General features: G+C 60.9%; 92 protein-coding genes, 2 tRNA genes and 2 pseudogenes (1 of these 96 running past the window's edge). 39 read left to right on the top strand and 57 right to left on the bottom strand.

Annotated features, from left to right (window positions below):
• Window positions 1-234 precede the first annotated feature (234 nt).
• On the bottom strand, window positions 235-1,368 hold the full coding sequence (locus ACW73L_RS18050) for a sensor histidine kinase (protein WP_498923973.1): 1,134 nt from the start codon (window positions 1,366-1,368) through the stop codon (window positions 235-237).
• Window positions 1,369-2,577: 1,209 nt separating this feature from the next.
• Here ACW73L_RS18050 and ACW73L_RS18055 point away from each other — a divergent pair.
• A complete protein-coding gene (locus ACW73L_RS18055; RefSeq protein ID WP_498923974.1) occupies window positions 2,578-3,249 on the top strand; it encodes a response regulator transcription factor in 672 nt (223 codons plus the stop codon).
• Between the two features lie 162 nt (window positions 3,250-3,411).
• Here the strand turns inward: ACW73L_RS18055 and ACW73L_RS18060 are convergent, their stop codons facing one another.
• The 3 genes from ACW73L_RS18060 to ACW73L_RS18070 form a co-directional block, all read right to left on the bottom strand.
• Entirely contained in the window at window positions 3,412-4,104 is a 693-nt protein-coding gene (locus ACW73L_RS18060; RefSeq protein WP_498923975.1) for an iron-containing redox enzyme family protein, read from the bottom strand.
• Between the two features lie 92 nt (window positions 4,105-4,196).
• Entirely contained in the window at window positions 4,197-4,847 is a 651-nt protein-coding gene (locus ACW73L_RS18065; protein ID WP_498923976.1) for a transposase, read from the bottom strand.
• 382 nt (window positions 4,848-5,229) lie between these two features.
• Window positions 5,230-8,433: a PAS domain S-box protein gene (locus ACW73L_RS18070; protein WP_498923977.1), complete on the bottom strand. Its 3,204-nt coding sequence runs from the start codon at window positions 8,431-8,433 to the stop codon at window positions 5,230-5,232.
• A 905-nt stretch (window positions 8,434-9,338) separates the two neighbouring features.
• Here ACW73L_RS18070 and ACW73L_RS18075 point away from each other — a divergent pair.
• From ACW73L_RS18075 to ACW73L_RS18085, 3 genes and pseudogenes are all read left to right on the top strand, one after another.
• On the top strand, window positions 9,339-9,626 hold the full coding sequence (locus ACW73L_RS18075; RefSeq protein WP_498923978.1) for a sll1863 family stress response protein: 288 nt from the start codon (window positions 9,339-9,341) through the stop codon (window positions 9,624-9,626).
• Window positions 9,627-9,868: 242 nt separating this feature from the next.
• Window positions 9,869-9,997, top strand: a complete 129-nt coding sequence (locus tag ACW73L_RS18080) for a hypothetical protein (RefSeq protein ID WP_498923979.1) — start codon at window positions 9,869-9,871, stop codon at window positions 9,995-9,997.
• Between the two features lie 24 nt (window positions 9,998-10,021).
• Window positions 10,022-10,126: pseudogene (locus tag ACW73L_RS18085) on the top strand (hypothetical protein); the annotation flags it as partial.
• 976 nt (window positions 10,127-11,102) lie between these two features.
• On the opposite strand, the gene glgX reads toward ACW73L_RS18085, so the two are convergent.
• Window positions 11,103-13,163: a glycogen debranching protein GlgX gene (glgX, locus tag ACW73L_RS18090; RefSeq protein WP_498923980.1), complete on the bottom strand. Its 2,061-nt coding sequence runs from the start codon at window positions 13,161-13,163 to the stop codon at window positions 11,103-11,105.
• Window positions 13,164-13,773: 610 nt separating this feature from the next.
• Between glgX and ACW73L_RS18095 the strand changes: the two genes are divergently transcribed.
• The 6 genes from ACW73L_RS18095 (at window position 13,774) to ACW73L_RS18120 (ending at window position 24,264) form a co-directional block, all read left to right on the top strand.
• Window positions 13,774-14,208 carry a carboxypeptidase regulatory-like domain-containing protein gene (locus ACW73L_RS18095; protein WP_498923981.1) on the top strand — a complete coding sequence of 145 codons (435 nt, stop codon included), beginning with the start codon at window positions 13,774-13,776 and terminating at the stop codon, window positions 14,206-14,208.
• A gap of 310 nt (window positions 14,209-14,518) precedes the next feature.
• The gene (locus tag ACW73L_RS18100; RefSeq protein WP_498923982.1) at window positions 14,519-15,199 is read left to right on the top strand and encodes a DUF5752 family protein; all 681 of its coding nucleotides are present in this window, start codon (window positions 14,519-14,521) and stop codon (window positions 15,197-15,199) included.
• Window positions 15,192-16,433, top strand: a complete 1,242-nt coding sequence (locus tag ACW73L_RS18105) for a glycosyltransferase (RefSeq protein ID WP_498923983.1) — start codon at window positions 15,192-15,194, stop codon at window positions 16,431-16,433. Before ACW73L_RS18100 ends, ACW73L_RS18105 begins: the two co-directional genes overlap by 8 nt.
• Before the next feature lie 48 nt (window positions 16,434-16,481).
• The gene (gene treZ / locus ACW73L_RS18110) at window positions 16,482-18,332 is read left to right on the top strand and encodes a malto-oligosyltrehalose trehalohydrolase (protein ID WP_498923984.1); all 1,851 of its coding nucleotides are present in this window, start codon (window positions 16,482-16,484) and stop codon (window positions 18,330-18,332) included.
• A complete protein-coding gene (treY, locus tag ACW73L_RS18115) occupies window positions 18,329-23,473 on the top strand; it encodes a malto-oligosyltrehalose synthase (protein ID WP_498923985.1) in 5,145 nt (1,714 codons plus the stop codon). Before treZ ends, treY begins: the two co-directional genes overlap by 4 nt.
• An 8-nt stretch (window positions 23,474-23,481) precedes the next feature.
• Window positions 23,482-24,264, top strand: a complete 783-nt coding sequence (locus tag ACW73L_RS18120) for a type 1 glutamine amidotransferase (protein ID WP_498924064.1) — start codon at window positions 23,482-23,484, stop codon at window positions 24,262-24,264.
• Here ACW73L_RS18120 and ACW73L_RS18125 read toward each other — a convergent pair.
• From ACW73L_RS18125 to ACW73L_RS18160, 8 genes are all read right to left on the bottom strand, one after another.
• Entirely contained in the window at window positions 24,223-24,585 is a 363-nt protein-coding gene (locus ACW73L_RS18125) for a HEPN domain-containing protein (protein ID WP_498923986.1), read from the bottom strand. The two genes, ACW73L_RS18120 and ACW73L_RS18125, sit on opposite strands and share 42 nt — an antisense overlap.
• Window positions 24,569-24,853 (bottom strand): nucleotidyltransferase domain-containing protein, encoded by a 285-nt coding sequence (locus ACW73L_RS18130; protein ID WP_498924065.1) that lies wholly within the window; start codon window positions 24,851-24,853, stop codon window positions 24,569-24,571. The genes ACW73L_RS18125 and ACW73L_RS18130 overlap by 17 nt, the downstream gene beginning before the upstream one ends.
• Before the next feature lie 157 nt (window positions 24,854-25,010).
• Window positions 25,011-25,631 carry a DUF4276 family protein gene (locus ACW73L_RS18135; RefSeq protein WP_498923987.1) on the bottom strand — a complete coding sequence of 207 codons (621 nt, stop codon included), beginning with the start codon at window positions 25,629-25,631 and terminating at the stop codon, window positions 25,011-25,013.
• Window positions 25,631-26,869, bottom strand: coding sequence for an AAA family ATPase (locus ACW73L_RS18140; RefSeq protein WP_498923988.1), 1,239 nt, complete (start codon window positions 26,867-26,869; stop codon window positions 25,631-25,633). Before ACW73L_RS18140 ends, ACW73L_RS18135 begins: the two co-directional genes overlap by 1 nt.
• 25 nt (window positions 26,870-26,894) lie before the next feature.
• Window positions 26,895-27,515: a hypothetical protein gene (locus ACW73L_RS18145; RefSeq protein WP_498923989.1), complete on the bottom strand. Its 621-nt coding sequence runs from the start codon at window positions 27,513-27,515 to the stop codon at window positions 26,895-26,897.
• Between the two features lie 391 nt (window positions 27,516-27,906).
• Window positions 27,907-28,296, bottom strand: a complete 390-nt coding sequence (locus ACW73L_RS18150) for a type II toxin-antitoxin system VapC family toxin (protein ID WP_498923990.1) — start codon at window positions 28,294-28,296, stop codon at window positions 27,907-27,909.
• On the bottom strand, window positions 28,293-28,517 hold the full coding sequence (locus tag ACW73L_RS18155; RefSeq protein ID WP_129883975.1) for a hypothetical protein: 225 nt from the start codon (window positions 28,515-28,517) through the stop codon (window positions 28,293-28,295). The genes ACW73L_RS18150 and ACW73L_RS18155 overlap by 4 nt, the downstream gene beginning before the upstream one ends.
• A gap of 212 nt (window positions 28,518-28,729) precedes the next feature.
• Window positions 28,730-28,981 (bottom strand): hypothetical protein, encoded by a 252-nt coding sequence (locus tag ACW73L_RS18160; RefSeq protein ID WP_498923991.1) that lies wholly within the window; start codon window positions 28,979-28,981, stop codon window positions 28,730-28,732.
• 31 nt (window positions 28,982-29,012) lie between these two features.
• On the opposite strand from ACW73L_RS18160, the gene ACW73L_RS18165 reads away from it, so the two are divergent.
• Window positions 29,013-29,537 carry a tyrosine-type recombinase/integrase gene (locus tag ACW73L_RS18165; RefSeq protein ID WP_498923992.1) on the top strand — a complete coding sequence of 175 codons (525 nt, stop codon included), beginning with the start codon at window positions 29,013-29,015 and terminating at the stop codon, window positions 29,535-29,537.
• A 481-nt stretch (window positions 29,538-30,018) separates the two neighbouring features.
• Here ACW73L_RS18165 and ACW73L_RS18170 read toward each other — a convergent pair whose 3' ends face one another.
• From ACW73L_RS18170 to ACW73L_RS18200, 7 genes are all read right to left on the bottom strand, one after another.
• Window positions 30,019-30,657: a hypothetical protein gene (locus ACW73L_RS18170; RefSeq protein ID WP_498924067.1), complete on the bottom strand. Its 639-nt coding sequence runs from the start codon at window positions 30,655-30,657 to the stop codon at window positions 30,019-30,021.
• Window positions 30,602-31,750, bottom strand: coding sequence for an XRE family transcriptional regulator (locus ACW73L_RS18175; RefSeq protein WP_498923993.1), 1,149 nt, complete (start codon window positions 31,748-31,750; stop codon window positions 30,602-30,604). Before ACW73L_RS18175 ends, ACW73L_RS18170 begins: the two co-directional genes overlap by 56 nt.
• An 82-nt stretch (window positions 31,751-31,832) precedes the next feature.
• On the bottom strand, window positions 31,833-35,612 hold the full coding sequence (locus tag ACW73L_RS18180; protein WP_498923994.1) for an Eco57I restriction-modification methylase domain-containing protein: 3,780 nt from the start codon (window positions 35,610-35,612) through the stop codon (window positions 31,833-31,835).
• The gene (locus tag ACW73L_RS18185; protein WP_498923995.1) at window positions 35,609-36,085 is read right to left on the bottom strand and encodes a PIN domain-containing protein; all 477 of its coding nucleotides are present in this window, start codon (window positions 36,083-36,085) and stop codon (window positions 35,609-35,611) included. Before ACW73L_RS18185 ends, ACW73L_RS18180 begins: the two co-directional genes overlap by 4 nt.
• Window positions 36,082-36,336, bottom strand: coding sequence for a UPF0175 family protein (locus ACW73L_RS18190; RefSeq protein ID WP_498923996.1), 255 nt, complete (start codon window positions 36,334-36,336; stop codon window positions 36,082-36,084). Before ACW73L_RS18190 ends, ACW73L_RS18185 begins: the two co-directional genes overlap by 4 nt.
• A 178-nt stretch (window positions 36,337-36,514) precedes the next feature.
• Window positions 36,515-39,388, bottom strand: a complete 2,874-nt coding sequence (locus ACW73L_RS18195; RefSeq protein WP_498923997.1) for a DUF8741 domain-containing protein — start codon at window positions 39,386-39,388, stop codon at window positions 36,515-36,517.
• Window positions 39,385-44,502, bottom strand: a complete 5,118-nt coding sequence (locus ACW73L_RS18200; protein WP_498923998.1) for a DEAD/DEAH box helicase — start codon at window positions 44,500-44,502, stop codon at window positions 39,385-39,387. Before ACW73L_RS18200 ends, ACW73L_RS18195 begins: the two co-directional genes overlap by 4 nt.
• Before the next feature lie 635 nt (window positions 44,503-45,137).
• Here ACW73L_RS18200 and ACW73L_RS18205 point away from each other — a divergent pair.
• Window positions 45,138-46,082 (top strand): ArdC family protein, encoded by a 945-nt coding sequence (locus ACW73L_RS18205; RefSeq protein WP_498923999.1) that lies wholly within the window; start codon window positions 45,138-45,140, stop codon window positions 46,080-46,082.
• Window positions 46,083-46,268: 186 nt separating this feature from the next.
• Here ACW73L_RS18205 and traM read toward each other — a convergent pair whose 3' ends face one another.
• From traM to trbB, 18 genes are all read right to left on the bottom strand, one after another.
• The gene (traM, locus tag ACW73L_RS18210) at window positions 46,269-46,691 is read right to left on the bottom strand and encodes a conjugal transfer transcriptional regulator TraM (protein WP_498924000.1); all 423 of its coding nucleotides are present in this window, start codon (window positions 46,689-46,691) and stop codon (window positions 46,269-46,271) included.
• Entirely contained in the window at window positions 46,691-47,416 is a 726-nt protein-coding gene (locus ACW73L_RS18215) for a nucleotide-binding protein (RefSeq protein WP_498924001.1), read from the bottom strand. Before ACW73L_RS18215 ends, traM begins: the two co-directional genes overlap by 1 nt.
• Complete coding sequence (locus ACW73L_RS18220) at window positions 47,416-47,751, bottom strand: TraK family protein (RefSeq protein ID WP_498924002.1); 336 nt, start codon at window positions 47,749-47,751, stop codon at window positions 47,416-47,418. Before ACW73L_RS18220 ends, ACW73L_RS18215 begins: the two co-directional genes overlap by 1 nt.
• Window positions 47,752-48,009: 258 nt before the next feature.
• Window positions 48,010-48,537 carry a conjugative transfer signal peptidase TraF gene (traF, locus tag ACW73L_RS18225; protein ID WP_498924003.1) on the bottom strand — a complete coding sequence of 176 codons (528 nt, stop codon included), beginning with the start codon at window positions 48,535-48,537 and terminating at the stop codon, window positions 48,010-48,012.
• The gene (locus ACW73L_RS18230) at window positions 48,534-50,432 is read right to left on the bottom strand and encodes a type IV secretory system conjugative DNA transfer family protein (protein WP_498924004.1); all 1,899 of its coding nucleotides are present in this window, start codon (window positions 50,430-50,432) and stop codon (window positions 48,534-48,536) included. Before ACW73L_RS18230 ends, traF begins: the two co-directional genes overlap by 4 nt.
• Window positions 50,429-51,775 carry a TraI/MobA(P) family conjugative relaxase gene (gene traI, locus ACW73L_RS18235; protein WP_498924005.1) on the bottom strand — a complete coding sequence of 449 codons (1,347 nt, stop codon included), beginning with the start codon at window positions 51,773-51,775 and terminating at the stop codon, window positions 50,429-50,431. The genes ACW73L_RS18230 and traI overlap by 4 nt, the downstream gene beginning before the upstream one ends.
• Window positions 51,776-51,809: 34 nt before the next feature.
• Complete coding sequence (locus ACW73L_RS18240; protein ID WP_498924006.1) at window positions 51,810-52,160, bottom strand: plasmid mobilization protein; 351 nt, start codon at window positions 52,158-52,160, stop codon at window positions 51,810-51,812.
• Window positions 52,150-52,638, bottom strand: a complete 489-nt coding sequence (locus ACW73L_RS18245) for a lysozyme family protein (RefSeq protein ID WP_498924007.1) — start codon at window positions 52,636-52,638, stop codon at window positions 52,150-52,152. Before ACW73L_RS18245 ends, ACW73L_RS18240 begins: the two co-directional genes overlap by 11 nt.
• Window positions 52,635-53,825 (bottom strand): P-type conjugative transfer protein TrbL, encoded by a 1,191-nt coding sequence (gene trbL, locus ACW73L_RS18250; protein ID WP_498924008.1) that lies wholly within the window; start codon window positions 53,823-53,825, stop codon window positions 52,635-52,637. Before trbL ends, ACW73L_RS18245 begins: the two co-directional genes overlap by 4 nt.
• The gene (trbJ, locus tag ACW73L_RS18255) at window positions 53,812-54,567 is read right to left on the bottom strand and encodes a P-type conjugative transfer protein TrbJ (RefSeq protein ID WP_498924009.1); all 756 of its coding nucleotides are present in this window, start codon (window positions 54,565-54,567) and stop codon (window positions 53,812-53,814) included. The genes trbL and trbJ overlap by 14 nt, the downstream gene beginning before the upstream one ends.
• The gene (locus ACW73L_RS18260) at window positions 54,519-55,781 is read right to left on the bottom strand and encodes a TrbI/VirB10 family protein (protein ID WP_498924010.1); all 1,263 of its coding nucleotides are present in this window, start codon (window positions 55,779-55,781) and stop codon (window positions 54,519-54,521) included. Before ACW73L_RS18260 ends, trbJ begins: the two co-directional genes overlap by 49 nt.
• Before the next feature lie 16 nt (window positions 55,782-55,797).
• Complete coding sequence (locus ACW73L_RS18265) at window positions 55,798-56,208, bottom strand: conjugal transfer lipoprotein TrbH (RefSeq protein WP_498924011.1); 411 nt, start codon at window positions 56,206-56,208, stop codon at window positions 55,798-55,800.
• Window positions 56,205-57,155 carry a P-type conjugative transfer protein TrbG gene (trbG, locus tag ACW73L_RS18270; protein WP_498924012.1) on the bottom strand — a complete coding sequence of 317 codons (951 nt, stop codon included), beginning with the start codon at window positions 57,153-57,155 and terminating at the stop codon, window positions 56,205-56,207. Before trbG ends, ACW73L_RS18265 begins: the two co-directional genes overlap by 4 nt.
• The gene (locus ACW73L_RS18275; protein ID WP_498924013.1) at window positions 57,152-57,829 is read right to left on the bottom strand and encodes a VirB8/TrbF family protein; all 678 of its coding nucleotides are present in this window, start codon (window positions 57,827-57,829) and stop codon (window positions 57,152-57,154) included. Before ACW73L_RS18275 ends, trbG begins: the two co-directional genes overlap by 4 nt.
• Complete coding sequence (locus ACW73L_RS18280; protein WP_498924014.1) at window positions 57,826-60,279, bottom strand: VirB4 family type IV secretion/conjugal transfer ATPase; 2,454 nt, start codon at window positions 60,277-60,279, stop codon at window positions 57,826-57,828. Before ACW73L_RS18280 ends, ACW73L_RS18275 begins: the two co-directional genes overlap by 4 nt.
• Complete coding sequence (locus ACW73L_RS18285) at window positions 60,279-60,578, bottom strand: conjugal transfer protein TrbD (RefSeq protein ID WP_498924015.1); 300 nt, start codon at window positions 60,576-60,578, stop codon at window positions 60,279-60,281. Before ACW73L_RS18285 ends, ACW73L_RS18280 begins: the two co-directional genes overlap by 1 nt.
• Window positions 60,575-60,928, bottom strand: coding sequence for a TrbC/VirB2 family protein (locus ACW73L_RS18290; RefSeq protein ID WP_498924016.1), 354 nt, complete (start codon window positions 60,926-60,928; stop codon window positions 60,575-60,577). The genes ACW73L_RS18285 and ACW73L_RS18290 overlap by 4 nt, the downstream gene beginning before the upstream one ends.
• A gap of 15 nt (window positions 60,929-60,943) precedes the next feature.
• Window positions 60,944-61,906: a P-type conjugative transfer ATPase TrbB gene (gene trbB, locus ACW73L_RS18295; RefSeq protein ID WP_498924017.1), complete on the bottom strand. Its 963-nt coding sequence runs from the start codon at window positions 61,904-61,906 to the stop codon at window positions 60,944-60,946.
• 551 nt (window positions 61,907-62,457) lie between these two features.
• Between trbB and trfA the strand changes: the two genes are divergently transcribed.
• From trfA to ACW73L_RS18310, 3 genes are all read left to right on the top strand, one after another.
• The gene (gene trfA / locus ACW73L_RS18300; protein ID WP_498924066.1) at window positions 62,458-63,252 is read left to right on the top strand and encodes a plasmid replication initiator TrfA; all 795 of its coding nucleotides are present in this window, start codon (window positions 62,458-62,460) and stop codon (window positions 63,250-63,252) included.
• Between the two features lie 712 nt (window positions 63,253-63,964).
• The gene (locus ACW73L_RS18305; protein WP_498924018.1) at window positions 63,965-64,186 is read left to right on the top strand and encodes a hypothetical protein; all 222 of its coding nucleotides are present in this window, start codon (window positions 63,965-63,967) and stop codon (window positions 64,184-64,186) included.
• Window positions 64,183-66,501, top strand: a complete 2,319-nt coding sequence (locus tag ACW73L_RS18310) for an AAA family ATPase (RefSeq protein WP_498924019.1) — start codon at window positions 64,183-64,185, stop codon at window positions 66,499-66,501. The genes ACW73L_RS18305 and ACW73L_RS18310 overlap by 4 nt, the downstream gene beginning before the upstream one ends.
• A 544-nt stretch (window positions 66,502-67,045) precedes the next feature.
• On the opposite strand, the gene ACW73L_RS18315 is transcribed toward ACW73L_RS18310, so the two are convergent.
• Both ACW73L_RS18315 and ACW73L_RS18320 read right to left on the bottom strand, forming a co-directional pair.
• Window positions 67,046-67,423, bottom strand: coding sequence for a DUF4345 domain-containing protein (locus tag ACW73L_RS18315; RefSeq protein WP_498924020.1), 378 nt, complete (start codon window positions 67,421-67,423; stop codon window positions 67,046-67,048).
• A 36-nt stretch (window positions 67,424-67,459) separates the two neighbouring features.
• The gene (locus ACW73L_RS18320) at window positions 67,460-68,098 is read right to left on the bottom strand and encodes an NAD(P)H-binding protein (RefSeq protein WP_498924021.1); all 639 of its coding nucleotides are present in this window, start codon (window positions 68,096-68,098) and stop codon (window positions 67,460-67,462) included.
• 1,288 nt (window positions 68,099-69,386) lie between these two features.
• On the opposite strand from ACW73L_RS18320, the gene ACW73L_RS18325 reads away from it, so the two are divergent.
• The 4 genes from ACW73L_RS18325 to ACW73L_RS18340 all read left to right on the top strand — a co-directional run bounded on the left by ACW73L_RS18325 (window position 69,387) and on the right by ACW73L_RS18340 (window position 71,572).
• Window positions 69,387-70,091, top strand: coding sequence for an iron-containing redox enzyme family protein (locus tag ACW73L_RS18325; protein ID WP_498924022.1), 705 nt, complete (start codon window positions 69,387-69,389; stop codon window positions 70,089-70,091).
• A 33-nt stretch (window positions 70,092-70,124) separates the two neighbouring features.
• Window positions 70,125-70,574 (top strand): cupin domain-containing protein, encoded by a 450-nt coding sequence (locus ACW73L_RS18330; protein WP_498924023.1) that lies wholly within the window; start codon window positions 70,125-70,127, stop codon window positions 70,572-70,574.
• A gap of 253 nt (window positions 70,575-70,827) precedes the next feature.
• On the top strand, window positions 70,828-71,283 hold the full coding sequence (locus ACW73L_RS18335) for a hypothetical protein (RefSeq protein ID WP_498924024.1): 456 nt from the start codon (window positions 70,828-70,830) through the stop codon (window positions 71,281-71,283).
• 133 nt (window positions 71,284-71,416) lie between these two features.
• Complete coding sequence (locus ACW73L_RS18340) at window positions 71,417-71,572, top strand: hypothetical protein (protein ID WP_498924025.1); 156 nt, start codon at window positions 71,417-71,419, stop codon at window positions 71,570-71,572.
• Between the two features lie 170 nt (window positions 71,573-71,742).
• On the opposite strand, the gene ACW73L_RS18345 is transcribed toward ACW73L_RS18340, so the two are convergent.
• The 5 genes from ACW73L_RS18345 to ACW73L_RS18365 all read right to left on the bottom strand — a co-directional run bounded on the left by ACW73L_RS18345 (window position 71,743) and on the right by ACW73L_RS18365 (window position 78,145).
• Window positions 71,743-72,831, bottom strand: a complete 1,089-nt coding sequence (locus ACW73L_RS18345; protein ID WP_498924026.1) for a GlxA family transcriptional regulator — start codon at window positions 72,829-72,831, stop codon at window positions 71,743-71,745.
• Between the two features lie 640 nt (window positions 72,832-73,471).
• Window positions 73,472-75,286 carry a hydrogenase maturation protein gene (locus ACW73L_RS18350; RefSeq protein ID WP_498924027.1) on the bottom strand — a complete coding sequence of 605 codons (1,815 nt, stop codon included), beginning with the start codon at window positions 75,284-75,286 and terminating at the stop codon, window positions 73,472-73,474.
• A 53-nt stretch (window positions 75,287-75,339) separates the two neighbouring features.
• Entirely contained in the window at window positions 75,340-76,302 is a 963-nt protein-coding gene (locus ACW73L_RS18355) for a bifunctional 5,10-methylenetetrahydrofolate dehydrogenase/5,10-methenyltetrahydrofolate cyclohydrolase (RefSeq protein ID WP_498924028.1), read from the bottom strand.
• Window positions 76,303-76,332: 30 nt separating this feature from the next.
• Entirely contained in the window at window positions 76,333-76,875 is a 543-nt protein-coding gene (locus ACW73L_RS18360; RefSeq protein ID WP_498924029.1) for an SRPBCC family protein, read from the bottom strand.
• 181 nt (window positions 76,876-77,056) lie between these two features.
• The gene (locus ACW73L_RS18365; RefSeq protein WP_498924030.1) at window positions 77,057-78,145 is read right to left on the bottom strand and encodes a GlxA family transcriptional regulator; all 1,089 of its coding nucleotides are present in this window, start codon (window positions 78,143-78,145) and stop codon (window positions 77,057-77,059) included.
• 806 nt (window positions 78,146-78,951) lie between these two features.
• On the opposite strand from ACW73L_RS18365, the gene ACW73L_RS18370 reads away from it, so the two are divergent.
• The gene (locus ACW73L_RS18370) at window positions 78,952-79,221 is read left to right on the top strand and encodes a hypothetical protein (RefSeq protein WP_498924031.1); all 270 of its coding nucleotides are present in this window, start codon (window positions 78,952-78,954) and stop codon (window positions 79,219-79,221) included.
• Window positions 79,222-79,454: 233 nt separating this feature from the next.
• Here the strand turns inward: ACW73L_RS18370 and ACW73L_RS18375 are convergent, their stop codons facing one another.
• Window positions 79,455-79,949, bottom strand: a complete 495-nt coding sequence (locus tag ACW73L_RS18375) for a polyhydroxyalkanoate granule-associated phasin (RefSeq protein WP_498924032.1) — start codon at window positions 79,947-79,949, stop codon at window positions 79,455-79,457.
• 217 nt (window positions 79,950-80,166) lie between these two features.
• On the opposite strand from ACW73L_RS18375, the gene ACW73L_RS18380 reads away from it, so the two are divergent.
• The 5 genes from ACW73L_RS18380 (at window position 80,167) to ACW73L_RS18400 (ending at window position 84,133) form a co-directional block, all read left to right on the top strand.
• Window positions 80,167-80,349, top strand: a complete 183-nt coding sequence (locus ACW73L_RS18380) for a hypothetical protein (protein ID WP_498924033.1) — start codon at window positions 80,167-80,169, stop codon at window positions 80,347-80,349.
• 1,250 nt (window positions 80,350-81,599) lie between these two features.
• The gene (locus ACW73L_RS18385) at window positions 81,600-81,959 is read left to right on the top strand and encodes a hypothetical protein (protein WP_498924034.1); all 360 of its coding nucleotides are present in this window, start codon (window positions 81,600-81,602) and stop codon (window positions 81,957-81,959) included.
• A gap of 70 nt (window positions 81,960-82,029) precedes the next feature.
• Complete coding sequence (locus tag ACW73L_RS18390; RefSeq protein ID WP_498924035.1) at window positions 82,030-82,281, top strand: hypothetical protein; 252 nt, start codon at window positions 82,030-82,032, stop codon at window positions 82,279-82,281.
• Between the two features lie 10 nt (window positions 82,282-82,291).
• On the top strand, window positions 82,292-82,708 hold the full coding sequence (locus ACW73L_RS18395) for a hypothetical protein (RefSeq protein WP_498924036.1): 417 nt from the start codon (window positions 82,292-82,294) through the stop codon (window positions 82,706-82,708).
• Window positions 82,709-83,515: 807 nt separating this feature from the next.
• Entirely contained in the window at window positions 83,516-84,133 is a 618-nt protein-coding gene (locus ACW73L_RS18400) for a GIY-YIG nuclease family protein (RefSeq protein ID WP_498924037.1), read from the top strand.
• Between the two features lie 56 nt (window positions 84,134-84,189).
• Here ACW73L_RS18400 and ACW73L_RS18405 read toward each other — a convergent pair whose 3' ends face one another.
• Both ACW73L_RS18405 and ACW73L_RS18410 read right to left on the bottom strand, forming a co-directional pair.
• Window positions 84,190-84,486 (bottom strand): transposase, encoded by a 297-nt coding sequence (locus ACW73L_RS18405; RefSeq protein ID WP_498924038.1) that lies wholly within the window; start codon window positions 84,484-84,486, stop codon window positions 84,190-84,192.
• A gap of 250 nt (window positions 84,487-84,736) precedes the next feature.
• The gene (locus tag ACW73L_RS18410; RefSeq protein WP_498924039.1) at window positions 84,737-86,329 is read right to left on the bottom strand and encodes an RDD family protein; all 1,593 of its coding nucleotides are present in this window, start codon (window positions 86,327-86,329) and stop codon (window positions 84,737-84,739) included.
• A 484-nt stretch (window positions 86,330-86,813) separates the two neighbouring features.
• Here ACW73L_RS18410 and ACW73L_RS18415 point away from each other — a divergent pair, with 484 nt between their 5' ends.
• The 3 genes from ACW73L_RS18415 (at window position 86,814) to ACW73L_RS18425 (ending at window position 88,690) form a co-directional block, all read left to right on the top strand.
• A complete protein-coding gene (locus ACW73L_RS18415; RefSeq protein ID WP_498924040.1) occupies window positions 86,814-87,218 on the top strand; it encodes a hypothetical protein in 405 nt (134 codons plus the stop codon).
• A gap of 299 nt (window positions 87,219-87,517) precedes the next feature.
• Window positions 87,518-88,249, top strand: coding sequence for a hypothetical protein (locus ACW73L_RS18420; protein WP_498924041.1), 732 nt, complete (start codon window positions 87,518-87,520; stop codon window positions 88,247-88,249).
• A gap of 129 nt (window positions 88,250-88,378) precedes the next feature.
• Complete coding sequence (locus tag ACW73L_RS18425) at window positions 88,379-88,690, top strand: hypothetical protein (protein WP_498924042.1); 312 nt, start codon at window positions 88,379-88,381, stop codon at window positions 88,688-88,690.
• A 55-nt stretch (window positions 88,691-88,745) separates the two neighbouring features.
• Here the strand turns inward: ACW73L_RS18425 and ACW73L_RS18430 are convergent, their stop codons facing one another.
• The 3 genes and pseudogenes from ACW73L_RS18430 to ACW73L_RS18440 all read right to left on the bottom strand — a co-directional run bounded on the left by ACW73L_RS18430 (window position 88,746) and on the right by ACW73L_RS18440 (window position 95,696).
• The gene (locus tag ACW73L_RS18430; RefSeq protein WP_498924043.1) at window positions 88,746-93,743 is read right to left on the bottom strand and encodes an ATP-binding protein; all 4,998 of its coding nucleotides are present in this window, start codon (window positions 93,741-93,743) and stop codon (window positions 88,746-88,748) included.
• A 181-nt stretch (window positions 93,744-93,924) separates the two neighbouring features.
• The gene (locus tag ACW73L_RS18435) at window positions 93,925-94,872 is read right to left on the bottom strand and encodes a helix-turn-helix transcriptional regulator (RefSeq protein ID WP_498924044.1); all 948 of its coding nucleotides are present in this window, start codon (window positions 94,870-94,872) and stop codon (window positions 93,925-93,927) included.
• Window positions 94,872-95,696: pseudogene (locus ACW73L_RS18440) on the bottom strand (DUF2779 domain-containing protein). The gene ACW73L_RS18435 and the pseudogene ACW73L_RS18440 overlap by 1 nt, the downstream one beginning before the upstream one ends.
• Before the next feature lie 1,083 nt (window positions 95,697-96,779).
• Here ACW73L_RS18440 and dinB point away from each other — a divergent pair.
• The 7 genes from dinB to ACW73L_RS18475 all read left to right on the top strand — a co-directional run bounded on the left by dinB (window position 96,780) and on the right by ACW73L_RS18475 (window position 103,994).
• Window positions 96,780-97,931 (top strand): DNA polymerase IV, encoded by a 1,152-nt coding sequence (gene dinB / locus ACW73L_RS18445; RefSeq protein WP_498924045.1) that lies wholly within the window; start codon window positions 96,780-96,782, stop codon window positions 97,929-97,931.
• Between the two features lie 557 nt (window positions 97,932-98,488).
• Complete coding sequence (gene creB, locus ACW73L_RS18450) at window positions 98,489-99,190, top strand: two-component system response regulator CreB (RefSeq protein ID WP_498924046.1); 702 nt, start codon at window positions 98,489-98,491, stop codon at window positions 99,188-99,190.
• Complete coding sequence (creC, locus tag ACW73L_RS18455) at window positions 99,175-100,602, top strand: two-component system sensor histidine kinase CreC (protein WP_498924047.1); 1,428 nt, start codon at window positions 99,175-99,177, stop codon at window positions 100,600-100,602. Before creB ends, creC begins: the two co-directional genes overlap by 16 nt.
• Before the next feature lie 339 nt (window positions 100,603-100,941).
• Window positions 100,942-101,256, top strand: coding sequence for a flagellar transcriptional regulator FlhD (locus ACW73L_RS18460; protein WP_498924048.1), 315 nt, complete (start codon window positions 100,942-100,944; stop codon window positions 101,254-101,256).
• A complete protein-coding gene (locus tag ACW73L_RS18465) occupies window positions 101,237-101,809 on the top strand; it encodes a FlhC family transcriptional regulator (RefSeq protein ID WP_498924049.1) in 573 nt (190 codons plus the stop codon). Before ACW73L_RS18460 ends, ACW73L_RS18465 begins: the two co-directional genes overlap by 20 nt.
• Before the next feature lie 148 nt (window positions 101,810-101,957).
• Window positions 101,958-102,695 (top strand): phage antirepressor KilAC domain-containing protein, encoded by a 738-nt coding sequence (locus ACW73L_RS18470; protein WP_498924050.1) that lies wholly within the window; start codon window positions 101,958-101,960, stop codon window positions 102,693-102,695.
• Between the two features lie 225 nt (window positions 102,696-102,920).
• Complete coding sequence (locus ACW73L_RS18475) at window positions 102,921-103,994, top strand: tyrosine-type recombinase/integrase (RefSeq protein WP_498924051.1); 1,074 nt, start codon at window positions 102,921-102,923, stop codon at window positions 103,992-103,994.
• A 32-nt stretch (window positions 103,995-104,026) separates the two neighbouring features.
• Here the strand turns inward: ACW73L_RS18475 and ACW73L_RS18480 are convergent.
• Window positions 104,027-104,101, bottom strand: a tRNA-Val gene (locus tag ACW73L_RS18480).
• A 202-nt stretch (window positions 104,102-104,303) separates the two neighbouring features.
• On the bottom strand, window positions 104,304-104,549 hold the full coding sequence (locus ACW73L_RS18485; RefSeq protein ID WP_498924052.1) for a hypothetical protein: 246 nt from the start codon (window positions 104,547-104,549) through the stop codon (window positions 104,304-104,306).
• A 264-nt stretch (window positions 104,550-104,813) separates the two neighbouring features.
• On the opposite strand from ACW73L_RS18485, the gene ACW73L_RS18490 reads away from it, so the two are divergent.
• The 4 genes from ACW73L_RS18490 (at window position 104,814) to ACW73L_RS18505 (ending at window position 108,184) form a co-directional block, all read left to right on the top strand.
• Window positions 104,814-105,080: an OadG family protein gene (locus tag ACW73L_RS18490; protein ID WP_498924053.1), complete on the top strand. Its 267-nt coding sequence runs from the start codon at window positions 104,814-104,816 to the stop codon at window positions 105,078-105,080.
• A gap of 5 nt (window positions 105,081-105,085) precedes the next feature.
• Window positions 105,086-106,867, top strand: coding sequence for a sodium-extruding oxaloacetate decarboxylase subunit alpha (gene oadA, locus ACW73L_RS18495; protein ID WP_498924054.1), 1,782 nt, complete (start codon window positions 105,086-105,088; stop codon window positions 106,865-106,867).
• Between the two features lie 16 nt (window positions 106,868-106,883).
• The gene (locus tag ACW73L_RS18500) at window positions 106,884-108,011 is read left to right on the top strand and encodes a sodium ion-translocating decarboxylase subunit beta (RefSeq protein ID WP_129883956.1); all 1,128 of its coding nucleotides are present in this window, start codon (window positions 106,884-106,886) and stop codon (window positions 108,009-108,011) included.
• Window positions 108,012-108,093: 82 nt separating this feature from the next.
• Window positions 108,094-108,184 (top strand) — tRNA-Ser (locus ACW73L_RS18505).
• A gap of 161 nt (window positions 108,185-108,345) precedes the next feature.
• Here the strand turns inward: ACW73L_RS18505 and ACW73L_RS18510 are convergent.
• The 4 genes from ACW73L_RS18510 to ACW73L_RS18525 form a co-directional block, all read right to left on the bottom strand.
• Window positions 108,346-109,560 (bottom strand): cation:proton antiporter, encoded by a 1,215-nt coding sequence (locus tag ACW73L_RS18510; RefSeq protein WP_498924055.1) that lies wholly within the window; start codon window positions 109,558-109,560, stop codon window positions 108,346-108,348.
• Between the two features lie 141 nt (window positions 109,561-109,701).
• On the bottom strand, window positions 109,702-112,845 hold the full coding sequence (locus ACW73L_RS18515) for a cation-transporting P-type ATPase (RefSeq protein ID WP_498924056.1): 3,144 nt from the start codon (window positions 112,843-112,845) through the stop codon (window positions 109,702-109,704).
• A 154-nt stretch (window positions 112,846-112,999) separates the two neighbouring features.
• The gene (locus ACW73L_RS18520) at window positions 113,000-113,920 is read right to left on the bottom strand and encodes a universal stress protein (RefSeq protein WP_498924057.1); all 921 of its coding nucleotides are present in this window, start codon (window positions 113,918-113,920) and stop codon (window positions 113,000-113,002) included.
• Window positions 113,921-114,072: 152 nt separating this feature from the next.
• Window positions 114,073-115,343 carry the 3' portion of a monovalent cation:proton antiporter family protein gene (locus ACW73L_RS18525; RefSeq protein ID WP_498924058.1) on the bottom strand. It continues 712 nt past the right edge of the window, so only the last 1,271 of its 1,983 coding nucleotides appear in the window; its start codon lies beyond the right edge, outside the window; the stop codon is at window positions 114,073-114,075.

Raw genomic sequence — 115,343 nt, forward strand, 5'->3', positions numbered from 1 at the left:
CGACCCCGCACCCAGCCGATTTGGTTCGGCGGGAAAGGTAAGGGGAATTTCAGAGCGGTTTTTCACCATCCTGCTAGAACGGACGTACCCAGTTACGCAGTGAGCGTGGAGCGGAAAAACAGCCCTTATGGAAAGTAGAAGCGCGGGGACGCGAGAGGCGAGAAGCCGGAAAGGCGTTTGATCGCACGTCGGAGCCAGCTACAGCGACTTCCTATCCGCCGCGAACACGATGGACTAAGAGACATCGCGCCCCTGTCCTTCAACGCGATCAGCGCTCCGAATCAAACTCGGAATCCGCACCACGACCGCAATACCTCGATCGTGGCCGAGGTTGACTTTACTCACACTGCCGCCGTGTTGCCGGATCACCTGGTTGGCGAACGCGAACCCCGGCCCTAGTCCGCCAGGGCCCGCAAAGATCAGGGGCTGCATGTCAAAAGCGGAGTTTAATGACCATTCCGGTGTTCGCTCAAGAGCACCGGAATGGCCCTCACCGATGCGTATCAACACGTAGTCCCCTTCCCGTTTGACGGACGACTCAACGACTGCGGCGGGCGGAGCAGACTCGATGACCTGTCGGTAAAGCCGTCCGAGCGCGTGCTCAAGCCGGCCGGGATCACCGAATACCATCGATGACTGGAGGTCCAGATCGATGTTCAAGCGCTTGTCAAGCTTGTAAGCCATTCCGACCGCAATGTCACCCACGCGATGGAGTATCGGATTCAAGTCCATATCGTGCATGTGCCATTCGACCTTCCCCATAATCAACTGTGCTAGGTCGATGAGGCCATTCAGGTCGTCAGTCATTTGTCGTACCTGGTGTTCGATACTCTTTCCAGCCCAGAGGAGAACCTCGGGTTTGTCCGCCCCGTACTTTCGAATCATCTGTGCCGCACTGAGGATCGGTGCGAGTCGATTCCGATAATCGTGGCTCAGCATTTCCAGTGCTGCGAAAAGATGCGCTTCCGAGTCGGTGACGACGCCAGGGAAATGCAAGCACCCTGCACGTTCGAGGGATTCAACTGACAGCATCACGGCCGAAACGCGACCCGTCGAACCCCGTAGCGCGCCAAGCCGGCCTCGCCACACCGGCTCGACCGGATCGGCCATGGCGTTCGCGGCGCCGAGGACAAAATCCGGAACGGATTCGCCCGTTTCGAGAGCGGCTCGGCACAAAGGCTCCAGGATTCTCGCCCACCCCGCCTGGATTTCCCTAATGGAGCGGCCGACAAGGACTTCGATCGGGGAACCACTGATGGCCGAGAGTGCCGAATCGGCAAACAAATATCGCAAGTCTGTGTCCAGCACGCCGAACCCGCAGGTTCCCGACTGTTGATCCCGACCCAGGTCGTTGCGGTACTCATGCATAGAAGGGAAAAACGTAGTGTTGGTGGCACACCCGATGCTGCATGCGTCGTAAAGAGACTGAGTGGGACCGCCGATCACGCCCGTGCAGGGTAGGCAAGGTTCGGATGATGAGATCGAACACCCCCGATACTACGCATACTCGAATCGCAGCCGGGGCTCGCGATCGATACGCTAGCGATGCGCCGGGCTTCACGATCTTCAACTCCCATGAAGCGCTGGGGCGCAAGAGCCTGTATCGCGAAGTCCCATGCTCCGCCATGCCGCCAGGCGTGCCGTAAATGCTCGGCGTTGAGCACATACTCGGCGCGCCACTGATGGCTCCCCACTTGCCGCCCATTTGTGACCGAGGCTAGCATCGCTACAGGAGCTGAGAGTGGTGTACTCAGCCGGACGAAAAGCAAACGCATGTCCATGTCGATCAGCCTGACTGCGCCAAAAGGCCCCGTGCGGGCACGGGCGACGGCAATGCGCTGAATCGGGGGGGCACAAGCACCAAGTCCAGATATTGGATCTGAACACGTTCCCAGCACCCTGGGGATGAAGGGAGCCTGAATGCTCCGGCGACCAAGGGCAGTGAAGCCAAACGGAACTCGATCGCTGCGCGACCACCTCGTTTCGGTTCGACGAACCCCAATCGACAACTGCTGGACGTCGTTGGGCTTAACGGAGATCCATGACAGCGCTCACGCCTTACTTAACCATACCGGGCAGCACTTCTCTATCCGCACGATTACCGAGTTCCCCCAAAAGAATTTCCAGATGCAGTTCTGCCGGCTGTCCGAATGCCGGGAATGAAGGGCTATGGGCGCTGCCGATCGATCCGGCCACAACGCGAGTTCACTACGCTTCCGGCCATCGGGGTCAGGAGTCCTGCCGTACTGGAGGCGCGAACTTGAGGCATCCGGGCGGGCGCCGACGAGCTCATCACCAAGGCATTGATCAAAAGGAGAACCACTGGCCCGCCTTGAGCCCCGTCTTCGTCTGGCTCAGCCTTCGCTTCCCGGTGCCGTGATAGACTGCCGGCATGCATGCCCGACATGGCTGCGATGTGCGAATGCGTCCGGGCCCCCTTGTCGCACGGGTCGTCAACAGGCGACTCCTGATCGACAGTGAGCCCTCCAGCAGCAGCCTTGCGTCTTCGTCACTTTCGACAGCGAACTCCGGGCCCGACTTCCGAGTTCAGCGACCCGACGTTTGTTTTTCCGCTTTATGCCGATATCCAGTAGTAGCGAGCCGGTTTCCCCGCACGAACGCTCCGATTCCACAGTTTTCGTGGTGGACGACGAGCCAGCTCTGTTGGATGCAGTGCGGATGATTCTCGAGACCGAGGGTTACAAGGTCCGTTGTTTTCGGAGCGGGCGGGAATTCCTCGATGCGCTGGACCCAAGCGCGCACGGTTGCGTAATCCTCGACTTGTGCTTACCCGATTGTTCTGGCTTGGACATTCAGGACAAGCTGGTCGAGCGCGGCATCGATTTCCCGCACATTTTCCTGACGGGTTATGGGAGCGTTTCCACGACCTCGAAGGCGTTCCGCACCGGCGCTCTCGATTTTCTGGAGAAGCCCTTCGATAGCGAGGTGCTGCTGGAGCGCGTCGCCGAAGCACTTGCACGCGCAGAAGATCAGCGAACCGGCCGATCGACGGTCCACCCGATATCAGAACGGTACAAGCGTTTGAGTAGCCGGGAAAAGCAGGTGCTGGCGTACATTGTGGATGGCGATTCCTCGAAGCAGATGGCCAAGAAGATGGGCATCAGTCACCGCACGGTCGAGGTCTACCGAGGTCAGATCATGCGGAAGATCGGTGTCGAGACTCTGGTACAACTGATGCTGGCCGTTGCACCTTTATTCGAGCAGGACGAAAGCTCTCGCGATACTTGAAAATCCGCATCGCCGTTTCGCCACCGTTCCCGAGACCCGAACCTGCCGGGGCAGATCGAATGGGACTGCCCCTGGCGTGATGAGCGAGCGCCGCTACGGCAACAGTCCCCCGCATCCATTTTTCCGTGCTGGCCGCGGGTCATCGCAGTCGTTCAGCGATGCCTACAGGCGATGGGGAACATGTGGCGGGCCCGCGGAATCCCAGTCTGCCCAGGAATCAAAGGCGTCGCGAAAGAGGCGTGCGACCTCCCAGGCAATCCAGCCATAGGCGATCCCGCCTGGGCTCTCCCTACTACAGGCCGGAATGAGATCAAGACCCAGCAGTTCGTGTTTCAGATCCGCCTTGGCATGCGCAGCCCAGTAGCCCTCCGGCGTCAACCCGAGCTCAGCCAGCTTTGGATTAGCAGTCGCGAACAAATCACAGGCAATGCCCTCGGACACCAGGTTCAGCGTGATCACTTGATGCGGGAGGCGCTCACGAATTGCCGATCGTACCAGGTAAGAACCGATTGCCCGTGTGTGCAAGGTGGGCATCACCGATTTCGGATCTTCATCCCGACCGATAAACCCGAACTTTCGCATCCATGCTGCGAGCTCCGCAGGATGTGTCACTTCCTCGGCAGCATGTTCACCAAATTGGTCCCTGAAGGCGTCCTCACGGCAGCTGCCGTAGCGGAGCGCTACGGCTCCGGTGAAGTCCTCGGAAAGGAAGTAGATCTGTCTTATCCACTGAAAGTGTGCCGGAGTCGATGCTGCGCGCAGCATCGCAAAAAATCGGCCCTGGCGAATCTGGTCCCGGTAGCTCCGTTGAAGAGCGAGAAGCCAGCTGAGCGGGTGACGACCGTTTGCGTCCATGTTTCCCTCACGCGCAAGCGCGCATCAACACAACCATCGGAAGGCTCCCGACTGGCGAACCAGGCATTGACACGAAACACCGCTAACTTCAGTCACACGACGCCAAAAATCCGGGGTATGTACCCGGGATCCGCAACGCTCCCGATAAGGCGTTCCACATAGCGCTCAGCGACCCGACGTTCGGCTGGGTTCAACGCATAAAAAACATGGCGATAGATACGATTGAACTCCAGTATGGGTTCCAACTCATAAGGGCGCGCCATGCGCATGAAATGCTCGGCCAGAGGAGCAAGCGTTGCGGTGTGTTCCTCGTCAGCGATCAGCAGCGGATCGCGATGAGAACCCGCCTCCAGAATGTATCCGTTCGCGGAAAGGTAGCTGTCGACCATCGCCCTCACTTTCTGAGTGATGCCGTTCACCTCCAGGCGTTGGCGGAAGTCAGTCAGCTCCGATGGAATGAGGGAGGCAAGCTCGCGCCTCGTGAAGCCCGCAAACGCTTGAATCGACCGACTATCCTGGAGCGCAGCCAGGGCGGCCTCATCGCAGAACCCGAACCAGCACTGCACCAGGTACAAGCGCAATAAACGCTCCAGCGGCGCAGCGGGAATCTCGCCCGTCTCGCTCAGGATAAGTTCCCGCAAGCGGGCCCACGGCAGAATCGAATCCATGATCGACAGAAAGCTGCCGTGGGTATCTATCGCCGGATTAGCCAACTGCGCGGTCGAAAGCGGGCGCGGATTCATCGGATCACCCCCCAACGCTGAGATCAGACGGAGATTTTGCATGCACGAACGAGAGACGCTTCAGATCGCCATATCCCCAGATGCTGATTTCACACGGGAATGCGTCTGGCGGGACATCCGGACGGGCACGTAGATTGGGCACGGCCCTCCGTGCGCACACGGAGGGCCGGCAGCGACTCCGCTAGACGACCTTCCGCTTTGTGTGGGCAACACGCCGCTGAGCGTGAGCGGAGCTTATCGGACCACCAGCGGTTCCGACTGATTGTTGCAGCGGCAGCCAACGCGATCTTCACCCGCGGCAGTTGGCTTTCCCACAAAGCTCCGGTATCGGGTCCAGTGCGGCACGGTCCATCACGTCACGGCCCACACCCCATGGGACCTGCTATTTCGTCTCGGCGGTTCGGACCTCAGGTACCACCAAAATGGTCTCCAACAGATCAAGATCCACTGGCTTGATCAGATGGTGATCAAATCCCGCCTCCCGACTGCGACGCTGGTCCTGCTCCTGGCCCCACCCGGTCAGGGCGATCAAACGGAACGAGGAGCCATCGGCACGCTGGCGAATGCATCGGGCTACCGAACACCCATCCATACCGGGCATACCGAGATCCAGGAGGATGACCTCGGGTTGGAAGGCGTCGAGTGCATTCAAGGCGGCCAGACCCCCGTATTCCACACGGACATCGATGTCCAGAAACCTCAACGAAAGTGCCAGGCTGTCCGCGACGTCCCGGTTGTCATCGACGATCATGACACGACGCGGGAAACTCCGTGCAGGCAGCAAGTTGGCCGGTGATAACGGTTCGGATGGAGCCGGTGCCAACGGCAACCGGATCGAAAACTCGCTGCCCTGCCCAAGGCCGTCACTGATCGCCGCGACCTGTCCGCCATGCATTTCGACTAGACGCCGTACGAGGGAGAGTCCGAGACCGAGGCCGCCCTGAACCTTCGCGGAACCCTGATGGAACTGCGTAAACGGTTCGAAGACATGGGGCAGCGCGTCGGCAGGTATCCCGACGCCGCTGTCATGGACCGTTATCAGGGCTTCGTGATCCTGCCGCTCCAGTGTCATGCGGATAGAGCCCCCAGGATCCATGTACTTGATGGCGTTGCTGAGCAGGTTGTCCAGTACCTGAGCAATGCGAACCCGATCCGCATCGACCCAGGCAGGTTCCGTGGGGAGTGACACATTCAACGAATGATGGTCGGCGGCAATCGACGATCGAAAGGCTGCGGCGACCTCCTCCACGACTCCGACCAAATCGGTCCGCTCCTTCCTCAATTCGATTTTGCCAAGCGTAATACGCGACACATCCATCAGATCATCCACCAGCCGTACCACGTGGATCATCTGCCGCTCCATCATTTCCAGTAGAGCCTCGGTTGTCTCCGACCAGGCGTGGGTCTTCCGCAACGCCGATACGCCGCTACGGATGGGTGCCAACGGATTGCGGAGTTCGTGGGCCAGCGTCGCAAGAAACTCGTCTTTTCGCCGATCGGCGTCGCGCAGCGTTTCCTCCAACTGTCGACGCGCGGTGATATCGGTAACCAGTATCACGAGATGGATGGGCCTTTCGGCCGAGTCGCGCAGCAGCGACACGAACTTGTGGACCCAAACCACACGGCCATCCTTTCGAATGTATCGGCTTTCAGTTTCGAACGATGGCAACGGCTGCGCACGCAGAGAACGAATCTGGAAGCGATCCGTCGCTCGGTCATCGGGGTGGACCAGATCGGAAGACGTCTGTTGGCGAAGCTCCTCCGGAGCGTAACCGAGCAGCGTTTGGAAAGCCGGATTGCACTCCAGCAAGTGTCCCTCCGGATCGCCGATAGCAATGCCGATCGCGGCGTGTTCGTATACTGCCCGAAAACGTTGCTCACTGGCGCGCAATGCATTCTCGCCCTGTCTCCGCTCGGTCATGTCACGCGTCACGGTCGCGAAATACAGGGGCTTCCTGGTCTGCGGGTCATCAATACGAAAGACTTCATAAAGGACAGGGATCGGCGCGTCGGTCAGCCAGTGGCGGAAGGTAAGGTCACCACACCAACGCCCCTCGCTCAAGACAGCGGGCAGCACCACGCGATCGACGAAGTTCCGTTCCTCGCGCACGAAATACTCACGAATTTCCGTGAGGCTCACGTCGAAATTACCATCGAGCCCCACCATGCGGCGCCCTCCTTGATTGAGAAACGAGGGTCGGCCCATCAAGTCGGAAATACCGATGAAATCGGGTGATCTTTCGACGATCGACGCCAAGCGAAGGCGCTCGAGTTCGGCGAGCTTCCGTTCGGTGATGTCCTGGGTAATTCCGAACCCACTCGACAGCGTGTCGTTCTGGTCGAACTCGAGAAAGGCCTTCTCCCTCACCCATTTCACCTGTCCCTCGACCAGAATACGGTGTTCGATGTCATAAGACCCGCCATCCCGCGCGGCACGCCATCGGGCATCCACGTATTCGCGGTCTTCCGGGTGCACAATCTCCAGAAAACTGTCATAGCTCATCGCTGTGCCGACCGGCACGCCGAAGATCCGATAGTTCTCGTCGGACCAGGTCAGGATGTTCTTGCCCAAATCCAATCGCCAACTGCCGATCTGGCCCACCAACTGAGCGCGACTCAGGTCATCCTTGCTCTGCCGCAACACTTCTTCGGCATGCGCCCGTTCGATGATGTCCGCCGCCTGGCGGGCCAGAAAATCCAATAGCTGCAATTCGCGTGGGTCGAATGATCGGCGGGTTCGGTAGTGCGTAGAGAACATGCCGAGCGGCTTCCCCTCGCGGCTGAACAGCGGCGTCGACTGGACCGCACGCACGCCGGCCTGCAATTGCACATCCAGAGCCGGCGTACCCTGGAAGATCGCGCTTTGCTCGACGTCCTCGACGATGACGCGTTCCCCGCGTTCCAGTGCCGTGCCGCAAACGCTCTGGCCACGTGAGACGGTATCCCAGAACTCGACCCACCAGTTAGGGAACCCGATCTGACAAGCGATCCTGAGATCTTTGGACTCCGGCTGCAGCAACTGTATGTTCCCGAAATCCGCACCGGTGATCGCTACCGCCGTCTCGACAACCTGAGTGAAAAAAGACTCAAGATGCCCCGGCCAGATTGGCATTTGTCCCAGGCGATGGAGCCGTGTCATGGCTTCGAGGCTATGCGTCAACTGCGATTCCTTTTCGCTAAGCCTCGCGTAGCTCTGACGGATCCGCGCAGCCTGGTCACGGATCACCGCGATACCCAGGCCGATCAGAGCCATGTTGAAGTAAAAGAAACCCAGCGAAAGGTAACTGGCAGGGCTGTTGCTGAATCCCATGATGGGAGGTCTGAAGAGATATTCACCGGCAACGCCCGAAAGAGACATCGCCACAAGCGCTGGGCCCGTCCCGCAGAGATAGAAAGCGATCAGGGCAGCGGGATAAAGGGTAATGAAGGCGAGGTTCCCGGTCGTGGCGTCGATCAGCGGGTTCATCAGGAACCGAGCACCGAGTGCGACGAGCACCAACACCAACGCAAGCGCATACCGGGCATAGGGGCGCCAACGAAAATGCCACTCCCCTATCGGTATGGCTAACAGGTGAACCTCGCGCATGGGGTGTCAGTATCTCGCGATTGCTCGGCGGAATGCAGTTAGGCCTGTCACTGTAGCTCGACGCTGTGGCGGAAGCGAGCGCCGTCGCGCGATTATTTGCGGAATTCGGGCGGCACCGATCCGGTACTGGTTCTGCGACATGCAGGCCGACGGTTGAAGCCAAAACGACAAACGCCGGCCCTTGCCACTCGAACACAAGCTTGAGCTCGCGCCGGACCATATCCTGAAACAGTCCAACAGCGACCTGTCGGAGGTGCTAGCGCGTTGGACGCTGCGTGATGCGAGCGAATGGCACCGAGCACAAACCAAGCAGGACTCTTGCGTACCCAAGGCCGTCATCTTTGCGGGTGGCTACGACCTGTCGATCAACCGCTACAACGAAGTGTTCCACAAAGTGGTGCCAACCCAATGTTGCACCCCGAGATGCTTAGGGCACGTGGCGACCATTCCACACAGGCAGGGCGCAACCGCCGATTTAAGTCCTGAGAGCCTTTGTCGACACAGCCTGTGGTTCGGGAGCGCTACCATTTCACGCCCGACTGCCTCATGGGCGCTACGAGCAGCCATCACGACCCGCAAATGAGCACCCTCTTGGAAAGGTACTGTTTGGATTAGGCATCGTACCGTAGTGACACGATGCGCTTTCTTCCGAAACTTCGATCCAACTAATGCCGGCTTTGCTTCAGTTTCGGGAGCACCGCCCCCGGCGGAATCCAATAATGGATCGGAGAATTCCTCGCCTTATTGAACGGAATCCGCCGCCTCCGTAGTCGCACGGATTGCGGCATCGAGTTCTCCGGCGTTACCCTCGCTCCGTAGCCAAAGGAGAGGCCAAGCAGTCTGATCACCGTACCTCAAGCCAATGGTTATGAAAATCCCGAAGCAATCGATCTTGGAGGCAAATAATGGATTCTAAACAGGCTTATCAGGAAAAGATGGACGCTCAATTGCGGGAATGGGAAGCGAAAGTTGAAGAGTTGAGAGCTAAAATGGATCAGGCGAAGGCTGAGTTGAAAATAGAGTACAGGGAACAGATTGACGCATTGCGTGGTAAGGTGGACTCCGCACAAGGAAAGTTAGAGGAGTTGCGTCATTCCGGCGAAGAAGCGTGGGCAGAGCTCAAACCAGGCTTGGAGCGTGCTTGGGATGACATTAAAACTTCTGTCGAGAACGCCGTGGCCAAGTTTTCCTAGCTAGAGACTGGACAGCGGCATTCTAGTATTTATCAGACCCATTGCGATTAAATTCGGTTTCGCCTTACCTGAAAAAAGAGTCTTCTTTAACATGTGATCAGCACGTTTTCTCCCTGCCATGAGCCAGGTCATTTAAGACATAGTGATTCCCTGGAAATCTCGGGCTCTACTATGCGCTGATCGCGATGTCATGTGCGTCATAAAAGAAAGATGTACAGCCGATTTTCTGGAGAGTATTAGTCATGTCTACGGCCGTTTATGAACGTCGCATGCTGTTGCGCGGGTTTCTGGCTGCCGGATGCGCCTTTTTATTACAAAGCAAAAATCGTGCAGAGGCAGCAAGGTTAAGCAAGGAAGAAGCGCAATACTAAGACAAACCCAAGGGCGAACAGCACTGCGACAACTGTATGCACTTTATCGGCCCCAACGCCTGCGCCGTGGTGGAAGGCAGCATCAGTCCCAGTGGCTGGTGCAGGCTATGGGTCAGAACATCGGGTTGATTGCACAAGGGTCCGCCGTGAGTCCCGGAATCGCATGACGGCAGATGGACTATGTCAAAAAGGCGACTCCGGCGCCGAGAGTCTGCCAAAACGCAACCAGCATGGGCGAGCCCGCGGTCAAGTGGGACTGCCACCGGGCAGGGGTGATGCGCCGCACTGTGCTCGGCATAAGGGTAGGACGTAGCACGCCGCGTAACGAAGCCGGTCAATGCCGATGTGCCTTGCTCGTGGTGCAGCCATCAGATAAATCGAACTTTACGGCACACACACACCAGGGCTGAAGTGGACCTTGCGGTGGGTGGAATGCAGTTGGCTATCGACGGCGCCCTATTTCCTCATGGCCGCTAGGCTGCTCCCGCGGCACGGCGAGACGCCGGCGGCGACCGCAACGGAGTTCGAGCTCTAATGGCCTCACACGGCCGGCATTTGCCGGGCCTTAACGACAGCTTGCGACAGGATTCCAATGACCAGAAAGGCAAGCCCCGCCGCTGAGTGCTGATCGAGCGGAAAACCTAACCGTTCGATACGCAGGGCGACGCCGTTCAGGGAGGACAGCTCGATCAGAAGCCCTCTCAAAGTTGATACTGATAATGATGGCCCCTAGCAGCCCGCCAACGACGAACCCGGACCAATACCCTAGGGGCTCAGCAAGGCGATGAGCTTGATCAAAACTGACGCCAATGAATTCCCCGGGCAGAGAATCCGGCTCAGATCAAGATCCTTTGTTGGAAGGCCGGGTCGATCAGCGCGCGGAAAAGCTCGCAAGCCACCGCGATGATAAATATCACCAACTCAAGCTCGGTTCCGAGAAGCCGCCTGGCGTTTGAAAAACCGAGCGTGAAGCCGCCAGCCGGGACGAACTGTCAGAAGAGCTCACGCCGCAGACCCAGTAGAAGACTTGCCATCACGATTTGAGACCAGACGATAGCCTGTTCCCCAGGAAAGTCAGGGGATTGTGGCGTGAACTTGGATCTTGTCACGGAAGGTGCATCTGTACCAATAAGGCCAATGAGCGCGACTCCAATGGGAAAGCTGCGCCGGGCAGGTATTCCGGCTCGGGTGACTCTCGGCTCAGCCGCGCCGTGTCGCACACGAGCGCCCAGCGCGCATCCGGCTCATAGGCTGGGAGAACGAACGAAATTGCACGATCGTCCGCATTGAGCATCAGCATATAATTCTGATCAGTAATCGGCTGATTGCGCGGGTCACGCTCATCGAGCACCTCGCCAAACAGGTAGACGCCCAAGCAGCGGGCGAATGACTGATTCCATTCGGCGTCACTCATCTCTTCGCCGAGAGGGTTGAGCCAGATGATGTCCTTGATGCCGACACCGCGGATTGGACGCCCGTGAAAGTAGTGTTGGCGCCGGAACACGGGATGCTGTTTGCGGAAGTGGATGAGGCGCTGGACGAACTCGAGGAGCGCTTGATTGTCGGCGCTGAGTTCCCAATCGACCCAACTGATTTCGTTGGCCTGACAGTACGCATTGTTGTTGCCCTGTTGGGTTCGCCCCAATTCATCTCCGGCGAGCAACATGGGCACACCCTGGGACAACAGCAAGGTCGCGATAAAGTTGCGCTTCTGGCGGGCCCGCAAGCGGTTGATCTCGGCGTCATCGGTCGGCCCTTCGGCACCGCAGTTCCAGCTGCAGTTGTTGTCGTTGCCGTCGCGATTGTCCTCGAGATTGGCTTCGTTGTGCTTTTGGTTGTAGCTGACCAGGTCATGCAGCGTAAATCCGTCGTGCGCCGTGACGAAATTGATGCTGGAGTACGGTTTACGACCATTGTGTCCATATAGGTCGCTTGAACCGGTCAGACGGAAAGCCAGATCGTCGATGAGGCCGCCTTCGCCTTTCCAGTAAGCGCGTACCACATCACGGAAGCGATCGTTCCATTCAGCCCAACCGACCGGGAAATTGCCCACCTGATAGCCGCCTTCGCCGAGGTCCCAGGGCTCGGCGATCAGCTTGACCTGTGACAACACCGGATCCTGGTGGATTATGTCGAAGAAGGCGCCGAGACGATCCACCTCGTGCAACTCGCGCGCGAGCGCCGAGGCGAGGTCAAAGCGAAAGCCGTCGACGTGCATCTCCAGTACCCAATATCGCAAACTGTCCATGATCAGCTGCAGTACACAGGGCTGCGTCATGTTCAGCGTGTTTCCACAGCCTGTATAGTCCGTGTAGTAGCGAGGATTCTCGGATGCCAGGCGGTAGTACGCCTTGTTGTCGATGCCGCGGAAGGAAAGTGTCGGGCCCAGGTGGCTGCCTTCGGCAGTGTGGTTGTAGACGACATCCAGGATGATTTCGATGCCGGCCGAGTGCAGAGTCTTGACCAATGTCTTGAACTCGCGCACCGGGTCGCCCGCCGCATAGCGCGAATCAGGTGCCAGGAAACCGATGGAGTTGTAACCCCAAAAGTTGCGCAGACCTTTTTCGACCAGATGGCGATCGTCAACGAAGGTATGCACTGGCATCAGTTCAACCGTGGTGACGCCCAACTTCTTCAGATGCGCCATCACCGGTGCTGTCGCCAGGCCTGCGTAGGTCCCCCTGAGTGCCGGCGGCACGTCGGGGTGCCGGGCGGTGAATCCGCCCACGTGCAACTCGTAGATGATGGTTTCGTGCCACGGAATGCGCGGCGGCCGGTCGTCACCCCAGCTGAATGCGGGGTCTATGACCTGGCACTTCGGCATTCTCGACGCGCTGTCCCGACGATCGAAGGCGAGGTCTTCGCTTTTATGGCCCACCCTGTAACCGAACTGGACATCGCTCCACCGCAAGCTCCCGACGATCGCCTTCGCATAGGGGTCGATCAACAGCTTATGGGGGTTGAAGCGGTGCCCCTGAAGCGGCTGGTAGGGACCGGTAACGCGGTAGCCGTAGAGCGTTCCGGGACGCGCCTCGGGCAAATAGCAGTGCCACACATAACCGGTTTGCGCCTGCAGTGGAATCCGCTGGAGTTCACGTCGGCCTTTGCCGTCGAACAGACACAGCTCCACTTTTTCAGCGTTTTCGGTGAAAAGCGCGAAGTTCACGCCTTCCCCATCCCAGGTGGCGCCGAGAGGGTATGGGCGACCTTGCCAGACGGTGGGCGCAGTCTCGGTCATAGGCCTGGGGAGCGCGTTGGATTGCCGGAGAGCCAAAGCAGGGATGCACAGCCGGTCTCATGACTTCGACGAGCACCCCAGGCCCCATAGACTAATCGCGCCGTCACCCCGCGTATACCCCCTCCCGGAGGCAGACAGCAGCAACTCCGTTGACCTTTGTTCCGCTGTGCGTTTCGCGGCCGAATGCAGCACTCCGGGGGTTGACCGGTTTGTTGGGGGCCGCTTGGTGTGGGTCCGGAATCGGAAGCTGGAAATCCACGCTACGGCTCGGTAAGCGTACGGATGTGCCGAATATCCACCGTTTGCTACGCTGCCTACAACCCTTCGCAAGATCGGCGAGGCGTTCCGGCTCCAGGTATTGGCTGCCGATCAGCCATCGAGCCTGTTGACGGGGCATTTCAGCATTGATTGCCGAGGTCAAAGGCGATTCGCGCTGGCCATCGGGCCCGCAGTGGCAGAGCAGCCCCCCTATTCCCGCTCCGCTGCTGGCGGCAACAGAGCAGCGATGCCGAGACCGTAGGCCTACCGGAGCAAAGGCATGAAATCGCTATTGTCGTCGATCATGTGGTTCCTACTGTGTCTGAGCGGTGTCGCAGTGGCGGGGCATGCCGTCCTCAAGGAACAGACGCAGGGGGCCGTGACCTTCATCACCGGGGGTGTCGGCAAGGAAGAGCAAAGCTATCTTCGGGGCGTCCGGAACGAATACAACCTGCATTTGCTATTCGCCATGCGGGGGTCCGGCGCCTACGTGGCGAATGTGCAAGTCCGTATCGACGATGCGGCGGGCACGACCGTTCTGGATGCGGGAACCGAGGGGCCGCACATGTTCCTGCGACTGAAGCCGGGCAGCTACGTCATTGCGGCCGAACGGGGAGGACACCAGATCACTCACAAGGTCAAGGTCGCGCTGGGTTCCGGACGCGGTAGAGCAGACCTGGTCTTTGCATTTCCCGGCGAAACGACTGACCGCTGATTGAGCGCTCTGCAGGAAAGCCGGAGTGCAGAGTCCGGACGCACCGAGGGCTGTTCTTCCATGGCTCGTGCGCATCGCAAAGACCAGGACGGTCACGCGCAAAGGGCGGGACCTTCTCCGGTACGTCCTGAAGTTCTGGAGGACGCTGAGAGAGCGACTCGGGGCTCTACCCGAAGCAAGCGGCTAAAAACGACCCCGAAGCTCGAAGCCTCCCCCGAGGAGAGGCGACTAAAGCTGTCAGGCCGAGTGCCCGGCGCGCTGTGCGATCTCGGGCGGTCATCTTCGTCGTCCGGATATCAGGAGCGCTTGGATGGTGATGGAACAACTCGGACCGGTCCCATTCGTCGTCAAGGACTGCGCTTTGCTGACGATTGCGACCGGCACGCGGGCACAGAATCTCAAGGAGCTGCGCGAGCAGCTGCTCAGCGTCCACCTGGGATGCGTCTATTACCACTTCTGGGGCGGCTTGCTGCATCCACGCTTCGAAGCGCGCGAGTACAACAACGACTTCGCCACCTGGGCGAACCGCTCCATTCATGACAAGACGCTCGCGGAGCGCCTGAGCGTCGTCGATCCCACCGCATTCGGAAGCCTGGGTGATCTGCGGCAGGAACTGATCGAGGTCATCGAGGAACGAATCGATGAGCGGGAAGTACTGGCCTGGGCGCAGCCGGATCAGCAATTCGAGTTCATTCGGTCGCAGATCGTCGTGTTTCAAACGGGCCAGCAACTGGTCTTGCCCGAGGATCTGGCAAGCCGGATGAGTCAGCTCTCCCTGGGCAGTTTGTTCTACCACTTCATCGATGCCCGCGGGCGTAACGACAGTCGCAAGGACGATTTCAGCAGTTGGCTGGCGTCCTTCGGCGAGGCGTACGCGGTGATGACAGAGCTTTTGGGATCCGTCGAGCCCTATTTCACGTCGCTTTCGGAACTCCGCAACGAACTCGCCGAGCGCTTCCGCGAGTGCCTCTGCGAGGTGACCTGTGAGTAGTCTTCTGGATACGTATGCGGAGGTAGTTGGACGCGATGTGATCGAACAGCTTTATCAGGTGGCTGATTCGCTGAGTGGGCTCAAGGTCGTGCATGTGAATTCGACGCGTGTCGGCGGAGGCGTCGCCGAGATCCTCGAGAAACTGGTTCCGTTGACACGGGAGCTGGGCATCGACACACGCTGGGAAGTCATCTCCGGCACTCCGGAGTTCTATCGCTGTACCAAGAGTTTCCACGACGCCCTGCAAGGGGTCGCGGTATCCGTGGACCCCGGCCTCTTGCGCATTTTCGAGGATACCAATGCCGCCAATGCCGACCAGCTCGGCCCCATTCTTCGGGATGCCGACGTCGTCTTCATCCATGATCCGCAGCCGGCGCCTCTGCTCAAGCTGTTCCCGGAGCGGAAGGGCCGTTGGATCTGGCGCTGTCATATCGACATCCATCGTCCGTATCGCCCGATATGGCGCTATCTGCGGAACTTCATAAGCCTCTACGACGCCAGCATCTTCTCGCTGCCCTCGTTTGCCCAGCCATTGCCGCACCTCCAATACATCATCCCGCCGAGCATTGACCCGCTGGCGGAGAAAAATGTGGACCTCCCCGATCACGAGATCGTCGCCGCGCTGGAGCGCTTCGCGATCGACCGGGATCGCCCGATCGTACTGCAGGTCTCCCGCTTCGATCGCTTCAAGGACCCCGTCGGCGTGATCCGGGGCTACCGCCTCGCAAAGACGTTCGTTCCCGCGCTGCAACTCGTTCTCGCCGGCGGCAGCGCCACCGATGATCCCGACGGCGAAGTGGTGCTCGCCGAGGTACGGCAGCTGGCCCAAGGTGATCCGGACCTGCATGTCCTGCATCTGCCCCCCGACGCCCATCGAACGATCAACGCTTTGCAGCGGGCCGCTGATATCGTCGTGCAGAAATCGTTGCGTGAGGGGTTCGGCCTTACCGTCACCGAGGCGATGTGGAAGGGGAAGCCGGTCATCGGTGGTGATACCGGGGGTATCCGGCTGCAAGTGGTCGACTACCACACCGGATTTCTGGTCAGTACGCCGGAGGGGGCGGCGCTGCGTATGCGCTATCTGTTGCGCGATCGGGCCAAACGTTCGGAGATGGGTCAGAAGGCACGCGATTTCGTCCGCGACAATTTCCTGATCACCCGCCATTTGCGCGACTACCTGACGCTGATCCTGGGCTTGACCCATGGCGCAGAAGATCGGATCGAGCTCTCCTGACGTGACCACGGGCGTGGCTTACGCACCGGACGTTGCGGAGGGGCGGCCATGATGCGGAGCCATGCCATGCCGTTCGGCGCGGAGGTGATGGCGACCGGGGTGCGTTTCCGGCTTTGGGCGCCGAACGCGCGGCGCGTCGAACTGTGTATCGAGGATCGGCCCGACGCCGCAGAACGCATGCAGGCGTTATGCGACGGCTGGTTCGAGCTCGTCAGCCGGAACGCTCGCGCGGGGAGTCGCTATCGGTTCCGTCTGGAGAACGGGCTGGAGGTGCCGGATCCGGCCAGCCGTTACAACCCCGATGACGTCCACGGCCCTAGTCTGGTGGTCGATCCGCGCAGCTTCCGTTGGGAAGACGATCAGTGGTCCGGACGACCTTGGGAAGAAGCGGTCATCTACGAGTTGCATGTTGGCGCGTTCACGCCTGAGGGCACCTTGGGCGCTGCGATGCTGAAGCTCGACCACTTGGCCATGCTGGGCGTCTCGGCGATCAGTCTGATGCCGGTGGCCGATTTTCCGGGCCGGGCGAACTGGGGCTACGACGGCGTGCTGCCATTTGCGCCCGACAGCCGCTACGGGTCGCCCGACGATTTGAAGCGATTCGTCCAGGCAGCTCACAGCAAAGGTCTCAGCGTATTCCTGGACGTTGTCTACAACCATTTCGGACCGGAAGGAAACTACCTGTACGTCTATGCCAAGCCGTTCTTCGACGCGACGCGCGCGACACCGTGGGGGAGTGCGATCAATTTCGATGGTGCGGCGAGCCGCCCGGTTCGTGAGTTCTTTATCCACAACGCCCTGTTTTGGCTGGAGGAGTATCACTTCGACGGTCTGCGCCTCGATGCCGTACACACCATCGCCGATAGGTCCGTACCCGATATCCTGGTGGAATTGGCGGAACGCGTCCGAGATGGGCCGGGACGTACCCGCCCAATCCATCTGATCCTCGAAAACGATGACAATGCTGCGCGCTATCTGGAGCGCGGGGCGAACGGTTCGCCGCGCTGGTACACGGCCCAGTGGAACGATGACATCCATCATGCACTGCACTGCCTGTTGACAGGCGAGACCGAGGGCTACTACGAAGACTACGCGGAGGCGCCCGCCCGCTATCTGGGGCGAGCCCTGACCGAGGGCTTCTGCTATCAGGGCGAGGCATCCGCTTATCGTGGCGGTCGCAAACGGGGTGAACCGAGCGGGCATTTGCCGCTCACGACCTTTGTCGGCTTCCTGCAGAATCATGACCAGATCGGCAACCGGGCGTTTGGGGAACGGCTGAGCGCACTCATCGACCCGCGATCCCTGCGCGCGGCCCTGACCATTTTGTTGCTGGCGCCGTCGCCGCCGCTGCTGTTCATGGGCGAAGAGTTCGCCTGTACCCAGCCGTTTCTCTTTTTTTGCGATTTCGCGCCAGAGCTGGCCGCGGCGGTGACGGAGGGGCGGCGGAGCGAATTCCGTTCTGTCCCGCGCTTTTCCGACCCGGCTGCCCGTCGCCTGATTCCCGATCCCTGCGATCCCGCCACCTTTGCTGCGTCAAAGCTGGATTGGACTGCGCTGTGCCAGCCCGAACCGGCGGCATGGCTGACGTTCTACCGCCGAACGCTGGAACTCCGCCGGACCATCATCATTCCCCGTTTGAGTGGGCTTGTTGCGGGACAAGCCCATTACCAGGCGTTCGGCGAGGAGGGGCTGACGGTCGCCTGGAGGATTGGCGATCGCGAGTGTCTGACCCTTTGCAGTCATCTCGGGGCGAAAGACTTGACCGGCGTTCGCCCTCCCCCAGGCAAGCTCATTGCCGCCAGCGACGATGACGTCGCCGGAGCAATGGACCGGGGTATCGTCCCGGCGTGGTCCACCGCTTGGTTCCTGTCAGACGGCGGGCGTGGGAGCGGACTATGAGCCGCGATCTGGACCGGCTGTGCGCCCTAGCCGGCGTCGCGACGGAGGTTGCCGGTTTCCGGGGTGAAGCGGTCCCGGTCGCGGACGAGATCAAGCGATCGGTACTCGCGGCAATGGGATTTTCCGCCGAGAGCGATGCCGAGCTGCGGGAGGCGTGCGAAGCCTGGGAGAATCGGTCATGGCTGCGGCTCGTAGATGTCGTTCACGTGCACCCTGTTGGCGACCCGGTCTGCACGATTCCGATCAGTCTCCCGGCTAGCCTGCAATGCACAGGGCTGGACTGGACCCTCGAACTGGAGTCCGGGGAACGCTTCAGCGGCCACTGCATTGCCGCCGACTTGCCACGGCTGGCCCAACGTTCGATCGAGGGTGTGGACTATCTCCGGATCGGGCTGCGCCTGCCGCACCTGCCGCCATGCGGCTACCATCGCGTCGGCATTGCTCTGCCGGATGGCGAGCCGAGAGCCGTGCAGTCCCTGATCGTCGCACCCGAGAAGGCGTACCGGCCGGAAGCGCTACAGGACGCCCGGCGGATCTGGGGCGTGAGCGTACCCCTGTATGGCGTGAGATCCAGTAGAAACTGGGGTGTAGGGGATTTCACCGATCTGTCGAGTCTGATTGACTTCGCCGCTGAAAAGGGCGCCGACCTGGTTTCCGTTACGCCCTTGCATGCACTTTGGCCGGGCGACCCCGAGCGCTGCGACCCGTTCCAACCGTCCAGTCGCCTGTTGACGAGCATCCTCTACGTGGACGTCGAGGCTGTGCCCGAATTCGCCGACTGCGAGGCCGCGCGCATGGCGGTCTTCGCTCCGGAGTTTCAGGCGCGGCTCCGCGCGTTGCGCGGCTCGGATCTGGTCGATTACCGCAGCGTCATCAGAGCGAAGCTTGAGGTGCTGGAGGCCTTGTTCGCTCATTTTCGGGAAAACCTTGACCGGCACGCAACGGACCGTTCGGAAGCGTTTCGTGCATTTCAGGAAAATGCAGGTGTGGAACTCGAGCGACAGTGCGTATTCGACGCCTTGATCGAGCACTGCAGCGGGGACGGCGAAGCAGGCCGGACACCGGCTGTTTGGCCCGAGGGGTATCGCCGGGCCGATTCGCCGGAAGTGAAGGCCTATGCCGAAGCCAACCGGGAGCGGGTGGAGTTTTTCGCCTACCTGTACTGGCAAGCCGACCTGCAACTCGAAGCGGTGGGTCGCCGCTGTCTGCAGCAGGGATTGGGCGTCGGCTTGGCACAAGGCTTCTCGCTCCGTCCCGCCGCATACGGGGCCGAGGCCTGGGCCTCACCGTCCTTGTACGCGGTCCAGCTGCGTTTGGGTCTCCCGGCCGATGCGACGGGTGTGGATGAAGCCGCTGAGGAATCCGCCCCAGTTCACCCTGAGGTTCTTCGGGAGCAGGCCTACGTTCCGTTGATCGCGGCGGTACGGAACGGCATGCGGCACTGCGGGGCCCTGTTGCTCCATCCGGGCGAGGACTTGTTTCAGCAGTATTGCATACCGATCGCTTCCGACCTTCCCGGCGGCACGTATGTGATTCAACCCTCGCGCGAACTGCTCGGCATCATCGCTCTCGAAAGCCACCGCAACCAGTGCCTCGTCTGCGTCGGCGGCAGCCTCCAGTGCTCGGCGGCCGTTGCCGAATTGCAGGACTGCGGATACCTGACCGTCGGATCGCTGCTCGGTGAGTTGCGGCGAGGTAAACCGGAAGTCCAGCGCGATCACCCGACTGACCAGATGATCGCCACTGCGCTGCTGGGCGAGCCACCGCTGTGCGGATTCTGGCTCGGGATCGATCTGGATGAGCTTGGATCGCTCGGGCTTTTTCACGACGATGCCGCCCGCGTACAAGAGATCAGCGCACGCGCGCTGCAGCGGGCCCGGCTGCTGGCCCGCCTCGACGAAAGACGGCTGCTGCCACCGGAGATCACCCTCGACCCGATCTCGGCACCGGATATGACGCCCGCCCTGGTGCGCGCCGTCTACAGGCTGTTGGCGGAATTCCCCGCCGCCGCGCTCCTCGTCAATCCCGAAGACCTGTTCAGTCAACGCGAGCGGGCATTTCTGCCTGGGGCCCCACCCGATTACCCCAACTGGCGACGCAAGTTGCGCCTGGATCTGGACGACTGGCGGAAGGAGGCCCAGTTCGACGCCCTGGCGACGGTGTTCAGCGAGCTGGACAGATCGGCCCGCGTATCCCGCCAGCCGCAGGCGTCCGCGTCGCCGCGAGTCCGGTACAGTATTCCCGAGGCTACCTATCGCCTCCAATTCAATCGTGACTTCACGTTTCGGCAGGCGGCCGAACTGTTGCCCTATCTCAGTGAGATCGGCATCAGCCATTGTTATGCCTCGCCCTATCTGAAAGCCCGTCCCGGGAGTCGCCACGGCTACGACATCGTGGATCATGGCGCCGTCAATCCGGAGATCGGGAGTCCCGAGGAATTCGAACATTTTCTTTCCGAACTCGATCGTTTCGGTATGGGGCAGATCATCGATCTGGTGCCGAACCACATGGGGGTCATGGGGAGTGACAACCGGTGGTGGATGGATGTGCTGGAGAACGGGCCGGCATCCGATTTCGCCGATTTTTTCGACATCGAATGGTCGCCGATCAGCGAGAATCTTCGGGATAAGGTTCTGTTGCCGGCCCTGGGCTCACCCTACGGCATCGCCCTGGAAGCCGGTGAGATTCAGTTGGCCTTCGATGGCGAAACGGGGCGCTTCGACTTCCTGTATGGCGAGCATCGCTTTCCGGTCGATCCCCGCGAATATCCGGTGATTCTAGGTTACCGCCTGGACCAACTGGAAGCTGCGGTCGGTGCGGATCACCACCCGCTGATCGAATTTCAAAGCCTGATCACCGCGTTCGGGCATTTGCCACCACGTTCGGAGCTGTCGCCGGGAGCCCACGAAGAGCGGCATCGCGATAAGGAAGTGCACAAGGGCCATCTGGCCGCATTATGTCGGGCCAGCTCGGACATAGCCCAGTTCATTGGCCGCAACCTCGAGCTTTTCAACGGTATCCCGGGCGTTCCCGCCAGTTTCGAATTGATGCACGAGCTGTTGGAAAGGCAGGCCTACCGACTCGCCTACTGGCGTGTCGCGGCCGACGACATCAACTACCGGCGTTTTTTCGACATCAATGATCTCGCGGGTCTGTGCATGGAACACGCGGCAGTCTTCGACGCGACCCATGCTTTCGTCCTGAACCTGATCGCCGGTGGCAAGGTTTCCGGGCTGCGCATCGATCACCCCGACGGTCTTTACGATCCGCTGGGCTATCTTGAGAATCTGCAACACCGGATCGCGGAGCTGGCGGGTGCGCCCGAGGCCGCGGCGCGAGGAGCTGAAGGTGCCGCGGCCGCTGTCCCAAGGTTCTTCGTGGTCGCCGAGAAGATACTGGCGTGCGACGAGGCACTGCCGGCGACGTGGCCAGTGCATGGCACGACGGGCTACGATTTCCTGCGTCAGCTCAACGAACTGTGCATCTGCCCATATGGGGAATCGGCGTTCTCCGATCTGTGGGCGGAGTTCGCAGACGGCGAGACCGACTTCGACCGATTGGTCTATCAATCCAAGCGCATGATCCTTCGGGTTGCGCTATCCAGCGAGTTGACGGTTTTGGCCAACCAACTGCGCCGCATCGCGGAGGCCGACCGCACGACGCGTGACTTCACGCTGAACAGCTTGCGGGATGCCCTACGGGAGATCATCAGCTGCTATCCGGTGTACCGCAGCTATGTCAGGAATCGGGATATTGCCGCACCTGACATCGCGGCCATCGAGCGTGCCGTCGCCGGAGCGAAGCGATGCAGTCGCGCCGACGACATCTCCGTGTTCAATTTCATCGGGGACGTTCTGCTGACGCGGCAAGCCGAGGGAAAGCCCGAGACCTATCAGAGAGCCACCGTTGCGTTTACGATGAGCTTCCAGCAACTGACCGGCCCGGTGATGGCCAAGGGCGTCGAAGACACCGCGTTCTACCGATACCATAGGCTTGTCTCACTGAACGAGGTGGGCAGTGATCCCCGGCGCTTCGGGTGCAGTGTCGCGGACTTCCATCGCGCCAACCAGTCGCGAGCGGAACATTGGCCCCACAGCCTGCTGGCGACCTCGACTCACGACACCAAGCGCTCCGAGGACGTCCGTGCACGGCTGAATGTGCTGTCGGAGCTTGGTGATGAATGGCGGGATCGGGTTACCGGCTGGCGCGAATTGAACCGGCCGCTGCATCGTCTCATCGCGCAGGATCCCGCACCGCATCCCAGCGACGAGTATCTAATCTACCAGACCCTGGTCGGTACCTGGCCATTCGGGGGTGTGCAGGGCGATAAGCTCCAGGACTATCGGGGCCGCGTCGAAGCATATCTCCTGAAGGCCATGCGGGAGGCCAAGCGTTTTACCAGCTGGTTGAACCCGAATGACGATTATGAGGAGGCGACCCTGGCTTTTCTCGGGTCACTGCTGTGCGGTGCGGAATCCGGCGCTTTCCGCCGGGATTTCCAGTCGTTCGTGGCCAGCCTTGTCCGTCACGGGCTGTTCAATAGTCTGAGCCAGTTACTGCTGAAGCTCACCGTACCGGGCGTGCCCGATATCTATCAGGGGCAGGAGCTGTGGGACTTCAGCCTGGTCGATCCGGACAATCGTCGCGGCGTGGATTACGCGCTGCGACAGCAACTGCTCGACGAGCAGCGGTCCTGGGATACCCTTTCACCGGATGCTCTCGGCCCTCGACTGACGCAGATGCAGGACTCAATGGAAGACGGGCGCATCAAACTGTACGTTACGCGCCGCGCGCTTCGACTCCGTCTGAGCTACCCGGAGCTATTCAAGCACGCCGACTATCAGCCAGTATTCGTGGAAGGCCAGCGGAGTCACCACGTGTGCGCCTTCAGCCGCACGTACCAGCAGCGGATGATCTGGGTTGCGGTACCGCGCTGGACCCGCAGCCTGCTCGGGCGCGGCGGCACCTTGAACGATCCGGAGATCTGGTCGGATACCTTCATTCCCTGGCCGCGGTCCGCGCTCGGCGTCTTCCGGGACGTATTCACGGGCCGGCGCTTCGGCATTCGGATAGCCGGGCGCGTTCCGGCGGCGAAAATTTTCGCGGCATTTCCGGTGGCGCTTTGGATTCAGGAGGGCTGACGTTGCCGATGCGGTATGCACGCCGGCTTCCGTTGCCGCGTGTTGGCCTGCGGTGCAGCACTCGCGCCGACCTGCGTGTCCTGTTGCTGCAGATTCGCGATGACCCCCGGGTACGCGCGGAGGAGTACGCGAGCTTCTGTGACTACAGCGGCCTCGAAGCCAGCCAGATCGACGTGCTGAACGCGTTCGACCAGCCCGACTTCCCACCCGACGTGGCAGACGGCTACGACGCGCTGTTCGTTGGCGGTGCCAGCGAGGCCAGCGTGCTCGAGCCGGAACGCTACCCGTTCATCAGGTCCTGCATCGAACTGACGCGCCGCTGGGCCATGGGCGGATTTCCAGTGTTTGCCTCCTGCTTCGGGTTCCAACTCGCCGTGCTGGCGCTGGGCGGGCGCATCATTCGCGACGACCGAGACTTCGAGATGGGCACGATCCCGATCCGTCTTACCAAGCACGCGGGTGGCGACCCCCTGTTTTGCGATGTGCCGGACGGTTTTCTGGCGGTATCGGTGCACCGCGAGCGCGCGACTCGCGTCCCGGCGGGCTGTCTGCCACTGGCCTACTCCGACCGATGCCTTCATGCGTTTCGCGTTGGGGAAGGGCCGTTCTGGGCGTTCCAGTTCCACCCGGAGGTCAGTCGCGCCCGCCTGGTGGAACGCCTGACGATCTACAAGGCGCAATACACCCAGGACGATGCCCACCTGGAGCGTGTTCTGAACGCGGCTGCAGAGACGCCGGAGTCGAACGGGCTAGTCCACAGGTTCGTCGAACGCGTGTTGCTCGGCCACTGAAATGCGCCCTATGCCCACTCCGTGCAGCGCACACAAAGGCCCATTGGCATGGTCCGACACAGGACGCCCATGGCTACAGATCTTGTCACACCAACCTAAACACATCGCCCTTGGTCTCAAGGCACTTTCGCAATGCGTACGACGATAGACCAATCCGTGAGCGGCAAAGACGGCCTCGATGAATTTCTCGACCGCCTGCTGGGCATGGGATAGAACGATCTCGGGCGGAGCTGCGGCGTTCGCGGCGAGGATCTGGAACGCGACGACATCACGTTCAGCCGCACCGAGCAATTGCCCGGCCTCATCAAGCTGCGGCGTCATACAACACTCGTCCTTCCCGAACGGCCCCGAAGACCGGCGTGCTGCACCAGTCATAGCGCCGCTCGAACTCTTCCCGGGGGTAGATCAGCAGATCCACTCCGACGCGCATGGGTCCCAGCGCCTCCCGCAACCGAAGGTACTCGCCCGTCGGATCAGGAACCTCCTTCTCAACGAGCAAAAGGTCGAGATCGGAATCCTCGCGGGCGTCACCGCGCGCATAGGACCCGAACAGAATCACCTTTATCGGCTCGTGCGCTGCTGCAACCAGACGCTCGGCAGCACTTTGGAGGCAAGCTCGGTCAACATCTTGCGACGTACTCCCTTAAACATTCACTGCTCCGAGATGCTGACGGAGCGCGGCGGGACCGGGGAGACGAGACCATTTTCGGGGACTTGTCGCAAACATTGTTCGATAACCTCATTACTCAGCTCCAGGCCATCGCCGCTGACACGGCCTGGCAGAACATATGGAAGCTGTGCGACGCATTCCGCGCGGGTTCCATATGTGGCGCGATCGAACGCGCTAACTCCAACTTTCTGATCCCGGTCCTGTAATAACCTGCCCGCTGGAGTACGCGTTCCATGGCCTCCCAGGTACCCCCCGCGATTGCATCCGGATCGCGATAAGCGGCTTTCTGGGGAGTGGTCGCAGCCACCCGAGGATAGGCATTTCGCACCGCCTGCCAATCGCCGAAGAACCATGATTCAAGTTCCTCGATAGCGATACGATTCGCCACCTGGAAGCGATTGCCATCGCCTGCAGCGGTTTTGGTGAGCAAACCGGACACTTTCGCGATGTGCTCCAACTGCGTTTTCAATTGCTCACAGTGGTCATCGTCGCGGTCCACAAGGACCAGTATCGCCCAATCAGCTGGGAGCCAGGCGCTATAGGCCTTCAACCGGGCCGGCAACTGCTTCAGCAGATCATCCTTGCAGCGAAAGCGATGAATCTCGAATGCCGTGTCCCCCAAAAGCTTGGGGAGAATCAGTTCGAGCGTGGCTTCCATAGAATACTCTTCGACCAGGACAATCAGCTTCCCCAACATCAAGCCCCGCCCCTCTTCTGAGACCGCGGACCACCCTGATTGACGAGCGGATCGCCAATGCCAAAATGGCCTTCCATCCAGAGGTGACCGAGCGATGCTCCCGCCTGAATGAATTCCGGGATGCCGCGGATATCGACGGCGCGCACGGCCTTCGTGAATCCCAAGTCATCGCGATAGAGAACTCTCACTTCGTCCGCGCGCATCGCATCGAGCAGAAACGGGGAGTGTGTAGTGACCAGTAACTGTGACCGCTCTGAGGCAGCCCGGCATTCCTCCGCCAACTCGGGTAGCAGACGTGGATGCAGGAAATTTTCGGGTTCCTCGATGCCGATGAAGCGCGGTGGCTCCGGGTCGTACAGAACGGTCAGGTAGGCCAGCATTTTCATCGTACCGTCGGAGACGAACTTGGACATCACCGGCTGCTCAAAGGGCGCATCCTTGATTTGCAGCAATAGCCGGCCATCCGGCATAGGCTCGGCATCGACTCGCTCCAGACGGGGAATACGTTGCCTCAGAACCGAGAAAATATGCTCCAAACGTTCGGGGTGCTGCTCTTTAAGGTATTGGATGACATTCGGAAGGTTCTCTCCCCCTTTGCTCAAGCGTTCCTGGGGACCGGCTTCGGGCTGGCTCCGCGTCTGGTCTATCGCCAGATAAGACACATACCAATCGGTTATAAACTCCCGTAGCGCGCCAACCCTGGGATGGTCAGCAAACTGTCCCAAGGTGCTTACGGCAATCAGATCGGGAGACCGGAGCTTCTGCGGCACGCGCCGGTCATCCTCATCCGGCATTTCGCCACTGACGGCGGCCCCTTCGCCACGGGCAAACTCGAGAAACCGAAACGGCCGACCATGGCTCGAACGTTTCCATTGCAAAAATTCCTCGACGACTTCCGGCCCCTTGCCGCCCTCGTCGATCGCCAGGTGGTAAGTGATGACAGGTGTCCCGGGCCTTTCGCGGTATTTCAGGTCGAACTTGATCGGACCGTCGCAGCCACGGGTTTTTAACTCCTTGCCGCGTCCACGTCTGTCCCATGCGTGACGGAGGCCGAACTGAAAACATTCCGACAGAAAGTTGAACACATCGAACACCGTCGACTTGCCACTGCCGTTCGGGCCCAACAGGACCGTCACCGGGGTCAGCCTTCCGAGCTCGACACTGCGCAAGGCCCGGTAGTTTTCAACCTTGAGCGATTCGATTCGGGGGATGCCCAATCCGGAGTGGTGCGTTCCCATATGCTGGTGTCCTCTGCCGCCCCTTTTAGAGCCGATATTCTTCAAGCGGATCGGGAGCCGTGCATTCCCCACAGAATGGCGCGCCGGGCGCCATATCGCTCAGAACCCAGGCGATCACCTCCAACGGGTCGTCCCCCGCCGCCAATTTTCGGTCTTCTTCGTGGATCAAACCGAATATGCCGTCGAGCGCCTCTCCAGCCTTCAGGCGGCGCGCGGTGGTGACGATCGACTGGACGCGGCCAAGCCGTTGTTGGAGGGCGACCATCCGCTGTTGCTGTGTCCGCAAGGTCTCAACCAAAAACGCTTGTAGGCGCGCCGAATCGCTCCAGCGTTCCCGCAGCTCGCGCAGGACGGTCTCGATGGCTTCCGCCGCCAGTTCGCCTTCATTGACCAAGTAGTCGACAAAGACGCCCTGGGTCAGGACGATGAACACCGTCATCTGGCGCGCACACTCGGCATCGGCGCCGTAAACGCGTTGGCCCGCTGTATCCAGCCGGAGCAGATCGAAATAGACGCGAACGCCCGGCAAACTGCCGGCGATCCAGTCGCCCAGCCGGTAATCGCCCAAAGAGCACTCGAAGCGTTTCGTCTGAATCTCCAGATCACGGCCATCCAGCTCGATGTGCAATGAGTCAAACATTCCCATGGCTGAGGCCCTCCATCAGCACGCCTGCCGCCGTCCAAGCGCACAGTTTGGCAAGGCCGTTGGTGCGACCGTCATCGTTCACAGCCCGTCTGTTGCCTGTTCGGCTGGGAAGTCGACACGCGCCCTGAATACCTCCCGGTAGGCTCGGCTGCGGGGTGCTGCCCGCAGACGGTCTGGCCGCCTCAGTCACGCTCCGGCGGCCAATCGGGTGGGGGAGTGAATGGTTACTCCGCGACTCGTAGATCATGAATTCACGACAAGCAGTTTTGTGGCGCATGAAACGGCGCTTCGTGATCGACAACCCGCAATCGGCGATTGGGTTCCACGTCCTCCAGATCCCTGACTCTCATTACCAGACGAATTAGGTTGGTAACGGCGCTAGATCGCCTCATCAGAGCAAGCGACCTTGCAGCTCATTGTAAAGCGGGAATTTCTCGTCAGCCGAGATCAGCATGGCATCGTGAGCCAAGGCTATAGCGATGATGAGAGGATCCTGCGGGTCGCGATGATGTTCAGGCAACTGCACCGCGATATGCGCAATCTGCGGGGTTAGGGCGATGAGGTCGATAGAAGATCCAGCAAGTGCCTTTTCAAACCAACTATCCAGGGGCTCAGGTAACTGAATGCGCGCATGCTGCGCCAGCCAAGCCACCTCGAAACAGGAGATTGCAGACACGCCCACCCGTTCGGAGTCAGCAATTTGCTCAACCCAGTGCGACTTGAGCAGGGTGTGATCCTTCTGAATCCACCTGAGCCAGACGTGGGTATCCAGTACGATCACCGCGGCAAATCCCACGCTTCTTCGGGAACGGAAGAGACGATATCACCGATGATCTGCACGCGACCCGCAATGTCCGGGTGGGGTTCGCGTCGTGTCGGCGTCGGTTCGCCATCGTCCAGTTCCAAAACGATAACCTCAACGCGTTGATGATTGAAGCTTTCCGGAAGCTGGAGGGACAGGTTGCAGTCGACGATACGCGTAACGAATCTTTGTGCTTGCATCGCATTACCTCCAGTCAGTCGTGTGACGTGCCCGTCAGAGCTCATTCTCTGGGCACCGTCACAGTGTAACCGTTCAGCTCCCCCCTGCATTCCAGAGCTAGCCATCACGCGAAACAAAGTACAAGGCTCGGCTGCGGGATCCCTCCCGCAGACGGTCTCGCCGCCCCAGTCCCGCTCCGCCTGCCGATCGGCTGGGGGAGTGAGTGGATACATTACAGCGGCCTGCGTCCCCGCGCTTTCTTCGGCGCGGAGGCCGGCTCGACGTACAAGGCTTCCAGACCGTGAGCGATGGCCAGCGACTTGTCGTGCCTGGACTTCTCGCGCACCCGCTCGGGCCAGTAGTTCATCGCGAGGTGCGCCCAGTCGTAGTCGCCCTTTTCCAGCTTGGCCCAGGTGTCCTTGAGCAGCTTCTGCCAGGGCTTGTGGCGGAACAGCGGCCACAGCGGGCTGGCCGCGATCTGCACCTGGCAAGAGCAGGAGGTCCTGTTCAGGCAGTTGCCCGACTACCTGGCCTGCATGGCCTTGTTTGCCGTCAACACCGGCTGCCGAGATCAGGAGATCTGCGGGCTACGCTGGGAATGGGAACATGCCATGGACGACCGTTCGGTGTTCATCCTGCCGGAGACGATCACCAAGAACGGGGAGGAAAAAATGGTTCCGCTGAACCGCTTCGCACAATCGGTGGTTGATGCCGAACGCGGAAAGTCCAGCGACTGGGTGTTCACCTACCGGGGACACCGGATCGATCGGATGAACAACCGGGCCTGGAAAATGGAACGGGCGGGCGTGGAATTATCGGATGTTCGCGTCCACGATCTGCGCCACACCTTCGCGGTGCAGTTGCGGGATGCGGGCCTTCCCATGGAGGATATCCCAGACCTGCTTGGACACAAACGGCGAACGGTGACGCACCATTATTCACGGGCCACGGTGGAACGCTTGTTTCACTGTGTGGACCTACTGACGAACGTGTCGAATCGTCCGTCTACAGTCCTGCGCCGCGTGTACCAGGCCGCCTAAACGGGGCAAGGCTTTTGAAAATGGTGGGCGGTGTAGGGTTCGAACCTACGACCCCTGCCGTGTGAAGGCTATGTAAATCTGTAGGCTATTGTTTTTTATAAATGACCGGATCGCCCGTTGCCACGTTTTCAGTCATTTACAATCATTGGCATGCATATGAATCGGGCAAAATCGGGGCAGACAATATTTGCGGCACCCGATGCCAAGACTCTCGCGGCTTCACGCAGCGGGAACAATTGGGCGTTACCCACGGAGCGAATTTCGACGGCATTCGGCCCCTGATTTCGATCGCTCTACACCACCTGTTCCAACGGGATTCCGAAGCCGGCTCCGCAGCGACCTCAGCCCTCACCCGCTCTGTTACCAGAACGGAGCCCAAAGCCGGCGAGGTGCGACGCATCACTGAGATGCGCGCAAGACGTTTCGACAGCACCTCGGCTTGACAAAATTCGCGTGTGCCCTCGCTACCCCACGAGTAAGTTCATTCCGCGGAAGGAGTTGATCGGTCCATCAGACGACAACGAAGTGCCTCACCGTAGGCCTCTGTGAAGAACGACGTAAGTGGGCGCGACTCGTAGAGTTCGTGCTCGCGAACAATGTCGTGATGATCGACATCAGTCAGATGCTGGTGATAATGCAGCCACGCATAAAGTTTGGGGGTCGTCTCGACATTCCGTCCGAGACCATTCGACGCGAAATGCCGCGCCTGCTTCTCGTCTGTCATGAACGCGATGCTTCGAATTCGGTAAGCGGCCGCAATGCAGGAGAGTTCCCCGCTGCCGAGGCCCTTTGGTGCCTGTAGTACCAGCGTTGCCAGGTCATCCAGGTCGCACGCCTGAATGGGGAAAGCGCCACCTTCGCGGGCCTCGTTCAGGCGCTTCATCATCTCGATTTTCGCATCGTTCATATGTTTGCGAGGTTTATACTGGCATTCATACAGAACCATGGGTGTAATGCAGAAATGGGCGCCGGCACCGAGAGAGGCGCGGAACAACGTTAGCGACGACAGCACGTTCCACACCGAGCACGTATCGGAGACCGCTGCTTTCGAGAAATGGCGAGGATCAATGGCCATGGCGGATAGCACGACCGTATAGGGCCGATATTTCACGAGTCTCATCGTGATCCGCCAACAAAACTTCGCCGAGCCGGCCCGCTGAAATCACCCCTCCTTGGTACGCATCAAAACACAAGTTGACGTAGTGGTCGGATAGTCCCAACTCGAGCAGGGCTCGGCGACGTTCTTGTTGTCTGCCAGTAAGATGGTCTGGTGCTTCCGGATCGACCTTCTCTGCACGGGGTACGCGGACCGACCGGATCATCTTTGCCGCAGCTTGGTCTATGCGCCCCGCCTCCGCCAATGCGATGGACAGCGCGGTTGTACTGACTCGGAATTGTTGCGCCCATTGAATCGATTGCTCTGCAGTCCAGTTCGACACTTTCGGCAACTGATCGGGTGGCATCAGAAAACAGGAAGCGAAACGGTTGGCTCTAATTTCCTTCAGGTCTTTGGGATCATAACGAGACGCTCTAGGTCGATAGCTCACCATCACCGCCTCGGAGGAATCGAAAATCGCGTGGGCCGCTTCGTGCGCGACGGAAAAGCGCTGCCGATAGATGTCTTCGTCGTAGTTGACGAGGATGCAGTGTCCTGCAATCGGATGTTCGATATAAAGGCCTGAAATCTCCGAGTTAGCCAACCGTCGTCGGAATACATGTAAGCCGATCCGCCGAAAGTCTTCAAAGACATCTCGCGGGATTGCATTCGAGGCGTATCCCAGCGAAGTGCGCAAGGCTCGGGCCGCGCGTTCGCCGTGGCCCTTGAGCAGCGTACCTTGAGGAGCGAAGAAAAAAGAGTGCCTGGCAATGCCAAGTTCTTGTTCCAGTGACGCCTCAACTTCGCAGAGATACAGAAACTCCTGTATGGCTCGCCGATCCTGCGGCGTGAACGCATCGCCATGACGTCGATAGAGTATCTCAGTCTGCTCGAAAGGCGCAGGACGGCCATCATCCAGGAAATCCCGAAAGTCATGCCGGTAGAAGCTGGAAAGAATCAGCACCTCATCACCCGATGGTCGCACTTCTTCTGCTTCAATTTGCCTCAGCCGGATCTCGGAAATCCCGGTACCCTCGGCAACCTCCGAGGGAAAGAATAAAAGAAGTTCTCTTGCTTCCTGCAGTTTTCGAGCGACCATGCGGTAGTCGAGGGCCATGCTTAGCCAAGCCTCTTGCAAGACGGCCGGTGATGTCGCCGGAGCCATCGCTGGCACAGATAGATGGAAAAAGACACGGAAGTCATTCAAACAGATCCGCGGTTGAATCGTCAGCCTTCGCTTTGCGTGCCCGCGTGCGCGCCTTCTTGGTTGGTGTTGCGGCTTCCTGGACAGCGTGTTTGTGGTTGAGTTGCAGCAGGCGTTTCAGGATTTCCCTACGTGCCGAGGGACTGATCGTGTAGCGGATGCGGTCGTTCTCGGGGAGGGTTTCGATTTCGTGGAAGTGGTGCCCGAGATCGAGATCTGTCCAGCCGTACGCGTCGCGGATGGCGCAGTCGAGTTCGCGGTGAAGGCCGCGGAGGTCCAGGATACCCTGATAGCCGCGTTCAGACTCCTCCGGCGATTTTTTGCTGACTTTGGCGACGCGGTCCGTGGTCAGGTCGCGGGTGTGAAATAGGTTGTAAATGTCGGTCAGGCCGAGCCAAAGCTGGCGCATCAGGGCGCGGCGGTGCTCGTGATAGCGCTCGCCGATGTCCGCAAGCGCGGGATTGTCAGCCAGCCAGAGACCCGCAGGGAACGGGAAGGTTTCGAAGCAGTCCGAAGGCGAGTAGCGGAGATCTTGTTTCAGCGCGCCGCTGTATTTCCGCGCCCAGACTTCGTGTACGGTGGATTGGACGACGGCGTAGAGGTCCCAACGGTCCGTAGTAAAAACGTAAGTTGCATCGGTGAATATTACCGTAGTAATGGCTGCGGAGAAATTGAGATGTTTGGTGGTTCGGGCGGCAACAAAACAGCGCGGGCTATTTCTTATCTTTTTGTAGAGTTCCAACCGCGGACGCCAATGCTGCCACCAATTACCTGGGGCAGCTTTGGCTTCCCGATAGGGTTTTACCTTGCTCTCAACCTGCAAAAACGCCTCACCGTAACCATTAGCCTTTGAGAGCGGCCAATCGAAGAAGTTGATGATCTGGCGGCCGGGGCTCTGCTCGGGTTCAGAGTTAAGTTCTGAGCCATTGATAACAGGGAAAATTACTTCTGACAACTTCGGGTTTTTTTTAAGCATTTCGTCAGCAGATTTATGGTCGAGCAAAAAGCCGTTTCCCATGAAAAATGTTCCAACACACATGCGCCCTTTGTTATCGTTCATTAGTTTAGGTTCGCCTAGGTCGGCGTAACCCTGAAACAGAGTGCTGATATGTGGTACTTCCCTCCCATCAAGTAATCTTGATTTTTCCTTCCAAGATCCTTTGTGTAGCGACAGAAGTGACACAAATAGATTCGCTCGGCCGGGCCAGCGGGTGGCGGAAATAGCGAATATAATTTGCCCATCCCGACTGGTTACAATGTCCAATCCATCTTTGCGGACATCACCATCCTTGATGGAATTCGTTGTGATTAGCCCCGCGAATCCCTTCGGTCGTAGCAAATCATATATCCGTTGAACAAAATACACTATTAGGTCGCTTATTCCTGCCGGGGCATATTGCCACTGGACCCAGGCGCAGAAAGCATTCCCGTGAGCGGATCTGATGCCAGCGCGTCCGAGGTATGGAGGATTACCGAGCACGCAGTCGAAACCGCCGCGTTCCATGATTTCCGGGAATTCCAGAAACCAATGAAAGAAGCGTTTCTCCGCTGCAAGTGCTGAGGCTGCGCCGACGCCCTGACCTTGGGGAGCGCGTTGACCGGTGCGGTACAGGCGGTATTCGGCATCCGTGATGATCGCCTGTTTGTTCACCTGGGTTTTCGGCAGAAAGAACTGCGCGACAGGAACAGAGGCAATTTCACTCAGAATCTGCGCATCCTGGCCGTGGGTGAATTCTTGGAAGCGCCGCTTCTTGGTTTCGATCTGTTCCGGAGTCTGTTCCGGCAAGGCGGAGAGTTCCCTCCAGCGCTTTAGCATCGCTTCGAACTGCTTCCGGATTTCTGGACTGAAGTCCAAGTGCACTAGTCCTCCTTTGCCGCGTTCCTCCTTGTTTCGTTTGCGAAAAAGCGAAGCAATGTCTTTGTCGTCGCCGGGCAGGGTCGCGAAGGCTTCATCGGGAACGCCGCGTTCCAGTTCGTCGCGATGCGCGAACCCGACGATGGCGTTGCCGCATTTGATGTGGTGATCGAGGAAGTTCAGCGGTTCGCCGGGGATGTGGGCTTCCAGCCACAGAGCCACCTTACAGAGTTCCACCGCCAGCGGGTTCAGATCAACTCCGTAGATGCATTCACGGATCACCTCGCGCAGGGCCTCACGCACGGCGAGCGGCGACGGCTGCTCCTCGCCGGTTCGGACGATGGCGAGCTCGGTCGCGATATGCCGGGCGGCAGCCAGCAAGATGTGGCCGGAGCCGCAGGAAATGTCGGCGACGCGCAGAGACAATAAGGCCCGTTCCGCATCGGACTCTTTGAGCTTATCGGCGATCAGATAATCGATCGAATGCTGCAGTAGCGGCTGCACCAGATCGTCCGGAGTGTAGTGCGAGCCGGTCGCGGCGCGCTGACCGCCTTGCGCGAAGTCGAAGGTAATGCTTCCCATCGCCAGTCCTTGCCCCGGTAATGGGCCAGGAGGTCCCACGAAAACGGGCTGATATTCGAGCAAACCTTCGTAGACCGACCCGAATTCCTCAACATTCAAGGCGGCATAGTTGACGCGGATCAGTTGGCAGTTGTCAGGGTGCTGATAGACACCGAGGGAGCGCAGGCAGCCAAGCAATACGTTGTTTCCCAGCATGCAGGAAGCGAGAGGCCCGATTGCCAGGGGGCCGAACAAATCTCCGGCCAAGGGTTGCAGACCCAGCTTTTCGCCAGGCCCGCCGGCCTCGAACAGGCGAAAGGTCGCCCGAAGCGAGAGCCAAAGGTCGTGTCGGCGTGGGTCGGCCAGGTAGCGCTTCTCGGAAAGGCGGCGCAGGCGCTGCAAGCTGTAGTAGCGGTCGTACATATCGCGTTGTTTGGCTTCCGTCGTGGACGGAAACACCAGGTCACGTTCTTCGATGACCAGCAAGAACAGGATGCGGTAGATGAGGCGAAGCAGATGTTGGTAGTAGGTGTCCGGAGTGAGCCTCCCGGCAGCGATCAGCTGTCGCAGTGTGTCATTGTCCGGATGCTGCAGAAAGCCGTTGGCAAAATCGCGAATCGCGCTTTCCACCGCACGGCTCAGACCGTCGCGGATGCGCGCTCCGGAATCGAGGGAGTCCTGATGGTAGCGCTCAATCCAACTTTCAGCGTTGCTCTCCGACAAGGTGGGCAACCGGGAAGCGTGCAGGAGGCGGTACATGACCGCGAAATCCGCGAACAGACCGTCGGTGAAGATGCGGTCGAGGTCGAATTCCAGATAGGTCAGTTTGATCAATCGGGAGCTGTCGCGCAGCAGCCGCAGGATGCGGCCGTTGGTGACCAGTCCGTAGACTTGGTCCGTGAGGTTCAGATATTCCTGCACCATTGCATGCGCCGACATGCGCGATGCGGCTTTTTCCGGCTTGCGGTCCAGCCCGGCCGGCTCGCGACATCCGAGAATATGGATGGGGGTACTCCCCCGATTGGTCACGCGGTGCGAGATCGGATACTTTTTGCCATTCAACTCGACACCGCCCGACTGAAACTCCAGCTGATAACCGAGCAGTCCCAACAACGGCATGATCCACTGCTGCCGGGTTTCGGTGGTTGCCGGTGATTCGGGCCGCAGAGTTTCGAGTTTACGCTGGAAAATGCGCCAGTAGTCCTGCGCATCAGCCCAGGCGCGGGCAATCTCGTCCTTGACCTTGACCGAGCTTTCCAGGCCGAAGTCGGCGGCTCGCTGGCCCGGGGACTCCTCGATCCGCTCCAGGATGTCGGGCGATAGGATGGCACCTTCGATGCGGATGGACGGATAGCTCACGTCTCGCCGATTCCCTCGGCTAATTTGTCCACCAGCGATGGATGATACCGAAGGCCCTGCGCCCGCATGGCGTTCACGCAGTCCCGGAAGGAGGGGATCGAGCCTTGTTGCTTGGCCTTTAGCAGTACCCCGAGCGTTCCAGTTACACGCAGCCCAAGGTATTCGGCCAAGTTGCGACCGATCTTCTCGTCGATGATGACCCAGTCGGCCTGCAGTTTCTTGGCCATGTCCAGCGTATGTTTCTCCCCTTTGTCCAGTTCGAGCAACGCGGTGGGATGTACGATGGGTGTGGATTCAACGATGTCGATCCAGTGGATTTGGCGAAGATCGGGAACGGCGATACGGCCGCCAGCCTCGCATTCGTCGACCACCTCGGTCACCACGCGGATACGCCCGAACACGCTCGGCAGCAGATCCAAGCGCTGAATACTGCTCAGCGCGATGATGGGCGTGGTGTTGGAGAAAACGATCACAACAACGCCGTTTCCCGTCCCAAGTCATCGGCGGTATCTTCGAGCAAGGTTGCTCCAGCCTCACAGGCCATCCGCAGAAATTCGACTCGCGCGATCCCTAACCACGCGGCAGCCGCACCGGACGACAGCTTGCCTTCCTTGAATAAGCTGATCGAAGCCTGTGTCTTCAAGTAGTCGGCGAAGCCTTCCGCGTTCAGATGAAGACCCAACAACAATTCCGGGGGACAGTCGATCATTATCGTGTTTTGCATTGTCGCTCCTCAGCTACGGACGCACACTGTTGTGTTTGAGGTTGCTTTGCCACTCCGTGTTCGAACCGCTCTCTGAAGGTTCAGGGTCTTTGCGCGTCGGCGGTTTCGGTTGCTAATGCCGAAACTGTGAACGCCGGGTCGCTGGGCACTTGGCTCATTACGATTTTTACCCCCACCCTTATTCCGGCAGCAAGATGTAAACACCGAGCATATCCATCGGCAACACAGGATAGACGACCTGGAAGCGTTGGCGATCCATTAGCGCGCTGAAACGCTCGTGAGCTTCGACCAGACGCTTCGACTGCTGCTCCGCGACGGCATCAAGTTCGACTTCCAGCTCATCGAGCAGCCTGAGTTCGTTGTCCAGGAAACTGGCCCGTGCTTGGGGCGAAAGGTCCGACGATGCCCGAGCTTCGGACAGCAGTTGCTTGGCCGCGGCGTGGTCGAGAAATTCCCGCTGCCGTGGAGTGCCCCGCCAACCCCAGAGTAGCATTTCTTCGGCGACGATCTGATTCCGGCCTTTCGCTTCTTCGATCACGTTGCGGCACCGGAACAGCAATAGCGTGGTCTTGATACCGACCTGCCGGGTGCGAATCACGGCCGCTCGCGCCGCCCGCTTGTCGATCCGCTCCAGCGTATTCGCCATCACCAACTGGCAAAGCTGCTCGACGAACCGATGATTTCGGCCAAGATAGTGATAGCCCTCGGGCGTAGGCGAATGGAAACTGACCTTGACTGGGTCTCTGGCCGGCAGCAGATCACGCAGTTGCGGTGGCATGTTTCCCGTGACGATGCGGTAGCCCTTGGTGTCCGGCGTGATCTGGACGCCAAGCAACGCGTTCAGCGCCGCGGTCACGTAGGCTTCCACTGCCTTGGGGTCCCCGATAGCCTCGTCCACTTCCCGCAGATCGGCTTCGATCTCCTGAGCCTTGATGGCATTCTGGGCGAAGATGCTGCGCGACACCTTCTCGCGCTCCGCTGCCTCTTCCACTTTGCGTGTCACGTTCGCCTTGGCGGTGGTAGCCTCGCCCATATCGCCGAAATCGAGTTCCAGTTGCTGGTAACGCTGTTGGCGCGGACCACGGGTGACAAGGTGCCGATGCGGATTGAGCAGCAAGGCCTGAGTGATGGTGTCGATGATGGTCTGAGAATCTTCCGGAAACGGCACGTTAATTCCCGTCGCCCGCTTGATTTCGCGGACCTTGCGTAGCAGGACGTCGAGCACAATGCCGTCGATCGGATTGTCGGCCCCATAGAGGAGACAGGCCTTGACCTTGGGAGCCAACTGCCCGAAGCGGTCGACCCGGCCCTCGCGTTGTTCCAGCCGGTTCGGGTTCCATGGCAGGTCGTAGTGCAGCACGCCGGTGAATTGCTCCTGCAGGTTGATGCCTTCGCTGAGACAGTCGGTAGCGATCAGGACCCGCAGTTGGGATTTGCCCATCTCCTCCACACGCTGCTTCCGTACCTCGTCGGGTAACTCGCTCGTAATGACCTGCAGGTCGAGCTTCGGAAACTTCTTCCTCAGCGCAGGCGCGAGCTGCTCTCCCACATAGTCGGCCGTCGCGATGTACCGACAGAACACCACCGGATGGAAACCCTCGTTTAGCCAGTCATCGACGATCAGTTCGAGCGAGGCGAGCTTTTGGTCGTCCTTGATATTATTCAACTGCTGCAACTGCTGCGCAAACCCTCGAAGTTGTTGGCGTTGGTGGCTGGTCCAATCATTCCGCTCGATTACTTGCGTCGGCGCATTATCCCCTTCGAAACCGAATTCCGTGTCATGCACCGGATTATCGTCGCTGTCCGGGAGCGGTTCGATTGGCAGGTCCGGATTATCCGCGGAGGTGGTGGCCGTCCCGGAGATCCGGGTATTCATCATTTCGACGCCGGCTGCAGGGCTGGACATCACGCCGCGCAGTAGGGCCAGAGCCGTCCAATATCGCACCCGTTTTTGTCTGGTTTGAGCAGAATCGGACGTGATCAGCTTGCGCGCAAAATCCAGAATCTCTTCGAAGAAACGCAAGTATCCCGGAGAGAGTTCATAAGGCCATTCGAAGGCTTCCCGCTCGGGAAACGGCGTATCTTCACCGAGCCACTTTTCGACATCGGCCCGTTTGCGCTGGACGAAATAGCGGGCCAGCTCGCGTCGCTGTGCTTGTGTTGTGGAGGGAAGGTCGAGGTTTTCAAACTCCCGGCCGACGAGACCGAGTAACGACTGGAATTCCTCCGGCTTGCCGCTGTGCGGGGTCGCAGTCAGCAGGATGAGCTGTTGATCGGTCTTGGTCGCCAGACGGCTGACCAAGTGATAGCGCTGCTGCTGGCTGGCTGAGGCCCCCGCCGGCCGGGCACACGTATGCGCTTCATCAACGATGACCAATTCCGGGCATTGCTCGATGAAGACATCACGCCGCTGGTCGGACTTGATGAAATCGATGCTGATGACCTGGTAGGGGTAATAATCGTAAACGCTGGCGTCGCCCTGGATTTGCCGGTCCAGGCGCGCCTGAGTGTTGGACCGGATGATGACGGCCTCGATGTCGACTTTGGCGCGGATTTCCGCCTGCCATTGCTCGCAAAGATGCGGCAGACAGATCACCGCGAAGCGCTTGATCCTGCGCCGCTCCAACAACTCCTTGACGATCAGCAGAGACTCGACCGTCTTGCCCACACCGACGTCATCGGCGATCAGCAGACGAACCGACTCCTGACGCAACGCCATGATCAGCGGGACCATTTGGTAGGAACGCGGGCGGAACGAAAGCTTGGCCAGTGCGCGGAACGGCCCGGCTCCGTTCCGGAACGCCAAGCGAGCCGAGTCGTAGAGCAGCCGCGCAGTGCTGATATCTCCGAGGTCGTCGGCGATCGGCGGAGCAAAGCGAGCGTCCCTCGGCTCATCGGACGCGATCCCCAGAGGCAGATAGATCCCGGCGATCTCATCCTCCGAGCCGCCCAGCGGTTTGACGATCAAAAGATCTTGATCGTCCGACGGCAGGACGATCCAATCACGTCCACGCAAGGAAACGAGCTTGCCGGGTTGTAAGACTACGCTCATCGCACCTTCCGAAAGATATCGGGCCGCGCTGCGACTTTTGCGGCCAGATTGTCCTTGTAGTAATACACCCAGACCTCATCGCCCCGCGCGATGATGGCTTGCCGCTTCGTGTGGTCGTCCTCTTGAACTGCAGGCGCATCGTGCGGTGTGCCGTCGCAGAAGACCCAGAACCGCGGCTCATAGTAGAAATCCGGCTGCACATAAAGCCCGTCGACGCGTTTCTGGGCCGCATCGGGAAGGCGGAGCCCTTGCTGGTAGAGATAGTCGAGCAGCGTGCGCTCGGTTGAGGAAGACGGATCCAGTCCCCGCAGCAAGGCTTGGTATTGCTCTTCGTAACTGCCAAACCCGGTGTTGGTCTGGATCTCAATGGTACAGATGCGGAGCTTTTCCAACGCATCCTTAATCAGATGGCGATCGATGACCTTGTGGTCACGTTGGTTGAAGTAGCTCAGCAGATCGTCGTAGCTCGCTGGCCCCTTGTACTGTTCATCGTCGTAGCGGCAGAGTTTCGTGGCTTGGGCTACAACTTGATGAAAAACCCCGACATCCGTCACAAATTGCGACAGGATGCCAAGACTCCCCTCCGCCGCTTCAAAGAGCAGGATATTGGGTGCTGCAGGATCGCCCACACTGACGACGCCGATCTCGTTGGGTTCGACCTGGAACACCCGCTCGACGGCCCGTTTCAGCGCATGTTGGAGGGTTATGACGCCCTCCGGTGTCAAACCCAGTGGTTCAATCGGCTCGACGTAGAGCGCATCGGCTAGGTTGGAGGTCCAAAGTTTCACCAGCCGAAACTGTTCTTTCAGATTGCTATCCGGAGCAGGCATGGAACTGCGCCAGTCACCGGAAACCAAGCCGATCGGAAAGCCCTCGGACTGCTGGGAACGCCATTGGCAGTTAACATGCACCAACCGGGCTGCGGGGACGAATCGCAAATTAAGTAGTGAATTCTCACTCGAACGGGCGACAGCTTTCCTGACCCGTTCCAGATGGCCCCCATCGACCGAAAAATAGGTCCGAATCTCGTATCCGCGCGAGACGCGTTCTTCCTCTTCGCAGGAAATACGGTCGACCTCCTCCGCCCGCGACTCCGCCATTTCTAGTAGGTAGTGCAGATGCTCCTTGTTGGCGTTGTCGCCCAGACTCAGACCGGTAAACGGACAGGTTTCCAAATCCTTCTGGTCCTCGGCGAGAAAGTAACCTGCCTTCCGGCTGATTTTCCCATTGCTGAGCGCGGACTCGGCGTCTTGTACGACCAGCTGGGAAACGCGGTACTTGCGTCCGTTATGGTAAATGATGTTGAGCGGGCCGAACTCGCGCAACGCGATCGGACGTGGGCGCGAGACGAACTCACCGGATGCATCGCTAGTCGGCAGGAAAATGCGTAGGGGTAGGCGTGTGAAGTTGTATCCCGGCAGGAAACCTTCTGAGGCGAGGTACCGATAGGGGTAGAACTCGGAAAGTTCGGTCGATCGACCGCCAAGATTGTTGCGTAACAAATCCAACTGGCGGGTGGCCTGATCCTGATTTCGCTTGTGTTTGCGGTAATCGTCGCTACCAAGGCTCAGGGTCCCGCTTTCGATCTGCTGCGTGGCGCGTGTCAGGATTGCCCGCGCAGACAGGTACAAGCGGCGCCAACGAGCCAGTGAGGCGTCGACATGATCGGCCAGCTTGGCCAGGTTCTGGTCTACCCACTGATCGTTATACCAATGAGAAGCCTTCGCTTCGAGTTCGGGTGCAAAGTCACCGATGACCCGCTGGAACATCGCCTTAAGTCCGGTGAAGGTGCTCGGAGAGAGGTCGAGGCCAGATCGGACCTCCTGAGCGAGCGCCATCTGGTCGTTATCGTCCAACACCAAATGCATGATCGAGGGTTTGGAGCCGGCATGCTCGTCCAACCCGGGCATACCGATTTCGGACACCGCCAGAGCGTTGAGATGTGTCGACAGCAGTTCGCGATTGCAGAGGTCGAGCCTAGGTGCATGGACGGCACCGGAGACCAGTTCGGTCTGGTGCTGAAAGTAGTGTCGATCGTGCGGGGAATAGCTCGAGCAGTAGGTAAAGATCAATGCGCCCTGCCCGCTTCGGCCTGCACGACCGGATCGCTGCGCGTAGTTGGCCGGGTTCGGCGGGGCGTTCCGCATATGGACGACACTCAACCCGCCGATATCAATGCCCAGCTCCATTGTCGGTGAACAATACAACGCACTAATCGTGCCCTTCCGAAAAAGGTCCTCTCGTTCAATACGGGTATCCCGACCCAGTTGTCCCGTATGATCTTCGCTGCGCAGCCGCTTGGTCTTTGAGAAATCCCGCCGGTACATTTCACGAAAGAACGCATTCGGACGAGGCACTTGGTTCTTGTACGATCGCCGCTTTATCACGTCGGGCTTTACGATCTTCCCATTACCTAGCGTCCAGATGATTTTTTCGATCTTGAGTCGGTAAATCGGTACGTCGTCGTTCTGCTCGCTTCTCGCCTTTTGCGATCGCAGATAGTCGGCCTGCTCCAATTGGTGCATCAACTTGAGGATAAAAGCCCTATAGTTATCGCCCTTCAGGTCAATCTCCAGGCCGCGCTGGCGGACATAAAGCTTAATGAACTTCCCTAGAGAACTGGCCGGTCCCATGCTTTTCGAGGAAAGCTTGGCCGATCGATGTAGGGGGTCGTAGCGAATGTAGAATGGCTCGCGGAGCTCTTCGTTGCCATCCAGACTCCATGGTGCCCGTAGCATTTCCCGGAATTGCTTTTCGGATTCCTTTATCTTGGCCAGAGTGAGGAAATTCTCGCTATGAATGGCGTATTCAAGCCGGAAGAAGTCCAGGAGCGTGCTAAGAAAGTCGTGTCGCTCGACCGGTTGGAGCGCCTGCAACAGAGGGGTATCCTGCCAGAAGGCATCTTCCGCGGCGACTTCCAGTAAGTCCAAATACTGGATGGTCAACAGCCCGCATTGTTCAAGGTTTGGCAGAATAATCCGCCAACTGCGCCTGAGATCCGCGATGGCACGGTAGCACAGATAGCTTTGGAGACACTGTTCGTAGTTACGCCGGACGTTGGCGAGGGGCGGTTCCTCGTTCCGATTGGCAAAATCAAGAAAAGGCAAGGCTAGGGCATCGAACACCGCCTTGCCCAGGGTGGCATAGGTCAGCGCGTGATCGGGGGCATCCAATAGTGCCTTGTAGATACCCGCCCGTAGGCGGACCACTTGACCGAAATCGTTGAAATGGCCCGCCTGCAATGCGGCATCCTGACGGTTATCCGTGAAGCTCAGCAGCTTCTGGTCTTCGACCGGATAACCTGCATCGTTAAGCTGGTTGAGGATCGAGAAACTCGTGATCGTGGTCGAGGTACTGCGGCCCTCGCTCCCCAGCTTGGTCAGTTTGGTTCCTTCGTTGGTCTTGGTGTCGAAGAAAACGCCGCCGGTGGGGTCGAACAGCAGGGGAGCCTTCATGAACCAGCCCCACCACTTCAACTGCTCGGTGTCCGAGCATCGACCCGACTCATTGAAGTAGAGCTTGGTGGGAAAAAATGCCCTCTTCTTGGTGTCCGGGACCGGGCCTTTTTTGGTCATGCGTAGCCAGGAATCCGGAAGAAAGTCGAGATCCTCGTCGGGGTCCCAGAAATCCTCTCCCACGATTAGGTAGCCGTCCGTAGAGTCCTCGTCATCGGTCGAGCCATCCCGGAATTCTCGTGGTTCCAAACGGTCACCGATGCGCGATACGCAAACAAAAGTATGGCCAGTTGCGCGGCTGAACACGTTCGGGAAGATCGGCTTCCTATCCTCCTCGTCGGATTTGAATACACCCGGTTCGAGAGTAACAAAACGGTTCTCGTCTTGATCGAGGGTGGTGTAGACGGACCCAGTTTGAGAGATGAACTGGTGCAGTTTGAAGGGAAGGACCGTATAGCGCTGACCCACATCCTGCAATCGTTTGTTGACCAGGCTGATCCAGTGCAGCAGATCCGCCAAAAACGTCAGACACGCCTCGGGAGCGATTCCGGACTCCGCCGATAAAGCCGCAACGACCTCGCTGATCCGTTGCGGCTTACGCCGCACCAATCGGTCGTCGAAATCCTCCAATGCGACGCGGTTCTCCAGCCAGATCGCCACGGGATGTTCCATGAGGCTCTCTAGCCCGTCTGAATCCTCGACGCCGGCCTCGATCGCCGATGAAAGCTCCGCACCCGTTGGCATCGAACCCGAAAATTTCAACGAACGAGCTAGTGTCTCGTTAATCACCTGGCTGGGCGCGAACTGGCGCCCAAAAAGGGTCGTGGCGACTTGGGCTACTTGTTCGCGCTGTGAGGCAATGCTGCCCACGGAAACCATAGTGGCGGAAGTGCCGATGCAGGTGACTTCGTGCTGGCAGCGAGCCCGAATGCGCCGAATCAGCATGGCAACATCGGCCCCCTGCCTCCCTCGGTAGGTGTGGAGTTCATCGAAGACGAGGAAACGCAGATGACCGTAGATGGCGTCACGAATAGACCGCTCGCGGAGTCGGGTCAGCAGAAGTTCCAACATCATGTAATTGGTCAGGAGGATATGCGGGGGCTGGTCGCGCATACCGAGGCGCCGCTCCTCCTTTTCTTGGCCGGTGTACTGACCAAATGTTATTGGAAACGATTTTCCCGTCGCATTCTCATAGTTGGTCTGATAGCGCCTGAATTCCTCCGTCTGAGAGTTGATCAAGGCATTCATCGGATAGACGATGATGCCTGTGACACCCACTGCTTGTGGGTGCGCGAGAAGATGGTGAAATATCGAACCAATATATGTGAGTGACTTACCCGATCCCGTGCCAGACGTGACAATAAAGTCCTTCCCCGAAGCGCCTAGGGCCATCGCTTCGGATTGATGTCGATACAGGGAATAGCCCTTGAAGATGGCACTCGCGTCCGGGTGCATCAGGCCCGCACGACAAAATTCGTCGATAGTCCCCGCCATTTCATAGGCGGGGTTAAACTGCAGGAGTGGCTCCGGCCAAAGTTTTCCCTTCTTTAGCTCATTCTCAACGACCGCAAGGATGTCGGGATCTGCAATATTCAGAAAGCTGCGAATGTAAGACTCATAGTCTCTGATCACCCGAGCATGTAATTCCAAAACATTCATGGCTTATCCGTTACCGTGAAAGCGTCACACGACGCCTCATCGTCGCTCCATCTTCTGGGCTGACCGAAATTGGCGGGGAGGGAAACCGCTCCAGATGATCGGCGTCGTTCTGAGAGCGTTCTTCCGAACTGTTGTGTTTGGCAAGAAGTTCTTCGAAATGTCAAGGGTGGATTATGGACTCAACACTACGTGGATGTCAGCCTAGCAAGAGCTCCCCTTCTAGAGAACGAACAATGTTCCAAAAAGAAGCGGCCGAGCCTCGCGACGCAAAAGCCCAACTACCGTAGGGGAACTTGCGCCTGGCGTCGATGGTGGAGCATCAGTCTTGAAGACGTCCCGAGTAAGCACACGACCTTGGCTAAGCCGCACCACTTGGTGCGGCGGACGCTGCCGCGACCGCCGAGGCCTCTTGCCGGATCACGCCCTGCGGTGCCCTTAGGGCATGAACCGGCTTCTTTGGAGATTTTTTCACTAAGGGGACCCAGCCCCCTCACGCCGGCCAGAACAATAACGGCTTTCCCGGCGGAGCGCCGCAAACCTTCCGTGATTGTTCTGGCCCTTGCTACCCCCCGGTCTCGCCGACGGGCAGGCCCGCAGCCGCTGCTGCAGACCAAACCCGATAAAGGAGCAAGACCATGCGCAAGACGACTTCCCCGAAGCTGGACCTGTACACCCGCGTCACCGACAAAATCCTGGCCGATCTGGCCCAAGGCGTTCGCCCCTGGCTCAAACCCTGGAACGCCGACAACACGGTTGGGCGGATTTCCCGTCCGTTACGGGCCAATGGCACCCCGTACCGGGGCATCAATGTGCTGTTGCTGTGGGGCGCGACCTTGGAGAATGGTTACCGCAGCCCGATGTGGTTGACGTTCAAGCAGGCCGATGCACTGAGCGCCCATGTCCGGAAGGGCGAGAAGGGCTCGCTGGTCGTCTACGCCGACACCTTCCGCAAGACCGAAACGAATGAGGCTACCGGCGAGGAGACCGAGAAGGAGGTCCCGTTCCTGAAGTCTTACACGGTGTTCAACGTCGAGCAGATCGAAGGTCTGCCGCCCGCCTACTACGCGACCAACGAACAGCCCACCGAACCCGATGCGGGGCGCGATGCGCGCTTAGACACCTTCTTCAAGGGCACCGGCGCTGTGATTCGCCACGGCGGGAACCGGGCTTATTACACCCCGGTCACGGATCATGTGCAGATGCCGCCGTTTGCGGCTTTCCACGACGGGGAAGCTTACTACTCGACCCTGGCGCATGAGCTGACCCACTGGAGCGGAGCGGGCTCTCGACTGGACCGTGATTTCGGCCGCACGCGTTGGGGCGATGAAGGCTACGCACTGGAAGAACTGGTCGCCGAACTCGGCGCCGCCTTCCTGTGTGCGGATCTCGGCATCACGCCGGAGGTGCGGGAGGATCACGCCGCCTACATCGGTTCGTGGTTGCAGGCCCTGCAAAACGACAAGCGCTGCATCTTCACTGCCGCGGCGCATGCACAGAGGGCGGTGGATTTCCTGCTGGCCACGCAGACGACGGAGTCGCCCAACACTGAGACCACCGAACCAGTCGACGTGGCGGCCTGACCGCAGATCAGGACACCGGGCGGGTCCCTTCCCCGCCCGGCGCTCCGCCGGCGCCGCCGCGTTCCGGCAACGACAACGCGGCCGGTTTTGCAATGAGCGATCGCGCCTTCGGCGCCATCGCGCTCGTGTTGAGCCCGGCGCGCGGGATTCCGCTTCTCGCCGAAACCCGCGCGCCTCCCCACATCGTCAGCCGACGTGAGGGAACAGCCAGACGACCGCTACCGCGGCGAACGTCAGTAGACTGACGCTCAGCTGCAGCAGCAACAGCGCTCGCAGCTGACCCACGGCGGCCTGGAGCTTCCCCAGTTCCTCGCGCACCGCGGCGGTCACCGCGGTGCGGTGGTGCTGGGCACTTGCGGCCGCTGCAGCGCGGTTCGCCTCGCCCGCCTGCTGCAGCAAACTTTGCGCGCGTTGTTGGCTCTCCTGGATCCAGCGCTGCGACGCGCCGGCCATGTCAGTTCGGAACTCTTCCAGCAACTGGCGTTGCGCTTCCCGGCTGTCGTCGATCAACCGCTCGTTCAGCGTCGCCAGGATCATCACCGGATCGTCACGGCTGACGGCGACGCCGTGTCGGGAGGCGATCTCACCAATCAGTGCATCGAGATCCATCACAAGACGCCTGAGGCGGTGATCTCCTCGAACAGCGCCTGACGGTAAAGCTTCAGGCGCTGGCGAATCGCCAGCGAACGGTCCGGGGAGGCCAGCGCCTCGTCGAACGTCAGCCGGGCTTTCAACAGGTCTTCGACATCCCGCCCGAACGTCGCGGCCTGCATGGCCGGGATCGTGATCACCGCGGCAATGCGGGCGCGATGCTCCAGATAACCCTTGAACTGCCAGAACGGCTTGCCGTCACTCTCGATCGGGCCCCAGTAAGGATTGAGCCACACCACGAACGTGGCCGGATCCGGGAACTGGCTGATCAGGTGTGAGAACCCACTGACCGTGTCGACCAGCGCCTGGCCGCCGGTCACGACGGTATGGATGACCAGTTCGTGACCCTGCTCGGCGAGCAGGGCCGGGGTCTGGGTGATCATCAGGTAGTTGACCAGCGGCACGAATGTCGCCGCACCGTTGTCGACGATGGCATCGACCTCAGAGCATGCCAGCCAGTCCAGCAAGGTATCGAAGTTCCGCACGTCGATCTCATCGCCATTCAGCAGACTGAGCTTGCGAACGTTCAGGGCGGCGTAGCCGGTGAACGTCGCGTTCATCGGGTCGGTATCGATGCATAAGGGCGTCAAGCCCTGGGCTTGGTGGTACTGCGCCAGCATCGCGCTGATGAAGCTTTTGCCAACGCCACCTTTGGCTTGCAGCACCAGATGGATCTTTGCCATCAGACCAGGTCCTCTTTCTTGGGTTGGGGATTCAGGGTGAAGCCGGTCGGCGTTCGGGGTTTGGGGGTGGCGATCGGCGGTGTTGGCACGACCGGCGGGGAAGCCGGCGACGTGCGGACGTACTTGTTCACGTAGAGGTTGAACGCGTGGTAGCCGATGGCGATCCGCCCCTCGGCAAACAACGTGTACCAGATCGACTTGACCGGCCAGCCGGCCTCCACCGCGCGGGCGATGTCGTCCTTCAGCGCCAGGAACGCGACCCGGCCCGAGGCCGGGTGCGTGTCCGGCTGATCCCGCATTCGCTCCGCGATGCGCTCTTCCAATGGTTTGCTCATTTACTCAACCCGACTTCAACTGCGATTCAACTGAGCCGCCCTTTCCGGCGATTCCCTTGTCACTTCCCGTCACTGCTATCAATCGGTGATCCCTTTGTTCAACAGTTGATCCCTGGTGAGCCCCGGTGACCAAGATGGACCCCGAGTGACCCAGCCGGTTGAACACAGTCGATTCAAAAAAACGGGCAGGACATGTGAAGTTGGCTACCCGGAGGCCGGGCCGCCCCACTTCACTCGGCCTTATTCGCACCACGGTGCTCAACGGGCGGCCTCGCGGCCGAACACCCAGACCGGCACGACAACACCGCGGAGTTCTGTCGCAGCGACCGGGCCGAAGTAGCGGCCGTCGAACGAAGCGGCATGGTGATCGGAGAGCAGCAGCACCTGACCGGCCGACAACACGGCATCGAGGCGATAGGCAGGGAGCCGCCGACCGGCCGTATCCACCGTGCGTTGACGGGTGTTCGGGACCACTACACCGTCGACTGAAGTCCCCGTTGGCGCGATGACGACGTGATCACCGCCGACCGCGACGACCCGCTTGAGGAGTGGACTGCTCCCGGACTGACAGAACCCAGGACTCAGGTACCCGCGTGCGAGAGCGGTGAGGAAGACGGATTCCGCCGGCGGACAGAACCACACCAAATCGCCCTTTCCTGCCGGGCGAGCGAGCTGCCAATACAGCCCGATCGGGAACGAGGCGGTCGTGTTGATCCGCGTACCGGCAAGACCCAATAGGTAGAACAACGCGAAGCCACTCATCAGGCTCACCACCAGCCGCCTCATCGCCGTTCGAAACCGACCACCGAGACATGGGCAGCACCCAAGCCGTCGTCGCGCCTTGAGTCATCGACGAACGTATCGGTTACCCCCGGCGCCGGAATCTCGGCTCGGGCCTGAAACACCGGATCCTGAAAGTACAGCGGTTGGCGGCCGTAGATGGCCGGCCGTCCGGCGGCGAACACCACCATGTCGCCGGGCGTGGTGATATGGCCCTGGGCATCCTTCTGCGGCCCGGGCATGCGCAGCGCTTCGTCGACCGTCAGCAGCGGCCGTTGCACTTCCTGCAATGACTTCGAGGCCTGACCGAGCCAGCCGGTCCGCTGACCGCTCATCGTCACCGCGGTTTTGACGATGGTGGTCTGGCCGGTCATCTTGGAGAGGTATTCGGCCGTCTCCACCCGGTTCGGCGGATAGGCGTTCTGGATGTGGCAGTTGGAAGTGATCGACTCCTCGGGCCCGTAACCGGTCTCCCTTGCCTTGAGTTGGGTCAGGTCCTGGCAGATGAGGTAACACTTGATCCCATAGCCGGCCAAAAAGGCTAAGGACTCCTGCAGGATCTCCAGCCGCCCGAGGCTGGCGAACTCATCCAGCATCATCAGCAGGCGATGGCGGTAGTGCGGTTTCGGCCGGCCGTGCTCGAAGGCCATCTTGCCGGCGAGATTGCGGATGATCAGATTGATCATCACCCGGAGTAAGGGTCGGAGCCGCGCTTTGTCGGTAGGCTGGGTGATCAGATACAGCGTCACCGGCTCGTCGGCGTGCATCAGATCGGCAATCCGGAACTCCGAGCGCGACGTGTTATGGGCGATCACCGGATCGCGGTACAGCGAGAGATAGCTCTTGGCGGTGGAGACCTTCGAGCCGGCTTCCCGCGCCGGCGTATCGATCATGTCGCGACCGTACTGGCCGATGATCGGATGACGCTGGCCGTTGGCGTGCAGGTATTCGACCATCTCGACCCAGAGCTCCGCGACCGGTTGTTCCGGATTGGCCAGCAGCGCATCGACTGCGGCCAATGTGGCCGGTGTGCCCTCGTTCAGGCGTTTGTACAAGACGTGCAGGATGCAGCCGACCAGCAGGGCTTGCGCGCTCTTCTGCCAGTGATCGTTCAGGCCTCGGCCATCGGGATCGACCAGGAGCGTCGCCAGGTTCTGCACATCGCCGACTTCGTACTCGGTCCCGAGCCGGATCTCATCCAGCGGATTGAACGCGGCACAGTCGGTGGCCGAGGCCGGTTCGAACCGCAGCACTCGATTTGACGCATGGCGCTGCCGCCAACTGGCGGTCAGTGCCCACAGTTCGCCCTTCATGTCGGTCACGACGGCCGAGTGCGGCCAACTGAGCAGGGTCGGTACGACCAGTCCGACACCCTTTCCCGAACGGGTCGGCGCATAACACAGCACATGCTCGGGGCCGTTGTGGCGGAGATAATGGAAGCGCGCTGGTCGCCACCAGCGCCGGGGCTCGATCCAGGCGCCGACATAGACGCCGTCGTTGGCCAGCAGCCCTGCGGATTCGATATCGGCCCTGTTGGCCCAGCGCGCCGAACCGAGCAGATCGACCTCGGGCCAGGCGGTGTTCTCGGCGATGCGCCGGCGGATCTGCAGCATCAGTAACCCGGCGGCGGTGACGCTGAGTCCGATCGAACCGGCCCGCATCAAAGCTTCGCCACACTGAGCGTGCCACTCGACACCCCAGGTCACGATGCGCCACGGCGGATAGAGACCGGCGATCGACTGGCCGAGCGCCGGCTGTGCGCCGTACTCATGCGCAAAATACTGCGTGGCGGACGCCAGCCCGAGCCCGAGCAGGCCGAGTGCGGCGAACACCGGTTTCCTCAAACTGCCCGATACCCGCGCGGTTTCCGAGGGTGGACCGGCACCGTGGGACCGGTTCACCGGGACCGTTCCTCGTCATCCCGCGCCGCGGCGCGGGTTGGCGCCGGGTTGCGGAAGTTCAGGGAGGCAGCCCCCGGCGACGGGGTCCTCGGCCGATCCACACTCCGCTCCAAACCTGTTCGCTGCGCCGTCGCCAGAACCGCGCGCCGCCGCGCCTGAAGCTTCCGCCACTGGCGCCAGGAATGGAGCGGATGCTCGGCCTGGAGCTGCTTCCGGGCTTGCGTGTAGTCGGTCTTCGCCTGCTGGATCTCCCGGTGCAACTGGCTGCGGATCGTTTGATAGGCAACGGTCGCCGCGAGGCCTCGCCCCAGCAGCTTCACCGCGGCGCGGCGGAGCTTGGCCTGCCGCCGGGCCTCGGCGATGCGCCGTTCGCGCAGCGTCTTGGCCACCCGCCGCAGTTCGGTCTTGCGGAGTCGAGCGGCGTTCCGCTCGGCCAGAAAGGCCGCATACAGCGCGGTTTGTTGCGCCCGTTCTTGTAGGGTCTGGCGGCGATAGCTGCGGACCGGAGCTACAACCGTCGCTGCTGGCTTCACCTCTCGCCAAGGTCCCAGCCGCGCTTGCAGCGCCGGCAGCGACAACGCGCGGCTGACCGACGACGCCTTGCACTGCGTCCCGTCGCCGGCGACGAACACCGCGCCGTTGCCACGCAGCCGGAAGCTGAGATCATTCTGCTGCAGTACCGCCTGGAACGCGGCCCAGCTCGGGGCCTGTTCCAGCTCGGCCTGACACTGGGTCTTGATCCAGGCCAGCAGACTGCCGACGCCAGTCTGCGCGGTCAGATCGTTCGCGTGCGCCGCGGCGGTCGATTGTTGTGCGGTGTGCGGATCGCGCTGCAGGCCGAACTCGACTTCGAGTTCGGCGCAGACCCGTGCGCGAGTCCGATGATCGTAGTACGGCTCGTGCAGTGTGAATGTCCGCGGGTGGATCTTGTTGATGGCGACATGCAGATGCAGGTTGTCGGTGTCGTGATGCACGACACTGATGCGCTGGTACTCGCCGAAGCCGAGCGCTTCACACAGCCGGTCCTCGATCGCCTGCAGCACCGCCGCTTCCGGCTGCTCCCCTTCCCAGAAGCTGATGATCATGTGGTAGGTCTTGTCCGAACGGGCGCGTTGGTTCAACCCCTGGACCACCTTCATCTCGGCCGCGGCCCAGGTGGCATCGACCGCCTGACAGTTCGTAATGCGCACTGCCCCGACCCGCTCGGCAAGGCCTTGCCCGTTGGTCATGTAGCCGACCAGGTCTTCCGGGTCGCCGAGTGTCTGTTCATCGGTCAGGTAATCGATCAACCCGGCCATACTGCTTTTGCGCTGCAGGCGCGTGCGGACCTTCTTGGCGATCATGGCGAGCCGACGCGCATGGATCTGGCTAGACGACTCACACCCGCTGCACGGTGGCGAGCAGCGCCGCCTGCAGTGTCTTGAGTTCTATCAGCATGGCGCCGATGTTCCGCGTCAGCGTGGCGCGCTCCAGGACGCTGAGCCGGTCGTCGTTATGGAGCCACTGTTCCAGCAACTCGCCGATGCGCGCCAATTCCCGGTTCGCACCACTCAACGCCAATACCGCTTCGGCGTCGAACACGCCGGTCACCGGATGTCCCAAACCGAGATTACGGAGATAGGCGGCGGTCGAGAGCCCACAGCGCTGGGCCTGGCTCTTGATCGCGACGGCTTCGTCCGCCCGCACCGGGACACGCAGGCAATAACCAGAATTCCGGTTATCGGTCATGATCGGTCCTGTGCTGCGTGACGGAGGTCGATCGGTGCGCCGGCATCACGCGCACGGCAACGTGCTTCGCGAGCCAGAGGGCCCAACGCGCCGCGGCCTTCGCCAGTTTTCCCCGGTAGATCGCGTTGTAGCGCGGGGTGCGACTGTGATAGTTGGCGGCGCGGGTCCAGAGGTCACCGCGATCGCGGGCGAGATGACCGGCCAGACGCCAGGCGGCGAGCTCGAACGGGTAGCAATCCGCGCCGGCCACATCCGCCGGCTGGATCCCGAACTGGGCGAGGCCTGATAGGTACTGTGTGTTGAACTGCAACGGACCGACATCGTGCGTGCCGTTGGTATTCCGCACGCGCTGGCCCGGTCGCCCGTTTTCGATCTCGGCCACCGCCAGCAATACATTGGCCGGAATCGCATAGTGTTGAGCGGCGTCGACGGAACAGACGATGCGTTGTTCCAGGTGCGGGGGCGGCAACGCGTTCATGCGGACCGCTCCGCATCGGGGGCTGCGGCGAATGCTTCGCTGGATCCCACCAACCCTTCGGACAAGGAAGAATCGCTCGCGCTCGCGTCCGCCAAAACCGCCCCACTCACCGCGTCATCCATCGCCGCCTCGGCCTGCCCGGCCCGAATGCGCTCGAACAAGTCCTTGGCGCCAGTGACTTCGGCTGCGCTGTGGAGCGCACCGCCCATGCGATGTGCGGCGACCGAGCCGGCGGCGGAGGCCAGCCCTCCGACTGCCAAGGCCGTCCCAGCCCCGAAGGTGCCGATCCCGGCGTGACTGAACCCATGACTGACGATGCCGGCCATCAGGCCCGGCAGCCGGTCGAGCAGCAGGAACAGGATCAGCACCACGACCAGGATGACGGTCAGCTCCTTCAGCTGGATGCCGCCGCTCATGGCGGTGAAGTACTGCGTCAGGATCGAACTGCCGACGCCGAGCAGCAGGATCATCGTCATCAGGCTGAGCCCAATGCCGAGCACGGTCTTGTAGTAGCTGAGCGCAATGTCGGAGGTCCAGCGGCTGCCGCCGAAGCCCAGCAGGATGCAGCCGGCATACAGCACGATCCAGGCGGCACAGAACTGCACCGTGAGGTTGGCGGCGATCAGGGCCAGAATGACGAGGATGGCCAACGCCACGATGATGCCGACCAGTGACACGATCGGACTGGTCAGGCTCATCGCATCGTAGGTCTTGAACGCCAGTTCGAACCCGAGGTCGAGCACGCCCGAGGGCGCAGTGATCCCGGCGCCCATGGCATTGCCGCCGATGCGGACCAGCGTGTCGACGAGCGCCTTGCCGATCGCCGGGCCATGCAACAGCAACCAATAGAAGAACCCCAGCGTCAGCGTGAAGCGGACGAACTCGGCGAAGAACTCCTGCGGGTCAGCCTGACGCAGCACCAGCGTGCCGCCGGTCCAGACCAGGCTGATCACGGCCAGACTCCAGAACAGCGTCCCGGCATAGCCCAGGATCACGCCGCCCCAGGTCGCGGCGACGGTGTGAAAACGGTCGGTGACATTGGTCAGGATGCCGGCGTTGTCGATCGCGGCAGAGGCGTCGGCGGCAGCAAACAGCAACAGCAATGCGAGGAACCGCGGATCTGTCGAGCCGAGGCATCTCCGGAGCCAGGTAGCCCGACGCATGCGACTGGGCTCAATACTTTGCATAGTTCAACACCGGGCTCTGGACGAACTGCCCGGCCAAGGCGGCTTGATCGGCCGCCTGTTGCACCGCCTCGCGGTTCATCAGCGTGGCGTTGCGGGCATTCTCGGCCGCCTGCTGCTGCAGCATCAGCGTCCGGATCGACAACAGGTTGTTGGCATTGGCCGCGGCCAGTTGATTCGAGGCGCCTAAGAGTTCATTCCGCCCCTGCGCTGTCTGCGCGAGGCGCTGCATCGCCCCGAGATCGGTGGCATCCTGCTGCAACTGGGTCTGGCCGAGCTCGACGCCGCGCAGCTGCGCATCGTTGGCCTGCTTCTGCGCCTCACTGGCCGCGCGGTCGCGGGCGTGGATCGCCTGGATCTCGGCCCAGGTACAGCCGCGGGCGGTGAAGCACGGCGAACCGGCGTAATAACCGGCACTCTGGAACCGGGAGAGGTAGGCTTCGACGCCACCACCTTCGGTGTAGTAGCGCAGCAGATCGGCATACGAACGGACCCGCTGGTAGGTCAGCGTCGCTTCATTCCAGACCCAGGCCACTGGCGCCACGGTGTTCTTGACCATGTCCTCGTACTGCTGCAGTTGCAGCGCATAGTCACGGACCTGGTTCTCGACCTGTTTGACGGTGTTGGCGGCAGTCGTGGTCGCCTCGGCCAATACGGCCGTGTCGATTACGAAGTCGATACTGTAGGCCGGCGCACTCAGCGCGGCGATGACACAAAAGTTAAGCGAGCGGGTTCGGAGTTGCATGGGAGTCCTAAGTGGGCAAAAGGCCGATAGGGCCGGTCGAAGGTCAGGTCTTTGGTGGCCACCACGGTCAGCCGGTAGCCGGCATGCACCGCGATGGTCGGGGCAACGTTCAGGTTCTTCATTAGCACCGCCGCTCCGGCGGCACCGAGTTGCTGGCCGAGCGCGGCGGAAAGCGTGCTGCCGGCGGTCTGTTGCAGGCCGAGCCCGCCCGCGCCGCCCTGCGGCTGCTGCGAGTAGGTCGCCCCGGCGGTGATCAGGCTCATCAACAGCGCGTTGCCGAACACCCGCGTCATGTGGGTATCGACCTCGCCTGAAAGTCCGGTCAGACCGGCGCCGCTGGTCCCCGGCTGCTCGCCGATGTCCATGGCCTGTCCGTCCGGAAACACCAGCCGTTGCCAGGCGACGAACACACGCTCCTGCCCGGCCGAGACCTCGTTCGAGTACACGCCGATCAGGCGCGTGCCTTGCGGGATCAGCAACTGCTCGCCCGTCGCGCTGTCGTACACCGGCTGCGACACCTGGGCGATAACCGGTCCCGGCAACTGGCTGTTGATGGCGCTGATCATCACCGCCGGAATGACGAACCCGGTGCGGAGCACATAGGTGGTCTCCTGCGGTTCCGGGCGGTGGTCCAGGCGCCAGCGATCCGGCGAAGGCACCGCAACCGACGGGCGGTCGTCGGCAGAGTCATTAGAGCGTGCTGGCCCGTCGGCCCTCGCGCGCTTAGGTTGGGGTGATTTGGTTCCTCGCTGCGCACGCCAGCCCTCCAACGGCCCGCTGGTCGGCCCTTTGACGGCGTCCTCAAAGGCGGTTTGTTTGAGCTGCCGCAGGCGCTGCACCTCGGGATCCGGCGCAGTGTTCGGCTGCAACCGCGGCGGCAGCGGCGGATGATCCAGATCGACGGCAGCCACCGGCACCGGCGCGGCCGTGACCGATTCGATCGGCGGCGTAGGTGGCGGTGGCGGCACCGGTGGCCGTTTCGCCGGGATGATGCCGTTCGGATAGGCGCGCGTCAGGCCCTGGGCAAAGCGCGTGGCGTTGCCGCCTTTGTTAGGCTCGGCGGTTCCGGACGCCTGCGGCTGCGCCCGTTTGACGGCGACCAGCGCCATGATCACCAGAAACCCGAGCACGGCGAGACCCGTGAACACCAGCGGCAGGTTGTTGACGCGGCGCACCCCGGTGCGGGCACCGCCCGGCGAGGCCGCCGGCGACATGCGACTTGCCATGGCGTTAGTCCTGCCGCGTCCAGGCGCTGGCGGGTTGCAGCCCGCCGCCCTGCGTCCCATACAGCCGCTGCAGCGAGCGCTCGCCCACCTGGATCCGCACCCGATAGTGGTTCGCGTCCGGACGATCGACGACGTAGCGCAGGGCGACCGCTGTACCCGGCGCCGCCGGTTCGATCGCGTAACCTGCCTTCCGCAGCTCGGCTACCAGGGCCCTCAGGAAGGTCTCCTCGTCCCGACCGTCCACCACCATCGGCGTCGTGGCGGCGGGCCACACTACCCGCATCGCGGCGGCGGTATCCTGCGCCAGGCGCTCCGCCTGCGGCACCGGGATCTGAGCCAGATTGCCGGTGTGGGCACAGCCCGATACCAGCACAATCGACAAGAGGAAAAGGACATTGCGAACCAAGCGGCTCATTGCTCACCCTCCTTCTCTTCTCGGGTGATCTTCACTTTGGTCTGATGCTCACCGGCCCCGGCGATCAGCAACAGCCGCTCCGGGATGCTGTCGACGACATAGCGATTGCCCTGCACGCGGTAATTCACCATGACCTCTTCGGGCTTCTCGCCCCAGGGCCAGAGGCTGTCCTCACCACGTAGTACCAACAGACTCGGGGCTTCGGTCTGGGTCAAGGTCTCCGGCAGTTGCAGGATGGTCTTCCGGCCATCGTTGAACACGCGGACCGGCTTCCAGCTCGCCTCGCCGTCGATCCGATAATTGAAGTCGAGGCGGTCCAGGTAGCCCGCAGTGCTGGCCGGGCCACCCTCCTCTCGCCCGCTTCCCGGGCCGGTCGCGCCACTGATTAAACGGTCCCGCCGCTCCCGATCGCTGGCCTTGAACGCCGCCCACTGTTGGTGGACATCGTCGGGATACGCAAACGACACCCGCGGCATGTACTCCGTGCGGTGCGAGACCAGCTGCAGGTAATAGGTCCGGCGGTCGGTCGTGATGATCAGACTGGTGCGCAGGCCCACATCCAGCGGCTTCAGCATCACGTGCTCGATCTCGCCCTGGGGCGAACCCGAGCGCGCCGGTTCGATGCGCCAGCGCACCTGATCGCCGGCGTTGAAGTTCGAGATGAACTCGCCCGGCTGCAACTCGATGTCGCAGACCTGCAGCACGGCACAGACCACGCTCGGTTGGGTCGCGCCGAACAGGAACTGCACCGAGCCATCGCCCCCCGCCACGGGCTTGATGCCGGTGGCACTGTCGGTGCGCCAGCGTTGCCCGATGGCGAGACCGGCCTTCTCTTGCGGTGATAGTGTCGGATTCTCCGGGTTGAAAAAAGGCTCCGGCACGCCCTCCGCGGGCAGCGCCAGAGCCAACACGGGGAGGAACGCCAGGAGATAGAGGATCTTCTTCATGCTTGTCGACTCCACGACAGGTCTTTGATGAACAGGCCCAGGGGGTTCTTGCGGATCTCGGCCTCGGTGGTGGTCGGGGTGGTGGGAACCAGATACACGGTGATCAGCGCCGTCATGCGCTGCGGCGTGGCCTTCGGTGCGCCGTCACGGGTGTAGGTGGTCTCGCTCCAGTCGACCCGCCAGGTGGTTTCGCTTTGTGGCAGGATCGAATGGATCTCGACCGCGACCGTCTCGGTCTCGGCGCGGCGGAAGGGACTGGACGCTTCGTTCTCGCCATACCAGGCGTTGAGCTTGGCGGTGGCAGGATCTTGGGGATTGAGCAGCGCATAGACCTTGAAGATCGCCTCGCGCTGCAGGGTCACATCCGGCGTGACCATCCGGGCAGACGTGATCCAGCTGGCCAGGGTCGCATGGATGATCCGCTCATCGGCGGCGCTGGCCCGATCGGCAATCTTGACCGCCTGCAGTTGCCCCAACTGATCAACCTCGACTACGTAGGGAATGAAGGTCGACTGCGCGCCGAGGTACAGCGCCCCGCCGATGGCCACCGCGGCGATACCCAGCGCACTGACCGCGACGAGTTGCCAGATGCGCGCGGCGTGCAGCGTCGCGCCGACATGCGCGTTCCACTGGATCCGCGCGGCCAGATAGGGATTGGTGACGGGCTCAGTCATGCAAAGTCCTCCAGGGAAAGGTTCCGGCGTTGCAGCCACGGCTGGATCCAGTCCGCGCCGTGCTGGGCCTCGAGCTGGCGGATGATGGCGATCGACTCCTTGTCGCTGACGCCGATGACACTCAGCGCCAGGGGTCCCAGCGCGAGTTCAAAAAGCCGGCGGCCTTGTTCCGAGACGGCGTAGTAGTGCTGCTTCGGTTGGGCGGTGGCGACGATGTCGATCTGCCGGGGGTTGAGGCCCATGCGGCCATACAAAGCGGCGGTGTCGGGATCACGGGCGTGCAGGTTGGGGAGAAAAATCTTGGTGGCGGTCGACTCGACCAGCACGTCGAGGATCCCGGAACGGGCCGCGTCGCTGAGCGACTGGGTGGCCATGACCACCGCGCAGTTGGCTTTCCGGAGCACCTTGAGCCATTCCCGCAGCTTGTCGCGAAACACTGGATGCCCCAGCATCAGCCAGGCCTCATCCAGCAGGATCGCGGCGGGTTGGCCTTTCAGGGCCCGCTCGATGCGGCGGAACAAATAGAGCAGCACCGGCAGCGCATACTTCTCACCTAGGGCCATCAGGTCCTCGATCTCGAACACGGTCAGCCGGTTCAGCGCCAGGCCGTCCTGCTCGGCATCCAGTAGGTGGCCCATCGCACCGTCGACGGTGTAGGGCTTGAGTGCTTCGCGAATGGCGTGATCCTGAACACTGAAGCAGAACGCACTCAGCGTGCGTTCACCCGAGCGGTGCATTCCCTTCAGGGCTTCGGCGATGGCGTTGCGCTGGGCGGGCGTCGTCGTAACGTTGTTGAGTGCGAGTAAGGTGTCCAGCCACTCGGCGGCCCAGGCCCGGTCGTTGGCGGCATCCAGGTACTGCAAGGGACAAAACGCCAAGCGTTCTTCATCGCCGGCGACGCAGTAGTGCTGGCCGCCGGCGGCCTTGGTCAGTGCGAACAGCGACAACCCTTTGTCGAAGCCGAACAGGCTCATGCCGGGGTAGCGCAGGAACGAGGCGGCGAGCAGCCCGAGCAGCGTCGACTTGCCGGCGCCGATCGGCCCGAAGATCAGGGTGTGCCCGACATCACGCACATGCAGGTTCAACCGGAACGGCGCGGCGCCGCGGGTGATCGCCTGCAGCAGCGGCGGTGAACAGGGGGGATACAGCGGACACGGCGCCTGCGGCGCGCCGGTCCAGACCGTCGAGGTCGGCAGCAGGTCGGCCAGGTTCAGGGTGTTCAGCAGCGGCCGGCGGACGTTCTCGTAGCCGTGACCGGGCAGGCTGCCGAGGAAAGCCTCCAGCGTGTTGACCGTCTCGATGCGGGCGACGAAGCCGAGCCCGTTGATGACTTTCTCGACGCGCCGGGCAGCCTGTTCGACCGCCGTGCGGTCCTCGTCCATCAGCACCACGACGCTGGTGTAGTAGCCGAGACCGACCAGGCCGGAGTTGACTTCGGCCATCGCCGCTTCGGCATCGGCCACCATCGCCATCGCATCCTGATCCACCGGTCCGCGACCGGTGTTGAAGACCTGATCGAAGAAACCGCGGACCTTCTGCTGCCACTTCTTGCGGAACGTATCCAGGGCTGCCAACGCCTCGTGACCCTCCAACGGGATGAAGCGGCTGGACCAGCGGTAAGCGATGGGCAGCTCGGCCAGCGCATTCAACAGGCCCGGGGTGGACTCCAGCGGAAAGCCTTCGATGGCGACGCACTGGATGAACTGCCGACCCAGCTTCGGAATGACGCCGGTCCACAGCTCCTGGCCGCCGAGCAGCGCGTCCAGGTAGATCGGGCAGGACGGCAGGATCACCGGCTGCGGGCGACCCGTGATGCAGGTCTGCAGATGACTGAGGCAGTCGTCATGAGTCAACGTGGTGCCGTCTTCCTGGAGGACAGAGCGGGCTTTCAGGCGCTGCAAGGTCAGGACTGTTGAGAGGCGACTCTCCAGCGCCTCGCAGGACCGCTGGAAGCGCTCGATCAGACCGCGTGTCTGGGTATGGCCGTCGGGCCGTTCGCTGTCATCGTCGAACAAGAGCGCGACGAACTTGGCTTCTGCCAGCAGCGGTGGCAGCCAGGTGACGGTCAGCACGAACTGACCCTCATAGAGGGTGCCCAGCCGCTCGAACAACCGTCGGCGCTCTTCATCCAGTGCCGCAGTGACGGGATCCGGGAAGTGCGAGGCTGTGCGGTCCGGATAACCCGGTGCCGGGCGGCGGATCGCGTCGACGTGGAGCATCCAGCCGGCACCCAGTCGCGCGAGGGCCTCGTTGATCCGCAGCGACACCCGTTCGCGTTCGGCCTCGGGGCTGCTGGCCTGATCGCCGCCGGTGTAGCTCCAGGCGGCCATCAACGCACCGTTCTTGCCGACGATGACGCCATCGGCGACGACCGCGGCGTAGTTCAGCAGGTCGGCGACACCTGCGTCGGTCGAGCGGTGCCGACGAAGACGTTGCGGAGGGGTGAACATCAGCGTCGCACCGTGCGGTTGAGCCGGAACGGCGTCGAGCGCGCCGGGTAATACACCGCGTAGCGCCGATGGCGGAGGTAGACCGTCCGCAGCAGCGGATCGGCCTGGGCCATGCGGCGGAACAGCGTCAACGCGGTGAGCCACAACGCACAGCCGAAGCCGGTGGCGAGCCAGTCCTGCGCGGCGAACACCAGAGCAAACGCGAGGACGCCGGTGAACATCACCCCTTCCCGGTCACCACCGAGGAACAGGTGCGGCCGGTTGCCGGCCCGGTGGATGGGCGTGGCCCGCAGGGTCATGCCGTGACCTCTGCGGTCTCGTCACCGATCAAGGCGCCCTGACCGAAGAAGGTCCCCATCAGGTTCTGGGCACCGACTGTCAAGGCCATGACCAGCACCAGGAAGATCAGGCTGCGGAAGAAGTTGTTGAGCTCGCCGCCGAAGATCAGGACGCCACCGGCGACGACGATGCCGATGATCGACACGGCAAACGCGACCGGGCCGGTCACGGAGGTGCGGAGCGCCGTGAGCCAGGCCTCGTAGGGCAAGGCACCGCCGGCGCCGACGGCGGCGTTGGCCTCGAACGGAATGGCCAGCAGGAATAGCAGAACCAGGGCGAACAACGGCAAGGGACGGAGCGGACGGGACATGAGAACGACCTCGGGTCAGGTGGGAAGAAACAGGTACTGGCCGTCGCGGTAGCCGCTCAGGCGGAGGATCTCGGTGACGCGTCGGCCGTTTGGGGTCAACGCGATGTGCACGACGACATGCACCGCCTCGCCGATCAGCGGCTCGACGACGGCGGGCGCATGCGGATGCTGGGTGACATAGAGCGCGAGCTTGGTCAGCCCGCCACGGGCGTGGTCGGCATGCAGCGTGGCGACGCCGCCGCTGTGGCCCGAGTTCCAGGCCAGCAGCAGGTCCAGGGCTTCCGGTCCCCGGACCTCACCGACGATGATGCGGTCCGGGTTCATGCGCATCGCGGTGCGGACGGCTCGCGTCAGACTGAAATCGGCGGTGGCGACATAGGCCACGCTGTTCGGCGCCCGGCACTGGATCTCGCCGGTGTCCTCGATGATGAACAGCCGCTCGTCCGGCGCGTGGTCGACGATGGCTTGCAGGATGGCGTTGGTCAGCGTGGTCTTGCCGCTGCCGGTGCCGCCGACTACGAGGATGTTGCGGTGGGCAAGGACGGCGTCGAGCAGAAGGGTTTGTTGTGCCGGAGAAAGGACGCCGGCGGCAACGTAGTCATGGAGGGTCAACACCGCCACGGCGCGCTTGCGGATCGCAAAGGCCGGCGCGGTCACGACCGGCGGGATCTGCCCGGCGATGCGGCTGCCATCGAGCAGCAGCACACCTTCGAGCCAGGGCTTCTCGGCGGTGATGGTGGTATGGAGCGCCGCGGCGAGGGTGCGGAGCGCCATCTCGGCCTGGGCGGCACTCATCCGGCCGATGGCCTGCATCCGTTCCCCGAGCCGGGCCTGCCAGAGGATTCCGTCCGGGTTAAGCAGCAGGTCGGTGGTTTTGGGGTCGGCGAGCGCAGAAAGGACGGCCGGACCGAAGTGCCGGCGCAGGCTCTCGTCCAGGCGGGCGGCGGACAAGGTGATGTCCGGGACGCTGGCCGTCACGCTGAGTCTCCCGTAGCCGAACTCGTCGGAGGCGGGACCGACAACATGACCTCCCCGGTGCGCGCGAACGCGCACCGCGTCAAACGAAATCGGACTGTCTCAGGATCAGGAAGCAAGGGTCTGTCTCCACGAAAAGCGTGGAGACAGTGTCGCGAAAGCGCTGCGCGTTGTGCGGCCGAAAGCTCACCAGAATCGGCCGCTTTCTCGGGATTTTGGGCGTAAAGCCGAAAACGTACCGGTTGAGTGGAGACCGGGCATCACCGAGGGGACGTCCACCGCCATAAAGGCGGAACAGCGACGCGGGCGGGCTCCGAAAAGGAAATCCGGAGAAAGAGCGCGAAAGTGGTGAGCTTTCGGCCCCCGCAAAGTCGCCGAGCGCCGTACGCTGGCCTCGAAACAATTACGCCGGCTCCGGCCTTATGGACGAACAACCTTTTAACTCTGCGTACTCAGCCAACACCGGGTCCCCTGGGGGAGGGGCTTCCTCAGACAGGCCACCGAGCGATCAGACCGCGGCGGAAACCGATGCACTCACGCGTCGGCTCCAACGCCTGAGTGAGTCCAGAAGCGAACGTGCCCGTCCTCTGGCGATCCCAAAATGGCCGGACAGCGTCTGCAGTGCGCCCAATGCGTTGCTGCGCTCAGCGCTGTTCGCCGGTGTCCAGGGCCGTCAACGACGCGTGTTCAAGAAGCGCACGCTGCTCGCTTCCACCAGCGATATCGAAATCCGTTTGCAAGGCGTCCAGTTGGACCAATCCGATCTCGACGTCTGGCTGCAGATCCTCCATCTGGCGCGGAACCAATTGCCGGGGTTTCCGATCGCGTTCCAGGCACGGAAGTTATTGCGCGCCCTGGGGCGGGGCACTGGGAACAGCCAATACGCCTGGCTGGCCGACTCCCTGGCACGGCTCGGGGGTGCGCTGGTCGAGGTGACGTTCAAGAGCCGCCATACCTTCGGCGACCATCTGCTCCGGTACTATCGGGACGAGGACACCCAAATGTACGTGGTCGAACCCACCGAGGAGATGTGCCGACTTTTCGCCAGCGGCTACACCCACCTCGAATGGGGGCAACGCCAAGCCCTGCGCCGCAAGCCGCTGGCCCTCTGGCTGCATGGCTACCTGGGGAGTCACACCGCCCCCTATCCAATCAAGGTCACCACGCTGCACCGTTGGTCTGGCAGTGGTGCACAGCAACTGCGGGACTTCAAATCCCGCCTGCAGACCGCACTGCAGGATCTCGTCGACATTGGCGCCATTCAACAGTTCGAGATCACCGCGGAGGGTCTGGTGAGCGTTCGTCAGTCAATCACGCACCATCGGCCATCAGGGTACCCCGGCATCTGATCCTGCGCTGTAGGACGGCTGGTCCAGCAGCACGTCTCCGCGCTACCTCGATCTCGTCCTACGCAGGCGATCAGCAAACATCGCCCAACCCGTCACTGCTGGGGCGGCGCTCATGGCCATACGGCGCCCGCCAGTGGTTCAATTCGTCGCGCGCCTGAAGGCCGCTTCCAGCATTAACCGGCCACCCGAACCCCCTTGCTATCAGACCGGTCTTCGTACTGTGCCGAAGTTCGTCTGACACATCCTCTAAGGCACAACTCGACGCGTTGCTGCCGTTCGACCCTCGTTCATCCAGAACGGCAGCTTTATGACCTGGCCACGGTGCGCTCTCGACCCAAAGGAGACATCGGCTCTTCGAGTAACGTTGGCGGCTATGAAACCCAGAGCGGAAACAAATAGCATCATCAGGTTCTTCACTGACGCGGTGGATCCCGCCCGCCATTGGGCCGATTCTCCCGAATCGAGGTCGGATTGGGACCTCCTCCAACAGCCCGAGCCGGAAGTCGAGTTTGATCAGCGCGTCCTGCGGTAACCGCCGTCTTTCGCAGCAGACGGTGCAACCCTCGCCCGAAGCGCGTTCCGACACTTTAGAGAGGTAAGCACCGCTCTCGTTTGAGCCTTGACCAGCCCTCTGGCTCTCGCTAGCCTCTCGCCCTGACGCCGCCTTGGATGCGCGGAGTCGCTTGAATTTCCTATCCGTGTCACCGTCGACATGGTCGCCACCGCCACCGACATCAAACCCCTCGAGTATCTCATCTGCCTGCGCGACGTCCGCTCCGAGCTCCTCTACACTCAGATGAAAGGCTGCGACCGCCTCACCATCAAGTCCTACGACCTCGCCGCTGTGACCCCCAATGTCCCCGGCGGGCGAGAGACCCCCTTCGTGCTCATTGACGCCGTAGTTCTCGCGGAATCGGAAAAACTTGTCGTATGATCAAACGCATCAACATCCTCAAGCGAACCGGTCGTTTCACCAACCTCACCTGCCGTGTCGGTGCCGATGGCGATTTCACAGAGCTAAACGTCATTTACGCACACAATGCCTCGGGCAAAAGCACGCTCTGTGACGTGCTCCGCTCTATGACAACAGGTGAGGCGTCTTACATCCTCGGGCGTAAGCGCCTCGATGCGACAGACTCCCCTGAGGTTGTTGTCGTCGTCGCTGGCGCCAATCGACCGGAAACCGTTCGCTTTCAGGGCGGCGCGTGGCAAAACGCCGAAGCCAGTCCGAAGATTCACGTCTATGACGAACGCTTCGTCGCCGAAAACGTCTACGTCGGACACCACATCAACGTTGATCAGCGAAGGAATCTCTATGGCTTGGTCATCGGGGCCAGAGCAATCGCCCTTCAGCAAGCCCTGGATACCGCCGATCAGAATGCCAAAGCGGCCAACATCAAGTTTAATCAGGCAAACGCCGCCCTCACGCGCCTGATTCCTCAGGGCCAGAGCATCGAGAGTTTCCGCGGAATTGCAGAAGCTGACAACGCCGAACAGGCGATTGCCACCGCAGCCGATGCGCTGAACACGGCGACACAAACAAAAAACAAAGCCGACGCCATCCGCCAAAGGCCGGCCCTCGAACCCGTTGCCGTCGCCGAGTTCACAACCAACCTCGCGGAAGTCCTCGCGACCACCCTCGACGACGCGGCACTGGCTGCCGAACAGAAGATCAAAGACCATCTCACAGCTACCTCCCACGGGCTGACGATCGAATGGATCGGGAAGGGCCACCGCGCCCAGACCACTTCGGCCTGCCCTCATTGCGGGCAGGACATGACTGGGCTCGACCTCCTCCATGCTTACCAGGCTTTCTTCTCCGGCGAACTTAAGAAGCACGAGCGCCTGAGGACGAACGCCCGAAATGCGACCGATCACGCCTTCGGCCCCACCGCACGCACGCACCTCCGTCAGTCCCTTGCGGCCCACCAGACAGAACGCACCTGGTGGGCGGATGCCGCGGCTTACGAGTTCAGCCTCCCCACGATTCGGAATGAAGCATTTGTCCTCCAGATCCTTGAAGGTGCGCACAGCGCCATCACCACGGCACTTGATCGCAAACAGGCATCACCCGGCCAAGCCACCGCGCTCACCCCGGAAGAGCAACAAGCACTGGACGAATGGGGCTCCCTGACGACCGAACTCAACACCTACAACGAAGGACTGGCTGCAATCAACGAAACGCTCACCCAGAAAAAGACCGACGCAGCCACCATCGACGTCGCACCTCTGCAAACCACACTCAATGACCTCGAACTCAGCAAAAAGCGACACGAGCAAGAGGTCATCGAGGCCTACACCGCCTTTGATATAGCTACCCGGGACAAACTGACCGCTCAGGACGCCAAGCAGACCGCCAACAACGCGTTGCGGGAGCAGACTAACCGGCTATTCGAAGTCTACGGCACACGAATCAACGAGCTCCTCAACCTCTTTGGGGTCGACTTCCGTATCGTTTGCGGCGCGAACAACGGCAACTACGTCACCTTTGGCGGAGGGCAGCCTTCGGGTCAGCTCGCCATCGAGATCCTCGGCACCAAGGTCGCCTCAACTCCAGCTGACGCTGCCGACCCGGGTCGTCCATCACTCGCCAACACCCTCAGTGGCGGTGACCGCAGCGCACTCGCCCTGGCCTTCTTCCTGGCCACGGTCGAACAAGATCCCGACCTCGCAGATAGTGTTGTGGTCTTTGACGATCCTTACCACAATCAAGACCGGAGTCGTCGCCGCTGCACTTTGGAGAGAATCTCGGCAATCGCGCAGACCGCCCGTCAGTGCTTCGTTCTCTCTCACGATCTCGAGTTCGCGCGAGCCGTCGACAATCGACCTCGAACGTTTGTGCTGAAGCCCTTTGGCGATCGCGTTGAACTGGAACCCGGTCAGCTCCCGTTGCCTCCCGACCAGGCCTACCAGAGAAACTACCATCGACTCGCGGCCTTTTTGGGCACCCCGGAGGCTCATCTCGATCAGCTTCGCGTCATCGCCGACACCCTCCGCGTGATCCTCGAAGATTATCTCCGGCTCAAGTTCCCCGCTGCTTGGGCGGAAAACGACTGGCTTGGCGACATGATCGGGAAAATCCGTGACGCCGAGGCGGGAACTCCGCTCCACAGCTGCTGGCGTCTCTGCGATGAGCTGGCCGCCATCAACGGCTACAGCAAAGACTTCCACCACGCCGGCGCGGACGATCCTGACCCTCGGGAATTAAGAACCTACGTCGAGAGAACCCTTAACGTCATCCACAGGTGATACCCTTCTTTCGAATTACCTGTAGAACACCGCATCGACTATGAGTCGACGGATTGCTTCGTTGTCGTGCTGACGGCAAATAGGGGACGGGCAAATACGGAACGTATCACAAAATCGCGCCTCCCGAGTTGATCTTGCGTTTTTCGTCCGACGCGGGCAAAGAGCCTTGCACCTTTGAAGAGACTTGGAAGATTTCTGCACGAACTCCCGACCGGAACGGTGACCGGCACCGTTAGTACAAAGACTGCTTTAGCCTGGTCTCCGGCTTTGAGGGGGGCTGCGTCGACGACAGCAATCGGCCAACTCCGGCCGCTCGGCCGCCGATGAGCCAGGTCATTCGAACGACCGCAGCACTCAGTTAGCGGTCAGATGTGCGCTCGTGCTGGACGAGAGCATCTCGGCCCGTGCTGACGTTCGACTTCCGGCCCGGGTGAGTCAGCAGTGTGATGCATTGCTGCCCTACGGGCGTCGGTGGAATAGAACGGCAGCTTTCTGATCTGTCGACGGTGAACTCCGACTCACAGCCGACAGTCGGAGGCCGACATCAATCCTCGATCTTGTAGATCCAGTACGCCAAAGGCGCTAGTGTCAGCTCAGCGAGGACATAAAAGATCAGCAGCGGAGCGGGTTGCCCCTCATTTAATAAGCTCAGGATTCTGCCCGCGACCAATCCGCCAGAAAAAATTGCCGTGGTCAGCACCCCAACATTTCGAAAGGGGGTGTGAAATGCTGCATACAACCAAAAAAGACCTAGTGCTAGGTAAAGACCCATGACCGCTCGCAAGATATGGGCGATATTTGGGTCCATTTGCGAAATGCCGAGGAATGTTTTCCCGAACCATTGAGGGCTCACGCCATAAAGCAGGGCGATAGTCGAGACTAGAGCGAAGGCGACAGTCAGAAAAGCTTTCTTGATATTCATATAAGCTATCCAGGGCTTGACGAGGTAATCAAATTTTCAGCCGCGGATGAATTCCGACTCGATGATTTTCAAACCTGGTTGAGCATACACACACGCTTCAAGCAAGGTTCTGGCAACGGCTTTGGTTGATACTGCCCGGTAACGGCGGGGCATCAAAGATGCCAAGTGCTTTCCGATGAACAGCCCTGCTGCTTCCAGCGGGCGGCCATTTGCCCTGGGGCCGCCTATCAATAATGAAGGCCTGATCACGACGAGGGACGGGAATGCCAACGCCATGATATCCCGCTCGGTCTCGCCCTTAGACTGGAAGTAGAAGAACCTCGAAGAGTGATCAGCACCCAGAGACGAGACAAGACCGAAGACCTGTGTACCGGCCTGACGCGCCAATCGAGCCGCGGTCACGACATAGTCGTGGTCTACCCGGTAGAACCCGTCTCGTGATTTTGCCTGCCTGAGGGTTGTACCCAGGGCACAGAGAACAACGTCAACCTGCCACCATGGCGCATCCATCGGTAATTGATCGAAATCGACAATGGGGTTTTCGAGTTTGGGATGTTCGGGTAGATGTCGCCGAGTTGGGGCGACCACTTTTGAAACATCCTGGTTTTCCAATGTATAGGAAAGCAACTCTTTTCCAACCTGGCCTGTAGCACCAAATAGGAGGATTCTTGTCATGTTATTTCAGCTCCCGTTATTCGGGATTATCTAAACATATTAAATCAATTCAATATCATCGCTTTGGCCTATTGAATAGCCCATTATACTGAAAGAAAAACGTTTTTTTCCACCGTTACTACCCTTGGTGCACACAAGTACCGTAGAAAGTATTTTATCGTCATTGGCCGAAAGAATCGAAAGTCTGCTCCTGGCCGAATAAGGACATGGCCTGAACGCGCCACCTGCCCACATGTGTGCATCTGGCCGCGATCAGGCCGTTGGTTCCCGCTGTCTTGAGCGTGGTGCTGGAATGAAGGCCCTAAGGCTCGAGACAACCCAAGTTTCATCGACCTCGACGATCCTGTGAAACAGGATGGTCTCATAAGCTACTGAGAGGCGCACTGAGGAGCGTGTCCCGAGGTCCATCGCTTCGCCCCAGCCACTGTCATTGCGTGGCGCTACCGTCGAACTGAAAGGTTAATTTTTTCGCTCGCCCTCAAAAATGGGCGCTGTAGCCGTTTTCTTCGGTCAGACCGCGGTGGCGCATGATGTACTCAACGGAGCCGTCCCAAACTCAATGCGGCGTTAGGGCAGCAGCGGCGAGCGTTTGGAGTCACCGGAGGCATTCCGACCATGTGTAGCCAACAAGTGTCAGCTTTGCGGTGGATGAACATAAGGCCGGACCCGGCCAGGTCCGGCCGTTCGGCCGCCAATGTAGAAAGACATTCAGATGACCGCAGCACTCAGCTAGCGGTCACACGCGCTCTCGCGTTGGGCGAGAACTCTTCGGTCACAGCGGACAGCCGGGTTCAGCGTCAGCCAAGTCCGCACGGTGCGTAAGCCGCGTCGCTCAAGGTCACGTAAGTGCGACCACCACCCCGGTGGTCGCTGCTTTCCTGAGGGCCTACTTCAGGTACAAGAGTTTCAAGCGCTTCCTGCGCCCGTCTTGTCAAGTAAGGAACCACCGAAAGCGCCGCCAATTTTTCACTGATACCCAAGACCGGCCCGATCTATGAGTCTCCTGCGTCACACAGGCCCAGTAGCGGACCAAGGCGCCGTATCGGACCTCAATCTGTGATTGCGAGAGGCCCAGCAAGACCGACCTGCGGTGGTCCAACAACCAGTCGCGACCCAGCAGGGCGATCGGGCCACGGCATGCACCCGTGCACTTAGCGCAGGATGTCCGAAAAGGCGGGGTTTTTGTCATTGCAGGCGGATGGTTTGGCGCCATAAGCTCACGGTGATTCAGGCACGGCGCATGCATCCGCTTCGATTACCCGTTTCCAACGATTGAGAGGGTTCAACCATGCAACTGCATTCTGGTCCCCCGAAAGCCACCCTCGGCGCAGCTGTACTCTCCAACCAGGCCTCGCCGCGCGTTGAGAAAGCGTTGGACCGCCTATTTCAAACCGACTTCCTGAGCCGGTGCCGCTCAGGTTCGATCACTCGCCTGGAACTCATCGCCTTTCTTCAGCAGCATCGCTGGTATTCCCGCCAATTCACGCGCTATCTGGCAGCGCTGGTCGCGAACATCCCCAACGACGACGATCGGCGGGACTTGATGGGCAACCTGTTCGACGAAATGGGTCTGGGCGATGCCGGCTCGGTACCGCACACGGTGCTGTACCTGGACATGATGCGGCACCTTGGGTTGGATGGCGACCAGCCCCCCTACCCAGCGACCCAGGCGTTGGCCGGGACGATGCTGGGGTGCTGCCGGTCCCCGAAGTTCATGGTGGGCCTCGGCGCTCTGTGTCTCGGCGCGGAAGCAATCGTGCCGCGAATGTATGCCATGATCGTCGACGGTTTTCTGGCACTGGGTGAATCGCGGGAAAACTTCAAGTTTTTCACCCTCCACATGCAGTGCGACGACGAGCATGCCGCCACCATGCAAGACATCATCGCCCGAGAACTGGCGAACAATCCCGCGGCCTGCCACGATCTACTTTATGGCGCGGAACGAGCCCTGCTAGCGCGGGTTCGATTTTTTGAAGCCCTGTCCGTGCATTGAGATTCTGCTATTCCACCACATAGGATCAGCTGCATGTCACACGAGCGCTTTCATTCTGCCGATTTCGACAAAACGCCCCCGACCGTTCCCGTCACGCTTCCCGATAAACTCATCCACAGAAATGTCGAGGGTCGGGGTGTTCAGGAGCTCTACTCGGAGACGCGCAGACATCCGGTGTACTTCGTCGACCTGCCGTCGCAGACCATCGCCATGACCCTGGGAGAGTTAGTTCCGGGCGGTTCCTCGAATCGCCACCGGCATACCTATGAAACCCTGCTGTATGTCTTGGAGGGGCGCGGCTATACCTTGGTCGAGGACAAGCGCGTGGAATGGCAGGCGGGCGATGCCGTGTATATCCCGGTCTGGGCTTGGCATCATCACGTCAACTTGGACGAGGAGCGGCGCGCGCGTTACCTGGCCTGCGAGAATGCCCCGCTTTTGCAGAATCTCGGTCAACTGGCACTGCGGGAGGAAGCCGGCTAAGTCCGGTTACCTCTTGACGGCCTCTTGAATCCTCTGGAAGTGTCATCGCAAAACGGCCGTGTGTGACCTTGAGGCGCGGGCCCTAGACTCCTCCAGTACCACTACCAAGGCCGCCTTGTTAATGCCAGGAAAGGCATTAAAGTGGTTGCCTGGGGGATGGGGCAGACAATCGCGTCCTCGATTCCAAATGGGGCGGCAGCGCCCATTCCAATGCTTGTCTTTCAGTGCCATTGTTGCTACGAGGAGACCGCCGATGAAAACGAACCAACCCTTTAAATCGACCGCCATGGTCGTGCTCTTTTTAGTGGTAATGGTCCCTATAGATAACGTTCTCGCCGAATTTTCTTTGCCCGGTCATCTCGGACCCAAGAAACGGGCCACCGATATGTGGAAAATCACCTGTGATAGTGACACAAACCACCTCAATCTTTACGTGACGGATTATGGTCCAAAACAGAGTCCGAAATTGAATGCACAGTTGTTCAAGGGCAATCGAGCCAACAGTGCTACTGATCCGGTGGCCAAAGACGGAGAAGACTTAGGTCACAGCAGTCCTGCCATCAATCTGCGTGGCGGCCCCGGAGAGTATTATGTGCTGCTTGATAAATCGGGACTCGGCAAAAAGGATTACGGAGTGTGGGTCCATTGTATGACGCGTGACGGTCTTAATGCTTTAACCGTAGGGGTCGATCTGATACAGGATCAATAATCATATTCCCGAGGGAATTGCAGAAGGCGGTGGAATGCGGGACTTTGGCCTCGGAGCGCAGGAGCGGTGCGGGTATCGTGAGCGGACGCCAAGAAAATGAAGGTCTTCGACAACGTTCATTTCGATACCCACGATGACAGCTACGGTGCCGCTGCGGCTTTCGCAACTTCTCGCGCTACTGCAGACAGCGCTGTTTCCGTTACCGCGTGAGGATTTGGCGGTCGGGCTGAAACGACGAGTGGTGCACGACGAGCGCGTGAAGGTCGAAGCCGCGTCAGTCCGTCTATGAAATGCGAATCACCGAGCGGTCTCTGTGAGGTCCGAATTGGTTCGCCAAGAGCCATTCCGTTACGCTTGGTCCCGGCCAGTTCCAGTCGCTCGAAATCGAACGATGCGGGACATTCGAGTGGCAGCAATACCCAGGCACCAGTCAAATGTAGTGGAATGCTAATCGCGAGCTCAGAATGCGTTTAGCACTGCTTGTCTTGTCGCCTCGCGATGCTGCGTAATAACCGGAGTCGGCTTCACCCTCGGGAGACCAAAGCGAGAGCGATAGTCATTCGGGCTAATTCCCAGATGACGGATAAATGCCCGCCGCATCCGCTCCGAGTCGCCAAACCCTGCCGTGACCGCCACTTGTTCGATACGTTCGTCGGTGACGCCCATTAGATGTCGGGCGGCATCAACCCGCGCTTTCTCGACGAATTTGGCCGGTGTCATGCCGGTTTCCGCCTGGAAGACACGCGCAAAATTGCGGGCACTCATGGCTACGCGCGCGGCAAGGGCCTCCACACTGAGGTCTTCCGAGGGATGGTCCATGATCCACCTCTGCAATTGTCGCAAGTCTGTGTTTTTTGTTGATTCGCTGATGAGATAGCCGCTGAACTGGGATTGCCCTCCCGGCCGCTTCATGAACATCACCATGAAGCGCGCCACCCATAACGCGTGCTCTTGGCCCCAATCCTCCTCAACCAGCGATAAAGCTAGGTCGATACCTGCTGTTACGCCCCCAGAAGTTGAAATTGGTCCATCGCGGAGAAAGATGCGGTCGCGTTCAACGGAAACCTGAGGATAATCGCTGACCAGTCGGTCACAGTAAGCCCAATGGGTTGTTGCACCGCGACCGTTAAGAAGACCGATTTTTGCCAGAAGGAAGGTACCCGTGCAGATGGCGACGAGCCGCCGTACTCGGGTTGACATCGCGTGGACCCACTCCTGCAGCGAGGGATCGGCGAACAGGGCTTTAACGTTCGGCGTGCCCAGAATGATCAAGGTATCGACGTCATCTCGGATCTCGCCATAGGCGCCATCTGCAAGAATGCGAAGGCCGCATCCCGTTAAGACCGGACCGGGCTGCTTCGCGAGCACCTGCGTCGGATAGACGGCTTCCTGGCTCAAGCCCATGAGTCGCAAACCCTGATCGGCATAGGCGAACACATCCATGGGCCCAGTGAGGTCGATGATTTCCATTCCGTCGAACGCTACGAAGACAATCCGCCGCACCTTCATCTCGCCGGCTAGCTTATGGGAAACGGTGGAATCGCTCATGTGAAAGTTTATTCAGTTCAACGTGGCTGCCAAACACGATAGCACTAGTGCGATCTGTCAATGCAATATGGGTTGCTATCGACCGAGGTGAAGTTGAGTCACCCGCCCATATCTTGATATCGGTGAGGATTGTTGGCAAAGACAAGATGGCCTCGATTCCTGCCATATTCACTTAAACGCCTATTGGCAAGTACGGATCTGAACAGGCTCAGGCCCCCCTAAAAATGCGAGTCTCCTGGCAATTCACAACGCTGACTGAACGGCAATTCCTGGTTCAACCAACTTCCGGCCGAAGACTGGTCCATCCCTTAGCTGGAACGAATAACCGCTTCAGTGTGAAATGTGCAATCCGATGTCAGGCATCTCGACCGACAGGATTGGGTCTCGACAAGAGCCCCCCACGACTACTCCCGCTGTCGGCCAGGTCCGGTCGTTCGGCGAAAGAGGACGCGGGGCATTCAAACGACCGCAGCACCCCGTTAGCCGCCTCACACGTGCACGTTCTGAGCTAACGCTTCTCGGCCTCAGCGATCGACGCCGCACTTCACCCAAGTGTTTGAGAGCGTGTTACGACGATTCATCGCGAGTGGCTTGGAGCCGATGGCCGGAGGCAGATGGCAAACCCGCGCTTGTCGGGAGGTCAGGCCGCCGGCCGATGCTGAGCCCAACCGCGAGACGCAACCGCGCAGCGGTTGGTGGCCCGCCGCTTGGCTTCGTCGCAATGGGGATTCCCGCAAACGGTTTCGAGGGCGACGGCGCATTTCAGGTGCCCAGGACGCGGCTGCTTGCGGACGAAGGCAGACCGCGCCAGATGGTAGCTCGGGTCCGGACCCCAGAAGTTGCGGTTCATTTCCGCCAGTTCCTCGAGCCGGTATTGTTCCAGCGGCTTGACCGACTCATCGGCCTCGCGCTCTGCTCGCTTCCGGCTGAGATGGGCCTCCACATCTGTGCTGCATGCCAGGTTTTCGGCAATACGGACGATTTGATCCTGGAAACGGCCAAAACTGCCGTTCCCGAGATCGTCCTGAATGACAATGTCGTCGATCAGCCCGATCGACTTGGCCTCGTGCACGCTGATGGGCAGACACTGCTCCGTCAATTGTTCCGCAACGGCGACGCCGACCCGCTTCGGCAGCGAATAGGTCCAGTATTCCGAGCCATACAAACCGCCCATGCCCCGGTAATGTGGGTTCAAGACGATCCCTTCACGCGCCAAGACCCGGTCCGCGCCCAGGGCCATCATGACCCCACCGGCACCGGCACTGCCGTACATCGCCGCGATCGTGAGATGATCCGTTGTGGTCAGCAGACTCAGTACGAAGTCGTCCATCGCCTGGATGTTCGCCCATGACTCTTCTGCGGGGTCGTGCGCGGCTTCGATCAGGTTCAGATGAACCCCATTGGACCAGAAATCCTGACCGCCAAATAGCACGATGACTTTGGTGGGGCGTTGCCGCGCGTACCGCACGGCCTCGTCCAGACGCCGACAGTGGTCGGTCCCCATCGCACCATTGTAGAAACGGAAGTTGACGTAGCCGACCTCGTTGCGCTCTTCGTACCAGATGTCGCGGAAGGTCGCGCTGCGGGTTTCGGCGTGGATAGGCACCGGAATTTCAGGAACTTCCGTCAACTGTTTGGCCAAGACCATCGCAGCGGGTAACTTGAAATACTCGTCCGGACGTGCGCCCTTTTGCTTCAGGTGTGAGATCCAGACCGCACCGTCGACCGCCGCCCGACAGACGGCGCCGTGGCGCTGTGCGATGATCTCACCCGGCTTTTCGACCAGCGTGCCTTCTTCGTGCGCGCCATACAGATAGACCGGAAGGCCGCCGATTTCATCCAGTACCCCCGGTGCACCGTCGCCGGAGCGGATCTTCCGCAGAATGGTTTCGACCGGATCGCTGGTCCAGTCGATCTGCCGTGCCCCGGCTTTCACTAACGGACGATAGCGGCCCCGCACATTCGGGCGGGAGTAGTCCAGCGGTGCCGGCACGAACAGTCCACTTTCGAAGCGCCGGACCGCGACCAGCATGGCCTTGACCGCCGCGCGCGTCACCTCGTCCCGGTACAGGCTACTCTTGCTGGCCGTCCGCATTTTGAATTCGTAGGTGGCCCAGATAGGGCCTGAATCGACGTGCTCGGCCGCCTGGACCGCGGTGACACCCCATTCCTGCTCTTCGTTCAGGATCGCCCAGTCGAGCGAGTTGGCGCCACGATCCCCGACGATCCCGGGATGCAGGATAATGCAGGTGTGCTGTTCCCAGATGTCACGGGGAATCACTTGGGCCAGCATCGGGCAGAGCACCAACTCGGGCTGAAACTGACGTACGGCGTCCCGCATGGCATCGCCGGTCGTGCCGACCGCCACCCCCAGGGTATGCCCCAGGGCCTTCAGTTCGATATGGGCATGTTGCGTCAGGCTGTTGTAGGCGCTCGAGAGTAATAGGATGCGCATGATCTGAACTCCTTTGAATTTATTGTTGTGGTGTTGTGGCCGGGGGCGATGAACTAAGCCACGACGACGGCAGCAACCCCTGGAATGGGTAACGCGAGAGGCGGACTGGCTGGTCGCGTGGGCCATGGGCCGGCTTCAGTCCAGGAAGCAAGGGCTGGCTCCGAACCGCTGGATTGCCGATTCGCCCAGGCCAGGAATGTGTTGTGCATCAACATTGCGACCGTGACGGCGCCCACGCCGCCCGGCACCGGCGTGATGAACGACGCGCGTTTAGCGGCTGCTTCGAACTCCACATCACCAACCAGCTCGCCGTCGATACGGTGGATGCCGACATCGATCACCACGGCACCGTGTTTGATCCACGCCCCTTTTATGGCCCGTGGCGCCCCGACAGCCGCGACGACCAGATCGGCCTGGCTGACGGCTGCGGGCACATCGCTCCGGCGGTGGCAGATCGTCGCGGTCGCATGGGCAGCCAGCAGCAACATCGCCATGGGCTTGCCGACGATGTTGCTGCGGCCGACGATCACCGCTCGCTTGCCGGCCAGTTCGAAGCCAATGTCGTCAAGTAGCCGCATGACCCCTAGTGGCGTGCAGGGGCGCAGGCCGGCGAGGCCCTGGAACAGCCGTCCCGCATTCACCGGATGGCGGCCCTCGACGTCCTTGTCCGGATCGATCACCGCGGCCAATGCATCGGCATTCAAATGGGCCGGGAGCGGCAACTGCAGCAAAATCCCGTGGATGGCCGGATCCCGGTTCAGCTCACTGATCCGCGCCCGCAACTCGCGTTCGGTCACGGTGGGCTCGAAAGGATGTTCGCGATAGGCATAGCCCAAACTGTGCGCCGCCTGTTCTTTTTGGCGCGCGTAAGCGATGCTGGCCGGGTCATCGCCGACGTGAATGATCGCCAGTCCAGGGACCCCTTGCTTTCTTTCCTTCAGGCTGGCCACGTCGCGTTCGATTTGCCGAAGGATCTTGGCTCGAATGCGATTCCCGTCGATTAGCTGTGCGCTCATTACGATTCTCCCGTTGTGACGCCGAGTCCGCTACGCATGCATGACCGGCCCGGTTCTCCCGATGGCCTTGGTAGCAGGCGCCATCATCAGGTGCGGAGGATCGTCCTCCGCCTCGATCAAAAACTTCAAAGTACCCACGGTCCGCCCGACTCCCTCCAGGATGGCGCGGTGAATCAAGGCTGAGAAGGGTCTCAGGTACAGCTCCAGCTTCTTCAACTCGAAGGTAAAGGAGAGCAGGGTCGCCAACCCGTCCGAGGAAGCCTCTTCGATCAGGTAGTCACAGCGATAGGGGCAGGACACACCCTCGAAGCAGATGCGGCGACCGGGTTCGAACACCGTGACCGCAAAAACCGATTCGGAGCGGTGACCCAGATCGATGCGGACCTGCCGTGCGCGCGTCCCCACCCGCACGGGGCCCGGGCTGATCTGTTTCAGTTCCTGAACTTCTGCCGACCAGCGCGGGTAGTTCGCGAAGAACTGGTCCCCGATGAAGCGGAAGACCGCTTCAGGGCGCCGATGGACCACGACACTGGCGTGCTCGACCACTCGCACATCTTCGCTGAATGGAAACATGGCAAACCCCCCTGCTGTCAGTGTGAGCTAACGGTGGTCCGAGCCCGATGCGGACCCCCTGAACCGGTGCAGAGTCCTTTGGACTGTTGCGCCGGGTTATCGTCGATTGCCCTCCCTGTCGCTGACCGATGTGAACGCTTCGACGCCTCTTCCTGGATGCTTCGCTGCGCGGGTCAGGCCTTCAAAATGAATTGACCGAGGCCTTGAGTGTCGCGGCGTGCCTGCCGGTCACCGTCGGTGTCGCTTCCGCCTCATTCCGGCCGAATCGCGAGCGGTAGTCCTGGGGATTGATGCCCAGGTTGCGGATGAATGACCTCCGCATCCGTTCGGCATCGCCGAAGCCTGCCATGACGGCAACGGTTTCGATTCGATCGTTGGTCATACCGAGAAAATGGCGTGCCGCGTCGATCCGGGCCTTTTCGACGAACTTGGCCGGCGTCATGCCGGTCTCCGTCTGGAAGATGCGCGCAAAGTTGCGGGGACTCATCGCCATCCGTTCGGCAAGCAGGTCGTTGCAGAGATCTTCGGCGGGATGCTCCATGATCCACATTTGCAGTGCCCGCACGTCGCCATGAGCCGTCGCATCGCTGACCAGGTAGCCGCTGAACTGCGACTGGCCACCCGGTCGTTGGAGGAAGACGACCATGTAACGCGCCAGCAGCAAAGCCTGCTCTCGGCCCCAATCTTCCTCGACCAGGGCCAACGTCAGATCAATGCCTGACGTGATGCCGCCCGAAGTGGAGATCGGACCGTCCCGCAAAAAAATGCGATCGGGTTCGACCGCGACCCTGGGATAATCTGCGGCCAAGCGCTCGCAATAAGCCCAATGGGTGGTCGCTCGCCGCCCGTCAAGGAGACCGGCTTCGGCCAACAGGAAGGCGCCGGTGCAAACCGAGACCAGTCGCCTCACGCAGCCGGACATGCTGCAAACCCATGCCCGCAACGACGGGTCGGACAGCACATATGCCACATCCGGGGCGCCTGGGATCAACAAGGTGTCGATCTCATCCGTGAACTCATCGTAGGCGCAGTCGGCATAAATCCGAAGGCCACACGACGCCGTGACCGGCCCCGTCTTTTTGGCGATGATTCTGATCGGATAGACGGCCTCATTGGCGATGCCGGAGCGTTGAAAACCGAAGTTGGTCAGGGCGAATCCTTCCATCGGTCCGGCCAGATCGAGGATTTCCACGCCGTCGAACGCGACGATGCCTATGGATCTAATCGTTGGTTTCGACGCTTGACCTGGTGGGATGGCATGTTGGCTCACGGCGTAGTCCTCACACGGCATGGTCATTTTCGTCAGTACGCCGAGCGAGTCTGGCTTGGCTCCCGCAGACCCGGCGTATTGGGCTGGATCCCAGGTTGTGCCTTCCCGAGTCTTTCCACAATGACAGAGTGCCCTCGATTTCGGCCAACCTTTCCCTCGACTTCAGCTCAGAGGGTGGAAATAGCCAAGGAGTCCGCTCACGCTCTACGGGCCCTTAAAGCTATAAGCGGTAAGTGGCGGAGCCCTGTTGGAGGTCGCGGTTGGCCATCACGATCAGGGAAGCGAGGCCGGACTAAATGCGAACGTCAACCATGGCGGATTTATGATTTCAATGAAAGCAAAGGCTTCGGAAGGGACGTTACGTCAAAGGGGGGCGGTGACGGTTGTGACAGGTTTTTTCGGGGAAACTGAGTTAGCGCGGCTCAGCCTAGTCCCATGAGTTTGCGGTTGAGGACCGAGTCCGGTGCTACGATGGCATACTCCCTACGGACATTGGACCCGATACATTAAGCGGCTGCACGGCCGCAGTTGACTAGCGAGCGTAAACGGCCCTTTTGGCCGCGGAATGGGCGGCTAGCTTGTGATTCCGTGTGGCCGGTTCAGTCTGAAACGGGTCATCCGATGTTAGCCTTGGCGACGGACCGCTTTGGGTCGACATGAGCCGCCCGGCTACTCCCGCTGTCGGCCAGGGCCGGCCGTTCGGCCGAGGATGAGGGCGGTCATTCAAACGTCGGCAGCACTCCGTTAGCCGTCAAATTCGCGTCGGCCCTAGACGAGAGGATCTTGGTCACAGCGTATGCTCGCTCTTGCCGAAAACCGGCTTTTCACCAACGGCAGCTTTCCCATACGCCCTTGGTGAGCAGATTGACGGGGGGCGGGTTAGTGCCTTCCGCCTCGCGAACTACTGGCAGCATCTTCTGGATACCGGCCGGTTCGGGTCGCTCACCGAGATTGCCGCAGCCGAGGGCATGGATCTCGCGCAGGTCAGCCGGATCGCGCGGTTGGCGTGGCTGCAGCCAAAGCAAGTAGACGCGATACTTGCGAACAGTGACAACTTCGTGGCCGAGCCAGAATAGCGCCGCCAGAGCGCCGATTGCCTATGCTTGGGACGTGTGCCGGGGAGCGCTCGGGGGTCACCTCAGCGGCGGCGGTCGATTCCCCCCAATCGATCGCTACTGTCCGGCACACCCTGAACATTATGAAAAGTTCGCATCGGGTTGACCGTGAGCGAATTCACAGTCCCCGACCGTAGCCCTCTCTAAACGAGAGTCACCTCGGTAAGGGGTATAAACCGTGTCGAACCCGGCCCTCAGCGCCTCTTCCTTGCCAGCCGCCGCGCGTTGCTCGTCGCCTTCGCGTGGATCGGTTTCACCGCCCCGTGGGCGACCCGCGGCGTGATCGACAGCGCACGGTGGCTGGCGGATAACAACTCGACCGGCGCATTCATGACACGCCAGGGTACCGCGAAGGCCGTCATCGGGTTGCATAGATGGGCCATTACCCACCACTGGCGCAGGGCAGAGTTCGCCATCTGCTGCTGAAAGGCCACGAGCTCGCTGGCCGCATTCATCCCCGCTTGAGAGAAGGCGACCACTTTCTCCACGCTCATCGTCGTTAGTTCACGCTGATCGGATCGATTGGGGACAGTACGCACTTGGGCCATAAGCGCGGTTCGATGGGCCACCACCTGCGGGGCGGCGATCATCGTCTCGGTGGCCTTGAGCCAGGTCTGCCACCACAGCGTTACGGGCGTGCTGCTCGCCCACCACGGATTGAAAAGACGCGTGGCATCGTGTCTCGTCATGGACCATCTCCTGCGCTGAGGACAACAAACCTATTGATTGCTGGCCGTATTATCGACGGCACGATGCAAGCACTGCGGGTCCTTGTCAAGGCCTTGGCTCCGGGACCGCGACGTGTTGGCGGTTCGGCCGTGGGCCTTCCCCGGGGGCGGACGAACGGCCCTAGGCTTGGGCTGCCGCCGGAAACTCTCGCCCGCGGCGGCTCTTTGGCTAGAGGCCGTGAAGGCGCGACGCACGGAGGAGGACGCGCAGGATACGGCGAGCGTCAGGGCGCTCGGGCTGGACCACCACTGGCAGCACCTGCTCGATACCGGAAAGCTCGGATCTTTGAGAGAGATCGCCGCCGCCGAGGGCATGGATCGCGGGCAGGTCAGTCGGATTGCGCGGTTGGCGTGGGTGTGACGCCGGGAGTGGTCGGGGAATTCATGACTTGTGGCTGCGACGAACCGCCGTTCGATACGGCGAAAGGGCCGAATCTGCCAGCGGACTGGCGCCGAAGCACAGATGGCTTCCTATGCTTCTAGCATATGGCAAAACGCGCTCGGGGGCGAGTTGCGGCGGCAGCTTTAACCGCAGAGGGTTCGAAACGATGAACGCGAGACGTAAAGTGGTCCCAGATCGGGATAAGCGTGTATCGATTCATCGCAACTTGTTCAACCGTAATCTATATGTGTTGCAGGGGAGCACAGTCAATCAGGTAGAGATAGTACCGGGGTTCTCCGTTCGAGTTACCCTCCATAATGACAGCGTGCTGGCCTTTGTGTGCGCCAAAGAGAAAGATCCTCTAAATGTACTCATCAAGGCGCTGCGCGAGGCAGGTTACATAGTCTCAGACGAGAGGCAGCCGCTTACAAATACCGCTACGTGACCCTATTCTGAGTCACCGCACGCGGACAACTACTGGCCCAAATTTCCGCAGCAATACTTGGAACGCGATTGGCGGCGCGGCTACATCAATCCCGTGGCGAATTGCAACACCCGCTGTACGCCGTCAAGGTCGGATCGCTGAGAGAGATCGCGGCGGCCAAACGCATGGATCTGGGACAGGTCAGCCGGATCACGCGGTTGGCGTGGATAGATACGGGGGTGGTTGAGGCGAGAAGCGCAGCGTCGCTCCGCCTCGGCGAGGATAATCCGCAGCAACGATGGATGACCCGAGTCAGGCAATGTAAACTGTTTTGAATAAATTATTTCGATGACTTAGAGGTCGGTTTTCAGTGCAAATAGTATATATGGCTATACGTTCCGTGTGATGATTCTGTAATGGCGAGATGTTGATGTCCTAGCCGTCTTGCAGCTTCTTCAAAGGGCTGACGAGCGACTTGAGATCCGCGGCGTATAGGCCGCTTGACACGTTCCCCCCGTTGCCGGTCGTCTGGCCGTTAGCAGCCCTGATGGCTGTGCGATGTATCCACGCCGACACCGGCTTCCTTCCTGTTCTGCAGCCCGCTGGCAGTCAGCGTGTTCTTCATCCGTCAGCCTAACGGTGACCCACTTCTTTTCGTTCATGCCCTGAATTTTAGCCACACCTCACTAGACGTCCAAGGGAACACGGGACGGGGCAATCTGTCACGCTTTGTCCGGTCGGAGTTCCTCTGTGTTCCTCCTATGCTTCCGTTCAACAGCACAAAGTAATCACAGGGGAAGCACCCATGAACGCTACCACCCAACAACGCACAGCAGCACGTCGCGAGTTCGTAGCCCTGACGCTGTTCGCATCCGCTACGCTACTTGCGGCAGATAGGGCGCACGCTGACGTTTCCTGGAGGGTATTGCGTGGCCCGATGCACAACAGCGCTGCCATCGCTGGCTTTGTCGAGGCTACCGACCACGACGACGGGACGATAATGGAAATGGGGGTTGCCGTGGTACCAGCTGAATGCCAGCGTGGCATGGGAACACTGCTCATCCAGGAGCGCGGTACACGCATCCAGGAGCGCCTGTTAGTACGCATCGACGGCACCGCTGCGGGTGATGGCATATTCCGCTCGCTGTGCGGGAAACACCAATGAACTGCGACCAGTAAACCCGTTCTGAAACCCTGAGATCTCTGCCGGCATCGCGGCGCTGTTGGCCTCAATCGTGCCGGCCCTCTATTGGCTGCTCTTGCTGGACACGCGGGGCGTCGGGAACTGCCTCGAGTTAGCCGAGCGGGAAGGCCTGACGAAGCCGAGCGTCTCGCATGTGCTCCGGTTGGCGTGCCTGGCGCCGGAACTGGTCGAGCGCTGTCTCGCCGGGGAGCAGCTGCGCACGTTGACGCAGCGGTGGCTCAAGCGTCAGGGGCTGCCGGACGATTGGCACGAGCAGCGCGACGTGTTCGCGCGGTTTGAGTGAGGGCTGCGGGATGCCGCGTAAGGGACATGGTCAAATTACCGGGAGGCCGAGAACGAATGAGATTCCGCAACCGGCCGGCAGCGTCAAACTGGAGACGTTCATTCCCTGGACGCTGGTGAAGCGGGGCGTGACGCAGCAGGTGATCACGCCGATTAAGGTGCCGGAGGCGTTTCGGGTGGAGGTTGTGGCGGCGCGACGGGAGTCGGAGGCGGCAGAGGACGCGCCGGAACTGAGGGCGCTCGGACTTGCGCACTACTGGCAGCATTTGCTCGATACCGGCCGGTTCCAGTCGCTGACCGAGATCGCCGTGGCCGAAGGCGTGGATCTCGCGCAGGTCAGCCGGATTGCCCGGTTGGCATGGGTGGGGCCGAAAACTGTAGACGCGATCCTGGCGAACGGAAACAACGCCGTGTCTGAGCCAGAATAACGCCGCACGCCCGCCGATTGCCTATGCTTGGGACGTGTGCCGGAGAGCGCTCGGGGGTCACCTCAGCGGCGGCGGTCGATTCCCCCCAATCGATCGCCACTGTCCGGCACACCCTGGATAGTATGGAAAAACCGCATCGGGTTGACCGTGAACGGTGTCACAGTCCCCGCCCGTAGACCTTTCTGAACGAGCGCAGCGCCCCAGCGCGCTGCGGCTCTGTGAGCCCGATCACAGGCAAGCCCCTCATGAGGGGCCATCCTTCTTCGCGTCGGTCGTATCCAGCGCCCGCGCGGAGGTCCGCCTCGAGCAACATCCCTAACTGCTCAACAGCCCCCGTCGTTAGGCGGCTACTTGTTCGGTGAACGGGCGAACAGCTTCGCTTCCCCACGCCGACACAGATCTGTCTCTCAGGCCTTCTTGAGCGTTTCGCAGGCTGGTGCATCAGGTGGCGTCTTCAGCGGGGCGACGTTTATACAAACAGACCGTTGAGAAGCGCCTAAATTGACCCAGTGACATGACCGCGGACTCGGACAATAGGGGCATTCGTGCCAGCGCGTGATGGTACTTGGCCCGTCCTCCTGTCGTTAGGAGGCCCCGCAACCGCTAAACGGGAAACGACTTGCGCTGCCACAACTCCAACGTCATAGCGCGATGGCTCACAGCAGGTCGATGTTTTCTATTCGTTGTTCCCACGCTGTTCCAGGTAAGACACTAGACTTCAGCCTAGACCTGACGTCTTTCGCCGTCCCTCACCGTCGGGCGCATGCCAGATAGAATTCCATATCCGCCTTCGAGGAACTCGCAAACGTGGCTACCCTAACCAACGAAGAGCTCGGCTTTCTCAAATCTCAACATATCTCACCATCCTTAGTCTTAGATGCAGCTGGTCTCTCAAAAAAGGAACGGCTTGCCGCAATGGAGCGACTTGAAAAGTATTTCTATTTTGGCGGGCCGCCATGTCGCAATTCTGGGCATCACCTAAGAACTAAAGCTGGGCACTGTATCCAGTGCGACACTTCAAAAATAGCTTATCAACTGCGCTACTCTGGTGCCGGCCATGTGTACCTTGCACACTCACGAAGCACAGGGTATGTCAAAGTGGGCTATACCAAGTTTCATCCGCAGGAAAGAGCGGAGTTACTGCGGACCTTCTCTTATGGGGGAATTAGCGACTGGAGTATAGATAGATTTGTCTATTTCGAAATTAATGCCGGACGGACAGAGTTTGCCATTCATGCAGAGATGGAAAGTGCGCTTACTCGTATAACTTATGATAAGGGAGAAGGGATAACCGTCGCGTCTCGCGAAATATTTGCCTGTGATTTGACCTATGCTAGAGGAATTTTCGACGAGATCACAACGAAAGCTCGGGGGAACGTCTCACCCAGTGCAGGCGCTAGGTCCGTGGCTTCAAATATTTGTTAGAAAAATAACCCTGAGACGGCCATCGCTGTCCTAATGTTGCCGAGAATTGTGTTGATTCAATGGAAATCGACACGCTGAACGGCGGCGCGGCCCGAACCAACGATGATGCGGTGATGGCAAGTCACGTTACCGGTGATCCCGCGGAACGCACCCAGACCATCGGAAACGACATAAGAATCCGGGTTCAAAGAGGCTTCCGACCAGGCGGCCCACGCGGTCTTGGTGAAGGGCGTCGGCCTCAGCTTGATGAACAACGGATGGCCCTGAGCATTGGTTTCCACCGCGGGCACAAAGGGGATCTTGTTTTCGGAGCCCCGCCCCGGTCGCCCAGGCAGGATCATCGATCTCGACATGCCCAGATAGGACACGCGCCTCTTCCCGCTCGACCATCACCCGCAGCAGTTTATGCTTCGCCAACCAGGCCGTGCGGTAACACACTCCGAGGTGGCGTATCATGCTACAGCCGAGACGCCTTTGTTGGCATGGGTCATGAGATGCATCGCCACGGGAGATCTCATCTGTTTGGAAGCTCCCAATCTATAGCGCAAAAAGTCTCATTTTATGAGAATTTAGATCGCTTACTGAACGTTACTGCCAAACAGATTAAGGTTTCTCTTCCATAAGTGCACGTAACCTTGACTTCGCTCTAGGATGCCCCTGGGCAGCAGCGAGTTGATACCATCTCTTGGCTTCGCTTGTATTTTTTTTCACGCCACGCCCCTCTTCGTAAATAACTCCAAGATTGCTCTGAGCATTAGCCTCTCCTTGCCTAGCGGCAAGCCGAAACCAATGAATAGCCTGCGCATAGTCTTGAGCGACTCTGTGCGCATTTAAGTACATCCACCCAAGATTATTTTGTGCTCGAGCGTCGCCCTGTGAAGCAGCTGTTGTTAGCCAATTTATTCCTACAGATGTGTCCTGTTTAACGCCGAGGCCATTCAGGTAGATCCAACCGATTGCATTCTGAGCCAAGATATTCCCCTGCTCAGCCGCACGTAGGTACCAGTATGCTGCTTCAGCATAGTCTTGCGACACTCCATCGCCGGTTTCATATATCTGGCCCAACCTCACTTGTGCCGCTGTATCACCCGTGAGTGCTGCTATGCGGCTGCTGGATATCTCTTGGCTCTTGGTGCTTATTGGTAAGTCTCGATATGGTGCGGCTTGTTGATCGATCGCAGCCGTTGGAACGGCGATGTTTTGCAGACTGGTTGAGGCCTTATTGGGTGATGCCATTTGGTATTTGTCTGAAGCATCTGGGTCTGCGTACAATCGGCGGACGTGGCCATTATAATTCACACCCTCCAAGTCCGTAGTGGTTAAATACATGTTTCTTATCTGCGTGACTGACTCGCTGTATGAGCAGGCTCTCATTAGTATGCAAAGGCAAATTAACACTGTCACCAAAGCGATTTGCTGTGTCCCTAAATTGGCTGCCTCAAGGCGAAAGCCGAGCGCATTATCCCAGCTCGTTCTCCCATATCTTTTCAGGCTATAGTATGCGACGGCAGCAGGTATAATCCAAATAAACGGCAAGCCCATGCCTATGCCTTTCACCCAGACCGCCCTGGCTCGTGCGCTGTAGTCGGTTGACCCCGTAAGACGTTCTAGCCGAAGACCTAAAAGTCTTTTGCCTGGGGTGGTGCCAAAGCGCGCCAAAATGTTTCCTTCTATCAACATTCCGAAAAGGCAGACGACTGGTGCAGCAACAAGCGGAATCGATAGTAGAATAGTTAATCTCTGTGAAAAAATTCCTAGCGGCCCAAGAACGATAATGATTAAAGAAAAGGCTGCACCTAAGAAAAAATAATCTAGCTGCCTTGCAAAGAAGCGGCGCCAGGGATGCGAAGAAGTGCTGCTTTCTATGGCATCTAACGAATCCTGATTATTGATCGAAAAAGGGTCATGTGCGCGGTCCACGTAGCTATCGATTTTGAAGCTTTCGGATGCGCCACTAATCTTAGAGGGGCTCTTATTTCTTGCAGATAGACATAACGCATCGTAGTCTTTCCTTCTTTCCGGATCTGATAAGATTGCGTAAGCGGTATTCAATTCATTTATGATACGCAGAACTGCCTCTTTTTTGTCGGGGAACCTGCTTAAGTCATACCTTTTTCGGAGTGTCCAGTATGCTAAAGCGATCAACTCGGCGGGCGCGTCGGACCGCACCCTCAGCGTGTCATAATGTGTGGTCATCTGCGCGACACTCAATGGCTTCTTGAGGCGACATGCGTCTGACTAAGTTTAGGTCATGATTCATTCTCGCCTGCCAAGGCCAAGAAGGGGTTCTGGGGCCCATTAGAACCGGTGCAACAGGGGTGACCTAGTAGGCGCCTGGTAATGTTCTGCAGTTTCCGACCTTCTCACGCCGATTGCAGCGTGCTCTGCCGCCTAGAAGCGGGGAAGCAGAGTTGGATCCGGCTGTGGCAGTATCAAGGAACGCGCACCGTATCCAGGCCTGTAACCACATAACGGCCAAAAGCGGGCTTGATCCACCCCAGCCTGGAGCGGCGCTGCCCGGATCTTCCAGCGCAGGTAATGACCGGCCGCGCATAGCACAACGTGCAAGGTATCGCCCAAGGCGCCCTATAACCGGCAGCGGGCCATGCGGTGGTCTTGTTTGAGGCGACCGATGGCGCAGGCTCAATGGACTCCCCACTCTTCAGCCGGCGGAATACGCATGGAGGCGTTCATTCCCTGGACGCTGGTGAAGCGGGGTGTGAAGCAGGAGGTGATCACGCCGATCGAGTCGCCGGAGGCGTTTCGGATGGAGGTTGTGGCGGCGCGACGCGCGGAGGAGGACGCGCAGGATACGGCGAGCGTCAGGGCGTTGGGCCTGGCGCACTACTGGCAGCATCTGCTCGATACCGGCAAGGTCAGATCTTTGAGAGAGATCGCTGCCGCCGAGGGCATGGATTTCGGACACGTCGACCGGATCGGCCGGTTGTCGCAGCTGGCACCCTGTATCGTCGAAGCCTGCGTCGCGGGGAATGCAAGCGAGCTGGCGCTTGAGAGCCTGAACCGCCGTGCGATGCGGGCAGACTGGGCGGAGCAACGACTAGCGTTTTTCGCGTATCGCGGTTGACGGCCTTGTGCCCGTTGCGGCCAGCCGACCTTCCCACCGAATACTCGCTAGGCAGGGGCAGGTGGTCAGTCGGTGTCATCGACAAACGGGCGCTCGGCGAAATTGCTCAAAAGCAGCAGAAGTGTCGCCCCAGGAGTCGCCAAATCAGCGTCCATGATCTGCTCACCTAGCTATTCCTGCAAGACTGACAGGCGTTGCGGCTTGTCTGCGCTCCATTTTGTCGCCTGCTGGTCGTATGCTTACTCCATTGCTTCCCCTATGGCCGACATGCTGGCAATGCTGAACGAAAAGGAACGTCCATGAGTGCACTCGCGCAAGCCATCAATTCAATCAAGAAAACTCTGCAAGCTTTGCCTGTGGATGAGTTCGACGGGGTTCGCGAGCCCGAGCTGGCGGCTCACGTCCCCGGTTGGGAAGAGTTACCCACGCCGGCCCAAATACTCGGCGACTTGCCACCGGATGTGGGCGATGAAGTGAGCATCAGGGTGCTGGGGTCATACCGGCCGATGGCAAGCCCGGGCCTCGTTACGCTCAACCTCGCCAATCTCCACCGCTTCTATTGGAGCGTCGTGCGTGAAATGTCGCGCCGGCTGCCCGGATTTCCTTTCCCCCGGCAGGACCTGGAGTTCCTGGTCGCCTTCATCGTGGAAAAGACCTGGCACCACGAGATCTTTCATCACTCCATGGAAGTGGTACGCCGCCTGGTCGGCGGAAACCCGTACGATCCCCTGGAAGAAGCTCTGGCGGTGGCCTACTCCCGTCATTGCCTTCGCCAGTCGAGCTGGAATTCGAACGTTGGTCGCCTGGGAAAAGTGATGCTGAACATGGCGATGGAGCTGGCCTTCGATGGTTATCGTCCGCCCTACGACCAGTGGCCGAACTACGATTCGCCGCAGAGCTTGCAACGCGGCATCGCCCAACTGTTGCAGCCAAACGAGATGAGGTTTCTCGAAGCTTCGGGAGTGCCCTTGGCGGACCTTTTGTGGCGGCTTGTCCCCGTCCAATCCGGATTCCATGATCAAGCCGTCTGACGGCTTACACCCTCAGGAGATTCCATCTGCTGCGACGGCAGCATGCGCAGAGGCAAAACAGTGCGATGGCCATGGGCGGACTTGATCGTCAGGGCACCCGAGCCGCCTTTTCTCTACTGTCCTTTCTCCATGATCTATCGCGGCGTACTGATCAAAGTAGAAGGCAACTGTACGAACTGGTGCGAAACCGATCTTCCGCTCTTTCGCCCGGACGACAAACTGCAAGCCATGATTCGGATCGGCGGCCAGCAAGCGCCGCTTCTCATGCCGGCCGACGCCGATGATGCTTGCGACCTCGCGACGATTTTGGATGATGACAGAAACGACCGGCTCAAGCGGCTCATCGCCAAGGCAGGCCCCGACGTCTGTGAAGCCACCGACCACATTCTCCATCAGATCATGCTAATGCGAGAAAAAGCCCTTCGTGCGCTTCGGCGTTGAGATAATCGACCCAGCGGCGAAGCGGAAGAGCGGTTGATACTCGCCCTCTAGACGGCTATGGCGCCAGTCTGGAAGAGCGTGACACACGCAACAAAAAGCCGTCCGGCACCAAACCTTTATCGCCAAGTGGCTTCAGCATCTTATCAGGCTGCTCAATCAGGTCCTTAATCAAGGCGGTCAGATCGGTGGCTTTGGCGTCGTGCTCCACGCCAATGAGTTTCCAATCCCCGCGGTACCGTTGATCGCCGGAGTTTGCCGTCTTTGCCCTAAAGAACTCGGTGGCCACACGGAGCTCATTGGTGGAAAGATGAATACAAACGATGCCTGCGCCGTCAGGCAAGCCTTTGGTTTCGTAGCGGACGGCGACAGGATCCTTTTGATCGCCTTGTTCCAGGCCGAGAATATCGAAGCCAGCATTGCCCCATCGGCGGGACACATGCAGGGCGTCCTTCAAACATTCTGGGTCCTGGCTTATCATCCACTCGGAACGCGCTTGTTCAAGCGCGCAGCGGGTTTTTCCTCTTTCAGGCACCGCATCCAATAGCACCTCCCAACCTCTTTTATTAAATTGTTTCAGACAGTTATGTGTTTGCTCGGCGATGAATGGCAGCAATGCTGACTCAGCCTCATCGCCGATGGCTGCCTTAACGGCGTTTGCTTCGTCATAAGCCTCTTTCGAGGCGGGCTCGCGCTCGACCCCTGAGGGCTGACCATAAGATGCTGAGCAAACCTTCCAGCCCGCCTCGGAAACGTCTTTTAGATCCTTTATTGGTTGGTAACGGGGCGCGAAATCACGCAGGGTGCTTTCGATCGACCCCGAATCGAGATCCGAAAGGTTCGGAAGTGCGGCACGCAGCCAAGCCCATGCTGCGGTAGGGCCATAGAGGCTTTTCATCTGCGGAAAGCAATGTACCTCCATCCACTTTTGCCGACGCTCCTGCATCTCCTGGAGGGTGAGGTCTGGTTCCTTTTCTCGCAGGTGGTGCAGGGCAAAGGCATCGAGACGGCGCCCCCAGCCATTGGTGTCCAACCAATGCTGCCAGGCTGAGGCGTTGTCTTGCTCGACGGACAGCGTCGGCACAAAGGGTCGCTCGACGGTCTCCCACGCGGCCTCATTCAGCACGTCCCGAATGCTCCGGGCGGTCACGTCTTCCCCCCACCCATCCCCGTTCAGCGGCAGCAAATCCTCCGCGCCCAGGCGCCGCAACCGACGGATCTCCATATTCGCCTCGCGCAGCTTTGCGCCCGCACTCTTTAATGCCTCGGTGAGGCGCTGCCGGAAAGCGTTGATTTGTTCGTCGTTCAGCGGTTTCAACTGGGCTTGGTATTCGACTTCCAGTGTATCGGCACCCTCGCGCTTCAACAAACGTTTCCAATCCTCGTCTCCCTTATCGAGGGCCCCCAGGGCGCGCGCGAAAATGGAACCTAACGCCCTGTTGTTCAGCAGAAATTCCGCCAGGGCGTCGCCAAAGTCCGCCAACGGCGGCGGCTGATTCTCAGCCAGATCGAAGAGGATGCTGGCACCAGCCTTGCCCCCCTCGTCCGATGTCGCCTTTCCGGCGTTGAGCAGCAGTACGTGGCCATCAGCGCCCTCAAGGTGTTTCTTGGGGTATACCGACGGGCCTGTCAGGCTGATCTCGATATAAGCATCCTCCACATGAATCAGGGGACCCGCCGGAGCGGAGCCCCAACTTTTGAGTATCTCCTCAGAGTTAGGAATGATTGTTGTCAAGCGAGAAACGTGGGCGAGGGCCAAAAGGCCCGGAAGCGCGCCTCGAATCTTCGTCGCAAGTGCTTCCGCATGAGAATCGAGCTCTGGGAGCTTTTCTCCACCCTTAACCCTCTCCGTCACTTCTATTTTCCGTTTCTTGAGACTCTGGTTGTTCTCTATCAATTTGAATCCAATGGTCACGCTGGCTAAAGGCAGCTCAGGAAAGAATCGGCGAATGATTTCCTGCTCCGAGTTGTCGCTGGCGATCCACGCTTCGGCCGAGGGGTCGACCAGCCATCGGACCCTGCGGGCATCCAGCGGCAGAGCCTGCGTGGAGGCTTCATGGACCGGGAGCGGAGGATGCTCGGGCAGCGGAACGGAATGACGTACAAGCGCGCCGATGGTTTCCTGCGCCAGATCGAGTACATAGCGGCGCAGATGGGGCGGGAGTTCCGGGTCGGACGGTTTCTGGTAAGTTTGCCGGAGAGTGTTGAGGATTTCCCCTGCCGCCTTTCCTTGCCGCGCGCCCAGGTACTCGACGTTCAGTACGGGCACGGCACCGAGGGCTTCCAGGATCTGACGAGTGACGTCATCGGAATCGTTGCGAACGCGATAAGTCACCTCTGCTCTGCGATCATTGCCGGGACGAGTGACCACCTGCGTCGGAGGTACGAACCGTTTCGATGATCGGGCCTTAGTTGGCGCGGTGACCCAGCCATCGTCGCCGACTGGAACCCAGGCGAGAGCACGCAATGTCTCGCCGATGACGGTGCGAGATTGGTGGGCGTCGTCTTGACTCTCAGGCTCGATCAAGCTGGAGAGACCTTGGCTCCAGGTCGCTTGGAGGGTCATAGCCAGGCCTTGCGGATTTTCCCCGGCCTCCGGACTCAAGGCCAATTCGAGCTTGCTTGCTCGGCTACCCGGCTGGCAGAGCTCGGGTGGGAGTTTCAAGGGTTCTACCCGCCCCCCGCCGAAACCTCCCTCGATCAAGAGCAAGGCAGGGGCGTCTGACGGGGGGGTGGGTGCGACGCCGAGGAATGTCAGGAAGGCGTTGACGTCAAGATCCTGGTCGTGGTCCAACTTGAGAGAGTCGACGTCAACCTCGCCCCGGTGCAGTTGCCGGGCGGGCGCCCAAAGGCCGTCCGTCATGGGAAGGAAAAGCGTGGCGATGGCGCGCCCGGCATCGCAAACATCGTCCGAAAGCTGGCTCGAGGGATTTGCCCGCCAGCCGAGCCCATAGTCACCCGCTTCGTCTTTCTCTGACGGCGGGGGTAAGGTACCAAGCTTGGCCGTAAACAGTTTCGCCGCGAGACCTATGAGTTGACGTTGTCGGTAGGTCGCCTCATCCTCATCCTCATGCAGTGGCTTTGGCTCCCAATTAAGGAGTTCGTTAGGTAATTGCCTGAGTTCTTTCAGTACGTCCCAGCGGCCGAAATCGACGATGCCTGTGGGTCTGAACCGTGGGTCACAGAAGGGATCCAAAGGGTACGCGGTGATGGATCGCTGGTAGTCGATCAGGGCTTCGGGCAACAGGATTTTCTGTTCATCGGTCCGGCGGTAAAAGACGCGTGACTTGGATGGCGTATTGTCGCCTAGCTCCCGCCGTTCCGGGAGAGGAACGGCGCGTAACTTCAAGTCTGGCGGCAACTGGCAGGAGTCCGCCAAAGGTAGACAGGGAACCTGCGCTTCCCGCAATGCATCGCAGAGCAACCTTGCCTGGCCATTCCAGGTCGGAGTGTGCGAGCCACATCCGCATTGCCGTTCCAGCCATGCCGCCGAAGCGTTCCAGAACACCCGATAAACTTGCATTGGTAGTTCGGGGCGGCCGTCATCGCCTTGTACATCCTGGTGGGCAAAAAACAAGCGTGCAAGCTTGGTCCAGCGCAAGTAGCGCGGGTCGCCATCAAACAGCAGGCTTTTAAGCTCCTTTACAAACGCGCCACTTCCACCTGATCGGGGCGTCAGGAGTTCCCACAAATCCTCCCGCAACGACAGGGAAGAAACCAACTCGGTTGGGCAGGAATGAATGCTTTGCCAAGGCCAATCGGCCGCATCGGCATCATTCATTTGCACCGCGGCCAGCACAGCCCGCAGATGCAGTTCAGCGGCAGTGCGGATAAGCGCCTTGTTGTAACGCCCCTGCGGGCTGCCGCCCAGGTCCATCCCGGTGCGATCGGCTTTGACCTGGAAGTCACCATGCACATCCACTGGGAAATCGGATGGAATCCGGGTCGGCAGATAGTTGAACATCAGTGTCTCGATGCAGGTATAGCGTTGGGCTTCATGGTCGGACGCATGACTGGTGGATGCGGACTGCGGAGGCCAGGCCAACCCGACCCCAGGCTCCGTTACTTCGTGTTCGGCCGCCTTTGCGAGGTCCGCAAGGGCGGGATTTTTCCAATGGAAGACCTTCCAACTCCCGGGCTCCATCTCGTCGGGCCAAGTGTGTAAGGTATGGTTACGGGCTGCCTGTCCCCCGCAGGTCACCTGTACCTTGATTCCACGCCGTGCCGGCCGAAGCCCGACGAAATGCAGGCGCGAGCCCATCAACTCATCGATGTGGGCCTTCACATCCTCACGGACATCTTTAGAATGGATCGGCACGATGACTGCCGTGACCAGATTGGCCTTGAACTCTGGCGCGTCGGCCCCGATCAAGACTGCTGGTGCTCCATCAGCCAGCAGGGGCAACGGCAAGGTGAAACTCGCACGTTCTTCCGCCTCATCGAGCGTCTCTATCTTTTCCCAGGTTGTCTCGTGCAATCGCTTAGTCGCTACCTTGGCGGGCTCATACTCATTGGCTCTTGTCCGCCACGTTTTTTTTCGGGCGGGCCAGTGCATCTCTACTCCCCACCAGCTTTTTTCGTCCCGGCACCGGCTCCAGACTTCCACACGATCACCGATGCTGAATACCGACCGAAAACCGATTCCCTTATTGCCCATGGATTGATCGGGGGATTTGTTGGAGGTATGCAGCGACAACAAGGCATTGAGGTCGGCGCGCCCCTGACGCTCGGGCGGGTGATCGTATTCGAACTGCGGGTCCAACGTTACCGCACTCCCATCGTTGGCGACGACGAGACTGCCGTAGTCATCGCCACCATCAAGTAGCCCGACCCAGATGAACTCTTTGGCCCGATCAAGCCCATTCTGCAAGAGCTCGAAGGCAACCCGGCCGGCGTATTGCAGCTTGACCGAGGCTTCCGCGTTCCTCAGGACCCGGGCCTGTTCCCCGCGGCTATTGGAATAATATTGAAGGTGCTTATCGAAGGTTCGAATGACGTCCTCGCAGGAGGGTACTTGCCCTGCGGAAGGACCTGGCGAACGTGACGATTCGTTCATAAGGAATCCTGGCAGCAACCGTCGTTATCTGATAATTCTGTCCAAAGGGAAATCATGCGCGCTCTCCGGTTCCGTAATTCCAGTTCGTGGATCGCTAATATGCGCCCGGTAGCCTTCCCGGCGCCAACCGGTAGCAATGATTCAAATGGGCAAGTTCGGCTTTGATCTCTTTCCTCAACCATTATGGCTTCTCCACGACTATCCCGCTTCCCTGTCCCAGATTCCACCAGCGCAGTTGCCAGGAATCGGCGACTGTGGCCGTGACGAAAGTCGACTCGCCTTGTTCGTGAATTTCCTGGTCTTCTGATAAAGCCGTTTCACGCAGAATTTGAGTGAGTCCTTCGGATAATACGGCTTTCAACTGGACGGTCTCTCCAGACCCGAATTGCAGCGCGCCGGACTGGATGTAGGCGTCCAGGTCGAAGCCGTCCGGCCGTGTTGCGGCTTCGTCCGATCTGGCGGCGCGGACGATCCGGTGCAGGGCGTATAGCCTCACGTCCGAATACTCGAAGGCCGTAGCCACCAGATAGGTGACCGGGATGCGGCTCACCAGCCCCAAGGGATGCAGGCGCAGGGAGCGGGTTTCATAGCCGCTCATGGCGTGAAAATCGACGTCGAGTTGCCGGTTGGCGAGCAGGGCTTCCGTAACCGCTTCCAGCACATCCGGGTCGATGGCCGGGGGCAACAGAGGGAGCGAGCGCGGCACCGAGCGCACCTTGTCTACCCACTGTACCGCCGGGTTACCTTCGGAAATGGCATCGAGCTTCCGTTTGGCCTGCTGAAACCGGGATTCCAGCGCATACAGCACAGCCGGCGGCATCAGCCGCTTCAGCGTGTCCTCCACCATGCGTAACGACAAGGCTTCCGCCAGCGTCAGGCCGGGGATATCGGTCGGTGCCTTCGGCGGCAGGCGCCATCCGAAGGGCGTGCCGGCATTGTTGCAGTCAAGCATGAAGGCATCGTACAACTCGCCGAGGTCTCGTTTCACCTGGCGTTTGCTGACGGCGAGACCGGCATCGTTCAGCGCCTCTGCCAGTTCCCTGGCGGTCTTGCCCGGCCCGCGTGTCGGCAGGAGCTTGAGCAGTTCCCACTGCCGGGCCAAGGTTTGGCGGGTTTTGTTGGAAGGCATCAGGCGGCCTGCTGAAAATAATGGGCGATTCTCACCATGGCCCAGGTATCCCGTTCGCAATACTTGAGCAGGGCATTCCGCAAGTGGTCGCGCCGTTCGGCCGCTGTTTGGGGATGCAGAATTTCGGCGAACGCTTCCATGGCCATACCGCCGTCGGCGACTTCCAGATCGTCGTAGGCCAGGTCGGGTGCGATGGTGGGCAACACCGCCTTGATCGACCAGGAACCCCGCATGTCGGGGTGGTAATAGTACCGGCGGGCGATGGGCAGGAGATCGACGATGCACTCGATGGCCTGGTTGAGTGAGGACGCCAGATCCGGGAAGACGGCGGCCAACTCGCGCATACGGCTGCCTTCGAATCCCTGGTTATAAACAACCACTGGCCCTCCTTCTCCCAGCGCCTGAATCAGCGATTCCGCGAAAGCCCGGCGTGGGTCCTCCGCGCCTTTGGCCAGAAATGCCCGGTGTGTGACCGTGCCGTCGGCTCGTTCGATGTGGCAGGACTACTGGAAAGGGATTTGAGCATAGGGGCGCGTGCCGGCCCAGATCGGTACGGCAAACTGGATGGTCTCGAAATCCAGGTAGTAACGGGGATACGGTACAGTCGACAATACCTTTCCCGCTTCGGCATCAAGCTCGTGTCGATTATCCACGGAAGCCCGCCAGACGCGCCGGTGAATCGGACGGGTCAGGCGGGCCTCGGGAACCCCTCTGAGATCGTCGTAGCCCTCTGTTCTCAGTTGCACGGCCAAGGTGCGGCCGCGCGGCAACATTTCCGGTGGAAAACCCGCATCCCCGTCAATTGTGGGAGAGCAATACGCCATAAAGACGCACTCGAAGGGATCGACACATTGGCTGCCGGGTTCAATGTCCCGCTCAGCGCCCGCCAATGTTTCCCGGGCAGCGGCGATCCAGTCGGGCACGTCCTTTTCCAGGCTGAGGATCTGATCCGTGATGTCGACGCAGGTCAAAAGCCCCTGATAGTTTGCGTCACCGGGGTAAACGAAAGCACGGTCGATGTGGGCGATTTCGGTTCTGTCGATGGTCACACCGCTCTGCTTGACCACCCAGCTCTGTACCGCCGCATCCGACAAGTGGTAATCCTTGACCCCGGTCGAGGATTTCACCTCAGTTAAGCAGTAACCTGCCTCATCGGGGAGAAGCAGATCGGTTCTCACCAGCACCCCCTGCGCCTGAAACGTGGCTTCGAAGATTGGCGGAACCCGCGCTAGCCGTGCGGCTCAGCGCGCGTCGAAAAAAGTAGAGAAAGATTCTGCGTTTTGGGATTGGTGGACTAAAAGGGGATCGAACCACTGACAAGCGCATCGTCTTATCCGAATTGGATCGGAATCCAGAAAGCGGCCTTTGGTGTGGGTTGATGAAGACCAGTGAATGGACGTTGTGGCCGATTTTTTGCCGGTCGGCGCGCTGGCCCGGATGTCCGCTTGACCTTGAAAGCAGGCATTGAGTCCGTGCAAGGCCGTATGGCAGGTCTGGGTCGAAAGCATTCGGGCGTCAGGTCACAAAGCTGCCGTTCTGGATGAACGAGAGTCGAACGGCAGCAACGCGTCGAGTTGCTGCCTTACGGGATGTGTCAGCCGAGCATCGGCGCAATCCGAACTGGAGACCGTCATCATAGGGGACGGAACGGCGGCGACCTGACATGAAGCCGATACTCGGCCAACCGTTTAGCGGCGGGGACGAGAACCCTAGGAGCAGCGCACGTGGTCGTTCCGATCCGATTCCACTCGACGGACCCGATCGCCCACCCGCAGCTGCGGTAACTGAAGTGCGTCAGAGACCGACTCACGAGGTTGACATCCACTGTGCGCCTTTGGCGGGTCGCCGCCGTGTTTCATGCGTGTGGCACATAGGCCAAACCGCTCACGGTTGCTACCCTACCCGTTATGTCACGCCGCATTGCCCACCTGGACATGGACGCGTTCTACGCCTCGGTGGAACTGCTGCGCTATCCGCAGCTCAGAGGCTCACCGGTGGTGGTCGGGGGACGGCGGTCCGCGCTGCCGCCTGACACTGCACTGGCCGATTTCCCCCGGTTGCGCGCCTATGTCGGCCGCGGCGTGGCCACGACGGCCAACTACGAGGCACGGGCCCTTGGCGTCCGCTCCGCGATGGGGCTCATGAAGGCGGCAGTCCTGGCGCCCGATGCGATCCTCCTCCCGGCCGATTTTGAGGAGTACCGGCGTTACTCACACCGCTTCAAGGCCGCTGTCGCGGCAATCGCGCCGCACCTCGAAAACCGCAGTATCGACGAGATCTATATCGACTTGACCGCTGTGCCCGGCGAGACCGTGTGGGTGGCACAGCGCCTCAAGGACCAGGTGCGTGCGGCCACTGGACTGTCCTCCTCGATTGGCGTGGCCCCGAACAAACTCTTGGCCAAGATCGCTTCGGAGCTGGACAAGCCCGATGGCTTGACCGTCCTGACACGGGAGGACCTGCCCACCCGCATCTGGCCCCTGCCTCCGCGGGCCATCCCCGGGATCGGTCCGAAGGCCAGCGACAAGCTCGAACAACTGGGCCTGCGGACCATAGGCGACCTAGCCCAAGCCGCTGTGCCGTGGCTGATGCAACAGTTCGGGCCGCGCTATGGCCTCTGGCTCAGCCAAGCAGCCCAGGGCGTGGATGAACGTCCGGTCGTGCAGGTCAGTGAACCCAAGTCGATCAGCCGCGAGACGACCTTTGCGCGGGATTTGGATCCGCGCGCCGATCGACCGGCACTGACGCAGGGCCTGACGGCGCTCTGTGACGGGGTCAGTCGGGATCTGATCCGGAAGGGCTACCGGGGGAAGACGATCGGCATCAAGCTGCGCTACCAGGACTTCCGAACCATCACGCGTGCCCACACCCTGGCGGCGCCTACCGATGATCCCGGCGTGATTCTCAGCACCGCTCGGGCCTGCCTCAAACGCGTCCCGCTGGATCATCCCTTGCGGCTGCTCGGGATCCGGGCAGCGGCGCTGCACCGGACCGCGGCCGGGCGCGAATCGAGCGCTGCCGCAGGCGGTTTATTTGCCGATGACCGGGACGATGGCTGAGCCCTGCAGCCGCCATGGTCCTCATCAGCAGCACCTGTGGGCTGTTCGAAGGGGTTGCGGCGGGGTGTGTACCAGGAAAGGCAGTCGCCCCTGTGGATAACTTTTTTCACACTTAAATGATTAGAAAAGGATTAAAGAAAGATTAGCAATACGAAAACGGCCGTCGGCAAACGCGCTGGAGGGCGCGGCTGGCGCGGCTTTACGCGTCGTTGGCCAACCCTCGCCGCGTCGGTCGTATGCCGTGGTTTGCGTCGGTCGTATGCCGTGTCGGCGTCGGTCGTATACCGTGCTGCGGCCGTTTCCGTCGGTCGTATGCCGTGCCCGCGTCGGTCGTATGCCGTGCCCGCGTCGGTCGTATGCCGTGCCTGTCTGTGGATAACTTTTTCTGCGCGAGGCCCTCCTTTGCTGGCGGGTGAATCAAACGCACAACCGCGGCACCGCTGTCCTGACGAGCCTCGTTTCTCGCCCCACCGTCCTCATCGGCGTGCGTGTTCTATCCTCTGTGTAACGGTCTCCTGCCAGGCCCTACTGGCTGTTTCAAGGAGGATTTCTGCGCCATGCCTGCCCGAATCTTGGTTGTCGAAGAAGAGCGTGCGTTGGCTGAAGCCGTGGCCTTCCGGCTCGGCGCCGATGGGTTCCAGGTGAAACACTGCGCGACCGGGGCCGAGGCCCTGGCCGCCGTGCACGGCCAGGGCTTCGATCTGATCCTGTTGGACATCGGTCTGCCGGATGCCAATGGCTTCGATCTGTTTCATGAGCTGCGGACGGTCTGCTCCGTGCCGATCATGTTCCTTACGGCCCGCGCGGACGAAGTCGATCGGGTGTGCGGCCTGGAACTCGGGGCCGATGATTACGTGACGAAGCCGTTCAGCCCGCGGGAGCTCGTGGCCCGGGTCCGCACCGTGCTGAGACGCTGGCGCCGAAAACCCGCGGCGGGCTACGACAACGGGAGCGCCTTTCGCATAGACGACGAACGCCGGAGCATCCGCTACCACGGTCAGGCCCTAGGCCTGACCCGTTTCGAGTACGACATTCTGCGGCTGCTGCTGGGCCGCCCGGGTCGCATCTTCACCCGGGAAGAGCTGTTGCAGCGCGTCTGGGAAGAGCCGGAGGAACGCTGTGATCGCGCCGTGGACGCGCACATCAAAACCCTGCGCGCGAAACTGGCGGCCGTATGGCCGGGTTGCGAGGTCATTCGCACGCACCGCGGTCTGGGCTATGCCTTGGCCGAGGAGGACCTGGCGTGCGCCGTCGGCTGATCCTCGGGGTTCTGCTGGGTCTGGAACTCCTGTTGGCCGGCTTGATCTGGCAGGAGGCCCGGAACCTGGAGCGGCATTGTCGCGCCGCGACCGAGGCCCTGCTGACCGATACGGCCCAGGTGATCGCCAGGTTGCTCGCGGCCGATTTGCACCTGGGGCAATTGCAGCCAGACCGGGTGGGGCGTGTGCTGGCGCCGTTGGCGCAGGCCAAGGCGCCCCCGGCAAAAGCGCCGACTCTTCCGGCCGAACCCGCGGCGGCGGCGCTGCACATCCACGTGGCGGACCAAACCGGTCGCGCCCTGTTCGACTCTCACCGTCCCGAGGTGGTCGCTGCGGCACCCGCATCGCCGTCCGAAGACGCCCTGCTGGATCGCTACGTTACAACCTTGGATCGCAATCCGGCCACTGATGCGTTGGATTCGATGGTATTCGTGGCCGCACCGATCCTCTGGCAGGCGCAAGCCGTCGGCGAAGTTCGCGTGGGTAAGCCGATCGTCGGCTTTGAGTTGTCGCTTCAGGCCGCGCGCTGGCATTTTCTGTTGGGCGGCCTGTATATGGGCCTCGCCTTGGTCGTGCTGGCCGGCGGCTTCACGCTGTGGTGGCTGCGGCCGCTGGATCTGTTTGCGGAGTACGCCGCTCTGTTGCGGCGTGGGCACTTTCGGGCCTTGCCCAACGTCGGTCGGAGCACTCTCGGTTGGTTGGGCACAGTGCTGGATGCCCTGCGCGATGCCATCGCCGGTCGCCGTTACGTCGAGGAGTACGTCCAGGCGCTGACGCATGAGATCAAGACGCCGTTGGCGACCATCCAGGCCAACGCGGAAGTGTTGGAAGATTCCATGTCGCGCGGGCAGCGGCAACACTTCCTCACGCACATCCAGGAGGCGGTGCATCACCTCCAGGCGGTCGTCGAGCGGCTGCTCGAACTCTCGGCCGTGGAGACACGGCGGACCCTGACGGAAAAGCGAACGATCCGACTGGCGGACGTCGCAACCGAAGCGATCACCGCCCTGTCGCCGGAGGCCAAAACCAAGCACGTGACCGTGACCACCGCGATACCGGCCGGCGCGGCCGTGCGCGGGCAACGGGCGCTCTTGGTCTGTGCCGTGGTCAACCTGCTGCAGAACGCGATCGAGTTCTCGCCGGAGGCCGGTTGCGTGGAACTCGCGGTCTCGGTGGTGGGTGATGACTGCACGCTCACCGTCCACGATCAGGGACCGGGCATTCCCGCCTACGCCCGGAACCGGCTGTTCGAGCATTTCTACTCCCTCCCTCGTCCCGGCAGTGGCAAGCGCAGCACGGGACTCGGGCTCACCCTCGTGCGCGAGATCGCCGAGTTGCACCACGGCCGCATCGAGGTAACCAATCACGCTGACGGCGGGGCCATCGCGCGCTTGCAGTTGCCGCAGGCGTAACCGGCGTGCGGGAAACCGCGCCGTTTCTTCACACAGCCTTCACACTTCCGCGCGGAATCCGCGCGAATTTCGCATACGGCGTTCACACAGCGGGGGGATGCTGCAGGCCTCAGTCATCGACGCGAGGCCATCTCATGCATCACGCTGCTTTCACCGACAGGCGTTCCGAGCGGGCACCGGACCTCCGGCTCCAGCCCGTCTCCCGTTCTCTTTTGTCTCCGATACGATTAATCCCGCGAAAGCGGTCGATTCTGGTGAGCTTTCGCCCGCACAAGGGCAGGGCGTGCCGGTACAGTCGGAACCCGATAGCCAATCGACCTGACCGCTGAGACCTGCCCCATGGATGCCGACATTTACGATCTCAACTTGCTGTTTCTGCAGAAAGCCCGGGAATGGCTGGTCTCCGGCCAGGAGCACAAAGCGCAGTTGCTGCTCGGAGTTACGCCGGACGCCGCCGCGGCACTGCGCCGCTTACCGCTTTCGGCGCTGCGGGATCTCGCGGCCTCGAATGTGCTGTGCTACACGCTGCGCTTGCCGCCGCAGCTGTGGCGGGAGCTGGCACGGCAAGAATCGGCGCAACGCTGTGCCGACCACTTGCGCTGGCATGTGTTGGCGGCGGCCGCGCGGAGCAACGATGACCCCGTCGCTCCATAGACACCGGCAACGGACGCTGGCCTTGCAGTTGCTGCAGCGCCGACTGCGGTCGACGCCCGTGCAGCACCTCACCGGACTGCCGATCAACGAAGTCCGGGCGCTGCACCGCGCGGTGCATGGGGTCTCAGCAGCGTCCGGCCCCCTGCATCACACCGCCAGCCTGATGGTCAATCGGCGGGTTCAGGCGCAATTGTCGGTCTACGCACTGGTGTATCAGCGCCTGGCTATCGCGACCGCGCAGCGGTCCATCGATGCCGACGCGTTGCTCCGCAGCTACGACCTGTTCGTGGAACTGGGCGGTCAGCGAGGCGAAACGGGCACCGGGCGAGACTTCGATTTCACGTCGGCCTATGTGCTGGTCCGCGATCTCTGCGCCGGAACGGTGTGCCTCGTGACCTGCAACGCATGCAATCTGCGCTACCTGATCGCCGATGGAGCCCCGATCGCTCCGACCTGTCCGTTCTGTCCGCGGCCACCAGGAAGATCACGGGCACGCCTTCTCGACCCGAGCCACAGCCATCAATCGGCGCGCCCGCGCGGGGAACGCTCATGACCTCGTCCGACATGAGCCGTCCATATGGATGGTCTTATTGGCCGCCGGCTCGTATTGCACTCCGTAACCCGCCGTTGCGCTCCCTGTTTTGCACCACCAAGAACAGCGGGACCGGCGCCCCTCAGAACTCAGTCCACCGAGACTATCCATGACTGCCCTGAGCATTTCGAATATCGCCGTGCGGCAGGACGCCGCTGGCCGCTACTGTCTGAACGATCTTCACCGGGCCGCCGGAGCCGAGCGCCGGCACCAACCGGCCAAATGGCTGATCACCCAGCAAGCTCTGGAGTTGATCGCTGAAATCGAGAAAACCGGAATTCTGGTTATCCATGCAAAACAGGGTGTTGGCACCTTCGTCGGAAAAGAGTTGGTGTATGCCTATGCGATGTGGATCAGCCCGGTCTTTCATCTAAAGGTCATTCGCGCTTACGACGCACTGGTGACTCAGCCCCCAAGCCAAAGGGATCCGATCCAGTGGTTGAGCGATCCCGCAACGATGCGGCGCCTACTACTGAGTTACTGCGACCAAGTGCTGGACCTGGAACATACGGTCCAGAGTCTCGCACCGAGGGTCAACGCCCTCGACCGCCTGGCGGAGGCCCAGGGTTCGTGCTGTCTCACCGACGCGGCCAAAGCCTTGCAGCTACGCCCCAAGGACTTGATCCAGTGGCTGTTGGCGCAGCGCTGGATCTATCGCCGGCCCGGCGGTGCCACCTACCTCGCCCACCAACAACGCATACAAGCCGGCTTGGTCACGATGAAGATCGTCGCGCTGCCACGGAGCGACGGCACTGCTCGGATCGTGGAGCAGGTTCGTATCACCGCCAAGGGCCTGGCCCGGCTGGGTGAGTTGGTGCCGACCAAGCCGCAATGGGTCGCACGATGATGGCAGACACCCCATGAGCACCCCGCCCCGCATTCTCCGCATGCGCGACGCCCCGGGCTATCTAGGGATGTCGCCACGAACCTTCAACACGGTCGTGCGGCCCTATCTCACGGAGTTACCCGTCGGCGACGGCGGTATTGGTTGGGACCGGCTTGACCTCGACGCCTGGGTGGATGAGCATAAACGCCGCAACGGGCGTCCAGCCACCAAATTGGAGGACACCCCATGTCAAAGAAGAGAACGACGCGCGGACTCAGAAAGCGCGGTGAAACGTGGCATATCCAGAAAACCATCTGCGGACAGCTCGTTTGCGAAAGCACTGGAACGAGTGACCTCACGGAAGCGGAACGTTACCTCGCGTTGAGGATGGAGGAAATTCGGAGAACCACGCTCTACGGTGAACGGAAAGGGCATTCCCTGGAGGAAGCGGCCGCGCGCTACCTGACGGAGAATGCCGAGCAGCGCGGCATCGCGCGACAGGGTTATGCGCTGCGCCCGGTGGTCGATTGGTTTGGCGGGGAGATCCGCCTTGGGCAGCTCAACGGCGAGACCCTGCAGCCCTATGTGCAGGCGCGGTTGGCTCAGGTCAGTACCGGCACCGTCGTACGCGAACTGGGTGCCCTGAAGGCTGTCCTGCGTAAGGCGGCCAGCGTCTGGCGGGATACCAACGGCGTGACCTGGCTCGAGCGGGCGCCTGACATGCCATCCGTCAAGGTGATTGCACGGAAGCCTCGACCCATCACCTGGCAAGAGCAGGAGGTCCTGTTCAAGCAGTTGCCCGACTACCTGGCCTGCATGGCCTTGTTTGCCGTCAACACCGGCTGCCGAGATCAGGAGATCTGCGGGCTACGCTGGGAATGGGAACATGCCATGGACGACCGTTCGGTGTTCATCCTGCCGGAGACGATCACCAAGAACGGGGAGGAAAAAATGGTGCCGCTGAACCGCATCGCGCAATCGGTGGTCGATGCCGAACGCGGAAAGTCCAACGACTGGGTGTTCACCTACCGGGGACACCGGATCGATCGGATGAACAACCGGGCTTGGAAAATGGAACGGGCGGGCGTGGAGTTATCGGACGTTCGCGTCCACGATCTGCGCCACACCTTCGCGGTGCGGTTGCGGGATGCGGGCCTTCCGATGGAGGACATCCAGGACCTGCTTGGGCACAAACGGCGAACCGTGACGCACCATTACTCACGCGCCACGCTAGAACGCTTGTTTCACTGTGTGGACCTACTGACGAACGTATCGAACCGACCGTCTGCCGTCCTGCGCCGCGTGTACCAAGCCGCCTAAGCGGGGCAAAATCGGGGCAAGGCTTTTGAAAATGGTGGGCGGTGTAGGGTTCGAACCTACGACCCCTGCCGTGTGAAGGCAGTGCTCTCCCGCTGAGCTAACCGCCCGCGTGTGCGGCCGTAGAGGATCTCAAATTCCTGTGGTCCCTGTCAAGACATCGCATCAACGAATGCTGCCGTCTGCATTTGGTCGCGGAAGCAGAAATCGGATCGAAAGAGCCGACCTGAGATTCGCGTTCCTGCCGGGGCCTGGTCTCTTCCATGAGGCCCCATCACACCAGGCTTGTAGCTCAGGCGGCACAGCGCCACCCTACTGCCGGTCTAGCTTCAACTGGTTGACGTCCTCGGAAGATCGGTGCTCCGCCACGCGCTCCTTGGGCTTCAAGGTCAACTTGGCAATGCCTGTCCACGAAGCCATGAACAGCACCATGGCCAGCGAGGTGACGGTCAATCGATCGGGATGTTTCATAAAGAACAACACCCACTTCGGCTTGATCAACCCGACGATCAGGATGACGACCGATGCCACAGCGCATATTTTCAGAAACAACAACATATTCCGTAACCCTCATTAAACCTGAGATGCTCCCGCTGCGCGCCTGGTGCAAACGCGCGGCCCGCACGCACGCCAAACTGCCCTTCTCCCCTCGAACTGACCGCGTTATGACTCCTGGCAACCACCAAAAATTCCCTTGGAGTTCCGTCGCCACCCCGCACATCGCCGAATCGCCCGTCCGCCGCGAGGCCGGGACCGGTTCGACATTGCGCCGGCGGCGCCGTATTATTCCACGGTTTTTTGGCTGGCAAATAGACGATCACCATGGAAGCACCGTTAGCGGAACTGCTGCTCTCAGGCGTGAACCTGATGCTGATTGGAATGGGGATCGTCTTCTCGTTCCTGCTGCTGCTGGTCTGGATCATTCAACGCACCCATCGCCTGCTTGTGCGCTGGGAAGCGCAGGCTGCAGCCCCTGCCGAGGAGCCGCAACTGCTCGCCAATAGCGGCGGCCCCGACAATCAAGCCGTGGTCGCCGCCATCATCGCTGCGGTCCATCAGCACGAACACCGCACCAACGGGGAGAACTGAACGCAATGCAGCCATTAGGTATCACCGATGTCGTCCTGAGGGATGCTCATCAGTCGTTGTTGGCGACTCGGTTGCGCACCGACGACATGCTACCGATCTGCGAGAAACTGGATGCGGTGGGCTTTTGGTCGCTCGAGGCCTGGGGTGGCGCGACCTTCGACGCCTGCATCCGCTATCTCGGTGAGGATCCCTGGGAACGGCTGCGCCGTCTGAAAGCGAGCCTGCCCAAGACGCGCCTGCAAATGTTGCTGCGCGGCCAGAACCTGCTTGGCTATCGCCATTACGCCGACGACGTCGTCGAGAAGTTCGTCGAGCGGGCTGCGGTCAACGGCGTGGATGTGTTCCGCATCTTCGACGCACTCAACGACCAGCGAAATTTTCAACGCGCGATCCAGGCGACCGTCGCGGTCGGACGGCACGCACAAGCCGCGATCTCCTACACCGTTAGCCCGATCCACACCGTGGACATGTGGGTCGACCTCGCGCGCCGCCTGCAGGACATGGGCGCGCATTCCATCTGCATCAAGGACATGGCCGGCCTGCTGAAACCGTATGTGGCCGAAGAACTGGTCGGGAAACTCAAGGCCGCGCTGATGATTCCGGTGCACATGCAGTGCCACGCGACCACCGGCCTGAGCACCGCGACGATCCTCAAGGCCGTCGAAGCCGGTATCGACAATGTCGACACCGCCATCTCGTCGATGAGCATGACGTATGGCCACAGTCCCACCGAGGCAGTTGTCGCCACTTTCGAGGACCACCCCCGCGCAACGGGGCTCGACCTGAAGCTGCTCGAAGAGATCGCACTGTATTTTCGCGGCGTTCGCAGAAAGTACGCCGCCTTCGAGGGGTCGCTGAAAGGAGTGGATAGCCGCATCCTCGTCGCGCAGATTCCCGGCGGCATGCTCACCAATCTGGAAAGCCAGCTCAAGGAACAGGGCGCGCTGTCTCGCCTCGACGAGGTCATGGCGGAGATTCCCGTTGTCCGGCGCGAACTCGGCTATATCCCGCTGGTCACCCCCACCTCACAGATCGTCGGCACACAGGCCGTGATCAACGTGATGTCCGGCGAACGCTACAAGACGATCACCAAGGAGACCGTCGGCGTGCTGCGCGGCGAATATGGCACGACGCCTGCGCCCGTCGACCCCGAATTGCAGCAGCGAGCGCTCGGAACGACCGCCCCCATCACCGTCAGGCCAGCAGACCTGCTGGCGCCGGAGTTCGACAGGATGTCGGAAGAGTTGACGCAGCTGACCCGGGAGCACGGCGTGCAACTGGCCAGTTCGCCGGTTGATGACGTGCTGACCTATGCCATGTTTCCCCAGGTGGGCTGGCGCTTCCTGCAGCATCGCAATGATCCGAGCGCATTCGAACCCATGCCCGGCACAGCGCCCGCAGCGACCGAAGCGCCACAGCCCGCAGCGTCAAACCCGGCCGCCGAGGGCATCCGCTCCTATGCGGTCCGGGTGAACGGCAATCCATATCATGTGGAAATCGGGCCGGGCGATGCGGTCCGGTCGATTACCCCGCAACCGCTCCCGGTCGCACCGGCCAGTGCCTCGACTGCGGGCGCCGAGACCGTGCGGGCGCCGATGGCCGGCCTCGTGCTACGGCTCGCGGTACGCGAGGGCCAGACCGTGGCCGCGGGTGATGTGGTCGTCGTTATTGAAGCCATGAAAATGGAAACGGAGATCCGCGCGCGCACTGGCGGCCAGGTGACCCACATCAACGTCAAGGCGGGTGACAGCGTCGGTCCCAACGACGCCCTCGTGACTTTAGCCTGACGCGGAACACACAACGATGGAAGGACTATCGCAACTCTGGCTGAGCACGGGAATCTCGAATTTCCAGTGGGGCCAGGCCGTGATGATGAGCGTCGGCTTCCTGCTGATCTTCCTGGCCGTACGGAAGGGGTTCGAGCCCTTGCTCCTGCTGCCGATTGGCTTCGGGGCCGTGCTGAGCAACATCCCGGTGGCGGGCATTGCCGAGGAGGGCGGGCTGCTTTCCTACCTGTATCTCGGAATTAAATCAGGGGTGTTTCCGCTACTGATCTTCATGGGTGTCGGGGCCATGACCGATTTCGGTCCGATGCTCGCAAATCCGAAGACGCTGCTGCTGGGTGCGGCGGCGCAGTTCGGCATCTTCGGCACGCTGTTCGGGGCGCTGGCGCTCAACCTCATTCCCGGAATGCACTTCACGTTCAAGGACGCCGCAGCGATCGCGATCATCGGCGGAGCCGATGGCCCGACGGCAATCTACGTCGCATCGAAACTGGCGCCCGAACTGCTTGGCGCCATTGCCGTCGCCGCCTATTCCTACATGGCGCTGGTACCCTTGATACAGCCACCCATCATGCGCGCGCTGACCACCCGGGAAGAGCGGCTGATCGAGATGGCGCAGCTACGTCTGGTCAGCCGTCAGGAAAAGGTCATCTTCCCGATGGTCCTGCTCATCCTCAGCGCGATGCTGCTGCCCTCCGCCGCACCGCTGATCGGCATGTTCTGCCTCGGCAATCTGATGCGGGAATGCGGTGTGGTCGAACGCCTCAGTAAAACCGCCCAGAACGAGTTGATCAACACCGTCACGATCTTCCTTGGCTTGGCCGTTGGCTCGAAACTGAGCGCCGCGAGCTTCCTGCGCCCCGAAACGATCGGCATCCTGGTGCTGGGAGCCATCGCGTTCTCATTCGGTACCGCATCGGGGGTCATGATGGGCAAGCTGATGAACCGCTTCAGCGAGAACAAAGTCAATCCGCTGATCGGCGCGGCTGGTGTTTCGGCGGTCCCGATGTCGGCCCGGGTCGCCAACAAGGTCGGCCAGGAAAGCAACCCGCACAACTTTTTGCTAATGCATGCCATGGGGCCGAACGTCGCGGGCGTGATCGGGTCCGCGGTCGCCGCTGGCGTGCTGCTCGCGCTGGTGCAGTAACGACTGGCCCCTAGCTCCCTAGCTCCCTAGCTCCCGCGGGCGGCTGACAAGGCCGTCAGGAAACGGTAGAATGCGCGGCTACGGAGAGATGGCCGAGTGGTTGAAGGCGCACGCCTGGAAAGTGTGTATACGCTAAACCCGTATCGAGGGTTCGAATCCCTCTCTCTCCGCCAGTCACCAAAGCACTTTCTTCTTGCCTTTCGCCCGTTTTTTCGACCCCGGCGCTCAGTCTAACCGCGCCGCAAACGTCGCCAAGCGCGCGGCGAAGCGTTCACCCGCTCGGTCTCACACTCCCGTGTCCTGCGGCAAGCACGCCGACCATTCCTGCCCTGATCTAACCACCGCGGCTCAAGCGATGTCCGAACCGCGTGTAGAACGCCTTCATCAGAAACGGCGGCAATAGCGTGGTCAGCGCGATCACGATGACCAGCGCCGCATGGATCTCGTTGCTCAGGATGCCGGAACTGCGGCCCAGCTGAGCGAAGATCAGTCCCACCTCGCCACGCGGAACCATCGCCAGTCCGATGGCCAGAGTCGTCAGGGGCCGCTCACCGGCAAAGACTGCTCCGGCCATCTTGCCCGCAAGCGCCACGGCAAAGACGAGGGCAGAGAACATCCAGATGAATGGCGAGTCCCAGTCGACCGTGGTCAGGTCCAACGACAAACCCACCATGACGAAGAAGATCGGCGTGAACAGCTGAACGATGGGCTGCATATCCTGCTCGACGCGCTCGGCAAAGTCGCTGTCGGTATGGAATGCAACGCCGAGGGGCAGGAAGAAGCGCCGCGACAGCGCCAGGCCCGCGGCAAATCCGCCGAGCATCTCCGGGGCCCCGACCTCGTGCGCCAGCCAGGCGAAGAACAATACCAGCGAAACGATCACCGTCGGGATCAGGCCTTTCGTCCGCGATGCCGCATGCAGATGGCGCACCAGCAAAGCGAGCAACTTCGCCATGACAGGGGCCAGGACGAAAAAAATGCCGACGAACACCAGGACCCTGCCGGCGTTGGACCATTGCACCGCGCCGGCGATGGAAAACTCGTACAGGACGGCAAGCAGCACGACCCCCAGAATGTCGTCGATGACCGCGGCACCCAGCACGATCTGGGCTTCCCGCTGGTGCCTGCGCTTGAGGTCGGTCAGCACGCGGATGGTGATACCGATGCTGGTGGCCGTCAGCGTGCCGCCCACGAACAGCGAAACCAGTCGCGGCAGACCGAACACCAGTTCGCACAGCCCCCAACCCAGCGCGAACGGCAGCACGAATCCGGCGCCGGCCACCAGCGCCGATTTCACGCCCGCGCGCGCCAACTGACGAATGTCGGTATCGAGACCGGCTTCGAACAGCAGCAGGATGATCCCGATCTCCGCCAGCAACCTGAGCACCGGTTCCGGCTGCAGCCAAGCCAGGACGCTGGGCCCGAGCACGATGCCGGCGATGAGTTCCCCGACCACGGGGGGGCTCCGGAGCCACGCCGCGGTCTCCGCGCAGGCCCGGGCCGCGATCAGAATGACCATCAAGTGGAGGAAGAAAATGTGCACGTCCATCGATCGCTCTCTCCCAATCGGGCAGCCGGCCCGTTCGCCCGGCATTACCGCTGCTGCGCGCTGCCTTCACGCCACTCTGGCAGCCACTCTCGAGCGATGCAACGGAGCCGTGCCGACTGCCACCCCGTGCGCCCCTCGCGGTCAGCGCCCGCGGCGCCAGGCGATCGCCAGCCCGAGAAAGGCCACGCCCAATGCCAATGTTGCGATCGCGGCGCTGAGGACCCAGGGGAGTTCGGCCGCCGTGTACGGATAATTAGGCGCGTGCGCAGCCACCGCGAGCAGCAAGGCCGGAGCGAACATCTTCAAGGCCGCAGTGCGCGCGCCAGCGTATCGGAGAGTGAACAGGGCTTCGGCTAGAAGCGCAGCGGCCAACGCGGTCGCAAGTGCGGCGAGCAAGACGCCGACGCCCGGAGACGGTGCCGTCTGCAGGACCGAATACAACTCGGCGACCCCGGCCACCAACTGCGCGCCGATCACCAGACCGAGAGCCCCCGCGAGAACGGTCGCCACTCCGACGGCGGGTGCTTTCGGAGATGGCCTGGCCGGCGCCTGCCCGCGTGCACCTGCCCGCCATCGCACGACCGCCTTCTCGGCCTCGACGATCAGAAACACCAGGACCGCCGCGGCGAGAATGCGCGACCAAGCCCCCCCGCTGAGCGCACGCGAGGCGAAGGCGGTCTGCATGAACGGCGCATACGTGAAAACGAACTGGACGCCGACGAGAATACCCATCGCGATCACCGCGTAGCGGTTGCCGACCCAAGCCACGGCAGAGAGACTGCTGCCGATGAAGTAGCGGCTGTTGATCAGATAGACCAATTGGGCTGCCACCAGGGCATTCACCGCAGCTGTCCGCGCAACCTCGACCGTCTCGCCACGGCTCAGTTCCCATTCGTATAGACCCAGGGTCGCGGCGATCAGCAGCAGCGATACGTAAAAGATGCGCCACAACATGTAACGGGTCACCAGCGGCTCGCCCGGCGCGCGTGGCGGGCGCTCCATCAAGTCGCCCTCCGGTGCCTCGAAGGCCAGGGTCAGGGCCAGCGTGACGGCGATGATGAGATTGATCCACAGGATTTGTAATGGTGTGACCGGCAGTTCATCACCCAATAGGATCGCGGCAATGATGACGCCGCCCTGCCCGCCATTGGTCGGTATCGTGAACAGGATGGTCTTGCGCAGGTTGTCGTAGACCGTGCGACCTTCCTCGACGGCCGTGGCGATGGTCGCGAAGTTGTCGTCGGCCAGCACCATCTCCGCCGCTTCCTTGGCCGCCTCGGTGCCGCGGTGGCCCATCGCGACGCCAATATCGGCGGCCTTCAGCGCTGGCGCATCGTTGACACCATCGCCTGTCATCGACACCACCTGTCCGTCCGTCCGCAATGCCCGCACCAGGCGCAGTTTGTGTTCCGGATTGGCGCGCGCAAACACATCCACATCCGAAACCCGCAGCTTCAGTTCGGCATCGGACAGCATTTCGATGTCGGCACCTGTCAGTGCGCTAGCGCCGTCACCGATCCCCAGTTGACGGCCGATCGCACAGGCGGTCGCCGCGTGATCGCCGGTGATCATCTTGACCCTGATGCCGGCGCGCCGGCACTGGGCGACCGCCTCGACGGCCTCCGGGCGCGGCGGGTCGATCATGCCCACCACGCCGAGCAGGCTGAAATCGCCTTCGGTGTGGGAAAAGTTCAGCGCGCCGGACACCACCGGCAGCGGCTTCACTGCCAAGGCCAGCAGACGCTGCCCGCGGGCCGCGATATCCTCGATCCGCCGATGCCACAGTGCCGGCTCGATCTGCTGATCCTGGCCCTCGAACCGCTGACGGTTACAGCGCTCCAGCACCACTTCCGGCGCACCCTTCAGGAAGATCAGGCCATGGCCGGAGTGGTCGCGGTGCAGCGTGGCCATGAAGCGGTGCTCGGACTCGAACGGAATGGCGTCGACACGCGGCAGGGTCTGGTGTTCGAAGTCGGCAGCCAATCCGGCCTTGAGCGCAAGCACCACAAGCCCACCTTCAGTGGGGTCGCCTTCGAGACGCCATTCGCCGCCTTCCTGATGCAAAGCCGCGTCGTTGCACAACAGCGCGGCGCGCGCCAGTTCGATCAGGTCGGGACTGTCGGCGACCGCAAACTCGACGCCACCCCGGTTGAAACCGCCGTGCGGGGAATACCCGGCTCCGCTGACGAGCCACTCCTCCGCGGCGGTCGCAACGGTCTGGACGGTCATCTCATTGCAGGTCAGCGTTCCAGTCTTGTCCGAGCAGATGACCGTGACCGAACCGAGCGTCTCGACGGCCGGCAGCTTGCGCAAAATCGCCCGGCGTTGAGCCATGCGTCGCACGCCGACCGCCAGGGTGATGGTCACAATGGCAGGCAAACCCTCGGGGATGGCGGCCACGGCCAAGCTCACCGCCGCCATGAACAGATCCTCGACCTCGAGCCGTTGAGTGAGCCAGCCGAAGAAGAAGGTGGCCCCAGCCGCTCCGAGGATGATCGCGGTCAGCCAGCGCGAGAACTGGGCGATCTTCAGCAGCAAAGGGGTCGCCAAGTCACCCACTGCCGCCAGCATCGAGCTGATCCGCCCAATCTCGGTGGCCGACCCGGTGGCGACGACGATGCCCGCACCCTGCCCGTAGGTCACCAGCGTACCCGAGTGTGCCATTCCGACACGGTCGCCCACCGGCGCGCCCGCCTCGACCGGTTCCGGCGCCTTTTCGACCGGAACCGATTCGCCGGTCAACACCGACTCGTCGATACGCAGCGAGCGGACCTCGATCAGCCGCAGATCTGCGGGAACCTTGTCGCCGGATTGCAGGAACACCCGATCGCCCGGCACCAGGGTCTCGGCAGGCACCGTTCGCCGCCGCCCGCCGCGCACCACGGTCGCGGTCGGGGACAGCAGATTTCGCACGGCTTCCAGCGCCGCCTCGGCCTTGCCTTCCTGGATGAATCCGATCAGCGCGTTGAGAACCACCACGGCCACGATGACCGCCGTATCGACATAGTCCCCCAGCAGTGCCGTCGTGATTCCGGCCGCAATAAGTACGTAAATCAGAAGGTTATGGAACTGCAGCAGGAAGCGCACCAAAGCGCCGCGCTTCCGCACCTGCGGCAGGCGATTGGGGCCGTAGCGACGCAGACGCTCATCGGCCTCCGCTTCGCTCAGGCCTTGCTCGCCGTCTGCCTGCAGGCGCTCGATCGCCGCATCCACCGTGAGTGCGTGCCAGGCAACCGGATGGGTGGACTGCGTCAGCGACGCGTCCCCTGGTTTCGAAGTGTTCATAATTGCCTCTGCTTGGTAACAGCCGAGATGGATGACCGTCCGGGTCGCGGCCGCGGTTACCCCGGAGCGGACGATCCGTCAAGCCGGCATGCCGGGGCACGGCCGTGTCCGGCCATCGAAACGGCAAACTTCATCCCCCGGATACGCCTCCGCGCTACTGGGGTGCCACCGGCTCCGGAGTCACTCGATCGAGATCCGTCACAAGCAGGTCGCAGTTCGCAAGTGACGCCACACGTTTGGTCGTACTACCCAACAGCCAGTCGGCCAGAAGACCGGAACCGCCTCGGCCGATAACGATGAGGTCGCAATCCTGTTCCTGCTCCTGCTCGAGGATTCGCGTCGTCGGCCGGCCGTAGACGATCGCCGCGGGCGAAACCGGACCGGACAGTGCCGCGTACCGCGCCAATGCCTCCATTTTCAGCGTCGCCTCGGCTCGGGTGGCCGCTTGCAGTTCGATCATCTCGACGTCGGTCAGCCCCGCATAGTGCAGCTTTCGCTCGAAAGGCAGCTCGAACGCATGCATCAGGGACAGTTCCGCATCAGTCGAAACAGCGCGAGCCAGATCGACAGCGGTTTCGGGATAACCTGAAAAGTCGACGGGCACCAGAATCCTGCGGTACGGCTCATGCGGCGTCTGCTTGACGATCAGCACCGGGCGACGGGTCATCCGCAAGGTACGTTCCGTCGTCGTACCCAACATCAGCTCCGGCACGAAGCCGGCGCCGCGAGCCCCCATGACCAGCAGATCGGCTCTGATCCGGTCGGCAAAGGCGACGATTTCCGGCAGCACCGAGCCGGTGACGAGCCGCGCTTCGACGTCGATCGCATGGGATCGTCCGAGACCGTCAGCCAGTTCGGACAACACGCGTGCGGCCTCATCCAGCAGGCGCCGCTCACGCAGTTCGCCAGAGTCCCCGAGGACATGGCGCAGCCCTTCGATCAAGCGCATGTCCACGACATGCAGCAGCACGAGCCTGGCACCGCAGCCGGCGGCCAGCAAGCCAGCCCGGTGGACGGCATGCCGCGCCGGAGCGGACAGATCGGTTGCGACCAGCAATGTGCGAAACGGGTTCATCTGCTCACCCTGTCCCCGGAGCGACGGATCACGCCGCTGCTTACTCTTTATTCCCAAGTCATCCGGCGGGCCGGTTCGGATTCCTGCCGAGGGCCTGTCAGGCCGGGGCTACGGCCCGCGTTGACGGGGCGCACACGCGCCTGCACCGCCCCTTAACCGACCAACCGGGCTTCGGCATTTTGCAGGTCACCGGGCGGGCCGAACAGGACGATGACGTCACCTGCTTCAAGCCGGGTGTCGGGCGGCGGAGCCAGCACACGAGCCCCCTGCCGGACCAACGCCGCCGACACCACGCCATCCAGCCCAAGGTCGGACAGCGTACGTCCCACGGCACCGCCATCCGGCGGCACCAACACGGGTCGCAAACGGTCGCTGCCGGCCGCGTCCGGCTCGTCGGCAAAAACGCTGTCACCACGAAAAAACTCGCGGAGCAACAGGTAACGTTCCTGCCGCTGTTCCCGGACGCGCCGCATCACCCGGGACAGTGGCACATCCAGCAGGAGCAACGCCTGGGATGCGATCATCAGCCCCGCCTCCAGCGTCTCCGGAACAACCTCGGTCGCACCGGCTTGCCTCAAGTCTTCGACATGAGCCTCATCGCGCGTGCGTACCATGACCGGCAGTTCCGGGCGCAGGGTCCGGACATTCGCCAATACCTTGCGAGCCGCGGCAAGGTCGTCGTAACTGACGACCACCAGACGCGCCGTACGCACGCCGACTGCCTCCAGCATGTCGCGCAGAGCGGAATCACCGTAGTAGACTGGTTCGCCGGCGATACGCGCCTCCCGGACCCGGGAGGGATCCAGATCCAGCGCCACATAAGCGATCCGCTCCTTTTCCAGCAGATGCCCGACGCTCTGGCCAATGCGGCCATAACCACAGATGATGGCATGGTCGCGCAGCGTTTCACCCAGCTCATCAAACGACACCGCACTGTTGAGTTCGGGTGGGACTGAGCGACCCTCTCCCGCCAGAGCGCCGGCGATGGCCCTGTTGAAGCGAATCAGCAGGGGCGCGACGATCATCGAGAACAATACGGCGGTCAAAACGATCTGCGCGGGCTCCTCCGCGATGATGCCCGCGCCCAGTGCCAGTGCGAGCAGCGCGAAGCCGAACTCCCCGCCGACCGCGACCAGCAACCCGACGCGCCATGCCGTCAGCGCGTCGATTCCGACCCAGCGTCCCAGCCCGGCGACCAGCAGGGTCTTGACGCCGAGCAACGCAAGGGCGCCGACCACGGCCCAGTGCCAGATCGCGGGGATCGCCGAAGGATCCACGAGCATACCGATGCCCACGAAGAACAACCCCAGCAAGACATCCCGGAACGGCCTGATCGTGGCTTCCATCTGATGGCGGAACTCGGTCTCGCTGAGCATCATTCCGGCGAGAAACGCGCCAAAGGGCATCGACAAGCCGAGCAGAT

The sequence above is a fragment of the Methylolobus aquaticus genome, from assembly GCF_054172105.1.

Excerpts from the sequence above, each read along its gene's own strand:
- oadA (WP_498924054.1), top strand. The coding sequence starts at position 105,086 with ATGCAGCCATTAGGTATCACCGATGTCGTCCTGAGGGATGCTCATCAG.
- ACW73L_RS18195 (WP_498923997.1), bottom strand. The coding sequence starts at position 39,388 with ATGAGCGTAGTCTTACAACCCGGCAAGCTCGTTTCCTTGCGTGGACGT.
- ACW73L_RS18520 (WP_498924057.1), bottom strand. The coding sequence starts at position 113,920 with ATGAACCCGTTTCGCACATTGCTGGTCGCAACCGATCTGTCCGCTCCG.
- ACW73L_RS18145 (WP_498923989.1), bottom strand. The coding sequence starts at position 27,515 with ATGGGAATGTTTGACTCATTGCACATCGAGCTGGATGGCCGTGATCTG.
- ACW73L_RS18070 (WP_498923977.1), bottom strand. The coding sequence starts at position 8,433 with ATGCGCGAGGTTCACCTGTTAGCCATACCGATAGGGGAGTGGCATTTT.
- ACW73L_RS18190 (WP_498923996.1), bottom strand. The coding sequence starts at position 36,336 with ATGCAAAACACGATAATGATCGACTGTCCCCCGGAATTGTTGTTGGGT.
- ACW73L_RS18055 (WP_498923974.1), top strand. The coding sequence starts at position 2,578 with ATGCCGATATCCAGTAGTAGCGAGCCGGTTTCCCCGCACGAACGCTCC.
- ACW73L_RS18355 (WP_498924028.1), bottom strand. The coding sequence starts at position 76,302 with ATGAGCGCACAGCTAATCGACGGGAATCGCATTCGAGCCAAGATCCTT.
- ACW73L_RS18200 (WP_498923998.1), bottom strand. The coding sequence starts at position 44,502 with ATGAATGTTTTGGAATTACATGCTCGGGTGATCAGAGACTATGAGTCT.
- ACW73L_RS18170 (WP_498924067.1), bottom strand. The coding sequence starts at position 30,657 with ATGAGACTCGTGAAATATCGGCCCTATACGGTCGTGCTATCCGCCATG.
- ACW73L_RS18470 (WP_498924050.1), top strand. The coding sequence starts at position 101,958 with ATGACTGCCCTGAGCATTTCGAATATCGCCGTGCGGCAGGACGCCGCT.
- dinB (WP_498924045.1), top strand. The coding sequence starts at position 96,780 with ATGTCACGCCGCATTGCCCACCTGGACATGGACGCGTTCTACGCCTCG.
- ACW73L_RS18305 (WP_498924018.1), top strand. The coding sequence starts at position 63,965 with ATGGTCGCCACCGCCACCGACATCAAACCCCTCGAGTATCTCATCTGC.
- ACW73L_RS18240 (WP_498924006.1), bottom strand. The coding sequence starts at position 52,160 with ATGACCGATAACCGGAATTCTGGTTATTGCCTGCGTGTCCCGGTGCGG.
- traM (WP_498924000.1), bottom strand. The coding sequence starts at position 46,691 with ATGGATCTCGATGCACTGATTGGTGAGATCGCCTCCCGACACGGCGTC.
- ACW73L_RS18340 (WP_498924025.1), top strand. The coding sequence starts at position 71,417 with ATGACAGCTACGGTGCCGCTGCGGCTTTCGCAACTTCTCGCGCTACTG.
- ACW73L_RS18345 (WP_498924026.1), bottom strand. The coding sequence starts at position 72,831 with ATGAGCGATTCCACCGTTTCCCATAAGCTAGCCGGCGAGATGAAGGTG.
- ACW73L_RS18075 (WP_498923978.1), top strand. The coding sequence starts at position 9,339 with ATGGATTCTAAACAGGCTTATCAGGAAAAGATGGACGCTCAATTGCGG.
- ACW73L_RS18475 (WP_498924051.1), top strand. The coding sequence starts at position 102,921 with ATGTCAAAGAAGAGAACGACGCGCGGACTCAGAAAGCGCGGTGAAACG.
- ACW73L_RS18260 (WP_498924010.1), bottom strand. The coding sequence starts at position 55,781 with ATGTCGCCGGCGGCCTCGCCGGGCGGTGCCCGCACCGGGGTGCGCCGC.
- ACW73L_RS18060 (WP_498923975.1), bottom strand. The coding sequence starts at position 4,104 with ATGGACGCAAACGGTCGTCACCCGCTCAGCTGGCTTCTCGCTCTTCAA.
- ACW73L_RS18275 (WP_498924013.1), bottom strand. The coding sequence starts at position 57,829 with ATGACTGAGCCCGTCACCAATCCCTATCTGGCCGCGCGGATCCAGTGG.
- ACW73L_RS18460 (WP_498924048.1), top strand. The coding sequence starts at position 100,942 with ATGGATGCCGACATTTACGATCTCAACTTGCTGTTTCTGCAGAAAGCC.
- ACW73L_RS18465 (WP_498924049.1), top strand. The coding sequence starts at position 101,237 with ATGACCCCGTCGCTCCATAGACACCGGCAACGGACGCTGGCCTTGCAG.
- ACW73L_RS18125 (WP_498923986.1), bottom strand. The coding sequence starts at position 24,585 with ATGACGCCGCAGCTTGATGAGGCCGGGCAATTGCTCGGTGCGGCTGAA.
- ACW73L_RS18155 (WP_129883975.1), bottom strand. The coding sequence starts at position 28,517 with ATGCAAGCACAAAGATTCGTTACGCGTATCGTCGACTGCAACCTGTCC.
- ACW73L_RS18135 (WP_498923987.1), bottom strand. The coding sequence starts at position 25,631 with ATGTTGGGGAAGCTGATTGTCCTGGTCGAAGAGTATTCTATGGAAGCC.
- ACW73L_RS18435 (WP_498924044.1), bottom strand. The coding sequence starts at position 94,872 with ATGCCTTCCAACAAAACCCGCCAAACCTTGGCCCGGCAGTGGGAACTG.
- ACW73L_RS18500 (WP_129883956.1), top strand. The coding sequence starts at position 106,884 with ATGGAAGGACTATCGCAACTCTGGCTGAGCACGGGAATCTCGAATTTC.
- ACW73L_RS18050 (WP_498923973.1), bottom strand. The coding sequence starts at position 1,368 with ATGCATGAGTACCGCAACGACCTGGGTCGGGATCAACAGTCGGGAACC.
- ACW73L_RS18065 (WP_498923976.1), bottom strand. The coding sequence starts at position 4,847 with ATGAATCCGCGCCCGCTTTCGACCGCGCAGTTGGCTAATCCGGCGATA.
- trbJ (WP_498924009.1), bottom strand. The coding sequence starts at position 54,567 with ATGCAACTCCGAACCCGCTCGCTTAACTTTTGTGTCATCGCCGCGCTG.
- ACW73L_RS18100 (WP_498923982.1), top strand. The coding sequence starts at position 14,519 with ATGGTGATGGAACAACTCGGACCGGTCCCATTCGTCGTCAAGGACTGC.
- ACW73L_RS18280 (WP_498924014.1), bottom strand. The coding sequence starts at position 60,279 with ATGTTCACCCCTCCGCAACGTCTTCGTCGGCACCGCTCGACCGACGCA.
- ACW73L_RS18330 (WP_498924023.1), top strand. The coding sequence starts at position 70,125 with ATGTCACACGAGCGCTTTCATTCTGCCGATTTCGACAAAACGCCCCCG.
- ACW73L_RS18325 (WP_498924022.1), top strand. The coding sequence starts at position 69,387 with ATGCAACTGCATTCTGGTCCCCCGAAAGCCACCCTCGGCGCAGCTGTA.
- ACW73L_RS18490 (WP_498924053.1), top strand. The coding sequence starts at position 104,814 with ATGGAAGCACCGTTAGCGGAACTGCTGCTCTCAGGCGTGAACCTGATG.
- ACW73L_RS18220 (WP_498924002.1), bottom strand. The coding sequence starts at position 47,751 with ATGAGCAAACCATTGGAAGAGCGCATCGCGGAGCGAATGCGGGATCAG.
- ACW73L_RS18430 (WP_498924043.1), bottom strand. The coding sequence starts at position 93,743 with ATGAACGAATCGTCACGTTCGCCAGGTCCTTCCGCAGGGCAAGTACCC.
- ACW73L_RS18410 (WP_498924039.1), bottom strand. The coding sequence starts at position 86,329 with ATGACCACACATTATGACACGCTGAGGGTGCGGTCCGACGCGCCCGCC.
- trbL (WP_498924008.1), bottom strand. The coding sequence starts at position 53,825 with ATGCAAAGTATTGAGCCCAGTCGCATGCGTCGGGCTACCTGGCTCCGG.
- ACW73L_RS18175 (WP_498923993.1), bottom strand. The coding sequence starts at position 31,750 with ATGGCCCTCGACTACCGCATGGTCGCTCGAAAACTGCAGGAAGCAAGA.
- ACW73L_RS18245 (WP_498924007.1), bottom strand. The coding sequence starts at position 52,638 with ATGAACGCGTTGCCGCCCCCGCACCTGGAACAACGCATCGTCTGTTCC.
- ACW73L_RS18285 (WP_498924015.1), bottom strand. The coding sequence starts at position 60,578 with ATGACCCTGCGGGCCACGCCCATCCACCGGGCCGGCAACCGGCCGCAC.
- trbG (WP_498924012.1), bottom strand. The coding sequence starts at position 57,155 with ATGAAGAAGATCCTCTATCTCCTGGCGTTCCTCCCCGTGTTGGCTCTG.
- treY (WP_498923985.1), top strand. The coding sequence starts at position 18,329 with ATGAGCCGCGATCTGGACCGGCTGTGCGCCCTAGCCGGCGTCGCGACG.
- ACW73L_RS18425 (WP_498924042.1), top strand. The coding sequence starts at position 88,379 with ATGATCTATCGCGGCGTACTGATCAAAGTAGAAGGCAACTGTACGAAC.
- ACW73L_RS18095 (WP_498923981.1), top strand. The coding sequence starts at position 13,774 with ATGAAATCGCTATTGTCGTCGATCATGTGGTTCCTACTGTGTCTGAGC.
- traI (WP_498924005.1), bottom strand. The coding sequence starts at position 51,775 with ATGATCGCCAAGAAGGTCCGCACGCGCCTGCAGCGCAAAAGCAGTATG.
- ACW73L_RS18350 (WP_498924027.1), bottom strand. The coding sequence starts at position 75,286 with ATGCGCATCCTATTACTCTCGAGCGCCTACAACAGCCTGACGCAACAT.
- ACW73L_RS18315 (WP_498924020.1), bottom strand. The coding sequence starts at position 67,423 with ATGAATATCAAGAAAGCTTTTCTGACTGTCGCCTTCGCTCTAGTCTCG.
- ACW73L_RS18395 (WP_498924036.1), top strand. The coding sequence starts at position 82,292 with ATGCCGCGTAAGGGACATGGTCAAATTACCGGGAGGCCGAGAACGAAT.
- ACW73L_RS18140 (WP_498923988.1), bottom strand. The coding sequence starts at position 26,869 with ATGGGAACGCACCACTCCGGATTGGGCATCCCCCGAATCGAATCGCTC.
- ACW73L_RS18265 (WP_498924011.1), bottom strand. The coding sequence starts at position 56,208 with ATGAGCCGCTTGGTTCGCAATGTCCTTTTCCTCTTGTCGATTGTGCTG.
- ACW73L_RS18515 (WP_498924056.1), bottom strand. The coding sequence starts at position 112,845 with ATGAACACTTCGAAACCAGGGGACGCGTCGCTGACGCAGTCCACCCAT.
- ACW73L_RS18485 (WP_498924052.1), bottom strand. The coding sequence starts at position 104,549 with ATGTTGTTGTTTCTGAAAATATGCGCTGTGGCATCGGTCGTCATCCTG.
- creB (WP_498924046.1), top strand. The coding sequence starts at position 98,489 with ATGCCTGCCCGAATCTTGGTTGTCGAAGAAGAGCGTGCGTTGGCTGAA.
- ACW73L_RS18310 (WP_498924019.1), top strand. The coding sequence starts at position 64,183 with ATGATCAAACGCATCAACATCCTCAAGCGAACCGGTCGTTTCACCAAC.
- ACW73L_RS18360 (WP_498924029.1), bottom strand. The coding sequence starts at position 76,875 with ATGTTTCCATTCAGCGAAGATGTGCGAGTGGTCGAGCACGCCAGTGTC.
- ACW73L_RS18320 (WP_498924021.1), bottom strand. The coding sequence starts at position 68,098 with ATGACAAGAATCCTCCTATTTGGTGCTACAGGCCAGGTTGGAAAAGAG.
- ACW73L_RS18375 (WP_498924032.1), bottom strand. The coding sequence starts at position 79,949 with ATGACGAGACACGATGCCACGCGTCTTTTCAATCCGTGGTGGGCGAGC.
- ACW73L_RS18120 (WP_498924064.1), top strand. The coding sequence starts at position 23,482 with ATGCGGTATGCACGCCGGCTTCCGTTGCCGCGTGTTGGCCTGCGGTGC.
- treZ (WP_498923984.1), top strand. The coding sequence starts at position 16,482 with ATGATGCGGAGCCATGCCATGCCGTTCGGCGCGGAGGTGATGGCGACC.
- ACW73L_RS18510 (WP_498924055.1), bottom strand. The coding sequence starts at position 109,560 with ATGGACGTGCACATTTTCTTCCTCCACTTGATGGTCATTCTGATCGCG.
- ACW73L_RS18215 (WP_498924001.1), bottom strand. The coding sequence starts at position 47,416 with ATGGCAAAGATCCATCTGGTGCTGCAAGCCAAAGGTGGCGTTGGCAAA.
- ACW73L_RS18415 (WP_498924040.1), top strand. The coding sequence starts at position 86,814 with ATGGAGGCGTTCATTCCCTGGACGCTGGTGAAGCGGGGTGTGAAGCAG.
- ACW73L_RS18205 (WP_498923999.1), top strand. The coding sequence starts at position 45,138 with ATGCGCAAGACGACTTCCCCGAAGCTGGACCTGTACACCCGCGTCACC.
- ACW73L_RS18080 (WP_498923979.1), top strand. The coding sequence starts at position 9,869 with ATGTCTACGGCCGTTTATGAACGTCGCATGCTGTTGCGCGGGTTTCTG.
- traF (WP_498924003.1), bottom strand. The coding sequence starts at position 48,537 with ATGAGGCGGCTGGTGGTGAGCCTGATGAGTGGCTTCGCGTTGTTCTAC.
- ACW73L_RS18405 (WP_498924038.1), bottom strand. The coding sequence starts at position 84,486 with ATGTCGAGATCGATGATCCTGCCTGGGCGACCGGGGCGGGGCTCCGAA.
- ACW73L_RS18290 (WP_498924016.1), bottom strand. The coding sequence starts at position 60,928 with ATGTCCCGTCCGCTCCGTCCCTTGCCGTTGTTCGCCCTGGTTCTGCTA.
- ACW73L_RS18385 (WP_498924034.1), top strand. The coding sequence starts at position 81,600 with ATGAACGCTACCACCCAACAACGCACAGCAGCACGTCGCGAGTTCGTA.
- ACW73L_RS18420 (WP_498924041.1), top strand. The coding sequence starts at position 87,518 with ATGAGTGCACTCGCGCAAGCCATCAATTCAATCAAGAAAACTCTGCAA.
- ACW73L_RS18335 (WP_498924024.1), top strand. The coding sequence starts at position 70,828 with ATGAAAACGAACCAACCCTTTAAATCGACCGCCATGGTCGTGCTCTTT.